The sequence below is a fragment of the Micromonospora sp. WMMD1102 genome (assembly GCF_029626265.1).
Classification (GTDB): Bacteria; Actinomycetota; Actinomycetes; order Mycobacteriales; family Micromonosporaceae; genus Plantactinospora.
The window spans coordinates 4,405,001-4,520,343 of record NZ_JARUBN010000001.1 but is presented as its reverse complement, the minus strand read 5'-3'; the positions used below and the strand labels follow the sequence as shown (position 1 = coordinate 4,520,343).

The following is a 115,343-nucleotide window of genomic DNA, read 5'->3' as shown; positions in this document are numbered from 1 at the left end:
CCCGATGACCTCGGCACTGCCGGTGATCATGTTGACCGCCAAGGGCCTGACCGTGGACAAGGTGCACGGGCTCACCGCCGGGGCCGACGACTATCTGGTCAAGCCCTTCGACACCGCCGAACTCGTCGCCCGGATCAGCTCCACGCTGCGCCGCAACAAGGAGTTCCGCGAGGTCTCCCCGCTGACCGGCCTGCCCGGCAACACCCGGGTCCGCCGGGAGATCGGCGACCGGGTACGCAGCGGCGTCGACTACGCGGTCGGCTACATCGACATCGACCGGTTCAAGAGCGTGAACGACCGGTACGGCTTCGTGCGCGGCGACGAGTTCATCAGCGCGCTCGCCCGCAGCCTGCACCGGGCGGTGGTCTCGGTCGGGCTGCCACCGGCCTTCCTCGGGCACATCGGCGGCGACGACTTCGTGATCGTCTGCGCTCCCGAACAGGTCCGCCCGCTCACCGAACGGGCCGTCGTCGACTTCGAGAAGACCGCCGACGAACTCTACGACCCGGAGGACGCCAAGCGCGGCTACGTCGAGCTGAAGGACCGGCGCGGCAACATCCAGCGGGCCCACCTGGTGACCCTCTCCATCGGGGTCTCGCTGTCGGTGCCGGATCGCCGGTTCACCGACCCGCTGGAGGTGATCGCGGCCGCCTCCGAGATGAAGACGGTGGCCAAGAGCCAGCCTGGGTCGTACGTGGCGATGGACCGCCGGCGTACCCCGGGCGCACCGGCGGCCGACGCGGGGGAGCGGCGGCGCGGCGCGAAGTGACAGCGGTCACGCCGCTGTGAGGTCGGTCGCCCCACTGGCCCGACGGCGCCGGATTCGTGTAAGACTCGTTCTGTACCCACCACGCGCTGGCGGGACTCGGTGTAATTCCGAACCGGCGGTGATCCGGGCGCAAGCCCGGTAAGCCCGCGACCCGGTCGGCCTCGGCCGCCCGGTGGACCTGGTGAGAATCCGGGGCCGACGGTTGGGGGCGGGCAGTTTCCGCACCCAGACAGTCCGGATGGGAGACAGCGCGCGGGACGGACGGGTCCGCTGGCCGGTGCGTGTGCGCCGACCCGTGGTCCGCCGGGGTCGGCCGTTGCCGTCCCCACGCTCCGCCGCCGCACGCCCGGCCACCGGCCGGCACCCCTCCCACACCCCGCCCGCGCGTAACCGACGACGGGCGAGGAAGAGGGAAACGGCATGGGGGGCGTCTCCGCCGACGAGGCGATGCGCCGGGCCATCGCACTGGCGGCCCGCGGTCTGGGCACGACCAGCCCGAACCCCCTGGTCGGCTGCGTCCTGCTCGACCCGCACGGCAAGGTCGTCGGCGAGGGCTTCCACGCCTACGCGGGCGGTCCGCACGCCGAGATCGTCGCGCTGGCCCAGGCCGGCGAGCGGGCCCGGGGCGGCACCGCCGTGGTCACCCTGGAACCCTGCGACCACCAGGGGCGTACCGGGCCGTGCAGCGGGGCGCTGATCTCGGCCGGGGTCCGCCGGGTGGTGATCGGGGTGCCCGATCCGAACCCGGTCGCCACCGGCGGGATCGAGCGGCTGCGCGCCGCCGGGGTCGAGGTCGAGGTCGGGGTACGCGCCGCCGAGGCGGAGACCGGCAACCTGGCCTGGCTGACCGCGGTACGCCGCAACCGGCCGTACCTGATCTGGAAGTACGCGGCGACCCTGGACGGCCGGATCGCGGCGGCGGACGGCACCAGCATGTGGATCACCTCCGAGGCGGCCCGGATCGACGTGCACGCGCTGCGCGGCACCGTCGACGCGGTGATCGTCGGGGTCGGCACGGCACTCGCCGACGACCCGCGACTGACCGTGCGGAACCTGCGCGACGGCACCCTCGCCATCCGCCAGCCACTGCGGGTGGTGGTGGACAGCGCCGGACGTACCCCGCCCGACGCCCGGGTCCGGGACGGCGCCGCGCCCACCTGGGTGGCGACCGCCAGGGAGGTCGGCACCGGCCCGGACGGGCAGGTCGACCTGCCCCGGCTGCTCGCCGAGCTCTACCGGCGCGGCGTCCGGGCGGCGCTGCTGGAGGGCGGCCCGACCCTGGCCGGCGCGTTCCTCGCCGCCGGCCTGGTCGACAAGGTGGTCGGCTACCTGGCCCCGAAGCTGCTCGGCGCCGGCCCGGCCGCGCTCGGCGACGCCGGTGCGCGTTCCATCTCCGAGGTCGTCGACCTGGAGTTCACCGACATCACACCGGTCGGCCCCGATCTGCGGGTCACCGCGTTTCCCCGGAAGACGGAGGGCTGAGGATGTTCACCGGCATCGTGGAAGAGCTGGGCGAGCTGGTCCGGCGGGACGACACGGGGGCCGACTCGGCGCTGGTCGCGATCCGCGGCCCGGTCGTCACCTCGGACGCCCGGCACGGCGACTCGATCTCCGTCAACGGCGTCTGCCTGACCGTGGTCGAGGTCGACGGCGACTCCTTCACCGCCGACGTGATGGGCGAGACGTTCCGGCGTACCGCGCTGGGGGCGTTGCGCACCGGTGACCCGGTCAACCTGGAGCGGGCCGCCACGCTGGGCAGCCGGCTCGGCGGTCACCTGGTGCAGGGGCACGTGGACGGGGTCGCCGGGATCGTCTCGCGACAGCCGGCCGAGCAGTGGGAGACGGTCACCTTCGACCTCCCCGCCGACCTCGCCCGATATGTGGTGGAGAAGGGCTCGATCACCGTCGACGGGGTGTCGCTGACCGTGGCCGGGCTGACCCCGCAGACCTTCTCGGTCGGGCTGATCCCGACCACGCTGGCCGCCACCACGCTGGGCCGCAAGGGTGTCGGCGAGCCGGTCAACCTGGAGGTTGACGTCCTCGCCAAGTACGTCGAACGACTGCTGACGACCGGCGGACGGCTGCCGGTCGACGGACTGGAGGCAGTGGCATGACCGAATTCGGCACCATCGAGGCGGCGCTGGCGGAGATCGCGGCGGGCCGGCCGGTCGTCGTGGTCGACGACGAGGACCGGGAGAACGAGGGCGACCTGATCTTCGCCGCCGACCGGGCCACCCCGGAACTCGTCGCGTTCATGGTCCGCTACACCTCCGGCTACATCTGCGCGCCGCTGACCGAGGAGGACTGCGACCGCCTCGAACTGCCGCCGATGTACCACACCAACCAGGACAAGCGGGGTACGGCGTACACGGTGACCGTGGACGCGCGGGAGGGGGTCAGCACCGGCATCTCCGCTGCCGACCGGGCGCACACCATCCGGCTGCTCGCCGACCCGGCCACCGACGCCACCGAGCTGAGCCGGCCGGGGCACGTGGTGCCGCTGCGGGCCAAGGCCGGCGGGGTACTGCGCCGTCCCGGGCACACCGAGGCGGCCGTCGACCTCGCCCGGCTCGCCGGATCCCGCCCGGCCGGGGTGCTCTGCGAACTGGTCAACGACGACGGCACCATGATGCGCCTGCCCGACCTGGCGAAGTTCGCCGCCGAGCACGGCCTCACGCTGATCACCATCGCCGACCTGATCGCCTACCGGCGGCGTACCGAGACCGACGTCGAGCAGGTCGTGCAGACCCGGCTGCCGCTCGGGTACGGGGAGTTCCGGGCGGTCGGCTACCGGGCCCGGCTGGACGGCACCGAGCACATCGCACTCGTCTACGGCGATCTCGGCGACGGCCGGGACGTGCTGGTACGCGTGCACTCCGAGTGCCTGACCGGGGACGTCTTCGGCTCGCTGCGCTGCGACTGCGGCCCCCAGCTCGACGCCGCGCTGGCCCGGGTCGCCGCCGAGGGGCGGGGCGTGGTCCTCTACATGCGCGGCCACGAGGGGCGCGGGATCGGACTGCTGCACAAGCTCCAGGCGTACCAGTTGCAGGACCGCGGCCTGGACACCGTCGACGCCAACCTGGACCTCGGGTTGCCGGCCGACGCCCGCGACTACGGCACCGGCGCGCAGATCCTCTACGACCTCGGGGTCCGTTCGATGCGGCTGCTCACCAACAACCCGGCCAAGCGGGCCGGCCTGGAGGGCTACGGCCTGACCGTGGTCGGCCGGGAGGCGATGCCGGTCCGGGCCACCGAGGAGAACGTGCGCTACCTGCGCACCAAGCGGGACCGGATGGGGCACCTGCTGGACGGGCTGGAGGCCCCGGCCGACGCCGGGGAGCTGGCGGAACTCGCGAAGATGACGGAAAGGTTGGCGTGAGGATGGCGGGCTTCGGCGAGCCGGAACTGTCGACCGTGGACGCGTCCGGGCTGACCGTGGGGGTGGTGGCCGCGCGCTGGCACGGCGAACTCACCGACCACATGGTCGACCGGGCGGTCACGGCGGCGAAGGCGTGCGGGGTGGACGACGTACTCGTGGTCCGGGTGGCCGGCTCGGTGGAACTGCCGGTGGTGGCCCAGGCACTGGCCCGGCGCTGCGACGCCGTGGTGGCGCTCGGCGTGGTGATCAGGGGTGCCACCGCGCACTTCGACTACGTCTGCCAGTCGGTGACCGAGGGGCTGACCCGGGTGGCGCTGGACAGCGGGCGGCCGGTGGCGCACGGTGTGCTGACGGTGAACGACCTCGGGCAGGCCCGGGACCGGGCCGGGCTGCCCGGCTCGGCCGAGGACAAGGGCTGGGCGGCCACCACCGCCGCCCTGGAGGCGGCAGTGGCGATCCGGGACATCGCCGCCCGGCCGTAACCGACCGGTCGGTCGGTCCCCGGCGGTGGCGGGCCGGTTGGTCGGTGGCGGGCTGGTCGGTCGGTCTCCCCGCTTGTGGCGGGCCGGTCGGTCAGTCTCCCCGACCGCACGCGACGCCGTCCCGGTTCCGGTCCAGCCCGTGCCGGTCCCGGGCCCTGACGACCCGCAGCGGCGGATAGTCCCGGGCCGACAACCAGCGGCAGCGGTCCCGGACCCCTGGCGGGAACCGCCAGGGCACACAGATTTCGGCGTCCTCGCCGTATCCGTGGTCGCAGCCGTCGAACCCCTCCGCGACGACCGGCGGCGCGGTCGGGGACGGCAGCGCCGGGCGCGGCTTGCGGCGCGGCTGCCGGGCGAAGGGGTGGATCCGGGGCGGCGGTGCGGCGGGGGACACCTCGACACCGCCGCCGGGCCGGATCGTCGCGGGTCCGGCGGCGGTGCTCCCGGTCCGCCAGCCGACCAGCAGCGCCGCGACGGCCAGCCCGGCCAGGGCGGCGGCCGTCATCCGACTCCTCCGGCGGCTCATCCGAGCCTCACCCAGCTGGCCAGCGACGGCACTCCGGCGGCGTTGTGCACGAAGAGCATGTACCAGCCGGGCGGCGCGATGTTCGGATTGCTCGTCACGTTCAGGCCGATCATGTTTCCCTCCACCGACATGGGCAACTCCACGAAGCGCTGGTTCGGGTCGGACGAGTGGGTGACCGCCGCCGGCCGGATCAGCGACGCCCGGGTCACCGGGGAGTCGACGGTGACCTGCTGGGTGCTGCCGTAGCCCCAGTCGGTCCGCGCCACCGAGGTGATCTGCGGCCGGGGCCCCTTGAACAGGTAGGTCGGCGAGTAGATCGAGATCCGCATGTCGAAGCTGCCGTTCCCGGGGTTGTCCCCGACCGCCATCACCCGGCCGTCGGGCAGCAGGAACGCGGCGGAGTGGTAGCCGCGGGGCACCGGGTCGGCGGCCATCGGGGTGAACGTGTCGGTCTGCGGGTCGAAGACGGACGCCTCGTGCACCGGGTCGGCCCGGTTGTGCAGCGCACCGCCGGTCTCGAAGACCGTACCGTCGGGCAGCAGCACCGCCGAGACGTACATCTTGCCCTGGGTGGCGGTCTGCGGGACGCCGCCGGTGAGCGTTCCGGCGGGCAGGTCGGGGCCGGGCAGGTACGCCGGATCGGTCTGCTTCAGGTCGACGATGTCGGTGAGCCGGTGCGCGTCCGGGTTGGTCTCGATGTTGCCGCCGCCGAAGGTGGCCACCCGCTGGTCCTGGGCCGGCGGCAGGAGCACGCTGGCGGACTGGTCCCGCTCGTCCTTGCGGCGCAGGCCGGGCACGTCGGTGATGGCGCCGGTGCGGTAGTCGAAGATCGAGGCGCCGGTGCCGGGCAGCCCGTTGCCGAAGACGTGGCTGCCGGTGTAGAAGAGCCGGCCGTCCTGCATCAGCACCATCGCCGGATAGAGGCCCCAGAACGACCACGTCTGGTTGGCCTCCCAGATCCGCAGCCAGCGCTCCTGCTCGGCGTCGTAGTACTCGGCGGCGACCGTGCCGTTCGCGTCCTCGCCGAGGCCGCCGAGGGAGAGTACGTCGCCGTTGCCGAGCAGCGTCGCCGACGGGTACCAGTGCCCGGCCGCCAGGTCGTTGGTGCGGGTGTAGGACCCGGTCGCCGGGTCGAACAGGTACGAGTCGGGCAGTCCCTTGTAGCCGACGGTCCCGCCGGCGCTCGGATAGTCCTTGTTGCCGCCCATCACCAGCACCCGGCCGTCGGCCAACTGGACGTGCCCGGCGCAGAACAGGTCGGCCGGGGTGGGCACGCTGTCGAACGCGCCGGTCGCCGGGTCGTAGAGCGCGGTACCGAAGCTGCCGGCGGCGAAGTGGTCCGGATCGTTACCGGAGCCGGCGATCAGCAGTACCCGGCCGTTGTGCAGTACCACCGAGTGGATGGCGCGCACCGGCGAGGCGTACGGCATGACCTGCCATGCGCCCTTCTCGCACGCCTCCGGGTCGGTGCAGGTCTCGCCGGGGCCGCCGACGGTGGCGTCGACCATCGAGTAGTCGTCGGTGAGCAGCCACCCCACCCCGTAGATGCTCAGCCCCCAGCTGAGCTGGTCGGTGCCGGCCGGCACCGGCGGGGTCCGGACGACCGTCTCGGTCCACCCGCCGGCCACCGGCAGGGTGGCCAGGTCCAGCCAGTACTGCCAGCCGAGGGTGGTGTCGTGCCGGAAGACGGTGACCGCGACGGCCGGGGTCGACGACCGGTACCACGCCGACAGGTCGTACTGGTGCTCCGGCGTGACCTGTGGGGCGCAGGTCGAGGTCTCCAGCATCATCAGCTTGCGGTCGCCGGGACCGGTGGACGAGGTGATCCCGATCCGCATGGCGTTGGCGCCGTGGTGGGCGTCGGAGGAGACGGTGTAGCTGAACTCCTGGTCGCCCCAGCCAGACGCCTCCCAACAGCTCGGAAAGCCGGCGGTGAGCTGCTCCAGGCTCGGATTGTGCAGCAGGTTGACGGCGGCGCCGGCCGGCGTGCCGACCAGGCCGACCACGACGAGGAGGACGAGGACGAGAAGTTGCCCGAGGACGCGTCGGGCCGGGCGCCCGCTGTCGATGTTCACGGTGCCTCCGCTACGGTGCCGGACGGTTCGGGGGCGGGGACGTAGACGACCCGGTCGATCACGACGAACCGGACCAGGAAGGCGGCCACCAGGGTCGCCAGGTTCGCGACGAGCACGTTCAGGTGCAGCAGGTCGATGAGTGCGGCGAGCAGGGGGATCCGGACCAGCAGGTCGGCGTTGTTGAGCGTGACGAAGCGGCCGAGCCGGCCCGGTAGCGCGTGCCGGCGGGGCGCCCGGCGGAAGAGCAGCAGGTCGGTCAGGGTGAAGTTCCAGGCGATCGCCACCTGGGTCGCCACGATCGCGGCCGGCAGGTAGTGCACGCCCAGCCCGGTGGTGAGCAGCCAGAGCGTGACCAGGTTGGGCAGTACGCCGGAGAGCCCGATGACGCCGTAGCCGAGCATCCGCGCCCGGGTGCGGCCGACGCGCAGTACGGTGACGTGTCGCAGGAACCGCAGGCCATCCCGGACCGACGACTTCGACTCCCCGGCGAACCGGTCCGCGAAGGTGTACGGCACCTCGGTGATCCGGTCCGGTCTGGTCCGGACGACAAGTTCCAGCAGGATCTTGTAGCCGAAGGGCCGGAGCTGGTCCGGGTCGACCAGGGCGGCCCGGAACGCGAAGAATCCGCTCATCGGGTCGCTGACCCGGGCCAGGTCCCGCCAGAACAGCAGCCGGGTCAGCAGCGTCGAGGCGGCGGAGACCGCCCGCCGGTAACCGTTGGCCAGCCCGGTCCGCCCGCCGCCGTCGGCGTAGCGGCTGGCGACGACCAGGCTGGCCCGGTCCCGTTCACCGGCGGCGACCAGTTCGGCCAGCACCGGGGGCGGGTGTTGCAGGTCCGCGTCCATCACCACCACCCAGGCGCCCTGGGCCAGCCGGATCCCCTCGACCACCGCGCCGCCGAGCCCGGCCAGCGGCTGCTCCCGGTGGTGCACCAGGACCGGGACCGGAAAGCGCCGGGCCGCGGCCTCGACCACCTCGGCGGTACCGTCGGTGCTGTCGTCCACGAAGACGACCTCCGCCGGGGTACCCGCCAGCACCTCGGCCAGCCGACGCAGCAGCTCGTCGACGTTGTCCCGCTCGTTGAACGTCGGGATCACCACCGACACGTACGGCGGGTGGTCGGCCGGTTCGGCTCCGGCCACGAGCTGGGCCCGGTCAGTCACGGCGCACCTGCCGGATCTCGATGCGGTCGGAGCCGGTGCCGAAGGTGACCAGCGGTGCGGAGTTGGCCAGCAGCAGGTCCACCGTCGGCAGCGGGTTGTCGTCGGCCCGCATCGGCGGGGTGGAGACGATCAGGTCGACCTCCCGCCACCCGTCCGTCAGCCGCTCCGCCACCTCCCGGTCCAGGTCCAGTTTGTAGAACCAGATCACCCGGTCCCGCCGGTAGCCGGCGTCGAGCAGGTCCAGCCAGAGCACGTCGTCGGTGACGATCGTCCGGTCCGACCGCTCCGGGACCTCGGTACGCAGCCAGGCCAGCGCCGCGGCGTACCTGCCGTTGTCCTCGGCGGTGACCGCCCGCAGGTTCCCCTCGTACCACCGGGGTGCCACCACCGCCAGCGCGACGGCCACGGCCGCGACGACCACGGCGACCCGCAGGCTCCGCTCGGTCCGGCCGGCCCGGTCCCGCCAGCCGAGCAGCCGGCGGGCGCCGGTCTCGGCCAGCCCGGCGACCGCGACGGCCAGGAACGGCAGCGCCTGGACGACGTACATGGCCGGCAGGTATCCGTCGGGGCGCAGCGCCACCGCGAGCAGCAGCGTCACCGCGACCGCGACCGGCCGGAGCCGGCGTACGGCGAGACAGAGCAGGCCGGCGACGATCCCGGCGTAGATCAGGACCGGATCGTAGAAGAGCCACGCGTCCAGCACCTCGCGGGCACTGCTGCCGGCGGCGAAGAGGCTGCCGGAACCCTCCCGGCCCTGCAACTGGAACCGCAGCGCGCCGAGCAGCGAGACGTGTCCCGGGCCGGGCAGGAGTTCCCTCTTCAGCAGGGCGTAGAGCGGATAGCCGATGCCGACCGTGAGCAGGCCGGTGCCGAAGCCCGCGAACGAGAATGGCCGCACGCCGCCCGGCGCCGTACCCCGCCACAGCGCCACCACCAGCGCCGGCAGCACGATCACGATGGTCTCCTTGGAGAGCACGGCGGCCCCGGCGGCGGCACCCGCCGCGACGTGGTGCCACAGGTGCCGGCGGGGGGAGAGGGCCAGCACGAAGGCGCCGAGCATCCAGGCCACCGCGAAGCTGTCCAGGTAGATCTGCCGTTGCATGGTCACCGCGAGCGGGGAGAGTCCGTAGCCGAGGACCGCGACGGCTCCGGTCCAGCGGGCCAGGCCGAGCCGCCGGCAGAGCAGGTAGACCAGCACCAGACTGGTGCCGGTGACCGGCAGCATCGCCACCCGGCCGGTGACCACGGCGAGCTGGTCCGGCATCAGCAGCGCGGGCAGCCAGGAGAGCCCCGCGAGCTGGATCCAGCCGAGCGGGGGATGGTCGTACCAGTACGTGTAGTGGGCCAGCGCCAGCCCCTCCCGGACCGCCCAGGCCTGGGCCAGGTAGGTCCCCTCGTCGTCGGTGACGATCGGGAAACCGCCGATGTTCCAGGCCTGCACCGTCAGCACGACGCCGAGCAGCGCGCCGAGCAGCGCGACGTCGGGGTGTGGCCGTCGGCGCGGACGGCCGCGGCGGCTCTGGTGGCCGCGGCGGCTTTGTCGGCCGGTCTCCGGGCGGGCGGCCGGGCCGGGTCCGCTGATCCGCGGCAGTACCTCGGTGGCTGCGGGCCTCGGTGGGTCGATCGGCGGGCCGGCGGTCCTCGTCATGCGACGCTGCCCTCCCGGATCGCCGGCGCGGCGCCGGACAGGTGGGCGTCGGGCAGGTGGGCGCCGACGTGGGCGGTCAGCTCCCAGTCGTCCTGCCCGCGCAGGGCCCGCCAGACGGCCCGGACCGCGGCCACCGCCAGCACGAGCATGTACGGGAAGGCGCCGAACACCAGCCGGAGATAGTGGATCGGCCCGATCCGGAGCTGGTACTGCCGGCCGAAGTCGCGCAGGCCGACGACCTGGAACATCAGGGTGGCGGTCATCGGGGCGATCGGAAGGAAGCTCACCAGTGCGGCGCCGATCCCGACGTCGAAGAAGACCGCGATGACGATGCCCAGCGGCACGACCACGCCGGAGAACGCCTGCACGAACGGAGCGGTGAGGGTGTAGCGGGCGAGCATCCGCTGCCAGAACGACGGCAGCCGGCGCCAGTCGCCCTTGTCCAACACCTGGAGGAAGCCCTGGTTCCACCGGGTCCGTTGCCTGACCAGGGCGGCCAGCGAGGCCGGCGTCTCCTCCCGGGTGACGAGTGTGGAGTCGTACGCCACCACGACCTTCGCGCCCCGGCTGGAGAGCCGTACGCCGAGGTCACAGTCTTCGGCGAGGCAGTTCCCGTCCCAGCTGCCGACCGCCCGCAGCGCGGTGGCCCGGACGAAGACCGTGTTGCCGCCGAGCGGGATGAACCCCTTGTCCGCGTGCAGGTGCAGCCGGCTGCGGAACCAGAAGAAGTACTCCAGGCAGTTGTGCAGGCTGTACCAGCTGGAATGAAAATTGATCAGTTGTACGCCGCCCTGCACGACGTCGGCGCCGGTGGCCCGGAAGGCGTGGTCGACGTACTCCAGCAGGTCCGGGTGCACCTGGTCCTCGGCGTCGAACACCCCGATCACCAGGCCCCGGCAGTACGGCAGGGCCGTGTTCAACGCCCGTGGCTTGTTCTTCACCGGGTTGGTGTCGACGACCACCCGGACCCGGTGCCGATGGGTCCTGGCGAGCCGGTGCGCCACGGCGGCGGTCTCCGGGTCGTCGTGCCCCACGATGATGATGATTTCGAATCTGGTGTGCGTGGACCGCATCAGCCGCAGCACCGTGTGTTCCAGCACCCGCTGCTCGTGCCGGGCCGGCAGGAGCAGCGAGAAGGAGAGCGTGTGCGTGCCGTCCGGCGCGGCGAACCGGGTCGCGGCCAGGGTTTCGGGCGTCCGCCAGGCGTGCATCGTCCACCACAACGTGACCGAGGCGAAGGCGAAGAGAATTGTTGATATGACTACGATGACAAGTGCCACCAGAAGACCCCTTCTGTACCGGGCCGATGGAGCGGCAATTCTTGACAAAGGCTCCTGGCGACGATGGAACGGTAATCCAGGGGGCGCGTCAATTGTTTCCGGCCGGTAGCGGCCGGGGTTGGCGGGTATCTGTCAGGCGGCGTGGCCGGCTACCCGCACTTCGCCCGGCGAGCAATTACCCGACCGGCGAAACTGTCGAAATAATCATCCGAGCGGAACTCTGGCCGAACGGTGTGCCGACCCGGTCGCTGGAATTTCCGTATTCTTCCGGTGCAATTTCGGTTCCTCAGCCGACCTGGAGCCGGCCCGCCTCGATGATCCGGCGGAGGAACTGCCGGGTACGCGGCTGGGTCGGCTCGCCGAGCACCTGCTCCGGCGGCCCCTCCTCGATCACCCGGCCGCCGTCCAGGAAGCAGACCCGGTCGGCGACCTCGCGGGCGAACCCCATCTCGTGGGTGGCCAGCACCATGGTCATGCCGGCCGCCTTCAGGTCCCGGACCATCGTCAGCACCTCGCCGACGAGTTCCGGGTCCAGTGCCGAGGTCACCTCGTCGAGCAGCAGCAGCCGGGGCGAGTTGACCAGGGCCCGGACGATCGCCACCCGCTGCTGCTGCCCGCCGGAGAGCCGGTCGGGATAGGCGTCGGCCTGGTCGGCCAGGCCGACCCGGGCCAGCAGGTCCCGGGCCTGCGACTCGGCCTCGGCCCGGTCCCGCCGGTGCACCCGGACCGGCGCCAGTGTGATGTTGTCCAGCACCCGCAGGTGCGGGAAGAGGTTGTACGCCTGGAAGACGATCCCGATCCGCCGACGCACCAGGTCGGGGTCGCTACGCGGGTCGGTGATGTGCTCGCCGTCCAGTTCGATGGTGCCGTCGTCGATCTCCTCCAGCAGGTTGACGCAGCGCAGCAGGGTGGACTTGCCGGAGCCGGAGGCGCCGATCAACGCCACTACCTCGTGCTCGGCCACCGTCAGGTCGAGGTCGTCGAGCACGACGTCGCCGCCGAAGACCTTGCGCAGCCCCCGGCAGCGCAGCACCGGCCCGCCGGTCATCGGGCGGCCTGCCGGCGGGCGGCGCGCAGCGTCACCCAGTCGGTGACCGCGATCAGTGGTACGGCGAGCAGCACGAAGAGCACCCCCGCCACAATGTACGGCGTGTAGTTGAACGTCTCGGCGGTGGCGATCTGCGCGGCCCGTACCGCGTCGATCGGGCCGGCCAGCGAGACCAGCCCGACGTCCTTCTGCAACGCGACCACGTCGTTGAGCAGCGGCGGGGCGACCCGGCGGACCGCCTGCGGCAGCACCACGTGCCGCATCGTCTGCCGGTGGGTGAGCCCGAGCGACCGGGCGGCGGCGAGCTGGCTCGGATGGACCGACTCGATGCCGGCCCGGAACACCTCGGCCAGGTAGCCGCCGTAGGTGAGGACCAGGGCGGCCCCGCCGAGCACAAGTACCGACGGCATCCCCTGCAACCGCAGGCCGGGCACGCCGAAGGTGAGCACGTAGATCACGATGATCAGCGGCAGCCCGCGGAACGTGTAGGTGTAGCCGGCGGCCAGCGCCCGGACCGGGAAGAAGACCGGCCCGCGCAGGGTGCGCAGCACCGCGACCAGCAGGCCGAGGGCGAGCGCGCCGAGCGCGCAGAAGAAGAGCAGCCGGACGTTGAGCCAGAGCCCGGTGAGGACCTCCGGCAGCGCCTCCCGGCCGATCCGCGGGTCCAGGAACGACTGGCGGACCCGCTCCCAGCCGGGCGAGCCGGTGACCGCGAGCACCAGCAGGGTGCCGAGGACCCCGGTCGAGGCGGCGGCCACCAGCACCGAGCGGACCGTCTGCCGTTTCCGGTAGGCGGTCCGCTGGCGGGCGGTCGGTGAGGGGTGGTGGTCGAGCAGGCTCACGTGATGTCGGGTACGTCGACAACCTCGGAGAGCCAGGTCTTCTCCAGGTTCTCGAGCTTGCCGCTGCCGCGCAGCGCGTCGACCGCGCCGCTCACGCAACCGGTCAGCGGCGAGCCCTTGTCGAGCAGCAGGCCGAAGGTCTCCGGTACGCCGACCTGCGGCAGCTGCCCGACGATGGTGGCGTCCTTGATCTCGGCCGAGGTGATGTAGAAGGCGGTCGGCAGGTCCACCACGATGCCGTCGAGCTGGCCGTTCTGTAGCGCCTTCTTGGCGTCGTCGTTGGTGTTGTAGACCTGCGGCTTGACCGTCGGCTTGATCAGGTCGGTGATCGCCTGGTAGCTGGTGGTGCCCACCTGCGCGCCGAGCTTGGCGCCCTGGAGGTCGGCCAGCCGGGTCTTACCGGTGATCTTCGAGCCCTTCCCGGCGACGACGGCCTGCCGGACCAGGTAGTACGGCGAGGTCATGTCGACCGCCTGCTTGCGCTCGTCGGTGATGGAGAACTGGTTGATGTCGAAGTCGAACTCCTTCGGCCCCGGCGCGATCGCGGTCTCGAACTTGACGCGTACCCACTGCACGTCGATCCGGGCGAAGCCGAGCTGCTGGGCGATCTCGTACGCGACCGCCGACTCGAAGCCCTTGCCGTTGGCCGGCAGGTTGTCGGCGAACCACGGCGCGTACGCGGGCTCGTCGGTGGCGATGGTCAACTTCCCCGGGGTACGGGTCTTCAGCTCGGCCTTGGTGCAGGCGGACTGCGGTGGACCGGGCGCGGGTTGGTTCTGGGGCGCGCAGCCGGCGAGGGCCGCGAAGACAACGAGAGCGGTCGGAAGCGCGACCGGCAGAGATCGGCGAGCCATGGCCGACAGCATAGGCACACGTCGACGCCTACCCATAGACGTCTCTCTCGATCCGGTCCGGATGTCAGCCGGTCGGGTGGGTCTGCGGCCTGTCGACTGGTGCCGGCCCGGCCTGCCGGGTAGACCGGAACCTGGCGTGCCGGGTAAACCGGAACGGGCGGTCGCGCGTCATGCGGTCGTGACGACCCGACTGGTCTCCGACCCGCCCGGCGGGAGGACCATGACACGACCGGGACCAGCACAGTGGTCGGCCGACGAGGCGGTCACCAGCCTCTACGCCGCCCACTACCGCCCGCTGGTGCGACTCGCCACGCTGCTCCTGCACGACCGGGGCGCGGCCGAGGAGATCGTGCAGGACGGCTATGTCGCCCTGCACGGGCACTGGTCCCGGCTGCGGGACGCCGACCGGGCGCTCGGCTACCTGCGGACCAGTGTGCTGAACCGCTGCCGCTCGGCGCTGCGGCACCGTCGGGTGGTGACGGCGTACCTGGCCGGCGCCGGGCCGCTGGCGAGCGCGCCGAGCGCCGAGGCCGGGGCCCTCGACCTGCTCCGGCACGACACGGTGATGGCCGCGCTGCGTGCCCTGCCGCCCCGGCAACGGGAGGCGCTGGTGCTGCGCTACTACCTCGACCTCTCGGAGGCCGAGACGGCCGACCTGATGGGCGTCAGCCGGGGCGCGGTGAAGAGCCACACCTTCCGTGGGCTGGCCGCACTGAAGCAGAGTCTGGGGGCGGAACGATGACGGCCGAGCGGTTGTCGGGGGACGAGGAGACGCTGCGCCGGGTACTCGCGGCCGAGGCCGACCGGATCGAGCCGGGGCCGGACGCGCTGGCCGGCATCCAACGGCGGATCCGGGCCGGCGACGGCGGTGCCCGGCGCCGCTGGCGCCGGCCGGGCAGGTGGCACCGGCCGGAGTGGTCGGCTCCCCGGCGCCGCTGGGGCGGCTGGTCGCCACTGGCGGCCGGCGCGGTGACGGTCGCCACGCTCGGCGTGGCGGCGGCGGTCGTCGGGCTGGCCGGCACGGTGGTGCCGACCCCCTCGGACCGGGCCCGGCCCCACCCCGGCGCGGTCGGTCCGTCGCCGTCGGTCTCCGTGGCACCGTCGCCGGGCGACCCACACCCCGGCCCGACCCCGCCGGACGGCGCGGTCGCCCCGTCGGCCGGAGCCGGCACCGGCACCCCGGCACCCGGCACCGGCACCGCCGCCCTGCCGGTCTACTACCTCGGCGGCGACCCGGCCCGACCCCGGCTCTACCGGGAGTTCCACCGGCTCTGGCTGCACGACGGCTCGGCCCGGGACCGGATCACCGCCGCGCTGCGGAACCTGCTGGACGGGCCGCTCGGGATGGACCCGGACTACCGCAACCCGTGGCCGGAGGGTACCGACCTGCGTGCGGTGACCGTCGCCGGCGGCATCGCCACCGTCGACCTCGGTGGAGCGGCCCGCGACGTCGACGACGTCGACGAGGTCACCGCACGGCTGGCCGTGCAGCAACTGGTCTGGACCGTCACCGCGGCGCCCGGGGTCACCGGGCTGCGGCTGCGGCTCGACGGGTCGGCGGTCGACCGGCTCTGGGGCGGGGTCGACATCACCGGGGTGCTGCGCCGGGCCCCGGCGACGGAGGTACTCGCCCCGGTCTGGCTGATCGCGCCGCAGCACGGCGACACGGTCGGCCGGAGCTTCCAGGTGCACCTCGCCGGGATGCTGCCGGAGGCGACCGCCCAGCTCCGGATCCAGCGGGGGTCCCGGATCGTGCGCGACCAGTTCGTCACGCTCTCCGCGGCCGGGCCGGCACAGGGGGAGGCGAAGATCACCGTCACGCTGCCGCCGGGCCGGTACACCCTGACCGGGTACGCGATCTCGCTTGCCGACGGGACCGCGCAGTTCCTCGACGACCACACCGTGACGGTGCGCTGAGCGGGTGCGCCCGACGGTGCGTCCGGCCGGTCGGCGGTCCACCTGGTGGGCCGCCGACCGACCCGGCGGCCGGTACCGGATCGGTGGGCTGCCAGAATCGGATGTCGTGAAGACGTTCGAGGAGCTGTTCGCCGAGCTGCAGGCCAAGGCCGCGGCCGGCACCCCCGGCTCGGCGACGGTGGCCGCGCTGGAGCGCGGCGTGCACGCGATCGGCAAGAAGGTCGTCGAGGAGGCGGCCGAGGCGTGGATGGCCGCCGAGCACGAGGGTCCGGAACGGGCCGCCGAGGAAATCTCCCAGCTGCTCTACCAGGCGCAGGTGCTGATGCTCGCCACCGGCCTGGAACTCAAGGACGTCTACCGACATCTGTAGTGCCCCGCCGCGTACCCCCGACCGGTCGACCCTGCCGCACCGCCGGCCCGTCGACCCCGCCGGGACGCGTCCGTCAGCCCGATCCCGATCTCGATCCCTGACCTGCGAGGAGCACTTCCGATGCTGCGCATCGCCATTCCCAACAAGGGCACCCTGTCCGGGCCCGCCGCCCAGATGCTGCGCGAGGCGGGCTACCGCCAGCGCGCCGACGACCGTGACCTGATCTGCCGGGACGAGGCCAACGACGTCGAGTTCTTCTACCTGCGCCCCAAGGACATCGCCACCTACGTCGGCTCCGGCGACCTCGATCTCGGCATCACCGGCCGGGACCTGCTCGTCGACTCGGCCAGTCCGGCCGAGGAGATGCTCGACCTCGACTTCGGCGCGGCGACCTTCCGGTTCGCCGCCCGGCCGGAGACCGTCGCCACGGTCGACCAGATCGCCAACCGGCGCATCGCCACCGCCTATCCCGGGGTGGTCGAGGGATACCTCGCCGAGCACGGGGTCACCGCGACGGTCATCCGGCTCGACGGCGCGGTCGAGAACGCCGTACGCCTCGGCGTGGCCGACCTGGTGGCGGACGTGGTGGAGACCGGTGCCACGCTGCGGCAGGCCGGTCTGGTGATCATCGGCGAGCCCATCCTGCGCTCGTCGGCCGTACTGGTACGCCGCAGCGGTGCACCGGCCAACGGGCAGGTGGACCAGCTGGTCCGGCGCCTGCACGGGGTGCTGGTCGCCCGGCGGTACGTGATGCTCGCCTACGACGTCCGGGCCGACCTGCTGGAGAAGGCCACCGCGCTCACCCCGGGGATCGAGTCGCCGACCATCTCGCCGCTGCACCGGGAGGGCTGGGTGGCGGTCCAGGCGATGGTGCTGCGCCGGGACGTACACCGGATCATGGACGAGCTGTACGAGGTCGGCGCCCGGGCGATCCTGGTCACGGACATCCACGCCTGCCGGCTCTGACGCCGCCCGTCCGGCCCGGGGTGGCGTAGCCACCGCCACCGTCCGGCTGCCCCTCGCCCTCGTGGCGTCGGCCCGAAGGGTTGCCGGACGGTGGCCGTGGCCCCAATCTGCACCGACACGGTGCGGCGCCTCGGAGCCGGGCCCCGAGGTCGCGGTGTCGCCCCGCCGCGCCTGCCCGGCCGGATGCCGGCCTCCGCGTCAGGGCGGCGCACACCACATCCCCGGAGGCCGGCTCGGGCTTCCCGGGCTCGGCTTCCCGGGCTCGGGCCGCCCGCGCCGGGGCGGCGCCCGACGGTCAGGCGGTGAACTGGACCGCCAGGTCCTGCTCCGCCGTCCTCGCCGTGCCCCGGCCGCCCAGGCAGCCCTCAGGACCGGCCGGCCGAGCGGTCAACAGGCGCTCCCGCTGCCTGTGATCAGCCTTCGTGCACATGGCAGACGGAGTCACAGACGCAGTTGCAGCCCTGACCGCCACAGGCCAGGGTGCAGCTCTTCGTGGTCAGCGACGGATCCACCAGGGTTACTCCCGGCGACATGGAGAGCGTGCTCAGCGTCAGTTCCGGCCGCTGCGGATCGATCTGGAACCCGTTCAGGTCCAGGCCGGACAGATCCCGGACGACGGCCTCGAAGTCTTCCCGTACCTTCATTCTGTCCCCTTCGTATTCCGGTCCGCGTCCGGTCGGAACCGCCCCTGTCGAGCACGATCTGGATGGCGGATCCGCCGCGCGGCTGCCTCAACCGTATGGATCATCGGATCGGCCCAGCCAGGCAACGGACGGGTAAGTTACCGGCATCGGGTCCTGCGGCACGGCGCCCTGCCCGGTCAGCGCACCGGCGGCGACCGGTCCGGCGCGGCTGGCGCGCGCCACCACCGGTCGACCGACGCGGGCGTCAGGTAACCCATCCGGACCAGGATGCGCCGGGCCGGATCGGCAAAGCCGCGTCGGCCGTGCATCACGCGCGTGTTGTTCACGACGACGACGTCACCCGGTTGCCACGGCACCGGCTCGGTGAGTTCCTCGGCGACCGACGCGACCTCGCCGAGCACCTCGGCCGGAAACGGCGTGCCGTCGGCCATCCGCAGCTCCAGCCGCCGCCCGTCGTCGGCATCGCCGCCCCCGGTCCGGACCAGCACGGAGTTGCAGAACGCCGGTAGGCCGTCGAAGAGCGCCGGCGTGACGCACCGGGTCGACAGGCGCATCCGGACGGTCCGGCCCACCGCGTCGGCGGCCACCGACTCCCAGGGCATCAGGAACGGCGCGTATCCGGTGATCGCGGCGACCGCCGCCGCCGGGTCGTCGGCCCCGCACATCTGCTGCCAACTGCCGTCCGGCATGTCGAGTTGCCAGCGGATCTCGGCACCGGTGACGAACTCCCGGGTCGCCCGGGGCAGGGCCGCCAGGAGCCGGACGCCGTCACAGACGATCGTCTCGCCGCCGTCGGCCGCCGGACGCTCGCAGTAGAACATGAGCAGCGAGGGCGAACCGGGGACGTACGACGCCTCGCGGTGCAGCGGGATTCCCTGTCGGCCCCTCGTCACGGTGGTCGTCGTCGCGTCACCGGCCACGAACTCCCGGGCCTCCGCCAGCGCGGTGCCGTGCGAGCGTGGCCGCATCAGCGCGTCGCCGAGGGCGACGAACTCGGCGCGGGAGAAGCGGTCCGCGGGCCGCAGCAGCACCGCCCCGTGGTCGGCGACCCGACCGAGCACCTGCTCCGGTTCCCGCAGGTCCGTGACGATCTCCATCAGCCGTGCTCCTCGGTGCTCGGGACGTCCGGGCGGGCGGCGTCGGCCCCGGGCGCGTACCGGTCGATGACACCGATCTCCCGGGTCGGCCAGTACTGCACCCGGGACGGCCCGTTCGTCGGTACGCCGTCGCGGATCTCGGCCCTGGCCGGCGGGTGGTACAGATGCAGCAGCGTGTCGGAGTACCGCTCCAGCGCGGCCCACAGGCCGAGCCTGATCGCGAAGTCGTCGTCCTCGCCGCCCCACCCTTCGAACCGTTCGTCCAGGCCGCCGACCCGGTGGAACAGTTCGGTGCGCAGCCAGACGCAGCCGCCGGAGGGGGACCGGAGCGCGAAGCCGCGCAGCGACTCCCGTCCGGCCGAGGGCGCCGCCGCCAGGCAGCGCCGCGCGATGGCGTGCCGGCTCGCCGCCGGATCGAGATAGAGGGCGTTCCGGTACGGAAGCAGCGCGCCGACTCCGGCGTGCAGGAACCGTGCGCCGTTGCGCAGCAGGAAGTGGCGGTCCACGAGGATGTCGGCGTCCAGCACGCAGACCAGGTCGGTCCGGACGGGACTGTTGCGCACACCGACGTTCACGGTCCACGCCTTGTTGAACGGGCCGTCCTTGGGCGCGAAGAGGTAGGTGTCCGCGAGCGGGCGCACCGCCTCGCGCCAGCGAGGTCGACTGTCCGACTCGACGACCGTCACGTGGTAGCGGTGCCGGGGCAGCGCCTGGTCGGCCAGCGCCCGCAGGCAGGCCAGCGCGTTGCGGAGCCGGACCGCGTCGGCCCGGCCGTCCCGGAACGGCACCACGACCAGTACGGTGGGCGGGTTCGGTGACCGTTCGGCGGCCGGGTGGACCGGCGGGGTCGTGCCGTCCGGCGAGGTCGTACCGTCCGGTGCGTCCGGCTGCGCGGTGGCCACCGGAGGGCCACCCTGCGACGCCGGCATCAACGCCGCCACGGCCATCTCGTCACCGGTGTTCCGGTACCGCCGTCCGACGTGGTAGCCGATCCGCGACATGCCCTCGGCCCGCCACGCCGCCCGGAAGAGCGACTCGGTGCCGTCGTCGGGCCGGGCGGCCAGCCGGGTGAGCGCGTCGCGCAGCCGGAAGTACGTCCGCGTCGAGTCGGGAGCCTCGACCAGTTGCCCGGCCAGCGTCCGCGCCGGTTCGGCGGCCAGGGCCAGCGCCTCCGTCGTGACCTCGTCCCGCCACCGGCGCGCCTGGTCCCAGTAGGTCGGGCTGGCCGAGCGCGCCCGCGGGTCCGCCGTGACGACCAGGGTGTCCGCGACAGCGGCGGCCAGCCGGCCCGGATACCGACGGCACAGGGCACGGATGTCGTCTCCGCCGCCGGGCCTCTCGCCGACCGAGGTCATCGGATCCGCCACACGGCCTCGGTCTGCAACGGCCCGGGGCAGCTCATCAGACCTCGCGCGGTCAGGCTCAACGGCGCGAGCTGCGACGCGTACGCCCAGACAGCCCGCCGCTTCACCGCCCACTCGGCAGCGCTGAGCCGGACCCAACGCAGTACCGCCTCGGCCGGCGGATCGTCCAACATCGCGATCGTCCGCAGTGCGTGCCGGTCGCCCAGTACCCGTTCACTTCCCTCGGCCCCCCAGTGCCACAGGTTGGCGGCGTACGGCAGGTCGGCGTAGATCTGGACGCCGACCCGGGTACGCCCGGTCAGCCAGCGCAGCCCGTCGTCCCGTACCCGGACATGGTCCCGGTGGCCTCCGATGCCGGCCGGGAGCAGCACCGTCGTGCCGTCCGGTACCCCGGCCAGCACCGCGCGCAGTTCGTCGAGACCGCCCCCGCCCCCGCCGTACGCACCGTCCACCCCGGTCAGGTGCAGCGCGGTCGCGCCCAGCACCGCGCAGGCGACCCGGTCCTCCTCGGACCGGACCCAGGCCGCGCTCGACGCGTCGTCGAATCCGCTGAACCGGTCCCAGTCGCTCACCGGTCGCGGCTGCTTCGGCGCCCGCGCGAAGACCGTCGCGACCACGGTGGGCCGGCCCAGCCTGATGAGCAGTCCGGTGGTGGAGAGCAGGGCGTCGTCGAGATGGGGCGACACCACGAGTACGCCGTTGGGACCGAGTAGATCGGCCAGCGCGACGACGTCGGTCGGGCCGAGCACCCGTGAGGTCACCGGGCACCCCCGGCCGGGGTGCCGGGACCGAGTGCGATGTCGACCACCCCACCCAGCGGTGCGCCCCGCCCCACGACGACGTGCATCAGGTCGTGCTGGTCGGCCGGTAGGCCGAACAGCCGCGCCGCCGGCCCGCTGTGGTATCCGAAGGACGGCCGGCACGCCAGCCCGGTCGCCGAGGCGGCCAGGGCGGCCCGCTGCACCGCGATGCCCGCGATCATGCCCTGGATGCGGTACCAGGCGTCGCCGACCGCGTCGAGACCGGCGTCGAGGACGCCGTAGAGGAAGATGCTCGCCGCGGCCGGCCGGAGGCTGCTGCCGTTCCCCTCCACCCGGACCGCGTCGACCGATGCGCGGATGTCACCGCGACGACCGGCGGAGACGAGACGGTGGGCGTACGGGTCGTACGCGTAGCCGCCCGGCTCGACGTCCTCGACACGTTCCACCGCGCAGTACGCGCTCAGGTGTCCGCACCGCCCGGCGGTGCCGGCCAGGTCGCTGTCGTATCCGCTGAGCAGATGCCACAACACGGTGCCGAACTCGGCCTGCGACAGCGGCGCCGGGGTGAGCCGTACGGCGGACCGCCGGACCGCCACGCCCCGGCGGAGGTCCACCGGAAGCGGCCCGGGGAGCGGGACGACCGACGGCGGGGTGCCCCCGGACGCCGGTGGGACGACCGAGGGCGCGGCGACCCCGGGCACCAGCGGGGCTACCACACCCGGCGGGGTGCCCCCGGACAGCACCCGGGCGTCCCCGGTGGCGGCCCGGCTCGCCCTGTGCAGCCGCAGGACCGCCGGATGCGCGAGCCGGAGCAGTTCGCGGTCGGCTGCCAGGCCGGTCGACCGGGTGACAGCCGGCGGCGGCCGGCCGGCCACCTTACGCACCCCGACGACCTGCGCCTCGACCAGCGCATAGCTCGATTCGAGGTCCGGGTCGAGGCCGAACGCCGCGTCCAGCAGGTCGGTGTCGAAGGTGAACCGGACCGCCGCCGGGACCGGGGCGGGGACCGCGGCCAGCACCATCCCGAGCAGTACGCCGCTGTCGACGACGCCGAGGCGGTAGCCGAAACTGCCGTACTTGGCGCTGTTCTTCCACAGCCGGCAGGAGATCAGGAACACCACGCCGGCGGGCTCGTGGCCCAGAGCGGTCCGGAGCAGACCGCGCGGATCACCGGTGGCCAGGGTTTCCAGTAGGTGGTGCGTCGCGTCGTAGTGGTACAGCCCGCCGGGCAGCGAGTCGTCCCCGGCGACCGCCGCGTACAGCTCGGTCGGGTGGAAGCCACCGCCGGACGGCACCGCCCGGGCGACGCCGCTCACCGGTGGGTATCCCTCGCCCCCGGCGACGGGCCGGCCGTCCAGCACGGCGCAGGACCGGCCCGTGAAGTAGTGGTAGCGGGTGGGCGCGTAGGACGCGGCGACCGCGCCGACCACCGACATGGCGTCGGGATCGCGCCCGCACGGCCCCGCAACGCTGGCCGGCCAGGGCAGCTCGACGACGGCGCCGTCCGGATGCTGCTTGTGCCGCCGGTCGCGGGCCAGCCCGGAGACGCCGGTGCGCGGCAGCGTGAGGTAGGCGCGGGCGGCGGCACCGCGCGCCGGCACGGCGCCGTCCCGGCCGCTCACCGCCGCGCTCCGGCCCGGTGTCCGGAGCTCCGGGATGTCACCGGGCATGGGAGGCACCGTTCAGGTCGAGTACGGCGCCGCTGCACCACTCGGCGGCGGGCGAGGCCAGGTAGTGCACCGCGTCGGCTACCTCCGCCGGCCGTCCGACCCGGTCGAACGGGCTGCGGGCACGCATCGCCGCGCCCACCGGCGAGGCGAGTACGTCGCGGGTCATGTCCGTCTCCACCCATCCCGGGGCCACCGCCGCCACCGCTATGCCCCGCAGACCCAGCGCCACCGCCATCGACTGGGTGAACGAGTTCAACCCCGCCTTGCTCGCCGCGTACGCGGCCGCGGACCACTCACCCCGGAACGCGCTCACCGAGCTGACGTTCACGATCCGGCCACCCGCCTGCAGGTGCCGGACGGCTGCCCAGGTCGTGTTGACCGCCCCCAGCAGGTTGACGTCGAGCGTCTCCCGCCAGGCACGCCGCCAGCCGGGATAGCCGGTCTCGTGGATCGGATGGGTTCCGAAGACGCCGGCATTGTTCACCAGCACGGCGAGACCGCCCAGCGCGTCGGCCGCCTCGTCCACCATCCGCAGCACCGCGTCGGCGTCGCGCAGGTCGGCCACCACCGACACATGCCCGACACCCGGCAGCTCGGCGTGCGGCTCCGCGGCCCGGGCACCGGTGCCGCTGTGGTGCACGGCCACCCGGTCGCCGGCGGCGGCGAACCTGTGCGCGATGGCGGCACCGATGCCCCGGGACGCCCCGGTGACCAGCACCGGCCGGCCGGCGGTCGCATCGGGCACATCCCCCGGGTCGTGGGCGTGCTCACGGGAACGGGTGTGGATGGGGATTCACCTCCTCGTCGGGCAGCGGCTCGGTGCGGTGTCCGAGCCGGACCGGTGCGGTGCGCAGCCGGGGCAGCATCTCGGCCCGCCGGTGCCGGTGCCCGAAGGTCATCGGGAACGTGCCGGGGATGACGACCTTCGCCGCGTACAGACCGGCGGCGCGGAGTTCCGGCGGGGTGGTGTCCACCGCGACGACGTCCAGGCCCGACCGCAGGTAGCGGTCGACCAGGTGGTGGAGGTCGTCGGTCAGGTCGGGGCTCGGGACGTACCGCTGCGCCGGCGGGAACGCCTCCGCCACACTGTGCAGCTCGGCGTCGCGGTAGAGGAACCCGAACCGTGGCCATGCCTCGGGAAGGGCGTAGAGCAGGGCGTGGTCCTCCATCGCCTCCACCAGGTCGGGGTCGGCGAGCATCGCGTGCGCCCGCTCGACCGCCTCCGGGGTGTGCAGCTGGCGCCGCATGAAACCGATGCCGTTGACGGCCTCGAACAGCGCGGAGCGGAGCGCTCCCTCGGGGTCGAGACCCGCCCCCGCCCCGCAGTAGACCATCGGATGCTCCGGGTGGCCGTCCTCGTTCACCAACATCACCCACCAGGCAGGAACGCCCTCCGGCATCGTGGTGTCGAAGACGTGCACGGCCAGGCCGGCCCGCTCCATCCGGTCCACCAGCAGTCGTACGGTCAGGTCGGTGGCGGTACCCGGGTCGACGCGGGGGGCCGGCAGCCGGGCGTACCAGGTGGCCAGGAACGCGTCCCGCTCGGCGATCTCGAAGATGCCGTGCAGTACCGCCTCCGCCAGGCTGCCGCCCAGCGCACACCCGTTGGAGCACTCGAACGCGAACCGTCGCCCCCCGTGGACCCCGTAGTAGGCATAGGACTCGGGCAGCAGCACCGGCGCCCGGCGCCCGAACGAGTACCCGTACACCCAGTTCATCCGCAGGTCCGGGGTGTAGTCGACGTAGCCGCTCCGGCCCGACGGCGACCAGGTCGGCAGGCCGAGCGAGACCGGGTCGACCGCGGTGCCGGGGGCGAGATCCGCGTAACTGGACCGGGTGACCGTGCGCTTCCCGCCGGGCTGGAGACCGGCCCGGCGTTCCAGTCCCTCCAGGATCGACACCGTCACGCTCGTCGTCCGGTCGACGGTGCGCCCGTAGCCGACGGTCTCGGCCTCGCACACCGGGCTGACCCGGGCCGCGCTCACCGGCGTCTCGCCGCCGAGGTGCAGCTCGACGCCGGCCACCACGCCGGTGCGTTCGTCGACGAAGCGGTCGAGCAGTTCGGCACCGTTGATCGGGCCGAGCCGGAAGCCGTCGGGGTCGGCCTTCAGGTTCGGCCGGGTGGGGAAGACCGCCGCCGTCGCGGTGTCCTCGGGCAGGCCGCCGCAGGTCTGGCACGCGGCCACCGGCAGGAAGCGGTGCCGACTGGTCCGCAACGACGCGGTGGCGACCCGCAGCACCGTCTGTCGGCTGCGCGGCGGGTCGGCGACGGCACTCCGGTCGGTGCCGGGCAGCCCGAGCGTGCCCACCTCGTCCGCGACGAGCGCGCCGACCCCGGCCAGCACCCAGGACGGGAGCCCGGACCAGCGCAATTCGTCGCGGGCCGAGGCGATCTTCCGGGCCGTCGCCGTGCCGGCCCGCCGCGCTCCGTCCGCCCGGCGCCGTACGCACTCCAGACAGCCCGGCTCGCCGGGTACCACCAACGGGCCGATCTCGACGGCGTCCGCGACGACCCGGACGGCGAGCACCGGCGGGCCGTGCCGGGCCGCGCGGTGGTTGACGTCCGAGTCGGCGAGGTCGATTCCGACGGCCACCTGGAGGGCCAGGGCGGCGGTCCGCTGTCCGCCGGGGGGTGGTAGCGACCGGCGCAGCGCGGCCCGGACCTCGGTCGCGAGGGCGCCCGAGCCGGTGACCAGGACGGTGCCGGCCGGTCGGCCGGTCAGCACGGCGTCTCTCCCAGGGGTGCGAGGTCGGCCGCGACGAGGTGGGGGACCAGGCGGTTCAGCGCCGGGTCGACGTCGATCGCAGCGACGGTGGTCCGCCATCCCCGCTCGGCGAGGTGGGCCACCAGGCCCGGCAGCGCCCGCGCCCAGGCGGTGCCGCCCTCGCCGGCCGGGTCGAGATCTGGCGGGATGTCGGCGGCGGCGGTGACGCCCTGAAGGCGGAGCACGGCCGTCTCCAGGGCGGTACGCGTGGCCACCGCCCCGGTCAGCGCGGATGCGCTGGCCAGCAGCTTCCCCCGGCCGAACACGCCGACCGCGTGCACCCCGGACGCCGACGACAGGTCGACGGTGGTCAGCGAACTGTCGAGCAACAGCGCAGCGGACGCGAGGGGGAGGTCCGTCGACGCCACGAGCGGGACCGCCTCCGGTGGCGGCGGGTCGGCGGAACCCGGCCGGTCCTGGGAAGCCGCGGTGAGCCGGTGGCAGTGCCGCAGCAACGCCCGGCCGACCGCCTCCGGCCAGGTCGAGCCGGCGCCGGCGGCGACCCGCACGCCGGCACCGCCGGCCGGGGGCCTATCCGCCGCGCCGGCCGGGGGCCTACCCGCCGCGGTGGACGGGGGCTTGCCCGCCGCGGCGGATGGATGCGCCGCGAGGCGCTCGGCGGCGAGTTCGCAGCCGAGCACGACCGCCCTGCGCCGGGCGTCCTCGTCGGTGTCGGCGGCACCGACGACCCGGATCGGGCCGGCGCCCGCCGCGCAGGGGTCGGCGAAGGTCGCCTCGACCACCCGGAGCGGCAACTGCTGGTACGGGCCTTCGGTGAGCCCGAGCAACGGGCCGAGGCGGTCGTCGGCCACCTCGACCGCGGCCTGGGACAACGCCTCGGCGGCCGGGGTGTCGCGGTGCCCGGCGGTGCCGCCGAGCGGTGCGGCCCAGACCGGAGGCCCGGGCCGGTGGCTCGGGCACAGCGGGTGCGGCAGGAACCGGTGCACCTCCGACTCGGCCGTCCGCAGGTCCAACCGGACCAGCTCGGCACGCTGCCCCAGCCCCGCCCGGGTGGCGGAGCGGAAGTGGCCGAACGCCGTCACCGCCGCGATCAGGCCGATCAGGGGCCGCGACAGGTACCGCTCGGCCGGCGCCTCCGGCCGGTCGACGAGCTGATGCGCCGACCAGGTGGCGTCGGCGGCGTCCATCGCCCCCAACAGGCGAAGCCAACCACACTCCCAGCACTCCCGGACCGGGTCGGCGCCGATCGGGCCGATCCACGCGGTGCCGGCGGTGACGACCGCGTTCACCACCGGGACCTTCGCCAGCCCGGCCGCCCGGCTGACCAGCGCCGCCCGGCCGAGCATCGGCGTGGAGGCACAGTGGACCACTCCGTCGTATCCGACCAAAGCCTCCGGTGCCGGTGCCCCCGCGTCGGACCAGAGGCTCGCGTCGACCACGTCGATCCCACGCGCCGGGTCCTGGGCCAGCGTCTCGCGCAGCGCCGCCTCCACCTCGACGGTACCGGCCGGATCGCTCACCGCGACGCTGACCGTCCGCAGCCCGATCCGCCAGAGCGTGTCCAGCACGGCGACCGGCAGGGGACCGTCGCCGACGACCAGGACCCGCCCGGCCCGGAACCGCTCGAACCGGTGGGCACCGGAGCCGCCGTCCACCTCCACGAAGGCGATCTCCTCGGCGTACTGCTCCCGCTCGGCCGGGGTGAGCTGGTGTGGCAGGTCCAGGTCGACGTCGCGCACCATGCCCGCCGCGGACAGCGCCTCGACCAGGGTGAGCACCGCGGTGCGCGCCGAGTCGGGCAGCGGTGCGGTGAGCGAGGCAAGGGTGCGTTCGCCGTCCAGGTACGGTGCGATCCGGTCCAACAGCTGGAAGGTCACCTCGCCCGGCAGCAGCAGCTGCCCGGTCGCCGTCTCCAGGTAGACGCCCTCCTCGACCGCGACGTAGACGCAGTCCTCCCGCAACTTGGGCCTCACTTGCCGTCCTTCCTACCACTCGACGGAATCCGTTCGGTGAGATCCGGATCCGCGCCGCCGGCCGATCCGCTCACGCCGCCGCCAGTTCGTCGAGCCGGTGCAGGGCAGCGTCGACAGCGTCCAGCCCGATCTCCAGTTCCTCGTCGCTGATCCGCAGTGGCGGCGCGATCGTGACGGTGTTCGGTGCGTAGCTCAACAGGAGGACCCCGTTGCGCGCGCACTCGCCGACGACGAAACCCGCGGGCTGGAACCCGTCCAGCGGGTCGAGGCCGGGGCTGCGCCACCTGTCCTCCGGCACCCACCGCCGTCCGGTCTCCGGGTCACGGACCAGCTCGATCCCCCAGACCAGCCCTCGGCCGCCGACGCTCGCGGCGGACGGGTGCCGGGCCACCATGTCGGCCAACCGGTCCCGGACGACGTCGCCGAGGGACGCGACGCGGGCGACGACGTCCTCCTCGATCATGATTTCCAGGGTCGCCGCGACGGCGGCCATCGCGAGCGGATGTCCGGCGAACGTCGAGCTGTGGCCCCAGAAGCCGGTGGCGAAGTAGTCCGCGATCTCCCGGCTCACCACGCAGGCGCCGACGGGTACGGCCGAGCTGCCCAGTCCCTTTGCCGCGGTCATGATGTCGGGCTGCACGCCGTGGTGCTGGAACGCCCACCACCGTCCGGTCCGGCCCATTCCGGAGATCGCCTCGTCGTCGATCCACAACACCCCGAGCCGCCGGGTGAGGTCGCGGATCTGCCCCACGTACTCGTCGGGCACCAGGAAGGCGCCGGCCCCGTGCCAGATCTCGGTGATGAACGCGGCGACCCGGTCCACTCCGGCCGATCTGATCACCCGCTCGGTCGCGGTGACGCAGGCAAGCGTCCCGTCGGCGTCCTTGCATCCGGGGTAGGTCCGGCCGAGCGGGCAGGAGACGCAGATCGGCGCCGGCGCCGAGGGCTGCGGCTGACCGCCCGGCACCGGCCGGCTGGTGCCACCGGCCGGCGTGAAGCCGTTGCGCAGCATGCCGACCCCCGTCACGTCGGCGGCACCGGCGGTCCACCCGTGGTACGCGAGGTCGCGGGTCACGATCAGCGGACGGTTCTGGAAGAGCCGCGCGATCATGATCGCCACCTCGGTCGCCTCCGAGCCCGACGAGACGAAGCGCACCGCGCCGGCCCACGGGGATCCGGCCATGGTCTCCTCGACGATCAGCCGTGCCGCCCGGTCCTTCTGCTCGGACGGGAAGAAGTCGGCGACGTAGTCCAGCCGGTCGACGGCGTCGTGCAGGGCGGCGGTCAGCTTCGGGTGGCGGTGACCGATCCCGATGCACATGTGTTGCCCGTGGAAGTCCAGCAACCGCCTTCCGTCGGCCAACCACAGCCAGGAACCCTCGGCGCCGACGACCGGCACCTGGGGCAGGAATCGTCGCGGCGCAGTCGACAACACGTGGTCGCGGCTCGCGACGGACTCGCTCACGCCGCGGCCCGGGACGGACCCGCTCACGCCGTCGCCCGTACCGTGACGACGCAGTCCGGATCCCGGTGCTCGACCGACGTGTCCAGGTGCTGTGCCAGCATCCGGACGAAGTACTCGACGTCGTCCACCCCGGAGACACCGGCCGGCAGCCGGGCGTCGGCGGAGTGCACGAGCACGCTCGTGCCGGCGATCCGAAGCGACTCTCCCAGGTACCGGCTGATGTCGTGCACGCCGAGCCAGCGCCAGAGGTTGACGTTGACGACGACGTCGAAGGCCCGGTCCGGATAGTGCGTGGCGAAGCCCAGCAGGTGCGGGTTGGTCGCCGAACGGGGCCGTCCGAGGTCGAACGTCTCCGCACCGTCCGGCAGGTCGAGTTCCTCGGTGCCCAGACCGATCACCAGGACCCGCGGGTGGGGCTGTGTCGCGGGGCGGTCGGCGGCGGCGACGACCGTGTCCAGGCCGGAGCGTCGCCAGGCTCGGGCGGCCCGCCACGCCGGTTCCCCGGCGGTCGCGGCGAAGCTCGCCTGGTACCGCCGGATCCGGTCGGCCGCCTGCGCCGGCTGGACGAGCCCGGTGAACTCCCACTCGTAGCAGGGGTGCTTCTGTTTGGCCACCGCCATGTTCGCGTAGTAGTCCTGGTACATCCCGATGTTGGGCCGGTAGTGCGGCAGGTGGTAGCAGGTGGCGCGGTCGTCGTAGTGGAACGCGGCCGACCGGCGGCCCAGTTCGAGGTAGACCCGGTAGAACAACTCCAGGTCCTCGAAGCCCCACCTGGTGCCGAACGCCTCGTCGAACATGCCGGCGGAGACCAGCACCTCCCGGGGCACCGAGATGTTGTTGGTGTAGGCGAACAGCCAGGGGGTCCGCATCAGTTCCGCGATCCGCTCCGGCGGCGTCGGCTCGGGAAACCGCATGTCCGCGCTCTCCGCCGGCAGCGTCGCCAGGTCCATCGCACCGGCCCGGAGGATCCGGTCGAGCACCGGCCAGTCGATCTCCCAGCGCTTGCCGACCAGTACCCGCGGCGTGTCGGCGCTCCGGTGGAACTCGTGGTGTCGGGCCAACAGGTCCGGGTCGGCGAACGAGTCGCTGTCCAGGAAGACGACCACCCGCCCCTGTGCGGCCGTCACGCCGTGGTTGCGGGCGGCGGCGCGTCCTACGTGCTCCGGCAGCCCGAGGTACCGGTAACCCCGGGCGGCGATCGACTTGCCGACCTGGTCGTCGACCGTGTCGCCGTCACCCACCACGATCACCTCGAACAGTTCGGCGTCCAGCCGTTGCCGGGTCAGCGAGTCGAGGGTGAGGGCGAGGCACTGCGAGTCGTGGAACGTGGGGATCACGACGCTCAGGAACGGGCCGTCGGACGTCCGCCCGTCGACCTCCTGACTGGAAGGCATCTCGTCTCCTGTTCCCGGCGTACCCGCCGCGTCGGGTCGGGTCGGTCCGCGCGGCGGATGGCGCGCGGACCACACCGGTGCGGCGTGGTTGATCTATCCGGCCAACGGTAGGAATCCGGGTCGGCAGGGAACCAGGCACCAGACAGGTAAAGGAGGGGCAAGATCGTTTGCTTCCGGCGCGGCCGGCGCAGGCTGCGCTCGCCGGTGCCGAGCACCGGGCGGTGGCCACCGGCGGGACGAGCTACCGTACTGCGACGCCGGTCGTAATCGGGGGAGGGCTGAAGTCCATGACGTCACCGCGGCCGGCCGGAGCAGCGCCCGGCACGGCAACCGCCGACTACCTGCGGGTGCACCGCGACACCCCCCGGGGGCCTCGCCGACCGCCACTGTTCAAGCAGTACCCGGGAAGCGTCCGGATCCCCCTGCCCTGGCCGGCGGCACCCCACCCGGGCCGGTTCGCCGGGTCGCTGGCGCTGCTCGGGTCGCTGGCCTCGGCATACGCGCCCACCCGATTCCAGTTCTACACGACGGCCGCGATGGCCACGCTCGGCGGCTTCCCCGCCACGAACACCGCCCCGACCCTGCGCGGCGGCGTGCGGCGGGCGGTGCCGTCCGGCGGTGCCTACTATCCGGCCGAGCTGTATCTGGCGGTGACCGGCGGGTTCGCGCCGGGGCCCGGCGTCTACCACTACGACGCGACGCACCACACCCTGGAGACGCTGGCCACCGACGATCCGCAGGCGTCGCTGCGGGCCGCGCTCGGCCGCGCGCCCACGCCGTACACCCTGCTCGTCTCCTGCCGGATGTGGAAGAACGCGTCGACCTACGGTGCGTTCGGCTACCGCCTCGGCTGTCTGGACACCGGCGCCCTCGCCGGCCAGCTCCTGCACCGGGCGCCCGACGGGACCGACCTGCGCCTCGTCTTCGACGACCGGACCCTCGACGCCCTGCTCGGGCTGGATCCCGACATCGAGTCGGTCTACGCAGTCGTCCTCGCCGGCCCCCCACCAGCCGCGCCGCCCGCCCCGGCACCGCACGCCGACGCGCCCGCTGCGGCGGCGCCGCAGCGGCCGGCGCCGGGCGCGAACGCGGTTCGAGGGCTGGAGTCCGATCTCGAGCTGCGTGCCGCCGCGCATCCCAGCGCGGTACGGCTGCATCACGCGAGTCTGCGCGGCGCTACGGCCGACCGCGCCCGGGACGTCCCTACCTCGGACGCCTTCCGCCGGTCGCCGGGGCGGGACGGCCCGACCGCCGCCGACCGGTGGCGACGCCCAGCCGAGTCCGGGCGGAGAATCGACCTGCCCGAGCCGCTCGCCCTGCCCGAGTCACTCGACCCCGCGAGGGCGGACGCGGCACTCCGGTCGGCCGTCCGGTTCACCGGTGACGCGATGACGGTCCGGCAACTCGGCACGCTGCTGGCGTGGCTGCTGACCGGATACCGCTGCGACATCACCGGCACCCGGGCCGGGGCGGGGCGGCTGGCGGCCTACTGCCTCCCGAGCCGGGTGACCGGGCTGGCTCCCGGACCCTACGCGTACGATCCGGCGACGCACAGCCTCCGGTCCGCCCCAGGCGGGGACGGACACGGGTTCACCCCGACCGGCGTCCTGGGCGGCCTGCGCACGGCCACCGCCCGGCTGTTCCTCTTCGCCGACACCGACCCGGGACGGCGCGGGTACGGCGACCGCTGGTACCGGATGCAGCACGTGCTGGCCGGCATCGCGGTACAGCGGTGCCGCCTTGCCGCCAGCGCGGTGGGTATCGGGTGCCGGCCGGTCTCCGACCACGACTCCGCCGCGGTGCGGGCGATGTTCGGAGTGCCGCGCGGGCAGGTCGACGTCGTCCAGCTGCTGGTCGGTCCGGCCGCCCCGCGAGCCGGTGTCGTCGACATCGGCCTGTCCGGCCAGCCGGAGGGTCGGGGGGCATGACCCCCGCTGTCCAGTCCCTCCCACTGTTCAGTCGCGGAACTCACCGTCGGCCGTGCGACCCAGACCGGCGAGGATCTCCTGCGCCTGCCGTAGCGCCTGTCCGGCCGCTTCCGGCTGCCCGGACCCGTCGTACGCCTCGCCCAGGTGGGTGAGGACGATCGCCTCGAAGTAGCGTTCGCCGAACATCCGGTGCAGGTCCAGAGCGCGCCGGTAGCACTCGATCGCCTTCGCGTTCTCGCCGAGGTGGTGGTAGGCGTAACCGAGACTGTCCCAGGTGGCCGCCTCGCTGTGCTGGTCGCCGATCTCCCGGAGCATCGCGAGCGCACGTCGGCAGTAGCCGACCGCCTGCCGGTGGTCGCCGGTGAGGGCCAGGCTGTAGCCGACCGAGTTGAGCGTGCTCGCCTGGCCGGCCCGGTTGTCGACCTCCTCGTAGCAGCTCAACGCCTGCCAGTTGTGTTCCAGCGCCTCGGCGTGGCGGTCCCGCTGGGAACAGAGCCAGGCCAGACCGCGGTGGCTCCGGGCCTGTCCGCTGCGGTCGGCGAGTCCGGTGAACAGGTCGAGGGCCGACCGGTGATGGCGGTCGGCCGTGTCGTACCGGCCCATCCGGAGGTGGGCACCGCCGAGACCTCGGTACGCGTGGGCCTGTGCGGTCGGATCAGCCAACCGGGAGGCGGCGGCCACCGCCTGCTCCTGGGTCGCGGCCAGGTCGTGCCAGTAACCCCGGAAGTCGAAGTACGTCTCCAGAGACCAGGCCAACTGCCAGACATGCGTGTCCGAGCCCACCGTCTCCGCCCGGTCGACGATCGCCAGCAGCACGTGGTGCTCGGTCGCGAACCAGTCGAGGGCGGCGCGGTCGTCCACGATCTCCTCCGGGACGACCCCCTGCTGCGGTCCCGCCAGCTTGATCGTCTCGGGGAAGAGCAGCGTCGCGGCCCGGTGCGCGGTGTGCAGGTAGTGGTCGAGCATCCGCTGCACGGCCTCGTCACGGTCGCCGTCCGGCTCGTCGTTCCGGACGAGTTCGGCGGCGTACGCCTGGAGCAGTTCGTGGGTCGTGTACCGGCCGGGCGAGTGCTCGGTGAAGAGGTGCCGGCAGGTCAGCTCGGTCAGCAGGCGTCGCGCCTCCGGGACGGTGACACCGGCCAGGCTGGCCGCGGCGGGCACGCAGATGTGCGGTCCCGGATGCAGGCCCAGCAGGCGGAACAGCCGGGCCGCCCCCTGGCTGAGCCGGTGGTAGGACCAGGAGAAGACGGCCCGTACGTCCGTACTCGGATCTTCGCTGACGAACGCGTCCAGGCGGCCCCGGCTCTGTCGCATCTCGTCGGCAAGCGTGGCGAGGGGAAGTTCCGCGGCCGTGGCGGCCCGACCGGCCACGATGGCCAGCGCGAGCGGCAGCCGGGCACTGAGCGCGACGATCAGGTCGACCGCGGCCGATTCCGCGGCGACGCGGCTCCGACTCAACCGGTGGGCCAGCAGCGACCGCGCCTCGCCTTCGGTGAGCTGGTCCAGGCGCAGTGGAACCGCCGCCTCGGACACGACCAGGCCGGTGAGCTGGTCGCGGCTGGTGATCACCACCAGGCAGCCGGCCGTGCCGGGCAGCAGTCCGCGGACCTGCTCCGGGTCCCGGGCGTTGTCCAGCACCACCAGTACCCGCTTGCCCGCGAGGAGGCTCCGGTACAGGCCCGCCTGCGCGTCGACGCTGTGCGGAAGCCGCTCCGGCGGCACCTCCAACGCGTCGAGGAAGGCGCGCACCGCCTCGTCGAAGCGCAGCGCGGGACCGCTCGGGTTGTATCCGCGCAGGTTGACGTAGAGCTGCCCGTCGGGGAAGCGGTCCGCGACCCGGTGTGCCCAGTGCACCGCCAGCGCACTCTTGCCGACCCCGGCCGTACCCGTGATCAGCGAGATCGGCACCGCCCCCGCCGAGTCCGCCGGGTCGGCGTCCAGGAGGGCGTCGAGCCGGCGCAGCTGTTCGGCCCGGCCGGTGAAGCCGGGGATGTCGGCCGGCAGCTGGGCCGGCCGCACCGGGGGCACCGGCGTGGTCCGGTCGTGGTCGGTCGGCGACAGTGCCGCGATGGCCAGCCGGCGGGTGTCCGGCCGAGGAGTTCCACCCCGACCGGCCTCGAGGTTGCGGACCGTGCGGACACTGAGCCCGGACTGGTCCGCGAACTCTTCCTGGGTCCAGCCGAGTTCCAGCCGTCCTGCCCGGACCCACGCACCGAACGCGGTGACACCCGCCCCGACTTCCGGTGCTGAATCCGCCATGATCTCCCCCGAACAGGAAGGCATGCGAACGGGCCGGCCCAGGTGGACACCGATCCGGGCAAGCTGCTCGTCCGCCCACGTCGCAGGGCGACACTACCTCAGAGATCCAGGATCTGGGCACGCTCCCACGATCCGGCACGGCGCACGGGCACACGGCACACAGCCACGGCCACCGTCCGACTGCCCTTCGCCCTCGTGGCGTTCGGTTGCCCGAAGGGGCGCCGGACGGTGGCCGTCCCCCGCATCGGCACCGACACCGTACGGCGGCACGGCACCGGGCCACGAGGGGACGATCCGCACAGCGATCGCGGTGCCGGTCCCGACCTGCACAGCGACCGGTCAGCCGTCCGGCCAGTTCGATCGACCGCAGGGCCAGCCAGAGTTCGTGCCGGGCGTCCGGGGCGTGCAGCAGCGAACGGCCGAGTGCCTGTTCGGCCCGGACCAGCCGCTTGCGGGCGGCCGAGGCGGAGATGCCGAGCGTGGCCGAGGTGGCGGAGAGGTCGGTGTCGGCGGCCAGCCAGGCCCGTACCGTCGCCAAGCCGGCCGACCGGTCCACCGTGTGCAGTGGCCGCAGCAGAGCCCGGGCCCACCCGGTCGGCCGGCCCGGCGAGCAACCGGTCCAGCTCGATCTCGCGGATGGCTCGGTCGGGTGCGAGCTGGTCGGTGCCGGGGAGCGTTCCGGCCGGCACCGTGTCGACCTCCGGGACGGTCGGTCGGGGCGCGGAGCGCAGCCGCAGGGCCAGCCAGGCCGCGGAGCGGTCCCGGACCCGGAGAAGATCCGTTCCGAGCAGTGCGTTGAGCAGGTGCAACCGGCCGGCCAGGGTGTTGCGATGGATCTTGAGGTGTCGGCTGGCCGCGCTGTCGAACGCCAGCCAGGAGTTGAGCGTGCCGAGCAACTCCGCCGCGCCCGGGTCGGCCCGGCGGGCGGAAACGTGGTCGAGCACCGGTCGCAGCCGCCGTCGGGCCCAGGCGTACCCGTCGGGGCCGGCGAGCGGCACCAGGTCGTGCTGCCGGTCGAAGCGGGCGTACCCGTCGTCGGTCGTCCGGGCCACGGCCAGGGCGTGGATGGCCTGCTCGTACCCGCTGGCCGTGGCCGGCAACGCGACCGGTTCGCTCAGCCCGACCCGGCTGGCCGGTACCCGGCCGGTGATCAGCCGCCCGAGCCGGTCCGCGGGCTCGGACCCGTCCCCGTCCGGCCGGCCGCTGCCGGGGGCTGCCGGCGGGGCGGCAGCGCTGGACGGGTCGGCTGGCAGCAGGGCGATGAGATGGTTCGAGCGGACCGGGCAGGGGACGATCCAGGCCCGCCCGGAGAGCGACCTGGCGAGTTCGGCGGCGGCCTCGTACCGCTGCCGGCCGCCGCATTCGATCACACCGACCCGCAGCGCGTCCGGCAACCGCGGTCGCAGGGCCGAGGCGATCCGCCGGGCCGGTGAGACGTCGCCGACCATCAGCAGGTGCAGTACCGCCTCCCGGCCGTGCGCGTCGGCGGCGGCGATCCGCTGGCGCACCCGGTCCGCCTCCTCGACCCGCCAGCAGAGCGCGAGCGTCCGGGCGGTGTCCGCGAGCAGGTCGCCGAGCGGCCGGCCGGGATCGGCGACGACGACCAGGCAGCCGGACCGCTCCTCGGTCCGGGCGACGAGTGCGGCGGCGGACCGGTCCCGGTTGGTGCCGCCCAGCGTCAGCAGATGCATCCGGCGCGGTCCGTCGGTGTCGACGACGGCGGCCTCCGACCCGCGCCGGGACAGGTCCGCGACGGCGGCGCCGACGATTCGGGCAAGCTGGGTTCCGGGAGCCGGTCGGTCGGCGGTGCCGGCGAGTACCCGGCCGTCGGCTCCGACCAGCAGGGCCGTGCCTCCGGTACGCCGGCCGAGCCAGTCCAGGATGCCGCGCACCGCGTCCGGGCCGACCGAGAGGCGGGCCAGGGTCAGCAGGTCCTCGCCGCGGGTGGCCGCCGCCCCGTCCTCAGCTGCGCGGCTCATCGGAAATCGACTCCTCGAAACGTCCTCCCGGCCGGTGGACTCCGCCGCGGGTCGGTCGTCCCAGCCGTGACGCCCCCGCGCTGCCGGTGGACGAATGACAGCGTACCGGGCGGCCTAGGCTTCCTCGGGTGCGGATCGATCTGGTGACGATCGTGGTGGCGGAGTACGACCCGGCGATCGAGTTCTTCACCGGAGTGCTCGGCTTCGAGCTGGTCGAGGACTCGCCGTCGCTGACCGACGACGGTTGCCCGAAACGGTGGGTGGTGGTCCGGCCGCCCGGCGCCGGGACCGGCCTGCTGCTGGCCCGCGCCGACGGTGCACGGCAGCACGCCGTGGTCGGCGAGCAGGTGGCCGGCCGGGTCGGGTTCTTCCTCCGGGTCGACGACTTCGACGCGGCGTACCACCGGATGGTCGCGGCCGGGGTCGAGTTCGTGCGCCCGCCGAGGACCGAGTCGTACGGCCGGGTCGCGGTCTTCCGGGACGTCGCCGGCAACCGCTGGGACCTGCTCGGCCCGGCGAATTAAAGCGGTTGCCGGGGTGATCGGGTTTCTGATCTCCTGATCTTGGTCGGCGAGGACCGCCGGCCGGAAGCCCATCGAGAGGAGACGGCCATGCCACGAGTGCCGATGTCCGGTCAGCGAGCAGGTTCCGTCCACTTGAGAGATACGAGGCTTCATGAGTACGTGGGTTCGCACGACCAGTACGACGGCGGGCGGCGGTAGGTCCGGCCCGACCGGCATCTCGCCGGCCGCTCGGCCGGCAGGGCCGCCTCGGCCGGCAGGGCCGCCTCGGCCGGCTGCGCCGGCAGGGCCCGCTCGGCCCGCTCGGCCCGGGGAGGGTGACTGATGTTCGCCCTCGACGATCCCGGACTCTTCGGCCGGCTCTGGGCCGCCGGCTACGACGACGGCCCCAACCCCGACCCGGCTCCGGCGGTGGACTTCCTCGCCGCCCTCGCCGACGGGGGCCCGGTGCTCGAACTCGCGATCGGCACCGGTCGGGTCGCGCTTCCGCTGGCCGCCCGGGGGCTGCAGGTGGAGGGCGTCGAGGCGTCCGAGGAGATGGTGGCGCGGTTGCGCGCCAAACCCGGTGGCGAGCGTCTGCCGGTCGTCGTCGGCGACATGGCGGACGTCCCGGTCAGCGGGCCGTTCACGATGGTGTTCCTGGTCTACAACACGCTGTTCAACCTGGTCGACGCGCGGCGGCAGGAGGACTGCTTCCGCAACGTCGCCCGGGTGCTGGCGCCGGGCGGTGCGTTCGTGATCGAGACGTACGTCCCGGACCCGGACGACATCGACCGGACCGAGTCGCAGGTCCAGGTCCGGAGCGTGACCGAAGACTCGGCGACGATCCGGGTGCACCGGTTCGACCGGGAGGCGCAGACCTTCGTCCGGCAGACGATCACGTTCGACGGTCAGGGCGTGCACCTGAAGCCGTTCGGCATGCGGTACGCCTGGCCCGAGCAGATCGACGAGATGGCCGAGCGGGCGGCCCTGCGGCTCACCGAGCGGTACGCCGACTGGCACCGCCGTCCGTTCGACGCCGGGAGTACCAGTCACGTCTCCGTCTACCGGCGGAGTAGTTGAGCTGTCCCGCCGGCGGGGTCGTCGTCCGCTTCCGGAACTTCCGGTGACCTTCCGGGAGTTGGGAGCGGGCTGATCCAAGGAACGTGCAGGTCTTGTGCCGGGCGCCTTCGATGGGTATTAATAGTGGTACGCACATCGACGGGGTTAGATTACCGGAAGTTTTCGGCAACCTGTCTCGGCCGGCGGAGCCCGCCGTCGAGCCGGATCCGGCTTCCACGGCGCTGGATTCGGCCCCGGGAGAAGGTGCCAGCACGCTGCCAGTCAGCGCGGCGGCGGCCCACCGGCGCCGCCGGTTGACGTCGGCGGAACCCGGCGCGGAGGGAAGGACGCCCCCTCCGCGCCGGGTCGGCGTAGCCGGATACCTCGCGGTGTTCCGGTGTGGCGAACGGCCACGCCATCGTGATCAGTTGATGGTCGCCCTGGGCCGGTTCGGGGGTGACCTCAGACCTCGACGATCGGCCACCCGTCGCCGAGTACCTGCCGCAATTGGTCGGCACGGGACGTGACCACCCCTGCGGAGTTGACGAGAGCGACGTACGCGGCGTGGCCCGCGCCGAGCCGCCCGGTGTGCCGGGCCATCCCGCCGATCATCGCGCAGTCGTCGACCTGGTCGGTGCGCAGGACGGGGGAGACGACGCGCACCGCCGGGTTCTGCCGGAGCATCTGGAGATAGTCGTGCTCAGCGTGGTCGAGCAGACTGTATGCCTCCAGCAGGCAGACCAGCGGCACAACGACACTGCCGTCGGCGTCCGCCACCTCGACAAGGGTCTCGCCGATGACCTCGACGCCTTGGGCATAGGCCATCAGGGCTCCGGTGTCGAGCACGTAGTAGGGCCGGCTCACCCTGCCGCTCGCCGTTCGAGGTCAGCGCGGACCTCGTCGGCGGGCCGGTCCAGCAACTGGGCGACCCTGGATATCGCGGCAGCGCGGACCTCCGGGCTGACCTGTGGCGGTGCGAGCCGGCCGGCAGCGCCCTCGGGGTCGTACGGGTACTCGCGGTGGCCGGCCGCCCGCAAGGCGGCTCGCATGTCGTCGGAGATCCGACGCCGCCGCAGCGCCTCGGTGACATATGCGGAAACCTGACGGGCTGGGAGAGCGGCCAGTTGTTCCGCCACGTCATCAGGCACCGAGATCGTCACACGCCGACTCATACTCGGCAGCCTAGTCGAGTATGAATCCCGCGAGAAGCACGGTGCCCTGCTCGACGGGTATTGGGTAGCTCGTCCCTCAGGGCGTCGCGGCCTGGCCGAGTGCCGCCTCGACGATCCGGATCGCCTCGGCTGCGTCGATGCCGACGCTTGTGACGACCGCCGCGTAGTCGTGGGCGGCGCGGCGTGCCTGTTCGAGGGCCTGCTCGCCGGCGGCCGAGACGAACGACCCGGCCCGGCCACGAGTTTCGATCAGCCCGGCCTCTTCCAGTTCGCGGTATGCCCGCCCGACGGTGTTCACGGCGAGGCTGAGGTCGGCCGCGAGCCGCCGGATCGTCGGCAGCCTCGTACCGACGGCGAGCGTGCGATCCTGGATCTGCCTCGCGAGCTGGGCCCGGAGCTGCTCGTACGGCGGAGTCGGCGAGCCCGCGTCGATAACGATCATCCGGTGACCATGGCACGCCGGGCCGCCGTCCCGACACCCGTGGTCCGGAAGTGGATCAGGCAGTACGCGATGGCACCCACCACCACGAGTCCGAGCGAGGCGACGTTCCACCAGCCGAACGATTCGCCGTACAGGAAAATTGCCGGCAGCGTCCAGACCAGGCTGGGGGTGACGAGGGCGCGGGCGTCCTCGACCCGCATGATGACGTCGGCGGTGAGCGACGCCTCGTCGTCGGCCACGGCAGGGCTCGCCAGCACGTTGCGCAGTTGCAGCACGATGCCGGCGGCGGCGCCGGTGAGACCGATCAGGACGACGGTCGCCCCGCGCCGCAGGCCGGGATCGGGAACCGCCAGCACGCTCACCGCGAGCAGCAGGGCGGCGGTGAAGCTGGCGACCGTGAAGACGGCGTACGGCCGACCCAGCACCGCCGACCAGCCGAGCTGGACCGGGTGGGCGACCCGCCGGGACAGTCGCGCGCCGGCCCGCCGGTCGACGTGCCGCACCCACCAGCCGAGCAGCCACTGCGCCACCAGCAGCCCTACCACCAGCGCCACAAGCACCAGCATCGGCGGCCGGGCGGAGGCGGTGTCGTGGGGCAGCGCCGACACGTGGGTGAGCGCCGCGCCGACGATGAACACGGCAAGCAGCAGGCTGTCGGCGACCTTGGCCCGGCGCCGCACCGCCAGCCGGGCCGCGAGCAGCGGGGTCGGCTCGCTGTCGGCCAGGCCGTGCCGCTCCAACCACACCCCGGCCAGCCACCGCTGCGGATCCGTCTGAGCTGGCGGTTGCATGCCACACCTCCGAACGTCCCAAGCTTTGTATCAGAAGTTTGAGTCATAGGATGCGACAATGTCAAGACGGGACGAGCGCTGCTTTGCCCCGCCATGCCGGCTCTTGCGGGACTGTACGGCGGTTGCCTCGTCTCCTCGGGTGCCCGTAGGAGCGCCGAATCGCCCGATCGCAGGCTCTCGGCGGCCGGTACGGATGACGGAGTCACGCGTTCGCACCAGAATCGCTACGTACGGGCATATTCCAATGCTTGAGTACCGCGTACTCTGCCAAGGCGAGCACCGCTCGACTTTGGACATATGTCACCTATCGATGGCTGGTGGACCGGGGCGGGGCCACAGCCGGGGACGGGGGAGTACCAGGTGCACGGCGAGTTGGTGGCTGGCAGGTTCCAGCTGCGGGGAGCGATCGGCAAGGGCAACATGGGGGAGGTCCACCGGGCCGAGGACCAGCAGGTTGCCGAAGGCGACCCGTATCGCCGGGTCGCGGTGAAGCTGATCCTGCGCAGCCGGTACGGCGCTGCTCTCGACTCGCAGGCCGATCTCAAGGCGGTCGACCGGTTCGCCCGCGAGGTTCGGATCATGCGCCGGCTCGCCGAACATCCCAACCTGCCGCGCACCATCGACGGCGGGGTCGACGACGGCGGGCTGCCGTACCTCGCCATGGAACTGCTCAACGGGGAATCGCTGAAGGATCTCGTGGCCGAGTACCCACAGCTCCCGGTGCCCTGGGTGGCCGCGATCGGCGCGCAGATCGCCAACGGGCTGGCCGCCGCGCACGCGGTCCAGGGCTATTGCGTGTTTGGTCGAGTGGCCGTTGAACTGGGGATTCCCGGGGTGGGCGGACCCTTGCGGGGTTGAGGAAGGCGGGTGAGGCCTGTAGGTGATCATGGAGTTCTCGACGCTCCCGGACACCTTGAGGACCTCACCCGCGATGTCAGCATGCCCGATTCAGGTACTGTCCGCAGTTCGCACCCCCACCGACTCGCCACCGCGCCTTGTCACCGAGGGTGAAGAAGCTGGGCTCCAGCACTCGTTGGCCACCATCGCGGACCCCCGGTCCCCGCGTGGGGCGCGTTACCCGCTCGTCGGGCTACTGACCGTCGCGGTGTGCGCCGTGACCGCCGGCGCATCATCGTTCGCGGCCATCGCGGACTGGCTGCACGACCTCGATGACCTCGCCAGGGCCCGGCTCGGGTTCATCCGCGCCGTCCCGGCCGCGACCACGATCTGGCGGCTGCTGACCAGGTTGGACGCTGACCTGCTGGCCACCGTGCTCGCCGACTGGCTGCGTACCCGCGTCCCGCCTCCGGTCACGCCCCGACCTCGGCGGTACCGGATCGTCATCGCCATCGACGGCAAGACCATGCGCGGCGCCCGCCGCGCCGATGGCAGCCGGGTCCACCTGCTGTCCGCGCTGGACACCAGCACCGGCATCGTGCTCGCTCAGGTCACCGTGGCCGCGAAAAGCAACGAAATCCCCGCGTTCACCCCACTGCTGGACGCGGTCGAACAGGTTCTGGGTAGCCTGGACGGCCTCATCTTCGTGGCCGACGCCCTCCATACACAGACCAGCCACGCGACCGAGGTCGCCGCTCGCGGCGCCGACCTGCTCATCCCGGTCAAAGGTAACCAGCCGACCGTGTTTGCCCAGCTCAAGGCCTTGCCCTGGGCCCAGGTCCCGGTGGGTGACCGACGCCGCGAAACCGGTCACGGCCGGCGGGAGACCCGCACGGTCAAGGCGCTCACCGTAGCCACCCCCGGCGGTCTGCTGTTCCCTCACGCCGAGCAGGCCGTCCGGATCACCCGCACCCGCACCCTCAAGGGCAAGACCACCAGGGAAACCGCCTACTACACCATCTCCCTCCCCGCCGAGCACGCCCAACCCGCGGACCTGCAGTCCTGGGCCCGAAACGAGTGGCTGATCGAGAATCAGGTCCATCATGTCCGCGACGTCACGTTCCGTGAAGACCTCCACCAAGCCAGAACCGGCACCGGCCCCGCAATCATGGCGACGCTACGTAACACCGCGGCCAGTTACCACCGCACCAACGGCGATACCAACATCGCCCGCGCCACCAGACGCGCCGACCGTCGCCCGCACGACCTCATCACTGCAATGACCAGCAGCTACCCCAGAACGCAATGACCCTGGCACGCGGTCGACGTCATCCACCGCGACCTCAAGCCGGCGAACGTGATGCTGCTGCGCGGCGGCCTGGTCAAGGTCCTGGACTTCGGCATGGGCCGGATCGTCGACGACATCGAACAGGGCCGGCTGACCAGTCGTGCGCCGAAAGCCGGGTTGAGGGCTCGGGCGAAGGTCGGAGCCCCGTAACGGTGTACCTCGTCGGCAACCAGCAGGCCGGGAGTGCCCGGCGGCAGCAACATCGGCGCTTTGACCGCCGAGTGCACGATGGCCACCAGGATTGAGTGCTCGTACAACGAGTCCATATGGCCGTTGCCGAGCCGTCCTACCCGGCCCACTTGAAGATCACGTCGTAGCACCTCGTACCACTGGTCGAGTAGTTCACGCCCGGGTACAAGCACGATGACCTTCTCACCGGCATCCACTGCGGCCGCTGCCGCCAGCACCCCGACCGTCGTCTTGCCGGTACCGGTGACTGCCTCCACGACACCTCGCCGGCCGTGCGCACGCCACTCGGCCAAGGCCTCGGTCTGCCAGACACGCGGCTCGTTGCCGCGATAGCACCTGGGCCGTGCTGGCGGTGACCCCGCAGAGGTCACCGTACCGTCGTGTCGTGCTCCGGCAGTCAGACGCCAGAGCGGTGGCGTGGCGCCGTCGTGAGTGAACAGTCCTCCGCTGGCGTAGAGCGTGCGGTTGATGTCTGTCGTGCTCAACCTGTGCAGCCCCATGCGCTGCAATCCCGCCAGCAGCTGCCGCTTGTTCTGGCTTGGTCGGACCGCCAGCAGATGTCGCAGTACCTCTCGCAACATCAGCTCTCGTTGCACGCCGTTGCCCTTCGTCAATGGGGCCAAACCCTTGGTCGGGCGCTCGGATCCAATCCGAGACCGGAGACAGCCGACGGTAGCCCAGTGCCGAGGAAAGGCCAACGCTGACCGACGTCGGTAGGAAGACCAGAGGGCGGCTGGAGATGCTTGGCGGTTGCTATCGTGCCTGCCGTGAGCCGAGGGCAACCAGGGCGTAGCTTTGCGACGAGCATCTAAGCCGGAGCAGACCCCGTCCCAGAAGTATCAGGCGGAGGTCGCCGCCCTGCGGGAGAGTTCGTTCCGCCTACTCCGCACTGCCCTCGCGAACGTGGCGATCTTCTTCGCCGTTGTCTCCGGGTTCTTGATCTTCTCGGGTGACGTCACGCCAACGACTCTGATCCCGATGGCGTTGAGTGTCGTCGGCGGCGCCTTCGGCGTCTCCACCTACCTGGTAGGCGACCAGCCCGTGCTCGCCCGTCGCCTGCTCGTCGCCGCGCTCGTCTTCGCCGTGCTCGGGCTGGCCGGCATGGTCCTGGTGAGAGTGGTGATCGAAGCATGAGCCTCGCCTGACAGCCGCACCTCCTCCATTCGTCGAGTCTCCTGTCCTGACGTACGTTGCCGCCCGGCAAGTTGCTTGATTGTCTTGCTGTCGGCCGAGCGGCGGATGTCCACAGGAGATGGGAGATCAATTAATGGTCGCGGCACGCGAGACGACTCTGCGTGAGTTGCTGGAGGGTACGAAGCAGTATCAGGTGCCGCTGTACCAACGTACGTACTCGTGGAAGACAACCCAGCTCGAACGGCTCTGGGAGGACGTCCTCAAGCTGGCGGAGGATCGCACCGAGGACAAGGGAGCCACGCACTTCATCGGCTCGCTGGTGCTGGCGCCCAGCCCCGCGAACGGTCCCGCGGGCGTTTCCGAGTTTCTGGTGGTCGACGGCCAGCAGCGACTCACCACCCTCTCCATCCTGCTCTGCGCCATCCGGGACCACCGTGCCCAGCACGAGAGCCCCAGGCACCGGGAGCGGCTCGACGAACAATTCCTGATCAACAAATGGGAACCGGGCCAGCACCGGTTGAAGCTCCTGCCCACCCAGGCCGACCGGGCGGCGTACCTCGCCTGTCTCGACTCGACCCCGCAGGCGGGCGGCAGCGACCCGGTCGGCGCGGCGTACCGGTTCTTCGCCGCCCAGCTCGCCGCCGCCGACGACCCGGACGACCCGCTGGACATCGAGCGGATCGAGGATGCGGTCATCTCCGGGCTGGCGCTGGTTTCGGTCACCGCCCAACAGGGCGACAACGTCTACCGGATCTTCGAATCACTCAACAACACCGGCCTGAAGCTCACCCAGGCAGACCTGCTGCGCAACTACCTTTTCATGCGGCTACCCACCCGGGGCGAGGCCGTCTACCAGTCGCTGTGGCTACCGCTGCAGAAGCAGCTCAGCTCCGCCGAGCTTGAGCTGCTCTTCTGGCTCGACCTGGTGCAGCGGGACGCCCGGGTGAAGCAGACGGACACCTACGCCGGGCAGCGGGAACGGTTGAGCCGCATGCGCTCGGAGGAGCAGATCGAGGCGGAGGTACAGCGGTTCAGCCGGCTCGGCGCGATCCTCCGGATCATCCTGCACCCCGCCGAGGAGAGCGACCCGGGAGTACGGCGCAGACTCGAACGGCTCAGCGCCTGGGGCACGACCACCGTCTACCCGCTCCTGCTGCACCTGCTCGACCGTCGGGCGGAGCGCACCGCCACCGCCGAGCAGGTCGCCTCCGCGATGCTGTACGTGGAGAGCTTCTTCGTCCGGCGCCTGCTCATCGGCCGGGCCACCGCCAACATCAACCGCATTCTGCTCTCGGTGGTCACCGAGATGAGCCAGGAACTGCCGGTCGACGAGGCGGTCCGGGCCTACCTGTCGGTGGGCCGCAAGTACTACGCCACCGATGCCGCCCTGCGCTCCGCCATCCGGACCATGCCGTACTACCTCAACGGCCGCCCACACCAGCGCAAGCTGGTGCTTCAGTGGCTGGAGGAGTCGTACGGCAGCAAGGAGCCGGTGGCGCTGGACTCGCTGACGATCGAGCACGTGTTGCCGCAGACCCCTAACGCCGACTGGCGGCAGATGCTTGGCGCCGATCTGGAGCCGGACGAGAACGTCGCCGAGGCGCACGAGGCCCTGCTGCACACGCTGGGAAACCTGACCCTCACCGGCTACAACTCCGAGCTGAGCAACAGTTCGTTCGCGGTGAAACGGGTCAAGCTGGCGAAGAGCGGGATCGCGCTGAACCGGGAGATCGCCGACCAGGAACGCTGGGGACGCCCCGAGATCCACGCCCGGGCGGACGCCCTCGCCGAACGCATCATCTTCCTCTGGCCCGGCCCGAGCGGGGAAACCGTGGACACCAGGTCGGACGTAGCCTGGGACGTCATGAACAGGGCGCTCGCCGAGTTGCCGGCCGGCTCCTGGACCACGTACGGCGACGTCGCCGCCCTCATCGGCAGCTATCCGGTCGCGGTCGGCAACCGGCTCGCCAGCCACCCGACGCCGAACGCGCACCGGGTGCTGCAGGTCGAAGGCACCGTCGCGGCCGGCTTCCGCTGGCCCGACCCGAACCGCACCGACGACCCTCGGGACCTGCTCCGCGCCGAGGGCGTGGAGTTCGACCGGAACGGGCGGGCCAAGCGAGAGCAGCGGATCGTTACCGAGGAACTGGCCCAGTTGATCGGCATGGCGCCGGAGGAACTACCCCGGCCGCGCCCCGGCCGAGACGTCCAGTTCGCGGAGCAGTTGACGGAGCTGCAGAGCGCGGAGGTCGCAGAAGCCACCATCGCCGTGATCGAGGCGTGGGCCGGGCTCGGCGGGACGCTCGGCTTCGGCGAGGGTGGCGAGACCTCCTGCTTCCTCCTCGCTCGCGACAAGGAGCACGAGCTCGGCAACATCTGGCCTGTCGCGATCTACCCGAGCGGCAAGGTCGAGGTGGTGTTCCAGCACCTCAGCATCCGGATGCCGTTCGACGACCTAGCCCTGCGGGAGGAGTTCCGGCAGCGGCTGAACAATGTGCCAGGAGTGGAGATCGCCGCCGCGAAGCTGGCCCTCCGGCCCGGGTTCCCGCTCAAGGTTCTCGTCGATCCCGATGCCTGTAACACCCTGATCGAGCAACTCGGCTGGTTCTATGAACAGGCGCAGGTGGGCAACTCGGACCGCTGAAAGCCCGTCGATCGCGGCCGGTAGGGTGTCACCGGCCGCGACCGAATGACCACGTTGGAGGTTCGCCCGTGCCGCAGCTCGCCTTCGCCAACAGCTTCTGGGAAAGCTACGACGTACTCGAAAAGCCGGTGAAAGCCGGAGTACGCAAGGCGATGGCAAAGTTTCAGCAGCTCAGCATCGCCGAGCTGCACGCCGACAAGGGCCTGCACCTGGAGTCGGTCAACAACGCCCGGGACGCGCGGATGCGGACCATCCGGATCAACGACTTCTGGCGCGGCGTGGTACTGGCCCCGGACGACGGCACCGACACCTTCCTGCTGCTGAACGTCGTACCGCACGACGAGGCGTACGGCTGGGCGGCGAAGCGCCTCTACACGATCAACAGTGCCACCCGGGCGCTGGAGGTGCGTAACGTCGTCGCGATCGAGCAACTCACCCCGGCGCTGGAGCAGGCCGCCGCGACCGCGTCGAGCCTGCTCTTCGCCGGCCACTCCGACAAGGTGCTCCGGCAGCTCGGCATCGACGACCAGGTGCTCCGCGCGGTACGTACGATCATCGACAAGCCGCAGTTGGAGGCGTTCAGCTCGCTCTTCCCCGAGGACCAGTTCGAGGTCCTGCAATATCTCGCCGAGGGCTTCACCCCGGACGACGTCTACCGGGACATCGTCGCCGAACGCCGTCCCGCCGACACCGACGCCGACGACCGCACGGTCGACAGCCTGGCGATGGCGATCGCCAACACCACCAGCCGGATCACCCTGGTCAGCAGTGCCGACGAGTTGTCCGAGATTCTGGACAAGCCATTCGCGGCGTGGCGGGTGTTCCTGCACCCGTCGCAGCGCCGGGTCGCCTACCGTGCCTCGTACAACGGCCCGGCCCAGGTGACCGGCGGACCCGGCACCGGCAAGACGGTGGTGGCGCTGCACCGGGTCAAGCACCTGCTCACCCGCTCGCCCGACAGCCGGGTGCTGCTTACCACCTACACCACCGCACTCGCCGGCACGTTGCGGGAGCACCTGGCGCTGCTCCTCGACGGCGACGCGGAGCGGTTGGCCCGGGTGGAGGTGACCACCGTGAACGCCTTCGCGGTGCGCACCGTCCGCAACCTGGTGGGCCGGGTGCCGTCGCTGATCGGCGACGCCGACGAGCGGCAGATCTGGCGCCGGGTACGCCGCCAGCTCGACCTGCCCTGGACCGAGCAGTTCCTGGCCCAGGAGCACCGACACGTCATACTCGCCCAGCGAGTCGACGACCTGGCCGCGTACCAGAAGGCCAGCCGGCGAGGCCGTGGGTCGGCCCTCGGTCCACGGCAGCGGGAACAGGTCTGGCAGGCCATGGAGATGTTTCGGGCGGAGTTGGGCGCGGCCGGCGCCAGCACCCATCTGCGGCTCTGCAGCGAGGCGGCCCGCCTGCTCGGCGAGGCCGATCTCAGCACGCACGGCTTTGCCCATGTCGTGGTGGACGAAGCCCAGGACCTGCACCCCGCGCAGTGGCGGGTGCTGCGCGCCGCCGTGCCGAAGGGTCCGAACGATCTTTTCATCACCGGCGACCCGCACCAGCGGATCTACGACTCCCGGGTCTCGCTCGGCGCCCTCGGCATCGCCACCGCCGGCCGCAGCGCCCGGCTGCGGATCAACTACCGGAGTACCGAGGAGATCCTCGCCTGGTCGACCGGGCTGCTCGGCAGCTCCCCGACCGAGGACCTCAGCGGCGACGGCAGCGACAGCCTGGCTGGTTACCGCTCACTGCTGCACGGCACCCGCCCGCACGTTGCCGAACATCCAACCGAGCAGGCGGAGGTGGCGGCGCTGGTCGAGCGGGTACGAGAGTGGATCAAGCAGGGTGTCCGACCCAGCGAGATCGCCGTCTGTACCCGGTTCAACCTGCTGCTGGACAGGGTGCACGAGGCGTTGGCTGAGCTGGGAGTACCGGCGGTGCGGGTCAAGGAGCAGCCGGGCGCGGACGTCGACGGCGTACGCCTGGCGACCATGCATGCGATGAAAGGGCTGGAGTTCCGCTGCGTCGCCGTGCTCGGGGTAACCGCGAAGGCCGTACCGTTCGCCAAGGAGATCACCCCGGCAGAGGTGGATCGGATCCAGCACGACAGCGACCTGCTCCGGGAGCGTTGCGTACTCTTCGTCGCCTGCACCCGGGCCCGGGAGGCCCTACACCTCTCATGGAGCGGTCCCGGCAGTCCTTTTCTGCCGACCCTCAGCCCAAGCCGAGTGCGGTGAGCGTGGCGTCGAGGGCGGCGGTCTGGGCCTCCGGCGGATAGCCGGTCGGATCGGCGGAGCCGAGGGCGGCGGCCCCCTCCGCCAAGGCGATCAGAGCGAACGTGGCCGTCGCCACCCGCGCGTCGCTCCACTCGGGCGCGACGGCGGAGACGAGCCGGGCAACCCGCTCGCGCCACGCCTGGTTGTTGGCACGGTGCTGGGCGGTCAACTCGTCGTCGCCGACGGACGCGGCCAGGAAGCCCACCCAGACCACGCTCTCGGTCGCCGTCTCGGCGTCCAGCGCAAGCCCCTGGGCGAGTACGGCCCGCAGTGCGGCGGCCGGGTCGGTCGCGTCCGCTTCGAGGGCCTCGACCCGGGCGCGGGTTCGCTCGTGCAGCAGTTCGCGGGCGTGCAGCAGCAGGGCGCGGCGGTTCGGAAACCGGTGCATGACCAGCCCGGTCGTGCAGTCGGCCGCAGCCGCTACCGCCCGGATCGTCAGCCGCTCGATCCCGTGCCGGGCCAGCACCTCCCAGACGCCCCGGGAGAGCTGTGCCTCCTGGGCCGGTCGGTCCGCCTTCCGTGACATGGATCCCCTTCCGCATCGTTCCCAGCATCGGTAACATCCGTTACCGTAACAAGCGTTACCAATTGGCGAAGCCCCAGCCCATGACGGGAGAAACACGATGCGCGGACCCGCAGGGTGGACGATCGAGGTGCGGCCGTGGCACGACCCGGCCGGCGTCGAGCTCCGCAGACGCCAGCGGGCCGAGCTCGACGTCCGGTACGGCTGCGACGACCACGAGCCCGGCACCCCGCCGTCCGAGGACGACATCGACCTCTTCGTCGTCGCGGTCGACCCGGCCAGTGCGGAGGCCGTCGGTTGCGGCGCGCTGCGCCGGCTGGACGATACCACCGCCGAGATCAAACGCATGTACGTCGAACCGCACCATCGCGGCAGTGGCGTGGCCACCAGCCTGCTCCGGGCCCTGGAGTCGGCGGCTGCCGAGCGGGGCTGGACGACACTGCGGCTGGAGACCGGGACCGCCCAGCCGGACGCGGAGCGCTTCTACCGCCGTGAGGGCTACCGCGAGATCCCGCTCTTCGGCGCCTACGTCGGCTCGACGCTGTCGGTCTGCTACGAGCGGAGGCTCCGGTGATCCGTGCCCGCTCATGCTGTTCCGTGCCGGGTAATTCGGATCGCCGTCCCCGACGGGTTCGGCTATGGTTGCCGGCATGCATTCAGGTCTCGCCGTGATGAAGCCCTGGTCCCGCCGCTGACGGCGGCAGGGTTGACGCGACCTTCTCTCAACTAGCTCTGCTCCGCCGTCCTGGCGTTCCCGCCGGGCGGCTCTGCTGTGCTGCCCGGCTCCACGACGAGCCGAAGAGCAGACGATGCGAAACCTCGACCTGAACTCATCACCCGATTCGACGACCACCACCACGACCACCACCACCGATCTTGTCCGGAGCGGCCGGTTGCCGGCCGGCGACCGGGCGCACGTCCGCGCCGAAGGCGTACGGGTCGTGCTGGGCGGCCGCGTCGTGCTCTCCGACGTGAGCGTGACCGTATCCGCCCGCTCCCGGCTCGCCGTCGTCGGCGAGAACGGGCGGGGCAAGACCACCCTGCTGCACGTACTGGCCGGCATGGTCACCCCCGACCGGGGCACCGTGGACCGCGTCGGCACCATCGGCGTGGCCCGGCAGTCGCTCCAGGCGCGCGGCGGCGAGACGGTGGGCAGCCTCGTCCGGGGCGCGATGCGGGATTCCGAGCAGTCCCTGCGGGCGCTCGACGACGCGGCGACGGCACTGGCGGAGGGCCGGCGGGGCGCCGACGAGGCGTACTCGGCCGCGCTCGACGCGGCCACCCGGCTGGACGCCTGGGACGCCCAGCGCCGCGTCGACGTGGCCCTGGCCGGGCTGGACGCCTGCACCGACCGGGACCGCCCGCTGGCGACCCTGTCGGTCGGGCAGCGCTACCGGGTGCGCCTGGCCTGCCTGTTGGGGGCCCGCCACGACCTGCTGCTGCTGGACGAGCCGACGAACCACCTGGACGCCGACAGCCTGGCGTTCCTCACTTTGCGACTCCGCCAGCATCCGGGTGGGGTCGTGGTGGTGACGCACGACCGTACCCTGCTCCAGGACGTGGCCGGGGAGTTCCTGGACCTCGATCCCAGCCAGGACGGGCGGCCGCTGCTGTTCGCCGGCGGCTATCCCGGCTGGCAGCAGGGGCGGCGGCGCGAGCGGGACCGCTGGGAGCGGGACTACGAGGCACAGCAGGCCGAACACCAGCGGCTGGCGGACGCGGTGAGCGAGGCGCGGCAACGACTCGGCACCGGCTGGCGCCCGGAGAAGGGGCACGGCAAACACCAGCGCCAGTCCCGCGCCCCGGGCGTCGTCCAGGCGCTCCGCCGCCGGCAGGCGGACCTGGACGCGCACCGGCTCACCGTGCCGGAACCACCGCTGCGGCTGCGCTGGCCGGACCTGGCCAGCCGCCCCGGCGTACCCGTGTTGCGCTGCCACGATGTCACGGTGGCCGGACGGCTGCACCGCGGCGTCACGCTCAGCCTCGACGGTGCCGACCGGCTGCTGGTGACCGGCCCGAACGGGGCGGGCAAGTCGACCCTGCTGGCGGTACTCGCCGGGGAACTCGCGCCGTCGACCGGCGAGGTCCGGCACCCGGCACGGGTCCGGGTGGCATACCTCGGGCAGGAGGTGCCGGCCTGGCCGCCGACCGCGCTCGCCCACCAGGTGTACGACCAGCACGTCGGCCGGCTCCAGTCCGGTGGGCAGTTGCGCGCCGAGGACCGGCTGTCGCTGACCGCCACCAACCTGCTCGACCGGGAGGCCCTGCGTACCCCCGTGGGCCGGATGTCCCAGGGCCAGCAGCGCCGGCTGAACCTCGCGCTGCGGCTCGCCGAGCGGCCCGACCTGCTGATCCTCGACGAGCCCACCAACCACCTGTCGGCATCCCTTGTCGACGAGCTGACCGCCGCCCTGTTGCACACCCCGGCAGCCGTCGTCGTCGCGACCCACGACCGCCAGATGCTGCACGACCTGGCGGCCTGGCCGGCCCTGCGACTGGCCGCCCTGGACACGGGGTGGTCCGGCAACGGGCCGCCGTCGACACCGAGCGATCCGGCGGTGGCGGAGTAAAATGATCAAGATGGATGCTCGATGGGGGCTACTCGGCGTGCCGTCCAGCGCGGGCGCGCACACCCCGGGACTGGAGAAGGGTCCGGCGGCGATCCGCGAGGCGGGCCTGCCCGGCCTGCTGTCCGGAGGTGTCCAGGACCATGGTGACCTGCCACCGGTCCGCTGGCGCCCGGACCGGGACCGGCCCGACGCCAAGAACGTCGCGGCGGTGGCCCGGGTCGCCGCCGCGACCGCCCTCGGAGTCACCCGGATCCTCGACAGCGGGCAGACCCCACTTGTCATCGGGGGCGACTGCTCGATCACGGTCGGCGTGGTCGCCGGATTCGTCCAGCGCGGTGTCCGCCCCGCGCTGCTCTACGTCGACGGCGGCCCGGACCTGTACACGCCGGAGACCAGGCCGAACGGCAACCTCGACGCGATGGGCCTGGCCCATCTGCTGGCGATTCCCGGCCACGTTCCGATGCTGGCCGGCATCGCGGGTACGACACCGCTGCTGTCGCCGCGCGACGTCGTCGCGTACGCCCACGCGCTGCCCCCGGGCGACCTCGAACTCCGGCTGCTCGACGAACTCGGCATCACGCACCTGCACGCCGACGAGGTGCATGCCGACCCGTCGGGTGCCGCCGGGCGGGCCCGCCGGGAGATCGAGGCGCTCGGGGCACCGTTCGTGCTGCACTGCGACGTCGACGTGCTCTCCTTCGTGGACGTACCGCTGGCGGACGTGCCCGACTCCGGCGGTGATCCGGTCGGCCTGCGGCTGGCGGAGCTGGCGGTGAGCCTGGCCGTCTTCGCCGCGAGTCCGCGCTTCGCCGGGCTGGTGCTCACCGAGGTCAACCCCGACCACGCGCCGGATCCGGGCGTACTCCGGCACTTCCTCGCGGTCCTGGCCGGCGCCCTCGCCGGGCCGGTCGGCGCCCGCCCCGACCGCTGATCGGGTGGGCGGGACGGCAAGCCCCGCCCACCAACCCGGCCGGTTCAGGGGCGGGTGCGGGTCATCCGGGATGGTGTCGCGGATCATCCAGGATGAGGTCGCGGAGCTGCCGTTTCCGGCGTCGACCCGGGCTCCGGCAGCGGGGCTTCGAAGGTGGCGAGCCAGGTCGTGAGCAGGCGTTCCAGTTGGGTGGCGTCCTCCGGCGACAGCAGGTCGAGCAGGCGGCGCTCGTTGCGCATGTGCTCCGTGAACGTCTGGTCGATCAGCTTCCGGCCGGCGTCGGTGAGTGCGACCACCCGGCCCCGTCCGTCGACGGCGCTCGGGCGCCGGGTGACCAGCCCGTCGCGCTCCAGCCGGTCGATCCGCTTGGTCATCGCCCCGGTGGTGACCATCGTGTGCGCGGCCAGTTCGCCGGGGGTGCGTTCGAACGGCTCGCCGGCCCGCCGCAGGGTGGCGAGCACGTCGAACTCGCCCTCGCCGAGTCCGTACCGCCGGTAGACGACCCGGAGCTGCTCGCCGAGGTGTCCGGCCAGCCGGTGCAGCCGGCCGATCACGCCCTGTGGACGCACGTCGAGGTCGGGCCGCTCGCGGGCCCAGGCCCGTTGGATCCGGGCCACATGATCAAGGTACTCGGTCACATCCGACAGCATATCTTCTGAGGAAGCTATAGTTGCTTCCGTGGAAGCTAGTTTACGATGGGTACCCGTCACCGCCCTCGCCCCGGTCGCCTGGGCGCCACCTACTTCGTCACCCATCGGTACCTGCCGGCGGACTATCCGCTCTACGGCGCGGTACTCCGGGCGCTCCCCGCCGGCCTGCTGCTCCTGCTGGTCCGCCGGACGCTGCCCCGGGGCCCCTGGTGGTGGCGCTCGCTGGTGCTCGGCACCCTCAACATGGGTGCGTTCTTCGCCCTGGTCTACCTGGCGGCACAGGTCCTGCCGACGAGCGTCGCCTCGACGATCATGGCGACCTCGCCGGTCATGATGATGCTGATCGCCTGGGCGGCGCTCGCCGAACGTCCGCGGGCCGCCCACCTGGCCGGGGCCGGCATCGGGATCACCGGGGTCTGCCTGCTCCTGCTGGACGGCACGGTCGCCGTCGACTTCTCCGGGGTACTCGCCTCCGTCGCCGCCATGCTGATGTCCTCGCTCGGCTACGTACTCGCGAAGAAGTGGAGCGCAGGGGTCGACGTCTTCTCGCTCACCTCGTGGCAGCTCGTCGCCGGTGGGGTGGTGCTGCTCCCGGTCGCCGTCGCCGTGGAGGGGGCACCGCCCGCACTGGACGGGCCGGCGCTGGCCGGCTTCGGCTACGTCACGGTGCTGGCGACCGCGCTCGCCTTCGCCGCCTGGTTCACCGGACTGCGCCACCTGAGCGCCGGCACCGTCGGACTGATCGGACTACTCAACCCGGTCACCGGGGTACTGCTCGGCACGGCGGTCGCCGGGGAGACTCTCGCGCCGCAACAGCTCCCCGGGCTCGTACTCGTCTTCCTCGGCATCATGCTCGGCCAACCCGCCGCGCTCCGACTCCTGATGGGAGGGCAGCGACTCCTGCGCCGGGGACTCCTGGGCCGGCCCCACGGTGGCGATGTCGTACCCGTCGGGGTAGGTCCTGGCCCGCAGCCCGCCCTCCAGGTACTGCCACAGCCGGGGTGCCGCCGCGTGCCGCAGGAACCGGGCGCGTCCGGTGAGCGTGCCGGCCAGCAGGGCGCGAGCCCACCACGGAGGTGCGGAAACACCTACCGCCTCGCGCACCGGCGGATCGAGGAGTGCGTCGGCGACCCGCTCTCCGACCGGTACGAGCGGCTTCGGCAGGTCGGCGAGGAGCCCCTTGGTGGCGGTGATCAACTTTCGGGCAGCCGGGGTGGCGGCGAACCGCTCCGCCTCGAAGGCGTCGTACCAGCGGGCGTAGCTGGGCAGGTCCGGCGGGATGTCGGCGATGCGCAGCCGTCGGCCGAGTTCGGCGTAGAAGTGGTAGATCGCGGTGCGCTCGTGGCAGCAGAGCGGGCGCCAGCCGTGCCGGTCGATCCAGCGGGTGCCGACGAAGACGAAGGTGCCGAGCACGTAGCGGTAGTCGTCGTTGTCGATGGCGTACCGGCGGTGCAGTTGGTTGAGTCGCCGGGTGGCCGCCCGGCCCAGCGGGTGGTCGAGACCGTGCTCGATGAGCGTGTACATCAGGATGCCGGTGTCGTCGGCCCGCCGCTCGGTCCGGTGCGTGGTCTCCCCGGTCGCGGCGAGCAGCTCGGCGATCGACGGCACCGCGAAGGTACGCCAGAACGCCAGCAGCAGCCCCATCCGGACGTCGAACGGGAACTCCCACAACGCCGTCGTCCGGTAGATCCGGTGACAGTCCCGCACCGGGTCGAGGGTGCGGATCTGGTGTAGCCGGTCGAACCGGCCGGGCCGGTGCAGCATCGCCGTGCCTCAGTCCCGTACCGGGGCGTCGGGGGAGCTGTCGACGGTCGCGCCCGGCGGGCTGTCCGGGGAGCTGCCGACGGTCGGGGCCGGTGGCAGCCGGCGCAGCGTCGACGAGACCCGGCCGAGGAATTCGAGGTCGGCGGCGAGGTCGGCGTCCTCGTCCGCGGCCCGTCGTTCCGGGTGTGCCGCCGCTGGCTCCTCCGGGTGCGTCGCGCGGAGCCGGGCCAGAGCGTCGCGGATCCGGACCGCCTCGCGGGCAGCGGCGGCGGCGGAGGTCCGGCCGCCGGTGCCGGCCGGCGGGGACGGCTCGTCGTCCGGTGCCAGGTACGGCGCGAGCGCCAGCCGGCCGTCGCGGATCTCGATGACCCGCCGGTAGAGCGCGAAGTCGAGGTCACGCAGCATCCGCAGGTCGGCCCGGCGGGACGCGGGCGGGTCGAGGGCGATCTCCGGCATCACCTGGTACATGGCGTGCCACAGCGGATAGAGCCGCAGGTAGGTCCGGGCCCGGCGCACCTTCTCCGCCGCGGCGGAGAGGCTCGGTCCCCAGGACGGGATGGTGAAGCCTGTCGTGATCACCAGCGCCCCGAGACAGGCGCAGAGCGTGCCGAGGTCGCTCAGGGCCGGCAACCTGGTGCCGAGCCAGGCGGCGACGACATACCCGCCCTTGCCCAGGCAGTAGCCGAGCGCGACGATCGATCCGGCCGCGACCAGCCGCAGGCCCCGGCGCAGCCACGGGCGGCCGTCGGTCCGGGCCACCCGGTTGGCGAACTGGAGGCTGCGCCAGGCGGCGACGCCGAGCCCGAAGGCGAAGGCGGAGACGTAGACCAGCAGGAAGGTGCCGCCGACCGGGCGGGGCCCGTAGACGTCGTCGAAGTCGCTCGGCGCCTCGACGGTGGCTCCGCTGAATGCGAAGAGCACCGCCATGGCGACCAGCACCAGCCCGTAGAAGACCGCCAGCACCCGGGCCCGGGGCAGCGCCTCGGCCGCCGGCATGTGCCACAGCATCAGCATGACCAGCGCGGTGATGCTGTAGCCGACGATGCAGCCGTAGACCAGCAGGGAGGCGAGGTTCGGCACCCCGAAGAAGCGGTTCACCGCCGAGTAGACCGCCGGGACGGCCATGGTGAAGCCGGCCGCGGGCAGGGCGATGCAGAGGGTGAGCACCCAGAGGTTGAGGTTGCGCGGGTTGCGGGCGAGGGCCACCAGCTTGTAGCCCACCGCGATCCACGCGACTCCCGCGCAGAACAGGAAGATGCCGCTCTTACCGTCCATCCGGCGACAGCCTAGTGCTCCAGTGACTGGCCGAGTCGTTCGACCACCGGGTCGCTCGGGGTACGCGGCGCCGGCGGGCGCCACAGCCCGGCCCGCTGCCCGAGCAGCGAGGCGAGGGTCTCGGCCTCCTTCTCCTCCCGGCTGCTGTAGTTGGTCCGGGCGAACATCGACCGCACCACCCCCGGGTCGAGGTGCCGGAAGAGCTGCCGGCTTCCCTGCGCCTCGTCCACCAGGTGCAGCCGGTGCTCCAGCAGCAGGTGCGCCAGCTCGTGCAGGGCGATGTGCACCCGCTGCACCCCGGTCGCGGCGGAGGTCACCACCAGATAGTCGGCGACGTCGGTCGAGACGCAGAGCCCGCACGGCGCACCGGGCGGCAGGTCGAAGGCGATCAGGTGGACCGGACGTCCCCGGTCGGCGCCGAAGTCGGCGATGAAGGTGTCGAGGTCGAAGGGGTCCGGCACTCGGATGCCGCGTACGAGCTGCTCACAGCGCCGGCGAATCTGCCGTAGCGTCATGGGCCCACCGTCCCTCTGCGCGGCGTACTGTCGCCAGACCGCGATCCGCATTCACGCGCCATCATCCGCGTCCGGCTTGCCCTGTTCAAGGACGCGGATCACCCCCAGCAGCTCGGTGAGGGCGTGGATGGCGGACTGCGCCTCCGGGATGACGGAGTTGCGCAGTGCGACGGTGCGGGCACGTACCTGCTGTAACGCGGCGGCGAGGTCGAGTTCCCGGTCGACGTCGGCGGCCAGCCGGTCGCTGGTGAAATACTCCACCGGTACGCCGAAGAACTTCGCCAGCGCCCGGAGGTGGCTGAGGTTGGGGTCGCGCTTCTTCCCGGTGCGCAACTGTCCGATGTAGGTGTGCGAGATCGACTCGCCCTGTGCGGTGATCGCGTCCGCCACCTCGCGCAGGCTGTAGGAGTTGCCGTCGGGCTTGCGGATCCGGTCGAAGAGCCTGTCCAGCCGCTCGGCCAGCGGCCCCGGGCTGCGAAACTCGCCCGTCTCCTCAGCCATCCGGCCTCCTCCGACCCTGGTTCCAGTGGTTTACAGCATGCCACAGGGCTGTGCACAAATGTTGACGGGATCACGTGCCGTATGCGTATCATCGCTGCGGAACGCGCGGGCAGGCGCGCCGGAAAGGGCGTGCCGGGACGTGCGAGCACGGGGGAGGTGTCGTCGTCCAACGGGGGAGACGGGAACGGTGTCGCTGCACCGGCACCCGTCGTACTGACGACATCTGCGGACCACCGGGGGCGGCGGGTCCGTGAGCCCGACGGTCCGGCGTCGGGTGCCCGGCCAGAAGTTCCGGCGGGCGCCCGACGCCTGATCCAGTCGGTGACGAGAATCAGGGACGTTTCAGCTGGCGGTGCAGGTGGGTGACATCCCGGTACCGCTGCCGGTGCCCTGGAAGCCGAACTCCGTCGACCCTCCGGCGGCTATCCGGCCGTTGTAGTTGACGTTCGTGAACGTCACCGCTCCGCTGGTGCCGCTGCGGTTGGCGTTCCAGGCGTTGGTGACGGTGGCGCCGGAGGGCAGTGTCATGCCCACCGACCAGCCGTTGGTGCCGGACGAGCCGGCGGTCACCTGTACGGTGGCCACGAAGCCGCCGTTCCAGGAGTTCAGCGACACCGTCGCGGAGCAGCCGCCCGGTCCCTGCGTCGGCGGGTTGGTCGGCGGGTTCGTGGGTGGGTTCGTCGGCGGGTTCGTCGGTGGGTTCGTGGGTGGGTTCGTCGGCGGGTTGGTGCCGTCGGGCGCGACGGCCCGGCCGGTGCTCGGCGAGATCATGCCGGGGCAGAGGTTGCGGTTGGCCAGGTTGGTCACGATCTGCGACACGGCGTTGATGGTGCTCTGGTAGCCGTCGTGCATCAGGATGACGCCGCCGTTCTGGAGGCTGTTGGCGGCCTGCACGATCTGCGCGGTGCTCGCGCCGTTCCAGTCCTGCGAGTCCACGCTCCACAGCACCTCGGTCAGGCCGAACTGGGCCTGCACGGAACGCAGCGTCGCGTTGGTCTCGCCGTACGGCGGCCGGAACAGGTTCGGTGCCGTCCCGGTGGCCTGCTGGATGGCCTGCTGCGTCTGGCTGATCTCCGAGGTCATCTGCGCGGTGCTGAGCTGGGTCATGTGCGGGTGACTCCAGCTGTGGTTGCCGATCCAGTGCCCGGCCTGCTGCTGGGCGCGTACCAGCGCGGCGTTCTGCTGGACCCGCTGACCCATGTTGAAGAAGGTGGCCCGGGCGCCGGCCTGGCGCAACGCGTTGAGCAGCGAGTTGGTGGTGCCGGGGTTCGGACCGTCGTCGTAGGTGAGCGCCACGTAGCCGTTGCAGGCCGCGGCGGCGACCGGCGGGGCCGCGACGGTGAGGGCGACCGCGCTGGCGGTCACGGTCAGAGCGGCGGCGGCGAGCACGGCGTACAGGCTCGTCGGCCGGGAACGTGCAGGGGGCATCAGGGCTCCTCTTTGCGCGGCAGGTCCCGCCTGCCGGTGGTGGAGATGCCGGCGGTGGCGGCGGTGCTGGACGTTGAAACATTTCGGTGCATCGATCGAAATATATTCAACGTCAAGCATCGATGTCCAGCGTCATCGTGATTCACCCGGCGTGAAGCCGACCTAGCCGTCTGGATGGCCTCCCGGATCAGCCTGGCTCGTCCTCGTCGACCCGGGTTGGCCGCGCCCTCCGGTGCTCCTTGGCCCAGGCCAGCACGTCGGACTTCAGCCAGATTCCGCCAGCAGCCAGCCGGACGTATGGCTCCGGGAAAGACCGCGACGCGATGAGCTGCTTGGTCCGGGACTTCCCGGTGCCCAGCAGAATCCCGATCTCCTGCGTCCCGACCAACTCGTCGGGTGGCGGCATCTTGGCCATGGCCCGGAAGGTAGACACCCTGCGGGGTACCCTGTTCGGCCTGGCTGACACGGGGTGGCCTCTTGACCATGCCCTAAGGGGTAGGGGACGATCTGGGGTGCGGCCCCCGGCCGGGTGGCCAACTGGGCGGTCGGGCGGGGCGCCAACGAAGGTGAGGGCCGCTGCCGGTCTATGAAGTCCTCCGGCGCCCGGTGGCGGCCCTCGACCAGACCGAGGAGGGGAGACCTGTGCAGCTCCGTTCGTTCGCCAGTGATCCGGAACCGGACCAACCGCCGACCCTGATCCAGCAGGTCGACCGGCTCAGAGTGGAGTTGGCGGCGACCCAGCGGGCCCTGCTGGACCGGCAGGCCCGGCTGCACGAAGCGCGGCTGGTGCTGATCTCAAAGGCTGACGGCGGTCGGCCGTCAGGGTGCGGGCCGCCCGGAATGTGCCGGCAGTGGCGCCGGGTCAGCCTGGCTCGTCCCCGTCGCCTGGTCGGGGTGGCCGGTTCTCTTTGGTCCACGCGCGGATCTCCGCGGCAAGGTAGACCTTCATCCCGCGCAGTTCCTGGTACGGAGCTGGGAAGCCAGGTCTGCGCGCGATCTGCTGGAACCGCTGCCGGGTCACGCCGAGATACTCCGCGATCTCGTACGGCCCCATCAACTCGCCCGGCCCGCTCGCCATGCGAGGCAACCTAGACACGGCCGGGTCTACCCTTTTGACAAGAGTCCGATCAGCTAGACCCACTTGACTAGCACTCATGAATCGGGAGACGATGCCGGGCACGGCCCCCGGCCGGGTGGCCAACTGGGCGGTCGAGCGGGGTGCCAGCAAAGGCGAGGGCCGCTGCCGGTCTTGAAGTCTTCCGGCGCCCGGTGGCGGCCCTCGACCAGACCGAGGAGAGGAGACCTGTGCAACTCCGATCGTTCGCCAGTGATCCGGAACCGGACCCACCGCCGACCCTGACCCAGCAGGTCGACCGGCTCGAAGCGGAGTTGGCGGCGACACAGCAAGCCCTGCTGGACCGGCAGGCCCGGCTGAACGAAGCCCAGCAGCGGCTGGTGCTGATCTCGAAGATCGCCCGCGACGACCAACGCTGCCGACGTGCCCCCACCGTCTCCTGGGCCGCGGTCCGGGCCGCCCTGTACTGCGGCCCGGACAACCTCGCCCGGATCGGCACCGACCTACCCATCCGGTGACCGGGCATGCGCCGGGGTAGCGCCCCGGAGAATGCCCGGCCCCGAGTCGACCCGACAACTCGGGGCCGGGTCGTATCCGGTCATATCCGGGCTATTCGAACGGCCCCACCCAGGCCCGAATGATCGTCCGGCGGAACTGATGGCCCCAGACAGCACCGGTCAGTGCCGGGGTGCTGTCCACGTACTGGTCGATCCCGCCGACGGGCGGCAGCGCGGCGATCCCGGGGTCGGAGATCCGGGCCAGCAGGGCGGCGGCGAACCGCTCGGCGTCGATGACCGGGTACGGCCGGTCGTGGAACCACCGCCGCGTCGCCTCCACCGGCTCGGCCAGCCCGAGCCGGTTCTGCCACCCGCCGGCCGCCTCGTAGGCGGTGCAGAGCGCCGACTGTCGCGCCCCGGCGTCCCCGGTCGTCAGCGCCTCGTCCAGCGCGCCCGCGACGACGACCGACACCGGCTCGGACAGGGCCTCGAAGGCAGTGCCCAGCCACTTGCCGTACGGCGCGTACCGCCGGGCCAGCAGCAGGCAGAGCCGCATCACGTCCCGGACCAGCCGGGCGGCCAACACCCGGCTGCCCACCTCCGACCTGGCCTCGGCGGTCCGCCCCACGAACGGCTCCTCCTGGCCGATCCGGCCCCACTGGCAGGCCAGCAGATAGCGCCAGACGTCGTCCGGATACCAGTGCAGGCGCTCCCGCAGCAGGGTCAGCTCACCGAGGTCGTCGGCGAAGACCGCCCCGCCGGTCGCCTCGGCCAGCAGTTGCGCCGGGGTGGCCAACCAGTCGAAGGTGTCGACACCCGACCGCGGATCGAAGCCCAGTTGCGCCGCACACCAGGCACCCACCTCGGTGACCTGCACCAGATGCGCGACGGGTCCGTCGGTCAGGGCCGGCACCCGGGACCGGCCCGCCGCCGCGACGAAGTGCGTCGGCCAGCCGTCGACCTGCTTCGGCAGCCGCTCGGCCAGCAGCGTACGGATGCGCTCGCCGTACCGGGCGAGGTCGTCGGGGGAGAGGAACAGGGTCAGCCGGGGGCCCCAGTCGTGGTCGACCGAGCGCGCGGTGTCGAAGCCGAGCACCTCCGACCCGGGGCCGAGCCGGGCCGCCGCGTGCGGCAGATCCGGGTACGCCTCGGCGAGCAGCGGACGTACCGCCTCGGTGTAGAAGAGCCGGCACAGTCGCAGTCCTGGCACGAACGGCCCCGTCATCCGGCTCACCGTACGGTCGCGGTTTCGCCACGGGCCAGCGGGTTCGTCGGCTACTCGGCCCCGAGGTAGCGCCACTGGCCGTCCTCGCGGCCGAACCGGCTGCGTTCGTGCAGCTCACCGGGGCGGCCCGAGCGCCGGTAGTGTGCCCGGAACTCGACGGTGCCGGTGCTGTCGAACATCCCGCCCCGTTCGCTGTCGAGGACGTCGAGCCGGGTCCACCGGTTCGCCGGGTCCAGCACCAGCCGTTCCGGCCGGGTGCTGGAGTGCCAGGTCCGGAGCAGATAACCGGAGTCGCCCAGCGCGAACGCGCTGAACCGCGAGCGCATCAGCGCCTCGGCGGTCGCCGCGACGGTACGCCCCTGGTGCAGCGCACCGCAGCACTCCTCGTACGCCGGTCCCAGGCCACACGGACACGGCCGGGTCGACCCGTGCCCGCCCGCCCGGCGGGCCCTGCGTTGCGCCACCGGGTGATTGTCGCCGCCGGGTCGATGACGCCGCGTTCGGGGCCGGTCCCGGTGGCAAGCGTCTCAGCGATGACCATCTATCCCCTCAGGTCCGGCCTCCACACTGTCGGGGGAGCCTCGTTCCTCAGCTCAAGCGGCCTCGCTTTGAGGCGTTCGGTAGGGGGTGCGGGTCTCCGCACCCCGGCGGCTGAGGTCGGCCGGCTGAGGTCGGCGGTCGACCTCATGGTCCGGGCCGTGGTGGGTTCATAACGTCCTCAGCATGATCCGTTTGTGGCACGTGCCGATGCGCGCTGGTCTATTGGTGAAGGAGTCTGACCCGCCCCAGGGCGGCCTGGTCGGATTGGTGACCATTCTGATGGAACGGCTCGGTGTGGGCACACTCGTCGAGCCGTACGGGCACTCCGGGGTCGGTAACTCGGCTCGCGCCGTACGCGGCGTCGCGTACGGAACCCCGCGGCAGCCGGAGGACGGCCGGTGATGCCGGGAGCCGAGACCCAAGCACCGGCGGGGCGGCGGCGGCATGCCGTCCGCGTGCCATTCACGACGCGGGTCGGCCGATGGAGTGCCAATCATCCCTGGCTCGCGATCACCGCATGGCTGTGTTTCGTGGTCGCCAGCGTGGTCGGTGGCAGCCTGGTCGGCACGGTGAAAGCCACCACGCAGGACAGCCTGCACGGGGAACTGGCCCGCGCGGACCGCATCGAGCAGGCCGGCGCGTTCCCGGAGGCCCCGGCAGCGGAGAGCGTCCTGATCACGGAGCGGAGCGGCGATCTCGATGTCCAACGGGCTCAGGCCGTGGTGGCCGACCTGTCGGCGCAGATGCGTGCGTTGTCCCAAGTGGCGAAGGTGGCTGACCCGGTTGTCTCGCTGGACCGCGGCGCCTTGCTGGTTGAGGTCGAGATGGCCGGTTCGGCGAACGACGCTGACGCACGAGTGGGACCTTTGCTGGAGGTCACCACACAGGCGCAGCAGCGGTATCCCGACCTGTTGGTGGAACAGGTGGGGTCGGCGTCCCTGGCGAAGGCGCTGACCGAGACGCTGGCGGCGGATTTCGTCAAGGCGGAGCTGATCAGCGTGCCGGTCGCGCTGGTGATCCTGCTGATCAGCTTCGGCGCGTTGATCGCCGCCGGAGTGCCCGTCGTGCTGGCGTTGTCGGCCGTTGCCGGTGCCATCGGGCTGGCACAGTTCGCCTCACACATCTTCCCGGCCGGGGAACTGGTCAGCAGCATCATCCTGCTCATCGGCATGGCGGTCGGCGTCGACTACTCGCTGTTCTACCTGCGCCGGGAGCGGGAGGAACGAGCACGCGGGCTCGACCATCGCAGCGCGGTCGAGATCGCCGCCGCCACCTCGGGGCACGCGGTACTTGTCTCCGGCGTCGCCGTCGTGACCGCCATGGCAAGCCTGTTCCTGGTCGGCGACAACACGTTCAGCTCGATGGCCACCGGCTCGATCCTGGTCGTCGGGGTGGCGGTGATCGGGTCCCTCACCGTCCTGCCCGCGATTCTGGTCGCCCTCGGACGCTGGGTGGACCGGCCACGAGTGCCCTTCCTCGGTCGGCGAATGCAAAGGGCGGAGCGTAGCCGCTTCTGGGCGGCGGTCCTGCGCCCGGCGCTGCGCGCGCCGCTGGCGACGTTCGTGATCTCCGTCGGCGTCCTGGTCGCCGTCGCCATCCCGGCGCTGGACATGAACCTCAAGCGGCCGACCGCCACCGACCTGCCCCGCTCGATTCCGATCCTGCGCACCTACGATCACCTGGCGCAGGCGTTCCCGAGCAACGACCTGGGCACCAGCCACGTCATCGCGATCCGCACCGACGCCGCGGGCGGACCAGCTGTCCAGCGCGAGATCGCGGCGCTGGCCGCGCGGATCAAGGGGGACAGCCGGTTTGCCCAGGACCGCCCCCCGACGGCGCGCAGGTCCGCCGACGGCACGGTCTTCCTGGCCACCGTCCGCGTAGCGGGCGCCAGCGACAGCAGCGAGGCGACCCAGTCGCTGCACCGGTTGCGCACCTTACTGCTGCCGCAGACGGTCGGCACGGTTCCGAACACGGAGTGGGCGGTGGCCGGCCGTACCGCGAGCGATGCCGACTTCCGCGACCGCATGGCGTCGGCGCTGCCGCCGGTCGTCGCGTTCGTGCTCGGCATGGCCTTTCTGATCATGCTCGTCACGTTCCGGTCTGTGGTGGTGGCGTTGACCTCGATCTTGCTCAACACAATCTCCGTGGCCGCCTCGTACGGCCATCTGGTACTGGTGTTCCAGCACACCTGGGCTGAAGATCTGCTCGGGTTCACCTCCAACGGCGCGGTCGTGTCCTGGCTACCGCTGATGCTGTTCGTCATCCTCTTCGGACTCTCGATGGACTACCACGTGTTCGTCGTGAGCCGCATCCGCGAGGCTGTCCAGCACGGCGTACCGACCCGGCAGGCGATCGAGCAGGGCATCGTCTCATCCGCGTCCACGGTCAGCAGCGCCGCGATCATCATGGTCGCCGTCTTCTGCATCTTCGCCACGCTGTCGATCGTCGAGTTCAAACAACTCGGCGTGGGACTCGCCGCCGCGATTCTGATCGACGCCACCATCATCCGCGCGGTCGTCCTGCCGTCCCTCATGCGACTGCTCGGCGAAGCGAACTGGTGGGCCCCGCGATTCATGAACCCGGTCGTGTCCGAGCCGACCTTGAGGTCCCCCCGACAGCATGCAGGCCGGACCTGAGGGATAGATGGTCATGGCTGAGAAGAGGAGGCGGTTCGACCGGGAGTTCCGCGAGGGCGCCGTGCGGATCGTCCGGGAGACCGGCAAGCCGACCGCGCAGGTCGCTCGGGACCTGGGGATCAACGACGGCAGTCACCGGAGCGCTGCTGCCCAGATCACGTCGGTCGAGCGATCTCGATCACAGACAGCGGCAGTCGTCGGCTGTGAGGCTGGGCCGCGGCCCTGTGGGCCGGCGCTGTGCCGCCCGGCCGGTCGGCGGTCGCCCGGTCGCCGGCGGTCGCACCGCGCCGGGTCGACTGGACGGGGTGTCGCTGGTGAAGGTGCTGCCGGGCTGGGCCGCGATCGGGCTGACCGTACTGGCCGGGGTCGGATCGGCGGCGCAGAGCCTGGCCAACGCGGAGATCGGCGAGCGGACCGGCAACCCGATCATCGGGGCACTGGTGAACAACGCCGGTGGTGTGGCGCTGGTCCTGCTCGGCCTGCTCGCGCTGCCGTCGATGCGGTCCGGTCTGCGGGTGCTGCGCCGGAGCCGACTGCCGTGGTGGACGTACCTCGGCGGGCTCTGCGGGGCGTTCTTCATCGTCGCCGCGACGTACGTCATCCCGGTGCTCGGGGTGGCGGTCTACACGATCGCCCAGGTGGCCGGGAACAGCGGCGGCGGCCTGTTGGTCGACCGGACCCGGCTCGCTCCGGCCGGGCGGATGCGGCTGACCCGGCCCCGGGTGGCCGGCGCGCTGCTCGGCATCGCGGCGGTGGCGCTGGCCCAGCTCGGCCGGCCGGTCGGTGACCTGGCGCTCGGGCTGCTGCTGCTCGGTGTCGTCTGCGGGATCCTCGTCGCCGTGCAGGGCGCGTTGAACGGCCGGATCTCCACGGTCGCCAACCCGGCCACCGCGACGGCGGTCAACTTCGCGGTCAGCAGCGCAGCGATGCTGCCGGTGGCGGCGGTGATCGGCGCGCTCGCCCAGCTCGGCACCGTCGACTGGCCGAGCGAGTGGTATCTCTACACCGGCGGCCTGCTCGGCGTCACGATCACCGTCGCGCTGCTGGTCGGTATCCGCGCGATGGGGCTGCTCCGGACCGGTCTGGCCCTGGTCGCCGGGCAGCTGGGCGGAGCGCTCCTGCTCGACCTGCGCCCGGGTGGCCCCGGAGCGAGCCTGCCGGTACTCGTCGGCGCGCTGCTGACCCTGCTCGCGGTGCTCGTCTCCGGCCGGGCCACCCGGGGCACTCCGGCAGCCACCTGAACCGTCCGCGTCTGGGCGAAGTCGGGCTGGCGGCGGTCCGGCGGGTGCCGGATGGCAGACTGGACGGCGTGACCGAATCCGCCGTCGCCCGCGATCCCGGCACCGTCTCCGTGCGTCCGCGACGCATCCGGGTGGTCTGCTGGATCCTGGCTCCCGCGCTGGTGGTCATGTTCGCCCTGCTGAGCATCGGGCTGCGCGGCTCGACCGGGGCCGGTGCGGCGACCTTCCAGCGTGGCGACCAGCTCGCGATGGCCGGGCTCGGCGTGCTGGGTGCCTTCGTGGTGCTGCTCTTCACCCGCCCCCGGGTCGAGGCGGACGCCCGGGGGGTGCGGGTCCGCAACGTCTTCCGGGGCTACGACGTGCCCTGGGAGGTGGTCCGGGCGGTCCGGTTCGACCGGAGTTCGGCCTGGGCCAGCCTGGAACTGCACGACGACGAGCTGGTGCCGGTGCTGGCCCTCCAGGCGGTGGACCGGGAGCTGGCCGTCGACGGGGTACGCGGACTGCGCGCCCTGCACGCCGCACACCAGCAGCCCCGCCCCGCCACACCGCAGCCGGCGGAGTGACCACCACCGCCCCGGCGTGCCCGTTTTGGCATCCTGCGGGCTGACCTGCTAGTCTTCTCTGGTCGACCACTGTCCTCGCTGTGCTGGATCTCCAGCCGGTGCGGGACGGTCAAGAAGCGGAGCGCCTGCTCCCACCCGTGTCGCCGTCTCCGGTGGCCGGGTCCGGTCAACCGGTTCGGCCCAGCCGATCCGGAGCGCGATCGTTGATCGCCGATGACCGGTCGAGCGGGCCCCGGCATGCGCCGGGGCCTTCTGCTTTGGGTCGCAGACGTTAGGACCGGCCACCGCTGACGCGCGGCCGGTGAGGATCACCACGAGGAGGCCCCATCAGCGTCGAGCCACGCGTGAACGAGCAGATCCGGGCACGTGAGGTCCGACTGGTCGGCCCTGAGGGCGAGCAGGTGGGCATTGTCCCGCTGGAGCGAGCCCTGCAGCTGGCCGCGGACGTCGACCTGGACCTGGTCGAGGTTGCGCCGATGGCGCGCCCGCCGGTGTGCAAGCTCATGGACTTCGGTAAGTACAAATACGAGTCCGCACTGAAGGCGCGCGAAGCCAGGCGTAACCAGCAACAGACCGTCATCAAGGAGATGAAGCTTCGTCCGAAGATCGATCCGCACGACTACGAGACCAAGAAGGGTCACGTGGTGCGGTTCCTCAAGGCGGGCGACAAGGTCAAGGTGACGATCATGTTCCGCGGTCGCGAGCAGAGCCGACCGGAGCTGGGCTACCGGCTCCTGCGCCGGCTCGAATCCGAGATCTCGGAACTGGGGTACGTCGAGGCCGCTCCGAAGCAGGACGGTCGCAACATGATCATGGTCCTGGCTCCGCACCGGGCCACCAAGGCCGCCGCCACGGCAGCCAGGGCTGGCTCGCCGCGCGAGCGGGAGGCCGGTGCCGCCGAGGCACCGCCGGTCGCCGAGGCGGCGCCCGGCCCGGCCGGACCCGCCGGAACCACCGGCGAGTAACAGGGGAGAGACGCACCAAGATGCCGAAGATGAAGAGCCACACCGGGATGGGCAAGCGGGTCAAGGTGACCGGCAAGGGCAAGATCGTCGCCCAGCAGGCCGGCCTCCGGCACAACCTGGAGAAGAAGCCCTCCACCCGGACCCGCCGGCTCACCGGCACCGTCGAGGTGGCCAAGGCCGATTTCAAGCGAATCAAGAAGTTGCTGGGCCGCTGACGCGCGCCTCTTGACCCTAAGGAGCAGTTGAGATGGCACGCGTCAAGCGGTCAGTGAATGCCCAGAAGAAGCGCCGTACGGTCCTGGAGACCGCCAGCGGCTACCGCGGCCAGCGGTCCCGGCTCTACCGCAAGGCCAAGGAGCAGGTGCTGCACTCGATGCAGTACGCCTACCGGGACCGGCGCGACCGCAAGGGCGACTTCCGGCAGCTGTGGATCACCCGGATCAACGCGGCGGCCCGCGCCAACGGGATGACCTACAACCGGCTCATCCAGGGGCTGAAGCTGTCCGGCGTCGAGGTCGACCGCAAGATCCTGGCCGACCTCGCCGTCAACGACCCGACCGCCTTCGCGGCGATCGTCGAGGTCGCCCGCGCCGCCGTGGCGGCCGAGGGCACCGGTGGCGCGTCGGCCCAGGCCGCCTGACCACCCCGCGACACCCGATCGAGGCGTCCCGCATGTCGGTTAATCCGCAGGTGGGGCGCCTTGACCATGTCCGGGGAGCGGAGCAGGGGCTGTTCACGCCACGCACCCCGAGGATCGTCGCGGCCCGGCGCCTGCACCGGCGCCGGGACCGCGACACCACCGGCCGGTTCCTGGCCGAGGGGCCGCAGGCGGTCCGGGAGGCGCTGGCCGTGCCGGGCGTGGTGGTCGAACTCTTCGGCACCCCGGCCGGGCTCGACAGGTACGCCGAGCTTGCCGGCATCGCCGCCCGGGCCGACGTGCCGGTCTCCCCGGTGACCGACGACGCGCTCGCGGCCCTCACCGAAACCGTCGCCCCGCAGGGCATCGTCGCCGTCTGCGCCCGGCTCGACGTGCCGATCGGCACCGCGCTGGACCGGCGGCCCCGGCTCGTCGCCACGCTCGCCGAGATCCGCGACCCGGGCAACGCCGGCACCGTGCTGCGCACCGCCGACGCCGCCGGGGCGGGTGCGGTGGTCTTTGCCGGGGACGCGGTCGACCCGTACAACGGCAAGTGCGTGCGCGCCTCGGCCGGCAGCCTCTTCCACGTCGACCTGGTCCGGGCACCCGACCCGGCGGAGGTGCTGGCCCGGCTGCGGGCGGCCGGACTGACCGTGCTGGCCGCCTCCGGCTACGGCGAGACCGACCTCGACGACCTCGCCGACTCCGGCGGGCTGGCCCGGCCCACCGCCTGGCTGTTCGGCTCCGAGGCACACGGCCTGCCGGCGGAGCTGGCCGAGGCCGCCGACGCCCGGGTACGCGTGCCGCTGCACGGCCGGGCCGAGAGCCTTAACCTGGCTGCCGCCGCCGCGGTCTGCCTGTACGCTTCGGCCAGAGCCCTGCGGCCCGGGTCCACCCGTTCCACGCCGGAGAGCGCATAATGGGTCCCGGGGCAGCAGAACCGACCAGGGAGTTGTCGACCTGATGACCGAGTCCGCCAGGCGGCGCGTCCGCGATCCGCGACGCCGCTCGTTTAGCCAGCCCGCCGGTCCCGGCGGGCGGCAGGGCTGACCCCTTTCCCTCCCTGCGTACCCTCCCACCGGCGGGCTGCGGCCCAGCCGCCCGTCCGTAGACTCTCCGCGAGCCGCCGCAACGGCGCCCGCCACCGGAACCTCTTCCGACCTCGACCGCACGGTGCCGGCCCGCCGCCGGTCACCTCGCGGCGGCGACGGACCTGCCGGGGAAGAGTCGACGCGCCGTACCGCCGTCCGGCGGAGCGGTCCGGTGTCCGACAGTGGGCGTGCCGCGTGGCGCACCGGGGACATTCGACGTGGAGACAGCGGGACCACCGCCCGCGACGCAGAGGGAGTAGCAGCACGTCATGACGTATCGCAACGACCCGTACGATCCGAAACAGGTCGCCCTGCTCGACCCGGAGGCGCTGGCGGCGGCGGTGGCCGACGCGACGGCCGCGTTCGACGCCGCCGCCGACCCCGACGGGCTGGCCGAGCTGCGCCGGGTGCACCTCGGCGACCGGGCCCCGGTGTCGCTGGCCCGCCGGGAGATCGGCGCGCTGCCACCGGCGGCGAAGTCCGACGCCGGCAAGCGGGTCAACGAGGCCCGCCGGTCCATCGAGGCCGCCTACGCCGACCGGCTGGCAGTCGTCCAGGCGGCACAGGCGGAGCGGATCCTCGCCGAGGAGCGGGTGGACGTCACCCTGCCCTACGACCGGCGGCCGCGCGGCGCCCGGCACCCGATCAGCACGCTCTCCGAGCGGATCGGCGACCTCTTCGTCGGGATGGGCTACGAGATCGCCGAAGGGCCCGAGATCGAACTGGAGTGGACCAACTTCGACGCCCTGAACATCCCGCCGGACCACCCGGCCCGGGGCACCATGGACACGTTCCACCTGGACCTGCCGGGACTGGTGCTGCGCACCCACACCTCGCCGGTGCAGGCCCGCACCATGCTGGCCCGCAAGCCCCCGATCTACATCGTCTGCCCCGGCCGGGTCTACCGGACCGACGAGCTGGACGCCACGCACAGCCCGGTCTTCCACCAGGTCGAAGGGCTGGTGGTGGACGAGGGGATCACCATGGCGCACCTGCGGGGCACCCTGGACCACCTGGCGAAGGCGATGTTCGGGGCCGAGGCGCGGACGAGGTGGCGCCCGCACTACTTCCCGTTCACCGAACCCAGCGGCGAGTTCGACGTCTGGTTCGCCCAGCACCGGGACGGCCCGCGCTGGGTCGAGTGGGGCGGTTGCGGCATGGTCAACCCCCGGGTGCTGCGGGCCTGCGGCATCGACCCGGACGTCTACTCCGGATTCGCCTTCGGGATGGGCATCGAGCGCACCCTGATGTTCCGGCACGGCATCGGGGACATGCGGGACATGGCCGAGGGCGACGTGCGGTTCAGCCGCGCGTTCGGGGTCGAGGTGTGATCCCGGTGGCCAACGACGTGGTAGTGCCCGACGACGCGACGGATGCGGTGGTCTGAGTCATGCGAATTCCTGTTTCCTGGCTGCGCGAGCACGTCGAACTGCCGGCCGAGCTGGGCCCCGACGAGCTGGAGCAGGCCCTGGTCAGCCTCGGCATCGAGGTCGAGTCCATCGTGGACCTGCGCGGCACCGTCACCGGCCCGCTCGTGGTCGGCGAGGTGCTCGAGATCGAGGAGCTGACCGGATTCAAGAAGCCGATCCGGTTCTGCCGGGTCGACGTCGGCGCCGCCAACGGCACCGGCGAGCCGCAGGAGATCGTCTGTGGTGCGACGAACTTCGCCGCCGGTGACCGGGTGGTGGTGATCCTGCCCGGCGGCGTACTGCCCGGCGGGTTCTCGATCGGCGCCCGGAAGACGTACGGGCGCAACTCCAACGGCATGATCTGCTCGGTCCGGGAACTGGGCATCGGCGACGACCACGCGGGCATCCTGGTGCTGCCCGAGGACGTGCCGGCCAAGCCCGGCGACGACGCGCGGCCGGTGGTCGGGCTCGACGACGTGGTCGTCGAGGTCGAGATCACCCCGGACCGGGGGTACGCGATGTCCGTACGCGGCCTGGCCCGGGAGCTGTCGCACGCCTTCGAGGTGCCGTTCCGGGACCCGGGGCTGGCACCGGCGCCCGGGGCGACGCCGGAGCCGGCGTACCCGGTCCGGGTGCTGGACACCGTCGGCTGCGACCGGTTCGCCGCCCGGGTGGTCCGGGGCGTCGACCCGGCCGCCGAGTCGCCGGCCTGGATGCGGCAGCGGCTCACCCACGCCGGCATCCGGACCATCTCGCTGCCGGTCGACATCACCAACTACCTGATGCTGGAACTGGGCCAGCCGATGCACGCCTTCGACTCCGACGCGCTCCGGGGCGAGCTGGTCGTGCGCCGGGCCGTGCCGGGGGAGCGGCTGACCACCCTGGACGGGGTCGACCGGGCGCTGGACCCGGAGGACATGGTGATCTGCGACGCCGGCCTGCCCGGGGCCGGTGACGGCGGAGTGCCGATCTCGCTCGCCGCCGTGATGGGCGGCGAGACCAGCGAGGTCGTCGACAGCACCGTCAACGTGCTCTTCGAGGCGGCGCACTGGCAGGCGGTGATGGTCGGCCGGACCGCCCGCCGGCACAGGCTGTTCAGCGAGGCCGCCAAGCGCTGGGAGCGCGGCGTCGACCCGGCGCTGCCACTTGTCGCCCTGGAGCGGGCGGTAGAGCTGCTCACCAGGTACGGCGGCGGCACGGCCGGCGTCGAGGTGCTCGACGTCGACCACGTCCGCCCGCCGAACCGGGTCGTCGTCGACGCGGACCTGCCGGCCCGGCGCGCCGGGGTGGCGTACCCGCCGGGGCGGACGGTCGAGCTGCTGGAGCGGGTCGGCTGTGCGGTAGCGGTCGGCGACGGGCGCACCGCGGCCGGCAACGGGCGGGCCGGCACCGGCAACGGGCCCGGCGGACGGCACGCGAGCGGGCCGGACACCCTGGTGGTCACCCCGCCGAGCTGGCGGCCGGACCTCACCGACCCGGCGGACCTGGTCGAGGAGGTGATCCGGCTGGACGGCTACGAAAAGGTGCCGTCGGTGCTGCCGGTCGCCCCGCCCGGCCGGGGACTCACCCCGGAGCAGCGGCGCCGCCGCTCGGTCAGCCGTACCCTCGCCGAGGCCGGCTTCGTCGAGGTGCTCTCCGCACCGTTCGTCTCCGCCGAGCTGTTCGACCGGCTCGGGCTGCCCGCCGACGACCCGCGCCGGAACGCGGTGCGGCTGGCCAACCCGCTGGCCGACACCGAGCCGCTGATGCGGACCACGCTGCTCGGCACCCTGCTCGGCACGCTGCGCCGCAACCTCGGGCGGGGCCACCGGGACGTGGCGCTCTACGAGATCGGCCTGGTCTTCCTGCCCCGGCCCCGGACCGGCCCGCCACCAGCGATGGGGGTGGAGCACCGGCCGAGCGACGAGGAGTTCCGGGCCGCCGACGCCGTCCTGCCGGAGCAGCCGTGGCGGGTCGCCGGGGTGCTGGCCGGCGAGGTGGAGCCGGCCGGCTGGTGGGGTGCCGGACGCCAGGCCGGCTGGGCGGACGCGGTGCAGGCGGGCCGGGACGTGCTCGCCGCCGCCGGCATCCCCGGCGACCGGGTGGCGGTCCGGCAGGCGGAGTACGCACCCTGGCACCCCGGCCGGTGCGCCGAGTTCCGGGTGGACGACGTGCCGGTCGGGCACGCCGGGGAACTGCATCCGGCGGTACTGTCCGAACTGGACCTGCCGGCCCGGGCCAGCGCGTTCGAGATCGACCTGGACGCCCTGCCGGCCGCACCGGTGACGCCGGCACCCCGGATCTCCGGCTACCCGCCCGCGCTGATCGACGTGGCGCTGGTGCTGGACGCCGCCGTGCCGGCCGACGAGGTGCAGCGGGCCCTGGCCGAGGGCGCCGGGGAGCTGCTGGAGTCGATCCGGCTCTTCGACGTCTACTCCTCGGAACAGCTGGGGCAGGGGCGCAGGTCGCTGGCGTACAAGCTGGTGTTCCGGGCGCCGGACCGGACGCTCACCGGCGAGGAGGCGGTGGCCGCCCGGGACGCGGCGGTGGCCGAGGCGGCCCGCCGGTTCGGTGCGGTGCTCCGGGGCGCCTGACGCCGGTACCCCGTCCGGATGGTCGATCGCGGCCGTCGCGCTCCGGCGCGGCGGCCGCGACCGTCTGCCCCGGGAACGCCGCACAGCGGCCTCGTCCGGTTTCGCGGATCTTGTACCCTACGGACTCGCGGAAGACGTCGGCGGGGGTACGCCGTGCCGCACGACCCAGGGGTCACCGTCCGGATAGGAAGATCGAACGTGGCGCCGAACCCGGCCAGATGGTCCAGCCTGCTGCTCAAGCCGCTCCGGATCTGGGGCCCGGTGCTCGCCCTGCTGCTGGTGGTGGCGGTCGCCGGGACGTACATCGCGATCGGGCTGCGCCCGTCGCCCACCTCGCCGTCCCGGCCGGTGCTGGTCGCCAGCGGCGACTGGGCGCCGTTCGTCGGCCCGGAGTTGCCCGACGGCGGCCCGGTCGCCGAACTGGTGGTCGAGGTGCTGAACCGCGCCGGCTACCGCCCCGAGATCAGGTACACCTCGTGGGCGCTGGCCGAGGAGCAGGTCCGCTCCGGTGCCACCGTCGGGGTCTTCCCGCTGGTCGCCAGCGAGTCACGGCGGGCGGACCTGCTGCTGTCGGACCCGCTCGTCGACTTCGAGTACGTGCTCTTCTACGACCGCCGGGCCGGCCAGCCGAAGATCTCCGCCGCCGCCGACCTGGCCCGGCTGCGGGTCGGCGGCATCACCGGGTACGACTACTGGGACGAACTGGAGTCGGCGGTCACCGACTTCGTCGAGTTCAAGTCCACACTGGAGGGCTTCCAGGCACTGGCCGAGGGCCGGATCGACCTGCTCGCCGAGGGGCTGCTCCCCGGCCAGGCGGCGCTGGCCGATCCCGACTTCACCGGGGACATCGCCGACTTCGGCCACCTCCAGGGCGACGACCCGCTGGTCCACTCCGTCCAGGGGCTGCACTTCATGATGGCGGACAGCACCGAGGCGGCCGCCGTGATGCGGAAGTTCAACCAGGAACTCGGCCAGTTGCGCCGGAGCGAGGAGTACGCCGAGATCGTCGCCGGGCTAAGCCCGTCGGAGCAGCGGGAGGTCGCCCTCGATCCGGTCGGCGGCACCGGGCTGGTGGAGCTGCTGGACGAACGCGGCGTGCTGGTCCTGCTCGCCCCGCAGGGCACCCGGGCGCAGGTGCTGCACTGGCCGGACGAGTTCGTCGGCCGGGCCGGCCCGACACCCGGCCGGATCCTGGTCGAGGTGAAACTGACGAACGGGCCGGCGCAGGGGCGGGTGCTCCGGGTCGACGCCCGCGCCCTGCGGTTGGGGACGGTGGGCCGGTGACCCAGTTGCGGATCCTCGCCCCGGTGGTGGTCGACTTCTACGCCGTACCCGGAGCGGCGCTGCGGGATCCCGGGGCGCACGCGCGGTTCTGGGCCGAACGCCAGCCGGAGCTGGACGCGCTGCTGCCCCGGCTGGCCCCGCCGTTGCCGGCGGCGGCTGCCGTGCCCGCTGCCGTCGCTGTGCCGGGGGCGGATGCTTCGCCCGCTGCCGCCGCGTTGCCGGCGGCCGGGGTGCCGCCGGAGGTGGCGTTGCGGCACACCCGGCCGCGCAGCTCGCTGAACCTCTACCGGACGATCAGCGAGCACGCCGCCGAGCGGACCATGCACGTACTGACCGGCCGGCTCCGCCCCGAACACCTGCCGGAGGAGCCCGGAGACCCGCTCCGGGCCGGGCTCGTGGAGATCAGCTTCCGGCTCTACGACCACGGGTTGATGCTGCTGGAGATGCTGGCCGAGGTGGACCCGTGGCTGGCCGGGCACACCGGACGGCTGCCGGCCCGGCTCGACGAGTTGCAGGCCCGGGCGGTGGAGCTGGGCGAGCAGACGGCCCGGGAGGTCGTCCGGCGCTACCTGGACCCGGTGCTCGCGTTGCTGCGCGACGCGGACCGGGACGAGGAGGTGCTGCTCCCCGCCACCGTCGCCGACGACCCGGTGACGGCGGAGTTCGGCGAGGCGCTCTGGGTGACCCGGAGCCTGGTGGTCGACCCGTCCGCGCCCGGTGCCGCGCAGATGACCCGGCACTGGCTCAAGGACGTCGTCATCGACGACGACCCGCGGCCACCGGCCGACCGGCTGCTCGACGGCGAATTCGACCACCTGGTCCGCTGGCTGAACTACCTCTTCCTGGACCGGACCGGTGCCGGTGGCCGGATGCTGCCCGGCGACCCGTTCCGGGACCAGTGGGAGGCGCTGCGCTACGCCCAGGTGTTCTACGGCGTACTGGACCGGATCGACGCGCGGCTGTCGAAGATTCTCGCCGACTCGGCGGCGGCCGGCTCACGGTGGGAGTTGGAGCAACTGCGGGGCCAACTGACCCGGCTGAGCCAGCGGGCCGAACTCATCATCATGGAGCGGCAGGACCTGTCGAAGTACCTCAAGCGGGCCGTACGGGTCGAGATGGACGCGATCCTCGACTTCTGGGACTACGAGAAGCTGCTGGAACAGCCGGTCCTGTTCAAGACCGAACTGTGCGGACGGCGGCTGGCCGAGCTGGCCGCCCGGCGTACCGCCCGGTCGGCGATGTTTACCGACCTGATCCTGCTCGGCATCGCGATGACCTCGATCCTCGGTACCGCGCTCGCGGTCACCGAGTTCGGCCGGGCGATCGCCACCGACCCGGAGATGGCCGCCTACGACCTCGGACGATCGTCCCTGGTCGCCTGGGTCGCCTCGCAACCGGCCGACGCCATCCTGGTCACCTCCGGAGTGGTCTCCGCACTGCTGGTCCTGGTCTACCTGTTCTTCCGCCGGGACCGCAGCGGGTGAGGCAGGCGCTGCGCAGTCGGGCGGTGCGTACCTTCGCCGTCACCCAGTTCCTGCTGGAGGTCCAGTTCTGGTTCCCGATCTGGCTGCTCTACCTGCTGGACCTCGGCTTCCCGCTGGCCACCGCGGTACTCGCCGACGGGGTGTTCCGGATCGTCTCGGTCGCCTGCGAGTTCCCGGTCGGGGTGCTCGCGGACCGGATCGGGCGGCGCCGGGCGTACCTGACCCTGGCCGGGGGTGCGGTGCTGACGTTCGCGGCGATCTCACAGGTCCGTACCGTGCAGACGCTCTTCGCCGCGTGGGTGCTCTGGGCCGTACTCTGGGCGCTCAGCTCCGGGGCGGCCAGCGCCTACCTCTACGAACTCTGCCTACAGGACGAGCTGGAGATCAGTCCGTCCCGGGCCTTCGGACTGGTCCGTGCGGTCGGCAGCGGCTCGGTGCTGCTCTCGCTGCTCGCCGCCGGCTACCTCTACAAGACGGAGCCGACGCTGCCGTTCACCGTCACCGCCGGCCTGGCCGCGGTGGCGTTCCTGCTCGCACTGACCCTGCCGGAGATCGCCGGATCCCGGGTCGCCACCACACTGGCCTCGGTGGCCGCCGACATCCGGGCCGCGGTGGCCGACGTGCGGGTCCGCCGGGCCGTCTGGCTGGGCGTGCTGCTGCTGCTCTTCGGCTGGAGCGCCCGGATCCTGTTCCAGCCACTGGCCCTGGAGCTGGGCCTCTCCGCCCAGGTCACCGGCTGGATGTACGCGGCCTTCGCCGCCGCCTCGGTGCTCGGCGGCCTGCTCGCCGGGTACGTTCCGGTGCCGCGCCGCCGGATCGCGCTGACCGGGTCGTTCCTGCTCGTCCTCGGCACCCTGGTCGCGGTCAGCCAGGCGGAGTGGCTCGGCCCGTTCCTGTTCCTGCCGGTGATGGGCTTCGGCTATGCGCTCGGCATGACGGTGCTGGAGGTGCTCACCAACGAGGTCACCTCGCGCCGGGTCCGCGCCCTGGTCTTCGGGGTGGTCGCCAGCCTGGCCGGGGTCGGTATCGCGGTGGCCCGCCCCGGGCTGGGGATCCTCTCCGAACGGCGGTCGACCGGGTTCGCGGCCGGGGTGTGGGCCGGGATCGGCGTCGTACTGGTGCTGCTGGCGATCTGGCAGATCCGTCGGCTCGACCGCGGTCCGCACGGTCTCCGGATCCGGTCCGAACCCGATGCGGGACGTTAACGGCCGTCGAGTGGGTCGAAGCCGCAGATTTCCCACAGCCGCGCGAGGTCGCGGATGGTGATCCGTCGGTAGTCGGTCTCCACGACTCCTTCCCCGCGGAGCTGACGAAGGGTCTTCTCGATGGTGGTGTCCGAAGCGCCGCAGGCGGTGGCGAGTTCCGACTGGGTCAGATGGATGTCGATGACCACCCCGTCGGGTGCCTGACGTCCGTGGCTGCGCGCCAGCTCGGCGATGATCCGGGCCACCCGCACCCGCGCCGGGTACGAGGTGAACTCGACCCGCCGCTGGTTGGACCAGCGGAGCCGGTCCGCCACCATGGCCGCGACCTCCAGAGCCGCCTCCGGGTGACTGCGCAGGAATGGCTTGAACTCGTGCAGTTGGATGACGTTCACCACGGCCGGGCCGCAGGTGGTGACCGTCGCCGACCGTGGCCGCTTGTTCAGCGCGGACATCTCACCGACGAGGTCGCCCCGGAACCGGATGGCGAGCAGGGTGCTCCGCCCGTCCGGGTGGCTGGCCGTCACCTTTGTCAGACCCTGCCGGAGCAGCACCAGATGTGACCCCTGCGCTCCCTCGTGCAACAGGATCTGTCCGGCGACCACCCGCCGCCGGACGCCGAGTCGGAGCAGGTCCGCCCGGGTCGCCGGGTCGAGTCTGGACAGCAGCGTCCCGTGTGGCCAGTCGGTGGCCGACTGGGGGTCGGGTCGAGACGGCACGGCGACTCCTGGGAGGTGAGGGCCGATGTTGCCGTAGCGTAGCCGGATCGCATCGCTCTGCGATCTGTATCGGGCAACGCCTTTTCGGACCAGGGCTTCGACCAGCAACACAGCCAGCCCGACCAGGGGCGGTACGCCTGCGACAGCGAAGATGTCGGCGAGTTGTGTCGAGCAGAGCGGGGTCATGGGGCCAGCGAAACCGACGGCGACGCGCCATACCTCTCCCCAGTAGGGAAAGGCACCTTCCCGACTGTCGGCCCGGCGGGGCCGCACATCCCGTACTTCTACGGAGTCTCGTCGCCCGGATGCCGCTTTGATGTCCCCTCGGCGCCCGCCGTCCGGCGGGGCGTCGAGCTGGGGAGAGGATGGGGCGAGCGATGAACCACCCGGAGCGACGGCTGCTCATCTCGGTGGACATGGAGCGGTACAGCAGACGCGGGAACCTACAACAGTACGAGGCGCAGCAGGCGTTCCAACAGCTGTTGCACGAGGCGGCCACGGCGGTGGGCCTGGACCGGGTCTCCTGGAAGACCCAGCAGGCGGGCGACGGCGAACTGGCGATCCTCCCGGGCGACACCCGGGAACCGCAGGTGATCGGTCGACTGGTCCCGGACCTCAACCGACGGCTGCGGCACTACAACAGCAGCCGGCTGCCGGAGGCGAGGGTCCGACTCAGGGTGGCCCTGCACCAGGGGCTGGTGCACCTCGACGGCGCGAACGGCTTTCCCGGCAGAGCGGTGAACGAGGTCTGCCGGCTCTGCGACGCCCGCCAGTTGAAGCGGGCGCTGGTTTTGTTCCCGGACGCCGGGGTGGCACTGATCGTCTCGTCCGCCATCTATCAGGAGGTGGTCGCCGAGTACCCGGAGGAACTTCGGCCCGAGCGGTTCCAGCGCGTCGAGGTGCACCACCCGGACAAGGGCTTCCGCGAGCCCGCCTGGATCTGCGTGGTCGACGAGGATCTGTCGACAGTTTCCGCTGAGGCGCTGGCGGCCGAACCGGTGTCCCGACCGGCCCCACCGGAGCAGCCCTCAGCCGAGACCCCGGGCGGGAAGGACTCCGGCCGACAGCCGGCGTCCGGCGGTGATCCCGGGCCGCCGGGTGCGATAAACGTCGGCGAGATGCGGGTCACCGGCCAGAACGCCGTCGGGCACGGTGCGATGGCGATCGGTTCGATCGGCGACAACGCGAGTTTCGGTGCCGAGGGTCAGCAGCGGTGAGCGATTCCCAGCCGACGCCGCGTCCGGCGCCACCGGACCCGGTCCCTGGGCTCGACCACCAGGCCCGCACCGGGGCTGACCCCGAGGCGCCGGTGCCGTTGGCCGGCGAGAGCCGCCCGGAGACTGCTCCCGATCAGGTTCCCGATCCGCCGTCGCAGGAGGATCAGGGGCTGGACGACGAGGAGGACGAGGGGGAGTTCCCCGCCGCGACCGAGGTGCTCGACCAGCTCAGCGCGCTCGGCCTGACGTCGGCGGAGATCGACGTCGGCGAGATGCGGGTCACCGGCCAGAACGCCACCGGCCACGGCGCGACCGCGATCGGGTCGATCAACAACTTCACCGTAGCGGGTACGGAGAGCACCATCTGGTGCCAGCACCTGTCGGCGACCGTCGTCCGGGACCTGGACTACGGTTACGCTCCCGCGGCCAGCGACGATCGGCTTGACCAGCTCCTGAAGCGAAGCCACCTGGTCTGTCTCGGCGGCCGGCCCGGCACCGGCAGGTACACGGCAGCCTGCCTCGCGCTGGCCCGGCGGCACGCCGCAGACCGGGTCGCGGTGCTCTCGGCCGGTCAACTCGCCGAACTTGTCCGCCGGGAGCGGCTGCTGCGGAGCGGGTTCGGCTATCTGCTGCAACTCGACCCGAGCCAGCTTCCGGTCGACGGCATGACCCGGGTCGGCCTGGCCGCACGCATGCAGACCCTCGGCTCCAGCCTGGTCCTGATCGCGGACTTCGGCCGGCAGAGCCAGGATCTTGCCGGTGAGTTGGTGGCACACCAGTCCGCACAGGCGCTGGAGGTGTTCCGCCGGCAGCTTGCGCACCGGTTGCGGGGGCGGTGCCTGGCCGGATGCCGAGACTGCGACGGAACCTGCCGGTCCGACTACGTCGCCGGGGAGTGTCTCGGCCAGCCGGCGCTGCGGGCGTACCTGGCCGGTGCGCCCCGGCCGGCCGAGGTCGTCCGGCTGGTCGAGGCGATAGCGCAGAGCGTGCCGCAGGGTCCGGCGCTTGCCCGGTTGTTGAGCCGCCAGCTTCCGGAGCAACTCCGGCAGCGGGCCCAGGAGATCCTGGAACCGGCGGAACCGGAGACCACACCTGCGGGACCCGGTGATGGCGACTACCTCCGCGCCTTCCGGCTCTCCTGCGCGGTACTCGCCGGACAGTCGATCGCGGACATCACCGACGCAGCCAGGCGGCTGCTCGGCGGCAGCGGGCCGGAACAGCCGCAGGTGGGATCGGCGCTGCGCCGGCCCGACCTCGAACGCCTGCTCGGTCTGCCGCTGCGCCAGGCCGTGACGTTGGAGGACCCGGACCTGCGCCCCGGCGCCCGCACGCTCCGGTTCAATCCCGAGTCCGGGCAACTGCCGGCCAGCATGCTGGACGTCGCATGGCGAGAATGGGCCATTCCCGACCGGCTGCTGCACTGGTTCGCCGAGCTGGTGAGAACGGCGTCGCCAGGGGTTCGGCAGGCCGCTGCCGGTGCCGTCGGCTGGGCAGCCGGGCGAGACGCCGAAGGCGCCGTCCAACTTGTCCGGGACCTCGCCGGAGAACGACGGCCGGGCGTGCGGCAGGCCGCCGGGATCGCCTTGGTGGCAATGGCGTTGCAGCCTTCACTCCAGCGCCGGATCCGCCTCGAACTCGACAGCTTGGCGACGGACGGCAGTGCCTACCAGCGTGACACGATCGCCCGGGCCTACGCCCTCGGGCTCGGCCGGCTGTGGCCCGAGGCCGCGCTCGGCCACCTCGGCCAGGTGGCCCGGGCCCGGATGCAGCGCCGGAACAACTCGGTGGTCCGCGCACTGGTGGAGATCTACCAGTCCGGCAAGGCGGACCTGGTGGTGTCCGCGCTGGTCGGTTGGGCCGGGTCGGGAGACCGCGAGGTGCGGCTGCACGCCGCTCGGGCACTGCGGGCGCTCGCGGAGCGCTGGGCGGAGCCGCCTCGGGCGCACTGGCCGGAGTTGTTGGACCTGGTCCGCTCGGGGACGGTCCGGATGTCGGACGTGGCGACGCTGTGGGCGGTCGCGCTGTCCCTGCCGGAGACGGCGTACCGGTCCTGGCGGACCCTCGGCTACTGGCTGAACCGCGCCGACGGTTGGCCGGAGGTTGCCGACAGCTGCGTCGAGCTGCTCACGGCGACCATCACCGACAGGCCGTTGCGCCGCCGGCTCGACCACCAGGTACGGCACGTGTGGCGCCCCATCATGCAACGCAACGAACTGCTCTTCCGGGTCTCCCGTCTGACGAACGAGGACTGAGATGTCGTTTCCCCCTGTCACACCTGGAAACCCCGCCGGCCGGCCACCCGTGCCGCCGCGATCGGTCGGTGACCCACAACCCCAGCTCGGTTTCTGGCGGCGGCTGTTCGGACCGCCGCTGCCACCTCCCGCGCCGCCGCTACCGCCGCCGCCGGAGGTGGTGACCCTGCGCTGGGAGACGCCGGAACCGATGGTGGTGCCGGCGATGGGTGACGCGTTCGACTTCCTGGTCCGGGCGGTCTTCTACTGGACCGCCAACGGAATCAGCTACGACGATCTGCGGCACCGGGTGCATCAGCACACCCCGTGGGCGACCACGCTCGTCCGGGAGCGGGCCGCCACCGTCGCCCGGACGTTCGCACCGCATCGCTCGCACGAACTGCAACGGATGCTCAACGCCGAACTCGGCGGCCAGCGTTGGCCACGCGGTGCGGACGGCCCGACGCCGCGGTTCGGCGTACACGTCTGGGTGAGCCCGGATCCTCGGGTACGCGAGCGCCTCCGGCCGTACTGGGAGGAACGGATCCGGCTGGAGTGCGAGCACGAACTCGGCATGTTGCGTACCGAACAGGCAGACGAGATGACGAGGCGATGGCGGGAGGTGTTGGAGAGCCTGGACAAGGACCCGGTCACCTCGCACGCGGCCCGGCTGACCGGGGAACAGTTCGCGAAGGTCTTCGGCGAGTTCGTGAAGGAGCGCAACCAGGCGGTCCCGGACTTGATCACGCTGCTCGAGTACGCGGTGAAGGGCCACGGTGACCTGCAGATGGGGCCGTCGGAGTACACGGAGGCATGGGACGCGGCGTTGCAGGCGTACCGTCGCCAGCACGGTCTGGTGGAGACCACGTAGCGGGGGCACGGGTTACGCTCGGCTGGCCGGCGCAGGGTGGTACCGCGCCGGCTCGGGCGGATCAGGTGGAGAGCCGGGATGGCGGTACTCATCGACCTCGGCACCGAGCGCGGCCTGCCGGAGACCGATCCGCCGCCCTCGCCGGGTTCTCGACGGATCTCGGCGCGCTGGCTGTCGGGGCTGCTCTCCGGTCTGCTGCTGTTCGCCGGGGTCACCGCCGCCGCGCCGCCGACCGGGGCGCTGCGGCCGGCGGGCGATCTCGACCTGCCGGCCGGGAGCACCTACTTCGTCGCCGACGACCTGCTGCTGGTCGCCACCGCGCCGGCCGGCAGGTCCGGCACCTCCGACGCGGACGACCTGTCGGGGACACTCAGCGCGTACGCGTTGCCGGGTGGGAAGCGGCGGTGGACGGTACCGGTCGACACGGCCGGTCGGCACTACGCGGAGCTGGCCGGCGACGTACTGCTGGTCGCCGAACTCGACCCGGTCGGCCGGCGTACGGTGACCGTCGCCCGGTCGGCCCGGACGGGCGCGCTGCGCTGGAGCCGGCCGGGTCGGGTCATCCGGGTCGCCGGCAGTGGACTCGGGCTCGGGGTCTCCGAGGTGCGCAGCGTCTCCGGCGCGGGTCGCCGGCTGGAGGGCGCCGTCGAGGCGGTGGAGCTGGCCAGCGGGCAGGTCCGGTGGCGGTTGCCGCTGGCGTCGACCGCCGTGGTGCAGCCGGTGCCCGGCGACCCGGCCCGGGTGCTTGTGGTGCACGACGACGTCCGGGCGCGGGTGCACGACCTCGGCACCGGCGCGCCGGTCGGCGCCGGTGAGCTGCCGCCGGCCGACTACGCGCAGAGCAATCCCTGGGTGGTCGGTGGCCGGTTGGTGTTGCGGCACCCGGCGGGGCGGGATCCGGCGGTCAGCGGGTACGACCTGCCGGGGCTCACCCGGCGGTGGACCCGGCCGGGTGCGGGGACCGGCGAGGTGGTGCGGGACTGCGCGGGCCTGGCCTGCCTGGACGGCGGGTCGCGGGTGGTCGCCCTGGATCCGGCGACCGGGGCGCAGCGGTGGAGCCGGCTGCGGCCCCGGGGCTGGAACTCGATCGTCCGGTCCCCGGACCTGTTGATCCGGCCGGACGCGCACCAGGGCCGGTCGCTGCTGGCGGTGGCCGACGGTGCGACGCTGCGGATCCTGGGTGTCCTGCCGCCCGGGGTGGTGGACTGCCGGGCCGGCGCGGCCGCCGTGGTCTGCCGGACCGCTCCGGACCGGCTCGGCGTGTGGCGGCTGACCGGACCGGCCTGACTCCGCCACCGCCGCGAAAGTTCATTCACTCCACCGCATAGACTTGCAGGCTTCTTCGATTGCTGCTAGCGTGCTCTCTGCATAGAAATGCGGAGGTGGGCATGGGAATTCGAGTCGCGGTCGCCGGCGCGAGTGGGTACGCGGGCGGCGAACTGCTCCGGTTGATCGCCGGGCACCCCGAACTCGATCTCGTCGCCGCCACCGCACACAGCCAGGCCGGTCAGCCCGTCGCCGCCGTACACCCGCAGCTCACCGGGCTCGACCTGGTGTTCGGCCGGACCGAGCCGGCGGCCCTGGCCGACGCGGACCTGGTCTTCCTGGCCCTGCCGCACGGCGAGTCGGCGGCGCTGGCCGCCGCCCTGCCGGACGACCTGCGTCTGGTCGACCTGGGCGCGGACCACCGGCTCACCGACGCCACCGCCTGGACCCGCTACTACGGCGGCAGCCATGCCGGCGCCTGGACCTACGGGTTGCCGGAACTGCCCGGCCAGCGGGCGGCGATCGCCGCCGCCACCCGGGTCGCCGCCACCGGCTGCTACGCGGTGGCCACGATCCTGGCCCTCGCTCCGCTGCTCGCCGCCGGGGTGGCCGCCCCGGACGACGTGGTGGTGGTGGCCGCCTCCGGCGCATCCGGCGCCGGCCGGTCCGCCAAGCCGCACCTGCTGGGCAGCGAGGTGATGGGCGACCTCTCGCCCTACAAGGTCGGCGCCCACCAGCACGTGCCGGAGATCAAGCAGGCCAGCGGGGCGACCGGGCTCTCCTTCACTCCGGTGCTGGCGCCGATGCCGCGCGGCATCCTGGCCACCGTCACCGCCTTGCCCGTCGGGGACACCCCGGCCGACCCGCGCGCGGTGCTGGCCCAGGCGTACGCGGACGCGCCGTTCGTGCACCTGCTGCCCGAGGGGCAGTGGCCGCACACCGCCGCCACGCTCGGCGGCAACTCCTGCCACCTACAGGCCACCGTCGACGTCGACTCCGGCCGGCTGATCGTGCTCAGCGCCATCGACAACCTCGGCAAGGGCGCCGCCGGGCAGGCGGTGCAGTGCGCCAACCTGATGCTCGGGCTGCCGGAGACCGCCGGCCTGTCCGGGTACGGGGTGGCGCCGTGACCGGGACCGTGCCGGCGGGATGCCGGCGGAGAGGGAGGGACGCATGAGCGTCACCGCACCCCGGGGATTCCGCGCGGCCGGCGTGGCCGCCGGACTCAAGAGCAGCGGCGACCCCGACGTCGCGCTGGTGGTCAACGACGGGCCGGACGCCGCGGCGGCCGGCGTCTTCACCACCAACCGGATCAAGGCCGCGCCGGTGCTCTGGAGCCAGCAGGTGCTCGGCGGCGGCCTGGTCCGGGCCGTGGTGCTCAACTCCGGCGGCGCCAACGCCTGCACCGGGGCGCCCGGCTTCCAGGACACCCACGCCACCGCCGAACACACCGCGGCCACGCTCAGCGGTGCGGCCGGCGGCGCGGCGGTCGGTGCCGGCGAGGTGGCGATCTGCTCGACCGGGCTGATCGGCGAGCGGCTGCCGATGGACCGGCTGCTGCCGGGCGTGGCCGCGGCCGTGGCCGGGCTGACCACCGACGGCGGAGCGGCGGCGGCCGAGGCGATCATGACCACCGACACCCGACCGAAGACGACGGTGGTCGACGGCGCCGGCTGGACCGTCGGCGGGATGGCCAAGGGCTCCGGGATGCTCGCGCCCGCGCTGGCCACCATGCTCTGCGTGGTCACCACCGACGCGGTCGCCGGGCCGGCCATGCTCGACGAGGCGCTCCGGGAAGCCTGCCGGGTCAGCCTCGAACGGGTCGACTCGGACGGCTGCCTCTCCACGAACGACACCGTGCTGCTGCTGGCCAGCGGCGCCTCCGGGATCGCACCCGGCCAGGCCGAACTGACCGCCGCCGTCACCACGGCCTGCCGGGACCTCGCCCGGCAACTGGTGGCCGACGCCGAGGGCGCCAGCAAGGAGGTCGCGATCGAGGTCGTCGGCGCGGCCGGCGAGGACGACGCGGTCGAGGTCGGCCGCGCGGTCGCCCGGAACAACCTGGTCAAGACCGCCCTGTTCGGCAACGACCCGAACTGGGGCCGGATCCTCGCCGCCGTCGGCACCACCGCCGCCGCCTTCGAACCCGACGGCGTCGACGTGGCGGTCAACGGCGTCTGGGTCTGCCGCTCCGGGGCCGCCGCCGAGGACCGCAGCAAGGTCGACCTCACCGGCCGGCAGGTGACGATCCGGATCGACCTGCACGCCGGCCCGGCCGAGGCCACCATCTGGACCAACGACCTGTCACACGCGTACGTGCACGAGAACTCGGCGTACTCGACGTGAGCGCGAGGAACATGACGCTGACCCGGGACCTGACCGAGGCGCAGCGCAAGGCGGCCACCCTCATCGAGGCGCTGCCCTGGCTGGCCCGTTTCTCCGGCGCCACGGTGGTGGTGAAGTACGGCGGCAACGCCATGGTCGACCCGGAGTTGCAGCGGGCGTTCGCCGCCGACATGGTCTTCATGCGCTACGCCGGGTTGAAGCCGGTGGTGGTGCACGGCGGCGGGCCGCAGATCTCCGCCATGCTGCGCCGGCTCGGCATCAGCAGCGAGTTCAAGGGCGGGCTGCGGGTCACCACGCCCGAGGCGATGGACGTGGTCCGGATGGTGCTGGTCGGCCAGGTCGGGCGGGAACTGGTCGGCCTGATCAACGAGTACGGCCCGTTCGCGGTCGGCCTCTCCGGCGAGGACGCCCGGCTCTTCACCGCGGTACGCCGCCCGGCGTACGTGGACGGCGAAGCGGTCGACATCGGCCAGGTCGGCGACGTGGACGAGGTGGACGTCTCGGCGGTCGCCGACCTGATCTCGGCCGGCCGGATCCCGGTGATCTCCACAGTCGCGCCGGACGCCGACGGGGTGCTGCACAACCTCAACGCCGACACCGCCGCCGCCGCGCTGGCCGTCGCGCTGGACGCCCGCAAGCTGGTGGTGCTCACCGACGTACCCGGGCTCTACGCCGACTGGCCGGACACCGACAGCCTGGTCTCGGAGATCAGCACCGGTCAGCTCGCCGAGCTGCTGCCGAAGCTGGAGTCCGGAATGGTGCCGAAGATGGAGGCCTGCCTGCGGGCCGTCCGTGGCGGGGTGCCGGCGGCGCACGTGGTGGACGGGCGGGTGGCGCACTCGACCCTGCTCGAAGTTTTCACGTCGGAAGGATTCGGCACGATGGTGGTACCCGAGCCCGGGGCGGTCCGGTCATGACGACGAACCGTCCCGTCACGACGACGAACCTGGTCGACCGCTGGGCGCAGTCCATGATGGACAACTACGGCACCCCGCAGCTCGCGCTGGTCCGCGGCAGCGGCGCGGTGGTGGTCGACGAGGCCGGCCGGGAGTACGTCGACCTGGTCGGCGGGATCGCGGTGAACGCGCTCGGGCACGCCCACCCGGCGGTGGTCGAGGCGGTCTCCCGGCAGGTCGCCACCCTCGGGCACGTCTCCAACCTCTTCGTCGCCGAGCCGCCGGTGGCGCTCGCCGAGCTGCTGCTGGCGCTGGCCGGCCGCCCCGGCCGGGTCTTCTTCGCGAACTCCGGTGCCGAGGCGAACGAGGCGGCCTTCAAACTCTCCCGGCTCACCGGCCGCGGCCACGTGGTCGCCACCGACGGCGGCTTCCACGGCCGGACGATGGGCGCGCTGGCGCTCACCGGCCAGCCGGCCAAGGCCGACCCGTTCCGCCCGCTGCCCGGCGAGGTCACCCACGTCCCGTACGGCGACGTCGAGGCGCTGGCCGCGGCGGTCACCGACGAGACCGCGATGGTGATCCTGGAGCCGATCCAGGGCGAGAACGGCGTCGTCGTGCCGCCCCCCGGCTATCTCGCCGCCGCCCGCCGGATCACCGCCGAGCGCGGTGCGCTGCTGGCGCTGGACGAGGTGCAGACCGGGATCGGGCGTACCGGGCACTGGTTCGCGCACCAGGCCGACGGGATCGAGCCGGACCTGGTCACCCTGGCCAAGGGGCTCGGCGGCGGGCTGCCGATCGGCGCCTGCATGGCCTTCGGCGGTGCCGCCGAACTGCTCCGGCCGGGCGCCCACGGCACCACCTTCGGCGGCAACCCGGTCAGCTGTGCCGCCGCCCTCGCCGTCATCTCCACGATCGCCAACGAAGGGCTGCTCGACCACGTGAAGCGGGTCGGCGAGCGGATCCGGCGCGGCGTGGAGGCGCTGGACCATCCGCTGGTGGCGCAGGTGCGCGGCGCCGGGCTGCTGCTCGGCATCGTGCTGCGGGCGCCGGCCGCCGCCGCGACCGCCGGGGTGCTGCGGGACGCCGGGTTCCTCACCAACCCGGTGCAGCCGGCGGCGATCCGGCTCGCCCCGCCGCTGATCCTCGGCCTGGACCAGGCCGACGCCTTCCTGGCCGCCCTTCCGGCGGCCCTGGACGCGGCGGCCCCGGCAGCGTCGACGCCACCGGAGGCGACGGCAGCGTCGGAGGCGTCGGCGTCACCGGAGGCGCCGGCTCCGGCCGTCGTCGAGCAGACCCGGGGCGGGCACTGATGCCCCGGCACCTGCTGCGCGACGACGACCTCAGCCCGGCCGAGCAGTCGGCGGTACTCGACCTCGCCGTCCGGCTGAAGTCGGACCGCTACGCGCTGCGCCCGCTGGCCGGCCCCCGGGCGGTGGCGGTGCTCTTCGACAAGCCGAGCCTGCGCACCCGGCTGTCCTTCGACGTCGGCATCGCCGAACTGGGCGGGCACCCGATCGTGGTGGACACCCAGGTCACGCACTTCGGCCGGGGCGAGTCGGTGGGCGACGCCGCCCGGGTGCTCTCCCGGTACGTCGCCGCGATCGTGCTGCGCACCTTCGGCGACGACCGGCTGGCCCAGCTCGCCGAGGGCGCCGAGGTGCCGGTGGTGAACGGGCTGACCGACGGCTTCCACCCCTGCCAGCTCCTCGCCGACCTGCTCACCGTCCGGGAGCGCTGCGGCGGCACCGCCGGCCGGACCCTGGCGTACCTCGGGGACGCGGCGAACAACATGGCGCACTCGTACCTGCTCGGCGGGGCGACCGCCGGGATGCACGTCCGGGTCGCCGGGCCGGCCGGCCACGAACCCGACCCGGCGGTGCTGGACCGGGCCGCCGAGATCGCGGCCGGCACCGGCGGTTCGGTACGCGTGCTGCGCGATCCGGTCGAGGCGGTGGCCGGGGCCGACGTGGTGGCCACCGACACCTGGACCTCGATGGGACAGGAGGGCGACGGCCGGGACCGGGTCACCGCGTTCCAGCCGTACCAGGTCGGCTCGACCCTGCTGGCCGGCGCCGCCCCGAAGGTCGTGGTGCTGCACTGCCTGCCGGCGCACCGGGGCGAGGAGATCACCGACGAGGTGCTCGACGGGCCGCACAGTGCGGTCTTCGACCAGGCGGAGAACCGGCTGCACGCCCAGAAGGCGCTGCTGGCCTGGCTGCTGGACCGGCACGCCGAGGAGCTGGCCGCCGGGGCGGCGCCGGCGCAGCCGGCCGGCGACCGGTCGGCGGCCTCGGTCATCGCGTCCGTGGTCGGCGAGTCGGCATGACCGGACCGCTGACCCGGGCCGCCCGGCACGCCCGGATCGTCGACCTGATCCGCGCGCGGGAGGTCCGCTCGCAGACCGAGCTGGCCGACCTGCTCGCCGCCGGCGGGGTGCAGGTCACCCAGGCCACCCTCTCCCGGGACCTGGACGAACTCGGCGCGGTGAAGGTGCGCGGCGGCGACGGGCCGGCCGTCTATCTCATCCCGGAGGACGGCAAGCGGCCGCTGCGCGACGCCGAGTCGGCGCCGACCAGGCTGATCCGGCTGCTCCGCGAACTGCTCAACGGGGTCGACGCCAGCGGCAACATCGCCGTGCTGCGCACCCCACCCGGTGCCGCCCAATACCTGGCCAGCGCGCTGGACCGGGCGGGGCTGCCGGAGATCGTCGGCACCATCGCCGGCGACGACACCATTTTCGTCGTGGCCCGCGAGGCCACCGGTGGCGCGGTGCTGGGGGAGAAGCTCTCCGCCTGGGCGGCCCGGGAAGAACATGTCGAAGGGAGCACCACACCATGAGCGAGCGTAGCGAGCGAATCATCACATTCAGTGCCGATGTGCCTCATGACGGCCCGGAGCGCAGCGGAGGGCTGGCATGAGCGAGCGCGTCGTACTGGCGTACTCCGGAGGGCTGGACACCTCGGTCGCCATTCCGTACCTTGCCGAGCAGACCGGCGCCGAGGTGGTCGCGGTGGCGATCGACGTCGGGCAGGGCGGCGAGGACATGGCCGTGATCCGCCAGCGGGCGCTGGACTGCGGCGCCGCCGAGTCGGTGGTGGTGGACGCCCGCGAGGAGTTCGCGGCCGACTACTGCATCCCGGCGATGCGGGCCAACGCGCTCTACATGGACCGGTACCCGCTGGTCTCGGCGCTGTCCCGGCCGCTGATCGTGAAGCACCTGGCCGAGGCGGCGAAATACTACGGCGGCACGATCGTGTCGCACGGCTGCACCGGCAAGGGCAACGACCAGGTCCGGTTCGAGGCCGGGCTGGGCGCCCTGGCCCCCGACCTCAAGGTGGTCGCGCCGGCCCGGGACTTCGCCTGGACCCGGGACAAGGCGATCGGGTACGCCGAGGAGAAGGGGCTGCCGATCGACGTCACGCACAAGTCGCCGTACTCGATCGACCAGAACCTCTGGGGGCGGGCGGTGGAGACCGGGTTCCTGGAGGACATCTGGAACCCGCCGGTCGAGGGCCTCTACGCGTACACCGCCGACCCGGCCGAGCCGCGCGACCCGGACAGTGTCGTGATCACCTTCGACGCCGGGGTGCCGGTGGCGATCGACGGCGAGACGGTCACCCCGTACCAGGCGATCCTGGAGCTGAACCGGCGGGCCGGCGCCCAGGGCGTGGGCCGGCTGGACATGGTCGAGGACCGGCTGGTCGGGATCAAGAGCCGCGAGGTGTACGAGGCGCCGGGCGCGATCGCGCTGATCACCGCCCACCAGGAGCTGGAGGCGGTCACCGTGGAGCGGGACGTGGCCCGGTTCAAGAAGGGTGTCGACCAGCGCTGGGGCGAGCTGGTCTACGACGGTCTCTGGTTCTCGCCGCTCAGGCACGCGCTGGACGCCTTCATCGACGACACCCAGAAGTACGTCTCCGGCGAGGTGCGGCTGGCCCTGCACGGCGGCCGGGCCGTGGTGACCGGCCGGCGCTCCGAGGCCAGCCTCTACGACTTCGGGCTGGCCACCTACGACACCGGTGACACCTTCGACCAGTCCCTGGCCAAGGGCTTCGTGCAGCTCTGGGGCCTGCCGAGCAAGCTGGCGGCGGCCCGGGACGCCCGGTTGGGCGGCTCCGAGAGGTGACTGCGAGTGCGAGGAGTGAGGGAGCGCAGCGAGTGAGCCCCGCAGTCGCGAGCGGAAGGCAGGCTCAGCAATGATTGTCGGCGTGGACGACAAGAGCCTGACCGAGAACAGCGCCGGCACCAACCGTACGAGCCTGTGGGGTGGCCGGTTCGCCGGCGGTCCCGCCGAGGCGTTGGCCCGGCTGTCGGTAAGCGTCCAGTTCGATTGGCGGCTCGCCCCGTACGACCTGGCCGGCTCCCGGGCGCACGCCCGGGTGCTGGCCGCCGCCGGCCTGCTCGACCCGGACGAGTTGGGCCGGATGCTGGCCGCGCTGGACGACCTGGAGGCGGCGGTGCTGACCGGCACCTTCCGGCCGACGGTCGAGGACGAGGACGTGCACACCGCGCTCGAACGCGGCCTACTGGAACGCCTCGGTACGCTCGGCGGCAAGCTGCGGGCCGGCCGGTCCCGCAACGACCAGGTCGCCACCGACCTGCGGCTCTATCTGCGCGACCACGCCCGGGGGCTGGCCGCCCGGATCGTCGGGCTGGCCGACGCGCTCGTCGAGCAGGCGGCCCGGAACGTGGAGACCCCGGCACCGGGGATGACCCACGTGCAGCACGCCCAGCCGGTCACCTTCGGGCACTGGCTGCTGGCACACGTGCACCCGCTGCTGCGCGACCTGGAGCGGCTGCGCGACTGGGACCACCGGGCGGCGGTCAGCCCGCTCGGCGCGGGCGCGCTGGCCGGCTCCGGGCTGCCGCTGGACCCGGTGGCGGTCTCCAAGGAGCTGGGCTTCCGCACCTCGTTCGCCAACTCGATGGACGCGGTCGCCGACCGGGACTTCGTGGCCGAGTTCCTCTTCGTCACCGCGCTGCTCGGGGTGCACCTGTCCCGGATCGGCGAGGAGGTGGTGATGTGGACCTCGCAGGAGTTCGGCTGGGTGGAGCTGGACGACTCGTTCGCCACCGGTTCGTCGATCATGCCGCAGAAGAAGAACGCCGACGTCGCCGAGCTGGCCCGGGGCAAGTCCGGCCGGCTGATCGGCGGGCTGGTCACCGTGCTGACCATGCTCAAGGGGCTGCCGATGGCGTACGACCGGGACATGCAGGAGGACAAGGAGCCGGCGTTCGACGCGTTCGACACCCTCGACCTGGTGCTGCCGGCGCTGGCCGGGATGATCTCCACCATGACGGTCCGGGTCGACCGGCTCGCCGCCGCCGCCCCGGTCGGCTTCTCGCTGGCCACCGAGGTGGCCGACTGGCTGGTCCGCCGGGGTGTGCCGTTCCGGGAGGCACACGAGGTGACCGGCCGGCTGGTGGCGCTCTGCGCGGCCCGCGAGTGCGAGCTGGACGAGGTCTCCGATGAGGACCTGCGGCTGGTGAGCGAGCACCTCGACCCCGGGGTCCGGGACGTGCTGTCGGTGCGGTCCGCGCTGGCCGCCCGGACGACTCCCGGTTCGACCGGTCCGGGTCCGGTCGCCGACCAGCTCGTCTCCGTCGGCGACCAGCTCGACGGCTGGCGGGAGTGGTCCACCGAGCAGGTGCTGCCGCGCGGGTGACGGGCTGGTCCCGGTCCGTCCGGCTCATGGCGGAGTGCCGCGGACGTCGATAACCTTCGTTCCGGGCGCTCCGTCGGGAGCGTGGCTGACGAACGGGTGGTGAAGCGCGCTGCACGACAACCGGGGCGTCACCCGGGTCGGCCCGTTCGACGTCACCTCCCGGTACGTGGTGGCGGTCTACGACCACCAGCACCAGCGCCGGCGCAAGACGCTGTTCTTCCTCGACGACGAGCGGGCCTTCCCGGGGGCGGAGCAGTTCCTGGTGGAACTCCAGGAGATCGTTCAGCTCTGGGAGCAGCGTCGGGGACAGCCCCGGGCCACCGTCTGACCGGCTCCGACGCCGTCTGCACCTCCGGCCACGGTGCCCGGTCGGCTACCGGCGGCTGCGCTGCTCGTGCTGCTCGCCGCCGGGGCGCTCCGGTGGCGGCTCGTCCCCGGGGTCCGGGTCGCGGTCGACGTTCACCGACCGTCGGCCGGGGCCCTGCCGGGTGCGCTGTCGGGGCGCGGTCCGCCGCGCCGAGCCGTTGCGCCCGGCGGTACGGCTGCCGGAGTCCACAGGCCCGGCTCCGTTCCCGCTCTCGCCGCCCGGACACGGCGGGTTCCCGCTCTCGCCGCCCGGACAGGGCAGCGCGGAGACCCGGACCAGGGCGTCCAGGTGGCCGAGCGGGCTGCCGTCCTGGGCGAGTCGCTGGCCGCTGATCCAGACCCACTGGTTGTCGTAGTACGTCGACAGGTCGAGACGGACGAACTCGACCCTGAGCCGGAGCGGATGGCCGCCGTACCGCCAGTCCTCCTTGGCCAGTTCGAGCACGGTACCCGCTGGCACGTTCGGTGACGGGGCGGGCGCGGCGCTCACCGGAACCGCCGGGCCGGGGTGTTGCGGCGTACGCCGGCGCTGGTGCAGGCCGGGCAGCTCAGGCCGCCGCCGCAGACGGCACACCAGCGGCGGGACGTTCGATAGGTACACAGGCCGGCGACGAAACCCAACGCCATCCCGGCCAGCCCTGCCGCGGTGACATACATGATGGGTCCTCCAATTCGGCGACTGAAAGTTACCTTTGCGTCGCCCATCGCAGGCTGCAAGGCCGAAGTCCGAGATCCCGAGCGAGTGAGCAATTGAGCGTCATGAATCATCGTGCCCCCGCGACCTGGACCGCCGGGCTGCCGGTCACCCCGCCCGGTGTCCGGTCGACCTGCCGTGATGTCCTTGCCGGATGACGACGGTCGACGACTTCGCCGCCCTGTTGGCCGGTCCGGTGGTGCCGGCGGCGCGCGGCCTGCTCGGCGCGACCCTATCGGCGAACGGCGTCACCGTCCGGCTGACCGAGGTCGAGGCGTACGCGGGCAGCGGCGGCGACCCGGCCTCGCACGCGCACCGGGGGCGTACCCCGCGCAACGCGGTGATGTTCGGGCCGGCCGGGCACGCCTACGCGTACTTCACCTACGGGATGCACTGGTGCGTCAACGTGGTCACCGGGTCGGACGGAGAGGCGTCGGCGGTACTGCTCCGGGCCGGCGAGGTGGTCGACGGGCTGGCGACGGCCCGGAGCCGGCGCACCGCCGTACGCCGGGACGTGGATCTGGCGCGCGGTCCCGCCCGGCTCTGTGCGGCGCTCGCCCTGGACCGCGCCGTCTACGGCCGCTACCTGCTCGGCGACGGCCCGGTACGGCTCCGCCCGCCGGCGGTGCCGGTGTCGCCGGAGTCGGTCGCCGCCGGTCCCCGGGTCGGGGTGACCGGCGCGCACGACGTGCCGTGGCGGTTCTGGATCGCCGGTGACCCGACGGTCAGCGAGTACCGCCGGCACGTGCCCCGGCGGGCAGCCAAGGAGTCGGCGGCGGGGCGGTGACCGTAGCCGTCCCGTCACGCGGTGCTCTACATTCGGTACCGTCAATCACCGGTCGGGCGCGCCGGTGCCGGTGCCCGGGGCGCCGGCCCAGGGCACCGAGCGTGGGGAGATGGCCGTGCCACAGCCGACAGCTCTGTACCAGAACGTTCTGATGGACAGCACCCGCTGGCACGACTTCCCGTTCCGGGACGGGGACATCGTGATATCCACGCCACCGAAGTGCGGCACGACGTGGACGCAGATGATCTGCGCACTACTGATCTTCCAGTCGACGGACTTTCCGCAGCCGCTGGACGTGATGTCGCCCTGGCCCGACCTGTTGACCCGCCGGCACGAGGACAACCTCGCCGTGGTGGCCGCGCAGCCGCACCGCCGGTTCCTCAAGACCCACGTCCCGCTGGACGGCCTGCCCTACCTCGACCAGGTCGAGTACGTCTGTGTCGGGCGTGATCCCCGGGACGCGGCGATCTCCTGGGACAACCACATCGAGAACACCGACTTCGAGGTGCTGATGGGACGCCGGGTGGCGGCGGTCGGCACCGACGGGCTGGCTGGACCGGGCCCGGACGGCGTGCCGGAGCGTCCCGCCGGGCTGCCCGACCCGCTCGCCTCGGCCCACGAGCGGTTCTGGGCCTGGGTCGACAACTACGACGTACTCGTCGGCCTGGCCGCCATGGTGCACCACCTCGACACCTTCTGGCGAGCCCGGCACCTGCCGAACGTCACCCTGCTGCACTACGACGAGATGAAGGCGGACCTCGACGGCACGATGCGGCAGCTCGCCGCCCGGTTCGGCATCGAGGTCGCCGAGGAGAGCTGGCCCGACCTGGTCCGGGCGGCCCGGTTCGACCAGATGCGCGGCCGGTCCCGGGAGCTGACTCCGGACCAGGGCATCTGGCACGACCCGACCAGGTTCTTCCACCGGGGCGAGACCGGGCAGTGGCGGGAGCTGCTGGACGCCGACGGCGAGCGGCGCTACCGGGACCGGGTCCTGGGCCTCGGCGTCGACCCCGACCTGGTGCGCTGGATCCACCAGGGCGCACCGCTGGCCTGACCGGTTCCGTGCGCCGGGACCCGCGGCGGTGCCGGAGGGCGAGGACGCGGGCCCCGGCGGTCCCACTTCGACGGCCGGCTCCGGCGGGAGGTGTGCACCGGAGCCGGCCGTCGGGGTGGGGAAGGGTGCCGGCCTACGGGAAGTTGTTCAGGTACTGCACCTGGTTGGCGGTGTTGGCGGTGCCGCCGGAGTTGTTGATGATCCGGTTGATCGTGCCGACGCCGCCGAGCGAGACCGTCACCATGTTGTGGAACCGCACGCCCGAGGTGACCGGCACCTCGAAGGAGCGTTCGTTCACCACCGACGGGTTGACGTTGAAGTAGCAGTAACTGCCCAGCCCCCACGCCTCGTGACTGGTCACCGAGTCGGCCACCTTGTACGCCGGATAGCCCCGGGTCGACCCGTTCATGAAGGCCGCCTGGTTCGGCGGGTCGTACGGCTTCTCGTTCTGGAAGAAGTACGTCCGCCCGCCGTTGCCGTTCCAGATGACCTCGGTCTTCTGGTAGTGCTCGACGAAGAGGCCGTACATGGTGACGTTGTTGCCGTTGACCACCAGCCCGGTGTCGGCGGTGTTGACGTTCCAGCCGTAGGTGCCGGGGTCGCCGTGGTCGGCCCGCCACAGCCACATGTGGTCGCCGATCACGTTGTGGCTGTTGATCCGCAGGCTGGTGGTGGCCTTGCCGGGCACCGCGCCGCCGATCCGGAAGAAGACGTCGTGCAGCGAGGTCGGGTTGCCGGCGTGGCTGGCCGAGGAGCCGGCCGGGCCGACCTCCATCAGCACCGACGAGTTGGTGGCACCGGCCTCGAACATGAGGCCGGCGACCTTCACCCCGTCCACGTCCGCCACGGTCATCGCGGTGACGCCGTTCTGCGGCTCGATGGTGGCCAGGCCGAGTCCGAGCACCACGGTGTCCGGCCGGGTGACCCGGATCGTCTCGGTGGTCTTGTAGAGGCCCGGGGTGAAGAGCAGGTTCTTGCCCTGGGCGAGTGCGGCGTTGATGGTCGCCGCGCTGGTGCCGGGGCGGACCACGAAGAACTGGCTCAGCGAGATCGACGAGCCGGCCGGGGTCTTGTTGTACCAGCTGGTGCCCTGACTGTTGGTGCGCAGTGCCGGCACGAAGACCCGGTACTCGCCGCTGCCGTCGACGTAGAGGAACGGCTTCTCCCGGACCACCGGGGTCTGCCCGACCACGGTGTGCGACGGGTTGGGGAAGTGCGGTGCCGGTGCTCCGGTCACCCCGGTGAAGACCATGTTCCAGACCGAGCCGTTCCAGCTGCCGAACTCGCTGTTGCGGGAGTACCACTGCTGCTGCGAGCCGGAGACGACCATCCCGTCGATCTTCGTGTCGGCCATCAGGCCGCCGCTTGCCCAGCCGTCGCCGCCGTTCCAGAGCTGGATCTGGTTGCCGGCGCCGCGCAGGTGCATCCGCCGGTACGGCGCCGCCTGGGAGACCGCCCAGCGTTCCACGATCGTCCCGGCGGGCAGCGTGACGGAGAGGTTCTCGGCGGCCCGCCAGAAGTTCTGGGTGGCGTTGCCGCCGAACCAGAACGCCTCGGCCCGGACGTGTCCGTTCAGGTTGACGTCGTCAGGTGACATGCCGAGGCCGGCGACCTGGGTGAAGAAGCCGAGGTTGACGTCGGCGGTGTAGTTGCCGGGCTTGAACAGCACCGCGTACCGCCGGGGGGCGAACTGGGCGGTCTCCTGCTCGGTGAAGAGCGAGTTGAGCCGGTTCTGGATTGTGGCGGTCGGGGTGGACGGGTCGAAGACGAAGGTGTTCGGCCCGAGGTTCGGGTTGCGCGGGTCGGTCGGCTCGACCGGGGGGGCGCCGGGGTTGCCGCCGCCGAACTCGCCGATCACCTCGAACTCCCAGAGCGAGTACCCGTATCCGGTGCCCCGGGCGGTGCCGTACATCCGGACGTAGCGGCCGGTGCCGGAGACGTTCAGCGTCTGGGTGCCGCCGGTGCCGGTGGTCGTGCTGTAGACGCTGTTCCAGCTGCTGCCGTTCTCCGAGACCTGGATCTGGAACGCCCGGCCGTGGGCAGCCTCCCAGCGCAGCACGACCTGGCTGATCGTGGCGCTCGCGCCGAGGTCGACCTGGAGCCACTGTGGATCGCTGAACGCGCTGGACCAGCGGGTGCCGGTGTTCCCGTCTACCGCGGCGGACGCGGTGAAGGCGCCTCCCTCGGTGGAGGAGGCGGTGGCCGGCCGGCCCTGCGAGATCAGCGCCGGTGCGGCGCTCGCCGCCGGGGTCGGCCCGGCGATCGGGGTGAGCGCCACCAGCAGGGTGGCCGCGAGTATCCCGGCGAGGCGCCGGGACCGTCGTCGGGCGGGATGGGACCAGGGGAGAAAACGATGAAAAATCATGACCCTGCCTGTCCGTGCGGGGGTGTCCGGCGTCGTCGACCGGTGGGCTGTGGACATCGGAGAGCGCTCTCGGAGGATCACGAGTGTTGCGCCCGTGTTCCGGCCACGTCAAGACATCAATTTATTACGACGTAATTTATCCCGAATGCCGGAACACGCGGAAACGCCGGACCCACGGAAGTCGCCGGACCGTCTCGGAAGCGCCCGGATCACCCGGAGACCGCCGGACCACCCGGAGACGGCCGGACCAACCGCCGGGCGCGCGCCCACGGTGCCGGTCTCCGGTACCCGGATCAGTTGCGGATGCCGCCGGCGGCGAGTAGCCGGGCGACCGGCAGGGTGGCGGCACCGAGCGCCACCGCGTCGACCCCGAGCTGACCGAGCTCGATGGTCGCCTGCTGGTACGGCTGGTGCAGCGCCTGCCCGGCCGCCGCCTCCCGGATCGCCGGCAGCAGGTGCGCGCCGAGCGCCATCCCGGCCCAGCCGCCCAGCACCACCCGTTCCGGGTTGAACAGGTTGATCAGGTTCGCCACCCCGGCGCCGAGGTAACCGGCCGTCTCGGCCAGCACCCGGCGGGCGGTCGCCGACCGTTCCGCCGCCTCGATCAACGCCCCGAGCCGCGACTCCTCGTCGGCACCGGGTACGGCCTGCCCGCGCCGGGCCTCCCGGTAGCGGTCGAGCACGCCCTCCGCCCCGACGTACGCCTCCAGGCAGCCCCGCGCGCCGCACCGGCAGGGCCGGCCGTCGTACACCAGGGTGGTGTGGCCCCACTCGCCGGCGCTGCTGGAGACGCCCCGGTACATCACCCCGTTGGTCACCACCGCCGCGCCGACCCCGGAGCCGACAAGCGCGAAGACGGCGTGCCGGCTGCCCCGCCCGGCCCCGAACCACATTTCGGCCTGGCCGAGGGTCTTCGCGCCGTTGTCGACGTGCACCGGCAGCTCGACCTCGTCCCGGACCAGCTGCTCCAGCGGTACGCCGTGCCAGCCGAGGGTCTGGGCGTGCACGATCGCCTCGCCGCCCTGCACCACCACCCCGGAGACGCCGATGCCGACGCCGAGGATCTCCGACCGGGCCGCCCCGGCCGACCCGGTGACCGCGTCCAGTCCGGCCACGATGTGCCGGACCACGGTGGCCGGCTCCGGCCCGGCCGCGTCCAGCGGATAGTCGGCGCTGGCCAGCATCGTCATCGCCAGGTCGAACAATTCCACCCGGATCCGGGTCTCCCCGACGTCGACCCCGGCGACCAGGGCGTAGCGCGGGGCGACCCGGAGCATCATGCTGGGCCGGCCGCCGTCGGACTCCACCGCGCCGGCCTCGACCACCAGGCCGGCGCCGATCAGGTCGCCGACCACGTTGCTGACGGCGGGCTGGCTCAGCCCCGTGGAACGGGCGAGGTCCTGCCGGGTCAGCGGGCCTTCGAGGAACAGCTTCGACAGCAGGGCGGACCGGTTGCGCTGTCGCACGATCCGGTTCGTCGTCCGTTCCAGGTCCACCCACCACCTCGATAAACCCGGGTTCGCCGGGGATCACTGTACGGCTCGTCCTTGACGGCCGGGCCACCACACACTTTAATAACGGCGTAAATTAAGCCTTGATGGAACCCCCTTCGGTGGCATCCGCTCCATCGGCCGCCGACGGTGCTCGTGCCGGTACCGCCCCCACCACCCCGGCCGCCTGTCGACCCCGCCCCGGCGCTCCCGCCGGCGGGACGCGAGGCCGCCGGCCGACGCAGAAGGGCAAGTCGTGTCCAGACGACACCTCGCCATGGCTGTCGCGGCCCTGTTGACGACCGCCTCCCTCGCCGCCTGCGGCGACTCGGGCGGCTCCTCCTCCGGCGACGCGAAGACGCTCACCTACTGGGCCAGCAACCAGGGCGCCAGCATCGAGTTCGACAAGCAGACCCTCCAGCCCGAGCTGGACAAGTTCGAGCAGCAGACCGGGATCAAGGTCAGCCTGGAGGTCGTACCCTGGTCCGACCTGCTCAACCGGCTGCTCGCCGCCGCCACCTCCGGCAAGGGTCCGGACGTGGTGAACATCGGCAACACCTGGTCTGCCTCGTTGCAGGCCACCAACGCGCTGGTCCCGTTCGACGACGCGACCCTGGCCGAGGTGGGCGGCAAGGACCGGTTCGTGCCGGCCGCGCTGGCCGCCGCCGGTGCCCCCGGCAAGCCGCCGGCCGCCGTGCCGCTCTACAGCCTCGCGTACGCGCTCTACTACAACAAGAAGATGTTCTCCGACGCCGGCATCACCGCCCCGCCCGCCACCTGGGAGGAGCTGGTGGAGACCGGAAAGAAGCTCACCAAGGCCGGCCAGTGGGGGCTGGCGGTGGAGGGTGCCAACCCGGCGGAGAACTCGCACCACGCCTTCACCTTCGGCCAGCAGTGGGGCGGCGAGTGGTTCGACCAGGCCGGCAAGCCGACCTTCGACACCCCGCAGAACGTCGCCGCCGTCAAGCGGTACATCGACCTGATGGCGGCTGACAAGATCGTCAACCCGAGCAACGCCGAGTACGCCCAGAACCAGTCCGTCGCGGACTTCGCCAACCGCAAGGCGGCGATGCTGCTCTGGCAGGCGGCCGGGTCGAACTTCAAGGCCCAGGGGATGAGCCCGGAGGAGTGGGGCATCGCGCCGGTGCCGTTCCCGGCCGTCGCCCCGCCCGGCGGCAAGAAGGTCAACAGCATGGTGGCCGGCATCAACATGGCGATCTTCAAGCACACCGAGAACCGCGACGGTGCGCTCCAGTTCGTCAAGTTCATGACCAGCGACGCCGAACAGGTGATCCTCAACAAGACCTACGGCTCGCTGCCGTCGGTCAAGACGGTAAGCGCCGACCCGGCGTTCCAGGCCCCGGAGCAGAAGGTCCTCGGCGAGGTACTCGGCTCCACCGCCGCGCCGCTGCCGCAGGTGCCGGAGGAGAGCCAGTTCGAGACCCTGGTCGGCACCGCCATGAAGGAACTCTTCGCCGACGCCGCCAGCGGTAAGTCGATCACCGAGGCGACGGTGCGGGAGAAGCTCGGCGTGGCGCAACAGAAGATGGGCAGCTGAGCCGCGACGCCGACGGTTGACCGTGGAGGGGACCGCCGCCCCCTCCACGGTCCACCTTGAGAGGATCCGATGGCCACCACCACCATGCCGCCCGGCCCGGTCCGGCCCGCCGGCGAGCCGGCCGGGGACGACCCGCCGGACCGGCCCGCGCGTCGCCCCGTACGCCGGTCGTACCTGCCGTACCTGCTGCTCGTCCCGGCCGCCCTGCTCGAACTCGGCATCCACGTGGTCCCGATGCTCGTCGGGGTCTGGATGAGCCTGCTCGAACTCACCCAGTTCCACATCCGGGACTGGTCCACCGCGCCCTTCGCCGGGCTGGCGAACTACCGGGTCACCTTCGACTTCGGCTCCGCCACCGGCAAGGACCTGCTGCACTCGTTCTGGGTCACCGCGCTCTACACCACGCTGTCGGTGGGCTTCTCCTGGATGCTCGGGCTGGCCGCCGCGGTCTTCCTGCAACGACCGTTCCGGGGCCGGGCGCTGCTGCGTACCCTCTTCCTCACCCCGTACGCGCTGCCGGTCTACACCGCCGTGATCACCTGGACCTTCATGTTCCAGCGGGACACCGGCCTGGTGAACCACGCCCTCGACCAGCTCGGCCTGGTCGACGGCGCCGACCCGCCGTTCTGGCTGATCGGCGGGAACAGCTTCGTCGCCCTGCTCGTCGTCTCGGTCTGGAAGTCCTGGCCGTTCGCCTTCCTCTGCCTGATGGCCGGCTTGCAGAACGTGCCGCCGGAACTCTACGAGGCGTCCGCGATCGACGGCGCGAACTTCTGGCGACGGCTGCGCGATGTCACCCTGCCGATGCTCCGGCCGGTCAACCAGGTGCTGCTGCTGGTCCTCTTCCTCTGGACCTTCAACGACTTCAACACCCCGTACGTGCTCTTCGGCGGCTCCGCGCCCCGGCAGGCCGACCTGATCTCCATCCACATCTACCAGAGTTCCTTCGTCACCTGGAACTTCGGCCTCGGCTCGGCGATGTCGGTGGCACTGCTGCTGTTCCTGCTCGTCGTCACCGCCGTTTACCTGCTCGTCACCAACCGCAGGAGAGAGCATGCGTGAGTCGACAGGTGAACGCTGGGCCCGCCGGATCGTGCTCAGCCTGCTGACCCTCTTCGTCGTCACCCCGCTGTACGTGATGCTCAGCTCCGGCCTCAAGCCGCTGCGCGACGTGCAGGGCCCCTTCACCTGGCTGCCCAGCCGGGTCACCTTCCAGCCGTTCGTGGACATGTGGCAGACGGTGCCGCTCGGCCGGTACCTGCTGAACAGCCTGCTGGTGGCGAGCGCCGCCGCCGTGGTCTCGGTGGCGATCGCCATCTTCGCCGCCTTCGCGATCAGCCGCTACCGGTTCCGCGGCCGGCAGCTCTTCTCGGTCACCGTGCTCTCCACGCAGATGTTCCCCGGCATCCTCTTCCTGCTGCCGCTCTTCCTCATCTACGTCAACCTGGGCAACGTCACCGGGATCGAGCTGTACGCCAGCCGGCTCGGCCTGACCATCACCTACCTCACCTTCTCGCTGCCGTTCTCCATCTGGATGCTCGTCGGCTACTTCGACTCGATCCCGCGCGGACTCGACGAGGCGGCCCAGGTCGACGGCGCCGGGCCGCTGCGCACGCTGTTCCAGGTGATCCTTCCGACCGCCGTGCCCGGCATCGTCGCGGTGACCGTGTACGCCTTCATGACCGCCTGGGGCGAGGTGCTCTTCGCCTCGGTGATGACCGACGAGCACAGCCGGACCCTCGCCGTCGGCCTCCAGGGGTACGCGACGCAGTACAACGTCTACTGGAACCAGGCGATGGCCGCCTCGGTGGTGGTGAGCATCCCGGTGGTGGTGGGCTTCCTCGCCCTTCAGCGGTACTTCGTCGCCGGGCTGACCGCCGGAGCGGTCAAGTAGGTGAGCGTTCCGTCCCGTCCGCAGCAGATGTCCCCGTCCGCAGCAGCACGTCCATCTCGGGCTGTGACCAGCACGGTCATCACGCTCCGAACCACCTGAAGGAGAGTCGACCAGTGCCGGATCTGTCCAAGTTGCCGCCGAACTTCACCTGGGGCGTCGCCACGGCCGCGTACCAGATCGAGGGGGCCGTCGGGGTGGACGGCCGCAGCCCGTCCATCTGGGACACCTGGAGCCGGTTGCCGGGGAACGTCGACAACGGCGACACCGGCGATGAGGCCTGCGACCACTACCACCGCTGGCCGGAGGACGTCGCGCTGATGCGCCGGCTCGGCGTGGACGCGTACCGTTTCTCGGTGGCCTGGCCCCGGGTGGTGCCGGCCGGGACCGGCCGGGTCAACCCGGCCGGGCTGGCCTTCTACGACCGGCTGGTCGACGCGCTGCTGGCCGCCGAGATCCGGCCGCTGGTCACGCTCTACCACTGGGACCTGCCGCAGGCGTTGCAGGACCGGGGCGGCTGGCCCGCGCGGTCCACCGCCGAGGCGTTCGCCGACTACGCCTCGGTGGTCGCCGGAGCGCTCGGCGACCGGGTCACCGACTGGGTGACAGTGAACGAGCCGCTCTGCGTGGCCTGGATCGGCCACCTGGACGGCCGGATGGCACCCGGCGAGCAGGACCTGGGCCGGGCGGTCGCCACCGCCCACCACACCCTGCTCGCGCACGGGCTCGGCACGGCCGCGGTCCGGGCGGCGGCGAGCCGGCCGGCCTCGGTCGGCATCGTGCTCAACCCGAGCCCGTGCGAGCCGGGCAGCGACCGGCCCGAGGACGTGGCGGCGGCGGTCCGGGCCGACGGGCACATCAACCGCTGGTGGCTGGACCCGCTCTACGGGCGCGGCTACCCGGCCGACATGCTCGGGGTGTACGGCGTCGAGCCGCCGGTCCGCCCCGGCGACCTGGAGTGCATCGCCACCCCGACCGACTTCCTCGGGCTGAACTACTACTTCCGGCAGGTGATCGTCGACGACCCGGACGGACCGGTGCCGTACGCCCGGCAGGTTCCGGTGCCCGGCTCGGTGCAGACCGCGATGGGCTGGGAGGCGTACCCGACCGGGCTGGAGGAACTGCTGGTCTCGGTGACCGAACGGTACGCCCCGGGCCGGATCCTGGTCACCGAGAGCGGTTCGGCCTGGCCGGACAGTGTCACCGCCGAGGGCGGAATCGAGGACAAGGAGCGGACGGCGTACCTGGAGGAGCACGTCGCGGCGGTCGCGGCGGCAGCCGCCCGGGGAGTACCGGTGGACGGCTACTTCCACTGGTCGCTGCTGGACAACTTCGAGTGGGCGTACGGCTACGACAAGCGGTTCGGGCTGGTGCACGTCGACTACGCCACCCAGCGCCGGACGATGAAGGCGAGCGGACTGCGCTACGCCGAGATCATCCGGGACCACCAGCGGCTCGGCGGCCATCCGGAGAACTCGTCGGCGCGATAGGTCGCTGCCGTCGAAGACCTGGTGGCCGCTCCCCGGGGGCGAGCCTGCTGGACAGCCGAGGGTGAAACCGACAAAGAGGATTTTCCTCCCGTCGCGTCACCCAGCTCCGCCGTCACCAGCCGGTGCCGGCGGGACCGAGCCTCGGTCGGCAGCATCGACGCGGGTACGGTGTGCGGAGCCGTTCGACGGGCCGACGGCGTCCCGCCCCTACTCGACATCCCTTCCGAGGAGTGCAAGATCAGATGAGTGATCCGGTCCAGAGCCCCGAGCAGCCGGGGTCGACGAGCCAGCGGCGCCCCACCAAGCAGGAGCGCCGGGCCGCGGCGGACGCGGCCGCGGCGCAGGCTGCCGCGAGTCGGGCCCGTGTGCAGCGGGTGGCCGGCGGGACCATCGGAATCGTCCTGGCCGGGCTCGGTGTCGCCGCCGTCGTCGTGCTGCCGCAGCTGATGGACGGAAAGCCGACCTCCTCGACCGCGCCGGCCGCGAGTACCAGCACCGAGCCGGCCGCCGAACCGACCGCCCCGCCGGCCCCGACCGGTGCGCCGGAGAGCCCGGAAGCGCCGTCCCGCCCCGAGGCGGACCTGGATCCCCGGCTGGCGCAGCGGCCGACCGTCGAGGCCGGCAGCGGTGAGCTGGGCAAGCTCACCGTCGACCCGCTGGTCGAGGGGACCGGCCCGGCGGTGCGGGCCGGGCAGACGATCACGGTCAACTACGTCGGCGTCACCTACCGGGACGGCAAGGAGTTCGACGCCTCGTGGAACCGGGGCGAGCCGTTCCCGGTGCAGATCGGCGTCGGCGCGGTTATCCCCGGGTGGGACCAGGGCCTGGTCGGGGTCAAGGTGGGCAGCCGGGTGCAACTCGACATCCCGGCGGACCTCGCCTACGGCGAGAACCCGAGCAACGGCGCACCCGGGGGGCCGCTCCGGTTCGTCGTGGACGTCCTCTCGGCACAGTAGGCGCCGGGCGCGCAGGGGGCAGCAGACAGTCGGCGGCGGCCACGACCGGAGAGGTCGTGGCCGCCGCCGACTGTCTGATCGGGTACTTCCGGCTTTCGGGGGCCCGCCGGTCCCCGGGGTCCGATGGGCTGCCCGGTTCCGGTTCAGGCCGGGGTCGGTGCCGAACTCTTCTCGCTGGACTCGCTCTCGGTGGCCGGTGCCGCCGCATCGATCGCCTCGACGGTCTCCCGGTCCCGGTGCGCCCGGTACTGCCGGATCGAGTACGCCAGCGCGAGCGCCCAGACCAGGTAGATCACCGCGTAGACGGAGTACCGCACACCGTCCGGGGCGTCGATCCAGTCGCTGCGGAGCAGGGAGCGGGTGTTGGTCAGGATGATCACGCCGCCGACCGCCGAGCCGAGGATCCGGGGCGGGATGTGCCGGACCAGCCAGGCGGCGATCGGCGCGGCGACCACGCCGCCGATCAGCAGTGCCAGCACCCAGCCGAAGTTGACGTTCTCGCTGCCCAGGCCGACCAGGAAGCCGATGCTGGCGGCCACCGCCACCAGGAACTCGCTGGTGTCGATCGAGCCGATCACCTTGCGGGGCGCCATCCGGCCGCTGGCCAGGATCGCCGGGGTGCCGACCGGCCCCCAGCCACCGCCGCCGGTCGAGTCGACGAAGCCGGCGACCAGACCGAGCGGGGCCAGGAACCGCTTGCGCAGCGGCTGGCCGAGGCGGTCCCGGGGGATGCCGGCGGCGGTGAACCGGACCAGGATGTAGATCCCCAGGGCGAGCAGCAGCAGCGCCATCACCGGCGCGGCCACCTCGGTGGAGAGGCTGGCCAGGAAGGTGGCACCGGCGAAGGCGCCGACCGCCCCCGGAATGCCGATCTTGGCGACCACCTTCCAGTCGACGTTGCCGAACCGCCAGTGCGCGGCACCGGAGGCGAGCGTGGTGCCGATCTCGGCCAGGTGCACGGTGGCGGAGGCCGCCGCCGGGTTGGTGCCGATCGCCAGCAGCAGGGTGGTGGAGGTGACGCCGTACGCCATGCCCAGACTGCCGTCGACGAGCTGCGCGCCGAGCCCGACCAGGGCGAGGAGCAGAAGTTTTCGCACGGGGGACTTCCTTCCCGGGAGGTGGTCGAGGGGGCCTGTCCGGGGCTGGCGGACGAGGCGCTCCGGTCGGAGCCGGCGCCGACAGTTCGGACGACGGGTCGTACCGGTGTTGGTACGGGGGTGCTGGGGAGTCGTGCACCGTTGCGGCAATTCCCCAGCTAACCCATAGGGATTGTGGGCCGGTGATCCGGGCGAGTCAACCCCACTGCCCGGCCCAGGTCCGATCGACCCGCCAACCCCTCCACCCATCGGCGCCGGCCGGTCACCATCCGGCGGTGTCATCCGGCGGTGTCATCCGGTCAGCATCCAGTTACCGGCCGGCCGGTGCGGGTTCACTCCACCCGGTACCCCGCACCGGCGCCCGGACCAGCCCGCAGGATCAGTCGGGCCGGCAGCACGCTGGCGGCCAGGGCCAGCAACAGGCAGCCGGAGACCACCAGCCCGATCGTCGGAGCGGGCACCACCAGCTCGACCGGCACCCCGAACTGCTCGCCGAGCGCCGACTGGATCGCCAGCAGCGCGACCGTCGACACCAGCAGGCCGAGCGCGGTGCCGATCGCCACCACCAGGGCCGACTCGGCGGCCACCGTGCCGAGCACCTGGCGGACGGTGGCGCCGGAGCGGAGCAGCACCAGCAGCTCCCTGGCCCGGTGCACGGTCGCCATCAACAGGGTGTTCGCCAGCGCGATCGCGGTGTAACCGGCCGAGACCGCGATCAGGATCAGCGTGGCCAGCCGGACCAGCCGGTCCTCGGCCGCGTCCCGTTCCGCCGCGTACTCGGCGACACCGACCAGCCGGGCCCCGAGCGCGGGGTGGTCGGCTCCGCCGTCCTGGCCGGTAGCCGCCATCGGGGTGAACACCGCCTCGGTGAGTGCCGACGGGTCGTGCGCCCGGACGACCTCCCGGGCGAGCAGCAGCTCCGCCGGTATCGAGCCGTCGTCGACCACCGCCGCCACCCGGACCTGTCCAGCGGTGCCGTCCGGCAGATCGAGCACCGCCAGACCCCCGGCCGACCAGCCCAGCCGCTCGGCGAGTCCGGCCGTCACCACCGCGCTGTCCGGTCCCCGGAAGGCGGCGAAGTCTCCGGAGAGCACCCGCAGGCGTCCGTTCACCTGGGCGAACCCGGCCGGCTCCACCCCGGCGACGGCGACCGGCACCCCTGCGCCGCCACCCTGCCGAGCCACTCCGGCAGGCAGGGTGACTCCGACGGTCGGGGCGGTGCCAACTGAAGAAGTCGGGGCGGTGCCGGGCGGAGAAGTTGGGGCGGTGCCGGGCGGAGGATCGGCGTAGACGGTACTGGGCAGCAGCGCGGTGCCCGGCACGGCCGCCACCGCCGCGTCCGACAGCCCCGGGGTGCCGTCCGGGACGAGTACCGAACCGGCCCGGATCGCCGCGCTGTCCCGGCTCGCGTACGCGCCGGCGGTGGTGGCGACGAAGCCGGCGATCAGCACCGCGAACCCGACCGTCAGCAGCATCGGCGCAGACGTCGACGCGGTACGCCGCACCGCGGTCAGCGCGTTGCGCCGCACCAGCATCCCGGTCGCGCCGGAGAGCCGGTCCAGCGGCCAGGTGAGCGCGTAGGTCAGCGGCGGCACCAGTACCGGGGCGAACAGGGCCAGCCCGGCGGTCAACGCCATCGCCGCGTAGAGCGCGTAGTTCACGATGTCGTCCGGTTCCGCCCCCACCAGCAGTACGGTCAGCAGCACCCCGAGCGCGGTACTCCCGATCGCGCCGGCCCAGCGGAGCCGGGTCATCGGGCGCCGGTCCAGTACCGCCTCCCGCAGCGCCTCCAGCGGGCGCACCCGGCCGGCACGGCGGGACGCCGACCAGACCCCGAGCAGGGCGACGACCAGCCCCACCAGGTACGCCGCGGCAGGTGGCCAGAGTTCGACCCGGACCTGGAACCCGGTCGGCTGGAAACCGGCGTCGACAAGCAGGGCACCGAAGGCCGGCGCGCAGACGCTGCCGAGTACCGCCCCGACGGCCGCCCCGACGGCACCGACCGCCAGCGCCTCGGCGTACATCAGCCGGCGGAGCTGGCCCGGGGTGGCGCCGACGGTTCTCAGCAGCCCGAACTCCCGGCGCCGCTGGGCGACCCCGAACGCGAAGGTGGAGGCGACGACGAAGATCGAGACGAACCCGGCAAGCGTCGTCATCCCGGTCAGCACCTGCATGCCGATCCAGCGGGTCCGGGTGTGCCGGGGCGGTTCGGCCGCCGCCCGGTCGGCACCGGTGTGCACCGTGCCGTTCCCGGCGACGACCTGCTCGGCGGCCGACCGTACCGTCGCCGGGTCGGCGCCGTCGGCGAGTACCAGGCCGATCAGCCGTACTCCCCGGGCCAGTGGCGCCGCGACCGGATCGGCCAGGTAGAAGCCGGGACCGTCCACAGTGCCGGCCACGGTGTGCTCGGCCGGTCCGGTGGCGGTCAGCAGGGTGACCCGGTTGCCGGGGGCGAACCCGAGCGCCCGGTCCAGCACCACCTCGTCCGGCCGGACCGGCGGGCTCCCCGCCACCAGCCGGTACGGCGCCAGTGCCGCGCTCGACCAGCCGTGCCCCTGCGGGTCCGCCAGCGCGGGCTCGCCGATCGGCCGTCCGCCGACGACCGCCTGGGCGTAGAACGAGCGGTCGGGTACCGCCGCCGTCACCCCGTCGAGCGCGGTCAGCCGCTCGGTCAGCTCGGCGGTCCGCGCCGGTGACCAGGGGCGGCGCTCCGGGAAGGTGCCCGGGATCCCCTGCACCTCGGGCGCGAGGACCAGCACCTCCGCCCCGGCGTACCGGTCCGGCACCCGGGGTTGCGCGGAGACCAGGACCAGGGCGGTCATCGACATCAGTGCCACCCCGAGGCAGAGCGCGACGAACGGGCCGAGCAGCCCGGTCCACCGGGCGCGCAGCGCGGCGACGGTCAGCATGCCGGCTCCAGCCGGGCCATCCGGGCGGCGATGGTCTCCGCCGTCAGCGGGCCGCCGAGTTCGTCCACCACCCGGCCGTCGGCCAGCAGGACCAGCCGGTCGGCGTGCGCGGCGGCCACCGGGTCGTGGGTCACCATCACCACTGTCTGCCGGTGCCGGTCGACGAGGTCGCGCAGCAGCCGCAGGATGTCCCGGGAGGTCCGGCTGTCGAGCGCGCCGGTGGGCTCGTCGGCGAAGAGCACCGCCGGCCGGCTGATCAGCGCGCGGGCGATCGCCACCCGCTGCTGCTCGCCGCCGGAGAGTTCGTCCGGCAGGTGCCGGCTCCGTCCGGTCAGGCCGACCTCGGCCAACGCCGCGTCCAGGTCGGCCGGGGCGGGCCGACGGCCGGCCAGCCGCAGCGGCAGCGCCACGTTCTGCGCCGCGGTCAGCGCCGGCACCAGGTTGTACGACTGGAAGACGAACCCGACCCGGGCCCGGCGCAGCAGGGTGAGCGCGGTCTCGCCGAGGGTGCCGAGGTCGGTGCCGTCGATGGTGACCGTGCCGCCGGTCGGCCGGTCCAGCCCGGCGGCGCAGTGCAGCAGGGTGGACTTGCCGGAGCCGGACGGCCCCATCACGGCGGCGAAGGTGCCCCGGTCGAAGTCGACGGTGACCCCGTCCAGCGCGGTCACCCGGGCGGCCCCGGCACCGTAGGCCCGGCTGACCTCGCGCAGCCGTACCGCGGTGGTCAGCTCCGCCGCCCCGTCCGGTCGCGCCGCCCCCTCCCGCCGCCCCGTCCCGCCTGCTCGTGCCGTCTCGCCTGCTCGTGCCGTGCCCCCGGGCTGCGGTGTTCCGTCGAGTCGTCGTCGTGTCATTCTGTCGAAGATCGGGCATCGGCCGTCCCGGCACATCGGAGCGGAGCCGTCACTTCCGGTCCCGCCCAGCGGGCTACCCGGACGCGGTGCCGCCCGGCCGATCAGACCGCAGGATGACCCGCTCCGGGTGGACGCGCCCGACACCGGCCGACCGCTACCGTCGAGAGATGACCGCCGCCCATCCGCGTCCGCTGCTCACCCGCCGGTTGCGTCGCGGCGACCTGATCGCCCTCGACGTGCTGGCGGCCCTCGGCCTGGCACTGGCCTGCGGCTACGCCGCCGCCGACCCGCCCGCGGCGACCGGGTACCCCGATCCGCTGGTCCGGGAGCCGGTCTGGCTCTCCCTGCTCTGCACGGTCGTCATCACCGCCCCGATCGCGGTACGCCGCCGCTGGCCCGTACCGGTGCTCGCGGTGGTGACGCTCGGCGCGTACGGCGCCGTACTGGTGGAGGTGGTGCCGGTCTACGCCTCGTCGGCGGTGTTCCTGGCGATCGCCTGCGCGCTCTACCAGGTGGCGCTGGCCACTCCGCTGCGCCGCTCGGTGCCGGTACTGCTGGTAGTGCTGGCCGGCTCGGCGCCGGTGATCGTGCCGAAGACCTCGGACTGGGACGAGGCGGTCGCCGGGCTCGGTTTCCTGCTGCTGCTCCTGATGGCGACCTGGATCCTCGGCCGGGCGGTACGCGAGCGGCGCGCCTACACCGCCCGCTCGGCGGCGGAACTGGCCCGGCAGGCGACCGTGGACGAGCGGCTCCGGATCAGTCGGGAACTGCACGACATCGTGGCGCACAGCATGAGCGTGATCACGGTGAAGGCGGCGGTCGCGAACCACGTCGCGGAGTCCCGGCCGCAGGAGGTCCGGGACGCGCTGCGTGACATCGAGGCGACCAGCCGAGGCGCCCTGGCGGAGCTGCGCCGCACCCTCGGCGTGCTGCGTAGCGGTGCACCCGGCACGCCTGTCGACTTCGCTCCCGCGCCGGGCCTGGCGGACCTGCCGGCCCTGCTCGACCGCGCGACAGCGGCCGGGATAGCCGCCGAGCTGGCGCTCGAGGTGCCGGCCGGGGCGGAGCCGCCGGAGGACGTCGGCCGGTCGGTGTACCGGATCGTCCAGGAGGCGCTGACAAACGTGGTGAAGCACGCCGGGCCGGTGCGCTGCCGGGTCGCGGTGACGGTCGCCGGTGCCGAGCTGCGGATCGAGGTGTGCAACGAGCCCGGTCGTCCGGTCCGGCCCGCCGATCCCAAGGGTCAGGGCCTGATCGGCATGCGTGAGCGGGTCCATCTGTATGGCGGCACCTTCGCGGCCGGACCGACCGACGACGGCGGGTTCCGTATCTCGGCCCGGCTGCCGTACCCGCCCGCAGCCGAGGCGACGACCACCCCGGCGACGGTTCCGGGCGCGGCGACGGTTCCGGGCGCGACGACGGTAGCGGACGTGGCGACGGTAGCGGGTGCGGGTGCGGCGAGCGTGTCGGACCGCGCTGCCGGGCTGCCGGGTGACCGGCTGGCCGGTGACCGGGTGACGGCGATCGAGCCGGGCGGGGCGGGCCGGTGACCGACGGGACGGTCCGGGTGCTGATCGCCGACGACCAGGCGCTGCTGCGCGGCAGTTTCCGGGTGCTGATCGAGACGACCCCGGGGCTGACCGTGGTCGGCGAGGCCGGCACCGGCGCGGCGGCGGTGGAACTGGCCGAGCGGGAGCGCCCGGACGTGGTGCTGATGGACGTCCGGATGCCCGAACTGGACGGTATCGAGGCGACCCGGCGGATCGCCGCGTCACCCGCCGCCGGTCAGGTCCGGGTCCTCATCCTCACCACCTTCGACCTCGACGAGTACGTCTACGCGGCGATCCGGGCCGGTGCCAGCGGCTTCCTGCTCAAGGACGCCCCGCCGGAGGACCTGCTGACCGCGATCAGGGTGGTCGCCTCCGGTGAGGGACTGCTCGCCCCGACCGTGACCCGTCGGCTGATCGCCGAGTTCGCCCGGTTGCCCGAACCGGACCGCCCGGTGGCCCGGGAGCTGACCGGGGTCACCGAGCGGGAGCGGGAGGTGCTGACCCTGATCGGGCGGGGCCTGTCCAACCCCGAGATCGCCGACCACCTGCGGCTCAGCCCGGCGACGGTGAAGACGCACGTCGGGCGGCTGCTCGGCAAGCTGCACGCCCGGGACCGCGCCCAGCTCGTCATCGTGGCCTACCGGACCGGCCTGGTCACCGTGCCGGGCAACTGACCTGCGGCCGGCCGTCGACCTGCCACCGGCCGTCGACCTGTCACCGGCCGTCGACCTGTCACCGGCCGTCGAGGTGGATCAGCACGAGCTGCTCCGGACGCATCGGCGGGGCCTGTAGGCCGGCGTGCGCGAGGCCGCGCCCGGTCAGCCGTACCCCGGGAGCGGTGGCCCAGGCCGGCGGCGCCGGCAGGGTGCGGGCGGCGTCCTCGGGCGCGAGCGCCCGGACCAGGTAGCCGCGGTCCGGGTCGAGGCCGGGCAGCCGGACCGGCCCGGGGTTGCCGGTCCGGCCGGTCGCGGTGGCGACGATCGCCATGATCGCCTCGGACCGGTCCGGTGCGACCACCCCGTGCACCCAGAGCGCGGGATCCGGATGGTCGACCCGGACCACCGTCCCGCCGTGCACCAGCGCGCGGTGCCGCTTGTACAGCGCCACCCACCAGGCAAGCTCCTGACGCTCCGCCGGGCTGGCCCCGATCAGGTCCCACTCGATGCCGAAGCCGCCGAAGAAGGCGGTACCGGCCCGGAAGGCGAGATCGTGGGTACGTCCCGTGGTGTGCGACCGGCCCGCGCCGACGTGCGAGCCGATCAGCTCCGGCGGCAGCAGGAGCTGGGTCCAGCGCTGGATCGACTGCCGTTCCAGGGCGTCGATGCAGTCGCTGCCCCAGATCCGGTCGGTCCGCTCCAGGATGCCGAGGTCGACCCGGCCGCCGCCGGAGGAGCACGACTCGATCTCCAGTCGGGGATGCCGTTCGCGCAGCGTGTCGAGGAGCCGGTAGGCCGCCAGGGTCTGCCCGTGCACCCCGGCCCGGCCCGACGGCTGGTGGCCGGCGTCGAGCAGGTCCCGGTTGTGGTCCCACTTCAGGTAGTCCAGGCCGTACTCCCGGACCAGCGCGTCGAGCCGCCCGAGCACGTACTCGTAGGCCTCCGGGCGGGTCAGGTCGAGTGCCTGCTGCCAGCGGGCCGGCCGGGGCAGCCGCCCGCCGGTGGCGAGGATCCACTCGGGGTGCGCGCGGGCCAGTTCCGAGTCGGGGTTGACCATCTCCGGCTCCACCCAGAGCCCGAACTCCATCCCCAGCCCGCGGACGTGCCGGACCAGCGGATGCAGCCCGTCCGGCCAGACGGTCGGGTCGACGTGCCAGTCGCCGAGCCCGGCCCGGTCGTCGCGCCGGCCCAGGAACCAGCCGTCGTCCAGGACGAACCGCTCCGCTCCGACCTCGGCGGCGGCGTCGGCCAGTGCGGTGAGCCGGTTCAGGTCGTGGTCGAAGTAGACGGCTTCCCAGGTGTTCGCCAGGACCGGGCGGGGCTGCCGGGCCCGCGCGGTACGTCGCAGGTGGGCGTGGTAGCGGGCCGACATCTCGTCCAGCCCCTGCCCGTACGAGGCGTAGAGCCAGGGCGTCCGGTAGCGCTGGCCGGGTGCCAGTGCGATCTCGCCGGGCAGCAGCAGTTCGCCGGCGGCCAGCAGCGCTTCCCCGTCCGGGGTCCGTTCGGCGTGCAGCCGGTGGTTGCCGCTCCAGCCGAGGTGCACGCCCCAGACCTCGCCGGAGCGGAAGCCGAAGCCGGTCGTACCGGCCACCATCAGCAGGGACGCGTCCAGGCCGGGCTTGCCCCGGCGGCTCTCCCGGGACCGGCTGCCGACCGTGAACGGGCTCCGCTGCGGCGCGCGTTCCCGGGACCACCGGCCGGTCAGGTCGAGCAACTCGTCCGCCTGCGGTGGCACCGGCAGGCCGAGCAGCAGCCCGTCGAGTTGGTAGGGCTCGGCGTCCGGCGGGTTGGCCAGTTCGGCCCGGAGCCGGAGCAGTCCGGCCGGGTCGAGTTCGATCTCGATCACCAGGTCGAGCCGGGCGGCCTGGTCGGTGGCGGTCACCACGACCGAGGCGGTCGAGTCGGCCCGGTCGTCCCGTACCCGCAGGTCGGTGCGGTGGAACCGGGGCGACCAGTCGCGGCCGGCGCGGTGCCCGGCGAGGCCGGGCGGGCCGAACCAGGCGTACGTGTGCTCCGGCAGGATGCCGACCGGCCGGCCCTCCGGGTTGCCGTACCGGACCGGCCGGCGCAGCGCGGCGGCCAGGTCGGCGAGTTCCGGCGCGGACAGTGGCCCGAGGTCGGCACCCCAGTGCGGCACCACCGGTATGCCGGGATCGGTCCCGTCCAGCAGCAGGCTGACCCCGGCCCGGCGCAGGTGCACCAGGCCGCCGTCCGGGTCGGCGGCGGGGTCGGCTGCCGGGTGGCGGGTCTGGTGCGGCACGGTCACGGGTACGCCTCCACGGGGTCGGGGGATTTGTGGCGACCTGACCCGGGTAGCGTGCCGTCCGCCGTCCTGTCCCGTCAACGCCCCGGCGCCGTGCGCCCGCCGGAGCGGTAAACCGGGTACGGCCGGCGTGTCGGCATGGTGGAGAATCTGCACCGTGACCGATAGCAGCCTTCCTTCCGCCGCGTCCGCCGGCGGGGAGTCTCCGCTGGAGGACCTGCGGTGGCGGGGTCTCCTCTTCGACTCGACCGATCCCGCCGAGTTGGCGGAGCACTTCGACTCCGCACCGGTGACGTTCTATGTCGGGTTCGACCCCACCGCGCCGAGCCTGCACATCGGCAACCTGTTGCAGGTGCTCACCGCCCGTCGGCTGCAACAGGCCGGGCACCGCCCGCTGCTGCTGGTCGGCGGGGCGACCGGCCTGATCGGTGACCCGAACGAGCGGGGGGAGCGGACGCTGAACAGTCCCGAGGTGGTGGCGAGCTGGGTCGAGCGGATCCGCCGACAGCTCGCCCCGTTCGTGTCGTACGACGGGGAGAACGCCGCACGCCCGGTCAACAACCTGGACTGGACCGGTGAGATGTCGGCGGCGGAGTTCCTC

At 72.5% G+C, this 115,343-nt stretch carries 103 protein-coding genes (2 of these 103 running past the window's edge); 57 read left to right on the top strand and 46 right to left on the bottom strand.

All coding sequences use genetic code 11. The annotated features are described in order from the left end of the window. From O7626_RS20165 to ribH, 5 genes are all read left to right on the top strand, one after another. Positions 1-769, top strand: partial view of a response regulator gene (locus O7626_RS20165; RefSeq protein WP_278062714.1) — the 3' portion only. It extends 239 nt beyond the left edge of the window; only the last 769 of its 1,008 coding nucleotides appear in the window; the start codon falls outside the window, past its left edge; its stop codon occupies positions 767-769. A gap of 420 nt (positions 770-1,189) precedes the next feature. After that, on the top strand, positions 1,190-2,251 hold the full coding sequence (ribD, locus tag O7626_RS20160) for a bifunctional diaminohydroxyphosphoribosylaminopyrimidine deaminase/5-amino-6-(5-phosphoribosylamino)uracil reductase RibD (RefSeq protein WP_278062713.1): 1,062 nt from the start codon (positions 1,190-1,192) through the stop codon (positions 2,249-2,251). 2 nt (positions 2,252-2,253) lie between these two features. Next, entirely contained in the window at positions 2,254-2,883 is a 630-nt protein-coding gene (locus O7626_RS20155) for a riboflavin synthase (protein ID WP_278062712.1), read from the top strand. Beyond that, a complete protein-coding gene (locus O7626_RS20150; protein ID WP_278062711.1) occupies positions 2,880-4,148 on the top strand; it encodes a bifunctional 3,4-dihydroxy-2-butanone-4-phosphate synthase/GTP cyclohydrolase II in 1,269 nt (422 codons plus the stop codon). Before O7626_RS20155 ends, O7626_RS20150 begins: the two co-directional genes overlap by 4 nt. 2 nt (positions 4,149-4,150) lie before the next feature. Next, positions 4,151-4,630, top strand: coding sequence for a 6,7-dimethyl-8-ribityllumazine synthase (ribH, locus tag O7626_RS20145; RefSeq protein WP_278066221.1), 480 nt, complete (start codon positions 4,151-4,153; stop codon positions 4,628-4,630). A gap of 91 nt (positions 4,631-4,721) precedes the next feature. Here ribH and O7626_RS20140 read toward each other — a convergent pair whose 3' ends face one another. The 8 genes from O7626_RS20140 to O7626_RS20105 all read right to left on the bottom strand — a co-directional run bounded on the left by O7626_RS20140 (position 4,722) and on the right by O7626_RS20105 (position 14,066). After that, entirely contained in the window at positions 4,722-5,135 is a 414-nt protein-coding gene (locus tag O7626_RS20140; RefSeq protein ID WP_278062710.1) for a hypothetical protein, read from the bottom strand. A gap of 17 nt (positions 5,136-5,152) precedes the next feature. Further along, the gene (locus O7626_RS20135; protein ID WP_278062709.1) at positions 5,153-7,231 is read right to left on the bottom strand and encodes a galactose oxidase-like domain-containing protein; all 2,079 of its coding nucleotides are present in this window, start codon (positions 7,229-7,231) and stop codon (positions 5,153-5,155) included. After that, a complete protein-coding gene (locus O7626_RS20130; protein WP_278062708.1) occupies positions 7,228-8,394 on the bottom strand; it encodes a glycosyltransferase family 2 protein in 1,167 nt (388 codons plus the stop codon). The genes O7626_RS20135 and O7626_RS20130 overlap by 4 nt, the downstream gene beginning before the upstream one ends. Beyond that, entirely contained in the window at positions 8,387-10,042 is a 1,656-nt protein-coding gene (locus O7626_RS20125; protein ID WP_278062707.1) for a glycosyltransferase family 39 protein, read from the bottom strand. The genes O7626_RS20130 and O7626_RS20125 overlap by 8 nt, the downstream gene beginning before the upstream one ends. Continuing rightward, on the bottom strand, positions 10,039-11,322 hold the full coding sequence (locus O7626_RS20120; protein ID WP_278062706.1) for a glycosyltransferase: 1,284 nt from the start codon (positions 11,320-11,322) through the stop codon (positions 10,039-10,041). The genes O7626_RS20125 and O7626_RS20120 overlap by 4 nt, the downstream gene beginning before the upstream one ends. 286 nt (positions 11,323-11,608) lie before the next feature. Next, complete coding sequence (locus O7626_RS20115; protein ID WP_278062705.1) at positions 11,609-12,370, bottom strand: amino acid ABC transporter ATP-binding protein; 762 nt, start codon at positions 12,368-12,370, stop codon at positions 11,609-11,611. Next, on the bottom strand, positions 12,367-13,206 hold the full coding sequence (locus tag O7626_RS20110) for an amino acid ABC transporter permease (protein WP_278066220.1): 840 nt from the start codon (positions 13,204-13,206) through the stop codon (positions 12,367-12,369). The genes O7626_RS20115 and O7626_RS20110 overlap by 4 nt, the downstream gene beginning before the upstream one ends. 2 nt (positions 13,207-13,208) lie before the next feature. Then, positions 13,209-14,066, bottom strand: coding sequence for an ABC transporter substrate-binding protein (locus O7626_RS20105; RefSeq protein ID WP_278062704.1), 858 nt, complete (start codon positions 14,064-14,066; stop codon positions 13,209-13,211). 178 nt (positions 14,067-14,244) lie between these two features. Between O7626_RS20105 and O7626_RS20100 the strand changes: the two genes are divergently transcribed. From O7626_RS20100 to hisG, 4 genes are all read left to right on the top strand, one after another. Next, a complete protein-coding gene (locus tag O7626_RS20100; protein WP_278062703.1) occupies positions 14,245-14,808 on the top strand; it encodes a SigE family RNA polymerase sigma factor in 564 nt (187 codons plus the stop codon). Further along, positions 14,805-15,983 (top strand): GerMN domain-containing protein, encoded by a 1,179-nt coding sequence (locus tag O7626_RS20095; protein WP_278062702.1) that lies wholly within the window; start codon positions 14,805-14,807, stop codon positions 15,981-15,983. The genes O7626_RS20100 and O7626_RS20095 overlap by 4 nt, the downstream gene beginning before the upstream one ends. 106 nt (positions 15,984-16,089) lie before the next feature. Then, the gene (locus O7626_RS20090) at positions 16,090-16,353 is read left to right on the top strand and encodes a phosphoribosyl-ATP diphosphatase (protein ID WP_101366712.1); all 264 of its coding nucleotides are present in this window, start codon (positions 16,090-16,092) and stop codon (positions 16,351-16,353) included. Between the two features lie 120 nt (positions 16,354-16,473). Continuing rightward, the gene (hisG, locus tag O7626_RS20085; protein WP_278062701.1) at positions 16,474-17,319 is read left to right on the top strand and encodes an ATP phosphoribosyltransferase; all 846 of its coding nucleotides are present in this window, start codon (positions 16,474-16,476) and stop codon (positions 17,317-17,319) included. Between the two features lie 413 nt (positions 17,320-17,732). Here hisG and O7626_RS20080 read toward each other — a convergent pair whose 3' ends face one another. The 10 genes from O7626_RS20080 to O7626_RS20035 all read right to left on the bottom strand — a co-directional run bounded on the left by O7626_RS20080 (position 17,733) and on the right by O7626_RS20035 (position 30,413). Further along, entirely contained in the window at positions 17,733-17,963 is a 231-nt protein-coding gene (locus O7626_RS20080; protein WP_278062700.1) for a hypothetical protein, read from the bottom strand. A gap of 176 nt (positions 17,964-18,139) precedes the next feature. Then, positions 18,140-19,060: a TauD/TfdA family dioxygenase gene (locus O7626_RS20075; protein ID WP_278062699.1), complete on the bottom strand. Its 921-nt coding sequence runs from the start codon at positions 19,058-19,060 to the stop codon at positions 18,140-18,142. Then, positions 19,060-20,415 (bottom strand): galactosyltransferase-related protein, encoded by a 1,356-nt coding sequence (locus O7626_RS20070; protein WP_278062698.1) that lies wholly within the window; start codon positions 20,413-20,415, stop codon positions 19,060-19,062. The genes O7626_RS20075 and O7626_RS20070 overlap by 1 nt, the downstream gene beginning before the upstream one ends. Continuing rightward, complete coding sequence (locus O7626_RS20065) at positions 20,412-21,185, bottom strand: PIG-L family deacetylase (RefSeq protein ID WP_278062697.1); 774 nt, start codon at positions 21,183-21,185, stop codon at positions 20,412-20,414. The genes O7626_RS20070 and O7626_RS20065 overlap by 4 nt, the downstream gene beginning before the upstream one ends. Then, a complete protein-coding gene (locus O7626_RS20060; protein WP_278062696.1) occupies positions 21,182-22,855 on the bottom strand; it encodes a nitroreductase family protein in 1,674 nt (557 codons plus the stop codon). Before O7626_RS20060 ends, O7626_RS20065 begins: the two co-directional genes overlap by 4 nt. Continuing rightward, positions 22,845-23,600 carry an SDR family oxidoreductase gene (locus tag O7626_RS20055; RefSeq protein ID WP_278062695.1) on the bottom strand — a complete coding sequence of 252 codons (756 nt, stop codon included), beginning with the start codon at positions 23,598-23,600 and terminating at the stop codon, positions 22,845-22,847. Before O7626_RS20055 ends, O7626_RS20060 begins: the two co-directional genes overlap by 11 nt. A 22-nt stretch (positions 23,601-23,622) precedes the next feature. Next, a complete protein-coding gene (locus O7626_RS20050; RefSeq protein WP_278062694.1) occupies positions 23,623-25,581 on the bottom strand; it encodes a TOMM precursor leader peptide-binding protein in 1,959 nt (652 codons plus the stop codon). Then, on the bottom strand, positions 25,575-27,554 hold the full coding sequence (locus O7626_RS20045; RefSeq protein ID WP_278062693.1) for a TOMM precursor leader peptide-binding protein: 1,980 nt from the start codon (positions 27,552-27,554) through the stop codon (positions 25,575-25,577). The genes O7626_RS20050 and O7626_RS20045 overlap by 7 nt, the downstream gene beginning before the upstream one ends. Positions 27,555-27,624: 70 nt before the next feature. Then, positions 27,625-29,019 carry an aspartate aminotransferase family protein gene (locus O7626_RS20040; protein ID WP_278062692.1) on the bottom strand — a complete coding sequence of 465 codons (1,395 nt, stop codon included), beginning with the start codon at positions 29,017-29,019 and terminating at the stop codon, positions 27,625-27,627. Between the two features lie 23 nt (positions 29,020-29,042). Next, positions 29,043-30,413, bottom strand: a complete 1,371-nt coding sequence (locus O7626_RS20035; protein ID WP_278062691.1) for a glycosyltransferase family 2 protein — start codon at positions 30,411-30,413, stop codon at positions 29,043-29,045. Between the two features lie 287 nt (positions 30,414-30,700). Between O7626_RS20035 and O7626_RS20030 the strand changes: the two genes are divergently transcribed. Next, a complete protein-coding gene (locus tag O7626_RS20030; RefSeq protein WP_278062690.1) occupies positions 30,701-32,341 on the top strand; it encodes a nitroreductase family protein in 1,641 nt (546 codons plus the stop codon). Between the two features lie 27 nt (positions 32,342-32,368). Here O7626_RS20030 and O7626_RS20025 read toward each other — a convergent pair whose 3' ends face one another. Both O7626_RS20025 and O7626_RS20020 read right to left on the bottom strand, forming a co-directional pair. Continuing rightward, positions 32,369-34,600: a tetratricopeptide repeat protein gene (locus O7626_RS20025; protein ID WP_278062689.1), complete on the bottom strand. Its 2,232-nt coding sequence runs from the start codon at positions 34,598-34,600 to the stop codon at positions 32,369-32,371. Between the two features lie 98 nt (positions 34,601-34,698). Then, positions 34,699-36,579 carry a helix-turn-helix domain-containing protein gene (locus O7626_RS20020; protein ID WP_278062688.1) on the bottom strand — a complete coding sequence of 627 codons (1,881 nt, stop codon included), beginning with the start codon at positions 36,577-36,579 and terminating at the stop codon, positions 34,699-34,701. A 128-nt stretch (positions 36,580-36,707) separates the two neighbouring features. Between O7626_RS20020 and O7626_RS20015 the strand changes: the two genes are divergently transcribed. Then, complete coding sequence (locus O7626_RS20015; protein ID WP_278062687.1) at positions 36,708-37,103, top strand: VOC family protein; 396 nt, start codon at positions 36,708-36,710, stop codon at positions 37,101-37,103. A 321-nt stretch (positions 37,104-37,424) separates the two neighbouring features. Next, entirely contained in the window at positions 37,425-38,162 is a 738-nt protein-coding gene (locus tag O7626_RS20010) for a class I SAM-dependent methyltransferase (RefSeq protein WP_278062686.1), read from the top strand. A gap of 441 nt (positions 38,163-38,603) precedes the next feature. Here the strand turns inward: O7626_RS20010 and O7626_RS20005 are convergent, their stop codons facing one another. The 4 genes from O7626_RS20005 to O7626_RS19990 form a co-directional block, all read right to left on the bottom strand. Next, a complete protein-coding gene (locus O7626_RS20005) occupies positions 38,604-39,005 on the bottom strand; it encodes a hypothetical protein (RefSeq protein WP_278062685.1) in 402 nt (133 codons plus the stop codon). Further along, entirely contained in the window at positions 39,002-39,313 is a 312-nt protein-coding gene (locus O7626_RS20000; protein ID WP_278062684.1) for a hypothetical protein, read from the bottom strand. The genes O7626_RS20005 and O7626_RS20000 overlap by 4 nt, the downstream gene beginning before the upstream one ends. A gap of 76 nt (positions 39,314-39,389) precedes the next feature. Beyond that, positions 39,390-39,755 (bottom strand): GntR family transcriptional regulator, encoded by a 366-nt coding sequence (locus O7626_RS19995; RefSeq protein WP_278062683.1) that lies wholly within the window; start codon positions 39,753-39,755, stop codon positions 39,390-39,392. Beyond that, positions 39,752-40,546 (bottom strand): hypothetical protein, encoded by a 795-nt coding sequence (locus tag O7626_RS19990; RefSeq protein WP_278062682.1) that lies wholly within the window; start codon positions 40,544-40,546, stop codon positions 39,752-39,754. The genes O7626_RS19995 and O7626_RS19990 overlap by 4 nt, the downstream gene beginning before the upstream one ends. 360 nt (positions 40,547-40,906) lie before the next feature. On the opposite strand from O7626_RS19990, the gene O7626_RS19985 reads away from it, so the two are divergent. Both O7626_RS19985 and O7626_RS19980 read left to right on the top strand, forming a co-directional pair. Further along, on the top strand, positions 40,907-41,404 hold the full coding sequence (locus O7626_RS19985) for a protein kinase (RefSeq protein WP_278062681.1): 498 nt from the start codon (positions 40,907-40,909) through the stop codon (positions 41,402-41,404). Between the two features lie 175 nt (positions 41,405-41,579). Further along, positions 41,580-42,692, top strand: coding sequence for an ISAs1 family transposase (locus O7626_RS19980; RefSeq protein ID WP_278060713.1), 1,113 nt, complete (start codon positions 41,580-41,582; stop codon positions 42,690-42,692). Here the strand turns inward: O7626_RS19980 and O7626_RS19975 are convergent. Beyond that, a complete protein-coding gene (locus O7626_RS19975) occupies positions 42,674-43,534 on the bottom strand; it encodes a DEAD/DEAH box helicase family protein (protein ID WP_278062680.1) in 861 nt (286 codons plus the stop codon). The two genes, O7626_RS19980 and O7626_RS19975, sit on opposite strands and share 19 nt — an antisense overlap. 289 nt (positions 43,535-43,823) lie before the next feature. Here O7626_RS19975 and O7626_RS19970 point away from each other — a divergent pair, with 289 nt between their 5' ends. From O7626_RS19970 to O7626_RS19960, 3 genes are all read left to right on the top strand, one after another. Continuing rightward, positions 43,824-44,054, top strand: a complete 231-nt coding sequence (locus tag O7626_RS19970; RefSeq protein WP_278062679.1) for a hypothetical protein — start codon at positions 43,824-43,826, stop codon at positions 44,052-44,054. 118 nt (positions 44,055-44,172) lie between these two features. Next, positions 44,173-46,698 (top strand): DUF262 domain-containing protein, encoded by a 2,526-nt coding sequence (locus tag O7626_RS19965; RefSeq protein ID WP_347404802.1) that lies wholly within the window; start codon positions 44,173-44,175, stop codon positions 46,696-46,698. A gap of 68 nt (positions 46,699-46,766) precedes the next feature. Continuing rightward, positions 46,767-48,932 carry a UvrD-helicase domain-containing protein gene (locus tag O7626_RS19960; protein WP_278062678.1) on the top strand — a complete coding sequence of 722 codons (2,166 nt, stop codon included), beginning with the start codon at positions 46,767-46,769 and terminating at the stop codon, positions 48,930-48,932. Here O7626_RS19960 and O7626_RS19955 read toward each other — a convergent pair. Then, positions 48,910-49,497 (bottom strand): TetR family transcriptional regulator C-terminal domain-containing protein, encoded by a 588-nt coding sequence (locus O7626_RS19955; protein ID WP_278062677.1) that lies wholly within the window; start codon positions 49,495-49,497, stop codon positions 48,910-48,912. The genes O7626_RS19960 and O7626_RS19955 overlap by 23 nt on opposite strands. A gap of 97 nt (positions 49,498-49,594) precedes the next feature. Here O7626_RS19955 and O7626_RS19950 point away from each other — a divergent pair, with 97 nt between their 5' ends. From O7626_RS19950 to O7626_RS19940, 3 genes are all read left to right on the top strand, one after another. Beyond that, positions 49,595-50,068 carry a GNAT family N-acetyltransferase gene (locus O7626_RS19950; RefSeq protein WP_278062676.1) on the top strand — a complete coding sequence of 158 codons (474 nt, stop codon included), beginning with the start codon at positions 49,595-49,597 and terminating at the stop codon, positions 50,066-50,068. Positions 50,069-50,303: 235 nt separating this feature from the next. Then, complete coding sequence (locus O7626_RS19945; protein WP_278062675.1) at positions 50,304-52,064, top strand: ATP-binding cassette domain-containing protein; 1,761 nt, start codon at positions 50,304-50,306, stop codon at positions 52,062-52,064. 10 nt (positions 52,065-52,074) lie between these two features. Continuing rightward, positions 52,075-52,995 carry an arginase family protein gene (locus tag O7626_RS19940; RefSeq protein WP_278062674.1) on the top strand — a complete coding sequence of 307 codons (921 nt, stop codon included), beginning with the start codon at positions 52,075-52,077 and terminating at the stop codon, positions 52,993-52,995. Positions 52,996-53,078: 83 nt separating this feature from the next. Here O7626_RS19940 and O7626_RS19935 read toward each other — a convergent pair whose 3' ends face one another. The 9 genes from O7626_RS19935 to O7626_RS19895 all read right to left on the bottom strand — a co-directional run bounded on the left by O7626_RS19935 (position 53,079) and on the right by O7626_RS19895 (position 60,206). Next, positions 53,079-53,633: a MarR family transcriptional regulator gene (locus O7626_RS19935; protein WP_278062673.1), complete on the bottom strand. Its 555-nt coding sequence runs from the start codon at positions 53,631-53,633 to the stop codon at positions 53,079-53,081. A gap of 278 nt (positions 53,634-53,911) precedes the next feature. After that, a complete protein-coding gene (locus O7626_RS19930; protein ID WP_278062672.1) occupies positions 53,912-54,130 on the bottom strand; it encodes a hypothetical protein in 219 nt (72 codons plus the stop codon). 262 nt (positions 54,131-54,392) lie between these two features. Then, a complete protein-coding gene (locus O7626_RS19925) occupies positions 54,393-55,409 on the bottom strand; it encodes an oxygenase MpaB family protein (protein WP_278062671.1) in 1,017 nt (338 codons plus the stop codon). 9 nt (positions 55,410-55,418) lie between these two features. Then, positions 55,419-56,684, bottom strand: coding sequence for an MAB_1171c family putative transporter (locus tag O7626_RS19920; RefSeq protein ID WP_278062670.1), 1,266 nt, complete (start codon positions 56,682-56,684; stop codon positions 55,419-55,421). Between the two features lie 11 nt (positions 56,685-56,695). Then, entirely contained in the window at positions 56,696-57,199 is a 504-nt protein-coding gene (locus tag O7626_RS19915; RefSeq protein ID WP_278062669.1) for a hypothetical protein, read from the bottom strand. 51 nt (positions 57,200-57,250) lie between these two features. Further along, the gene (locus tag O7626_RS19910) at positions 57,251-57,700 is read right to left on the bottom strand and encodes a helix-turn-helix transcriptional regulator (protein WP_278062668.1); all 450 of its coding nucleotides are present in this window, start codon (positions 57,698-57,700) and stop codon (positions 57,251-57,253) included. A gap of 342 nt (positions 57,701-58,042) precedes the next feature. Further along, positions 58,043-59,128, bottom strand: a complete 1,086-nt coding sequence (locus O7626_RS19905) for a polysaccharide deacetylase family protein (RefSeq protein WP_278062667.1) — start codon at positions 59,126-59,128, stop codon at positions 58,043-58,045. Positions 59,129-59,315: 187 nt separating this feature from the next. Beyond that, positions 59,316-59,543 carry a DNA-binding protein gene (locus O7626_RS19900; protein WP_278062666.1) on the bottom strand — a complete coding sequence of 76 codons (228 nt, stop codon included), beginning with the start codon at positions 59,541-59,543 and terminating at the stop codon, positions 59,316-59,318. Between the two features lie 447 nt (positions 59,544-59,990). Continuing rightward, positions 59,991-60,206 (bottom strand): DNA-binding protein, encoded by a 216-nt coding sequence (locus tag O7626_RS19895; RefSeq protein ID WP_278062665.1) that lies wholly within the window; start codon positions 60,204-60,206, stop codon positions 59,991-59,993. Positions 60,207-60,433: 227 nt separating this feature from the next. Between O7626_RS19895 and O7626_RS19890 the strand changes: the two genes are divergently transcribed. Continuing rightward, a complete protein-coding gene (locus tag O7626_RS19890; RefSeq protein ID WP_278062664.1) occupies positions 60,434-60,721 on the top strand; it encodes a hypothetical protein in 288 nt (95 codons plus the stop codon). 91 nt (positions 60,722-60,812) lie between these two features. Here O7626_RS19890 and O7626_RS19885 read toward each other — a convergent pair whose 3' ends face one another. Then, the gene (locus O7626_RS19885) at positions 60,813-61,925 is read right to left on the bottom strand and encodes a DUF4037 domain-containing protein (RefSeq protein ID WP_278062663.1); all 1,113 of its coding nucleotides are present in this window, start codon (positions 61,923-61,925) and stop codon (positions 60,813-60,815) included. Positions 61,926-61,975: 50 nt separating this feature from the next. Continuing rightward, positions 61,976-62,389 carry a YchJ family metal-binding protein gene (locus O7626_RS19880; RefSeq protein ID WP_278062662.1) on the bottom strand — a complete coding sequence of 138 codons (414 nt, stop codon included), beginning with the start codon at positions 62,387-62,389 and terminating at the stop codon, positions 61,976-61,978. 259 nt (positions 62,390-62,648) lie between these two features. Between O7626_RS19880 and O7626_RS19875 the strand changes: the two genes are divergently transcribed. The 13 genes from O7626_RS19875 (at position 62,649) to O7626_RS19815 (ending at position 77,556) form a co-directional block, all read left to right on the top strand. Continuing rightward, positions 62,649-62,867 carry a hypothetical protein gene (locus tag O7626_RS19875; protein WP_278062661.1) on the top strand — a complete coding sequence of 73 codons (219 nt, stop codon included), beginning with the start codon at positions 62,649-62,651 and terminating at the stop codon, positions 62,865-62,867. Further along, positions 62,867-65,104, top strand: coding sequence for an MMPL family transporter (locus O7626_RS19870; protein WP_278066218.1), 2,238 nt, complete (start codon positions 62,867-62,869; stop codon positions 65,102-65,104). Before O7626_RS19875 ends, O7626_RS19870 begins: the two co-directional genes overlap by 1 nt. A gap of 314 nt (positions 65,105-65,418) precedes the next feature. After that, positions 65,419-66,345, top strand: coding sequence for a DMT family transporter (locus O7626_RS19865; protein ID WP_278062660.1), 927 nt, complete (start codon positions 65,419-65,421; stop codon positions 66,343-66,345). Positions 66,346-66,413: 68 nt separating this feature from the next. Then, the gene (locus O7626_RS19860; RefSeq protein ID WP_278062659.1) at positions 66,414-66,908 is read left to right on the top strand and encodes a PH domain-containing protein; all 495 of its coding nucleotides are present in this window, start codon (positions 66,414-66,416) and stop codon (positions 66,906-66,908) included. Between the two features lie 344 nt (positions 66,909-67,252). Further along, the gene (gene infC, locus O7626_RS19855) at positions 67,253-67,873 is read left to right on the top strand and encodes a translation initiation factor IF-3 (RefSeq protein ID WP_278062658.1); all 621 of its coding nucleotides are present in this window, start codon (positions 67,253-67,255) and stop codon (positions 67,871-67,873) included. A 20-nt stretch (positions 67,874-67,893) separates the two neighbouring features. Continuing rightward, positions 67,894-68,088 carry a 50S ribosomal protein L35 gene (rpmI, locus tag O7626_RS19850; RefSeq protein WP_203860005.1) on the top strand — a complete coding sequence of 65 codons (195 nt, stop codon included), beginning with the start codon at positions 67,894-67,896 and terminating at the stop codon, positions 68,086-68,088. Between the two features lie 32 nt (positions 68,089-68,120). Continuing rightward, positions 68,121-68,513 carry a 50S ribosomal protein L20 gene (gene rplT / locus O7626_RS19845; RefSeq protein ID WP_203860006.1) on the top strand — a complete coding sequence of 131 codons (393 nt, stop codon included), beginning with the start codon at positions 68,121-68,123 and terminating at the stop codon, positions 68,511-68,513. 32 nt (positions 68,514-68,545) lie between these two features. Further along, positions 68,546-69,430, top strand: a complete 885-nt coding sequence (locus O7626_RS19840; RefSeq protein ID WP_278062657.1) for an RNA methyltransferase — start codon at positions 68,546-68,548, stop codon at positions 69,428-69,430. A 440-nt stretch (positions 69,431-69,870) separates the two neighbouring features. Continuing rightward, complete coding sequence (locus O7626_RS19835; protein WP_278062656.1) at positions 69,871-70,932, top strand: phenylalanine--tRNA ligase subunit alpha; 1,062 nt, start codon at positions 69,871-69,873, stop codon at positions 70,930-70,932. Between the two features lie 59 nt (positions 70,933-70,991). Beyond that, entirely contained in the window at positions 70,992-73,583 is a 2,592-nt protein-coding gene (locus O7626_RS19830; protein WP_278062655.1) for a phenylalanine--tRNA ligase subunit beta, read from the top strand. Between the two features lie 198 nt (positions 73,584-73,781). Continuing rightward, positions 73,782-74,867: a transporter substrate-binding domain-containing protein gene (locus tag O7626_RS19825; protein WP_278062654.1), complete on the top strand. Its 1,086-nt coding sequence runs from the start codon at positions 73,782-73,784 to the stop codon at positions 74,865-74,867. After that, complete coding sequence (locus tag O7626_RS19820) at positions 74,864-76,351, top strand: hypothetical protein (RefSeq protein WP_278062653.1); 1,488 nt, start codon at positions 74,864-74,866, stop codon at positions 76,349-76,351. Before O7626_RS19825 ends, O7626_RS19820 begins: the two co-directional genes overlap by 4 nt. Further along, on the top strand, positions 76,348-77,556 hold the full coding sequence (locus O7626_RS19815; protein ID WP_278062652.1) for an MFS transporter: 1,209 nt from the start codon (positions 76,348-76,350) through the stop codon (positions 77,554-77,556). Before O7626_RS19820 ends, O7626_RS19815 begins: the two co-directional genes overlap by 4 nt. Here the strand turns inward: O7626_RS19815 and O7626_RS19810 are convergent. After that, positions 77,553-78,272: a Crp/Fnr family transcriptional regulator gene (locus tag O7626_RS19810; protein ID WP_278062651.1), complete on the bottom strand. Its 720-nt coding sequence runs from the start codon at positions 78,270-78,272 to the stop codon at positions 77,553-77,555. The genes O7626_RS19815 and O7626_RS19810 overlap by 4 nt on opposite strands. 377 nt (positions 78,273-78,649) lie before the next feature. On the opposite strand from O7626_RS19810, the gene O7626_RS19805 reads away from it, so the two are divergent. The 13 genes from O7626_RS19805 (at position 78,650) to O7626_RS19745 (ending at position 93,093) form a co-directional block, all read left to right on the top strand. Next, positions 78,650-79,489 (top strand): hypothetical protein, encoded by an 840-nt coding sequence (locus O7626_RS19805; protein ID WP_278062650.1) that lies wholly within the window; start codon positions 78,650-78,652, stop codon positions 79,487-79,489. After that, the gene (locus O7626_RS19800) at positions 79,486-81,741 is read left to right on the top strand and encodes a hypothetical protein (protein WP_278062649.1); all 2,256 of its coding nucleotides are present in this window, start codon (positions 79,486-79,488) and stop codon (positions 81,739-81,741) included. The genes O7626_RS19805 and O7626_RS19800 overlap by 4 nt, the downstream gene beginning before the upstream one ends. A gap of 1 nt (position 81,742) precedes the next feature. Beyond that, on the top strand, positions 81,743-82,591 hold the full coding sequence (locus tag O7626_RS19795) for a hypothetical protein (RefSeq protein ID WP_278062648.1): 849 nt from the start codon (positions 81,743-81,745) through the stop codon (positions 82,589-82,591). A gap of 78 nt (positions 82,592-82,669) precedes the next feature. Then, complete coding sequence (locus tag O7626_RS19790) at positions 82,670-83,878, top strand: PQQ-binding-like beta-propeller repeat protein (RefSeq protein ID WP_278062647.1); 1,209 nt, start codon at positions 82,670-82,672, stop codon at positions 83,876-83,878. Between the two features lie 101 nt (positions 83,879-83,979). Beyond that, positions 83,980-84,987: an N-acetyl-gamma-glutamyl-phosphate reductase gene (gene argC / locus O7626_RS19785; RefSeq protein WP_278062646.1), complete on the top strand. Its 1,008-nt coding sequence runs from the start codon at positions 83,980-83,982 to the stop codon at positions 84,985-84,987. Positions 84,988-85,030: 43 nt separating this feature from the next. Then, complete coding sequence (argJ, locus tag O7626_RS19780) at positions 85,031-86,203, top strand: bifunctional glutamate N-acetyltransferase/amino-acid acetyltransferase ArgJ (protein ID WP_278062645.1); 1,173 nt, start codon at positions 85,031-85,033, stop codon at positions 86,201-86,203. An 11-nt stretch (positions 86,204-86,214) separates the two neighbouring features. Then, entirely contained in the window at positions 86,215-87,120 is a 906-nt protein-coding gene (gene argB, locus O7626_RS19775) for an acetylglutamate kinase (RefSeq protein ID WP_278066217.1), read from the top strand. Continuing rightward, entirely contained in the window at positions 87,117-88,409 is a 1,293-nt protein-coding gene (locus O7626_RS19770; RefSeq protein WP_278062644.1) for an acetylornithine transaminase, read from the top strand. Before argB ends, O7626_RS19770 begins: the two co-directional genes overlap by 4 nt. Then, on the top strand, positions 88,409-89,425 hold the full coding sequence (gene argF, locus O7626_RS19765; protein WP_278062643.1) for an ornithine carbamoyltransferase: 1,017 nt from the start codon (positions 88,409-88,411) through the stop codon (positions 89,423-89,425). Before O7626_RS19770 ends, argF begins: the two co-directional genes overlap by 1 nt. Next, entirely contained in the window at positions 89,422-89,937 is a 516-nt protein-coding gene (locus tag O7626_RS19760) for an arginine repressor (RefSeq protein ID WP_278062642.1), read from the top strand. The genes argF and O7626_RS19760 overlap by 4 nt, the downstream gene beginning before the upstream one ends. 76 nt (positions 89,938-90,013) lie before the next feature. Beyond that, positions 90,014-91,225, top strand: coding sequence for an argininosuccinate synthase (locus O7626_RS19755; RefSeq protein ID WP_278062641.1), 1,212 nt, complete (start codon positions 90,014-90,016; stop codon positions 91,223-91,225). A gap of 73 nt (positions 91,226-91,298) precedes the next feature. After that, positions 91,299-92,765 carry an argininosuccinate lyase gene (gene argH, locus O7626_RS19750; RefSeq protein WP_278066216.1) on the top strand — a complete coding sequence of 489 codons (1,467 nt, stop codon included), beginning with the start codon at positions 91,299-91,301 and terminating at the stop codon, positions 92,763-92,765. Positions 92,766-92,934: 169 nt separating this feature from the next. Next, the gene (locus O7626_RS19745) at positions 92,935-93,093 is read left to right on the top strand and encodes a hypothetical protein (RefSeq protein ID WP_278062640.1); all 159 of its coding nucleotides are present in this window, start codon (positions 92,935-92,937) and stop codon (positions 93,091-93,093) included. 45 nt (positions 93,094-93,138) lie between these two features. Here the strand turns inward: O7626_RS19745 and O7626_RS19740 are convergent, their stop codons facing one another. Beyond that, complete coding sequence (locus O7626_RS19740; RefSeq protein ID WP_278062639.1) at positions 93,139-93,591, bottom strand: hypothetical protein; 453 nt, start codon at positions 93,589-93,591, stop codon at positions 93,139-93,141. Positions 93,592-93,617: 26 nt separating this feature from the next. Beyond that, on the bottom strand, positions 93,618-93,788 hold the full coding sequence (locus O7626_RS19735) for a hypothetical protein (protein WP_278062638.1): 171 nt from the start codon (positions 93,786-93,788) through the stop codon (positions 93,618-93,620). 191 nt (positions 93,789-93,979) lie between these two features. On the opposite strand from O7626_RS19735, the gene O7626_RS19730 reads away from it, so the two are divergent. Together O7626_RS19730 and O7626_RS19725 are read left to right on the top strand one after the other, a co-directional pair. Beyond that, positions 93,980-94,612, top strand: coding sequence for a DNA-3-methyladenine glycosylase (locus tag O7626_RS19730; protein ID WP_278062637.1), 633 nt, complete (start codon positions 93,980-93,982; stop codon positions 94,610-94,612). 109 nt (positions 94,613-94,721) lie between these two features. Then, positions 94,722-95,666 (top strand): sulfotransferase domain-containing protein, encoded by a 945-nt coding sequence (locus O7626_RS19725; RefSeq protein ID WP_278062636.1) that lies wholly within the window; start codon positions 94,722-94,724, stop codon positions 95,664-95,666. A gap of 133 nt (positions 95,667-95,799) precedes the next feature. On the opposite strand, the gene O7626_RS19720 is transcribed toward O7626_RS19725, so the two are convergent. Both O7626_RS19720 and O7626_RS19715 read right to left on the bottom strand, forming a co-directional pair. Then, on the bottom strand, positions 95,800-98,031 hold the full coding sequence (locus O7626_RS19720; protein WP_278062635.1) for a discoidin domain-containing protein: 2,232 nt from the start codon (positions 98,029-98,031) through the stop codon (positions 95,800-95,802). 293 nt (positions 98,032-98,324) lie between these two features. Then, a complete protein-coding gene (locus O7626_RS19715; protein ID WP_278062634.1) occupies positions 98,325-99,527 on the bottom strand; it encodes an ROK family transcriptional regulator in 1,203 nt (400 codons plus the stop codon). A 250-nt stretch (positions 99,528-99,777) separates the two neighbouring features. On the opposite strand from O7626_RS19715, the gene O7626_RS19710 reads away from it, so the two are divergent. The 5 genes from O7626_RS19710 to O7626_RS19690 all read left to right on the top strand — a co-directional run bounded on the left by O7626_RS19710 (position 99,778) and on the right by O7626_RS19690 (position 105,416). Further along, positions 99,778-101,079, top strand: a complete 1,302-nt coding sequence (locus O7626_RS19710) for a sugar ABC transporter substrate-binding protein (protein ID WP_278062633.1) — start codon at positions 99,778-99,780, stop codon at positions 101,077-101,079. Positions 101,080-101,148: 69 nt separating this feature from the next. Next, positions 101,149-102,141, top strand: a complete 993-nt coding sequence (locus O7626_RS19705) for a sugar ABC transporter permease (RefSeq protein WP_278062632.1) — start codon at positions 101,149-101,151, stop codon at positions 102,139-102,141. After that, complete coding sequence (locus O7626_RS19700) at positions 102,134-102,973, top strand: carbohydrate ABC transporter permease (RefSeq protein ID WP_278062631.1); 840 nt, start codon at positions 102,134-102,136, stop codon at positions 102,971-102,973. Before O7626_RS19705 ends, O7626_RS19700 begins: the two co-directional genes overlap by 8 nt. 122 nt (positions 102,974-103,095) lie before the next feature. After that, the gene (locus tag O7626_RS19695) at positions 103,096-104,460 is read left to right on the top strand and encodes a GH1 family beta-glucosidase (protein ID WP_278066215.1); all 1,365 of its coding nucleotides are present in this window, start codon (positions 103,096-103,098) and stop codon (positions 104,458-104,460) included. 242 nt (positions 104,461-104,702) lie between these two features. Beyond that, positions 104,703-105,416, top strand: a complete 714-nt coding sequence (locus tag O7626_RS19690; RefSeq protein ID WP_278062630.1) for an FKBP-type peptidyl-prolyl cis-trans isomerase — start codon at positions 104,703-104,705, stop codon at positions 105,414-105,416. A 143-nt stretch (positions 105,417-105,559) separates the two neighbouring features. Here the strand turns inward: O7626_RS19690 and O7626_RS19685 are convergent, their stop codons facing one another. From O7626_RS19685 to O7626_RS19675, 3 genes are all read right to left on the bottom strand, one after another. After that, entirely contained in the window at positions 105,560-106,513 is a 954-nt protein-coding gene (locus tag O7626_RS19685) for a sulfite exporter TauE/SafE family protein (RefSeq protein ID WP_278062629.1), read from the bottom strand. Positions 106,514-106,845: 332 nt separating this feature from the next. Then, positions 106,846-109,422 (bottom strand): ABC transporter permease, encoded by a 2,577-nt coding sequence (locus O7626_RS19680; protein ID WP_278062628.1) that lies wholly within the window; start codon positions 109,420-109,422, stop codon positions 106,846-106,848. After that, complete coding sequence (locus tag O7626_RS19675) at positions 109,416-110,273, bottom strand: ABC transporter ATP-binding protein (protein ID WP_278062627.1); 858 nt, start codon at positions 110,271-110,273, stop codon at positions 109,416-109,418. The genes O7626_RS19680 and O7626_RS19675 overlap by 7 nt, the downstream gene beginning before the upstream one ends. 167 nt (positions 110,274-110,440) lie before the next feature. On the opposite strand from O7626_RS19675, the gene O7626_RS19670 reads away from it, so the two are divergent. Both O7626_RS19670 and O7626_RS19665 read left to right on the top strand, forming a co-directional pair. Next, positions 110,441-111,823, top strand: a complete 1,383-nt coding sequence (locus O7626_RS19670; protein ID WP_278062626.1) for a sensor histidine kinase — start codon at positions 110,441-110,443, stop codon at positions 111,821-111,823. Beyond that, complete coding sequence (locus tag O7626_RS19665) at positions 111,820-112,497, top strand: response regulator transcription factor (RefSeq protein WP_278062625.1); 678 nt, start codon at positions 111,820-111,822, stop codon at positions 112,495-112,497. Before O7626_RS19670 ends, O7626_RS19665 begins: the two co-directional genes overlap by 4 nt. 58 nt (positions 112,498-112,555) lie before the next feature. On the opposite strand, the gene O7626_RS19660 is transcribed toward O7626_RS19665, so the two are convergent. Beyond that, positions 112,556-114,745 carry an alpha-galactosidase gene (locus O7626_RS19660; RefSeq protein ID WP_347404801.1) on the bottom strand — a complete coding sequence of 730 codons (2,190 nt, stop codon included), beginning with the start codon at positions 114,743-114,745 and terminating at the stop codon, positions 112,556-112,558. Positions 114,746-114,899: 154 nt separating this feature from the next. On the opposite strand from O7626_RS19660, the gene tyrS reads away from it, so the two are divergent. Next, on the top strand, positions 114,900-115,343 hold the start of the coding sequence (gene tyrS, locus O7626_RS19655; RefSeq protein ID WP_278062624.1) for a tyrosine--tRNA ligase. It continues 858 nt past the right edge of the window; the window shows 444 of its 1,302 coding nt (coding positions 1-444); it begins with the start codon at positions 114,900-114,902; its stop codon lies off the right edge, out of view.

Coding starts and splice junctions, on each gene's coding strand:
- O7626_RS19950 (WP_278062676.1), top strand. CDS start 49,595: ATGCGCGGACCCGCAGGGTGGACGATCGAGGTGCGGCCGTGGCACGAC.
- O7626_RS19940 (WP_278062674.1), top strand. CDS start 52,075: ATGGATGCTCGATGGGGGCTACTCGGCGTGCCGTCCAGCGCGGGCGCG.
- argC (WP_278062646.1), top strand. CDS start 83,980: ATGGGAATTCGAGTCGCGGTCGCCGGCGCGAGTGGGTACGCGGGCGGC.
- O7626_RS20105 (WP_278062704.1), bottom strand. CDS start 14,066: ATGGCTCGCCGATCTCTGCCGGTCGCGCTTCCGACCGCTCTCGTTGTC.
- O7626_RS19680 (WP_278062628.1), bottom strand. CDS start 109,422: ATGCTGACCGTCGCCGCGCTGCGCGCCCGGTGGACCGGGCTGCTCGGC.
- O7626_RS19965 (WP_347404802.1), top strand. CDS start 44,173: ATGGGAGATCAATTAATGGTCGCGGCACGCGAGACGACTCTGCGTGAG.
- O7626_RS20150 (WP_278062711.1), top strand. CDS start 2,880: ATGACCGAATTCGGCACCATCGAGGCGGCGCTGGCGGAGATCGCGGCG.
- O7626_RS19905 (WP_278062667.1), bottom strand. CDS start 59,128: ATGCCCCCTGCACGTTCCCGGCCGACGAGCCTGTACGCCGTGCTCGCC.
- O7626_RS20010 (WP_278062686.1), top strand. CDS start 37,425: ATGTTCGCCCTCGACGATCCCGGACTCTTCGGCCGGCTCTGGGCCGCC.
- argF (WP_278062643.1), top strand. CDS start 88,409: ATGCCCCGGCACCTGCTGCGCGACGACGACCTCAGCCCGGCCGAGCAG.
- O7626_RS20125 (WP_278062707.1), bottom strand. CDS start 10,042: ATGACGAGGACCGCCGGCCCGCCGATCGACCCACCGAGGCCCGCAGCC.
- O7626_RS19870 (WP_278066218.1), top strand. CDS start 62,867: ATGCCGGGAGCCGAGACCCAAGCACCGGCGGGGCGGCGGCGGCATGCC.
- O7626_RS19675 (WP_278062627.1), bottom strand. CDS start 110,273: ATGACACGACGACGACTCGACGGAACACCGCAGCCCGGGGGCACGGCA.
- O7626_RS19670 (WP_278062626.1), top strand. CDS start 110,441: ATGACCGCCGCCCATCCGCGTCCGCTGCTCACCCGCCGGTTGCGTCGC.
- argJ (WP_278062645.1), top strand. CDS start 85,031: ATGAGCGTCACCGCACCCCGGGGATTCCGCGCGGCCGGCGTGGCCGCC.
- O7626_RS19990 (WP_278062682.1), bottom strand. CDS start 40,546: ATGCAACCGCCAGCTCAGACGGATCCGCAGCGGTGGCTGGCCGGGGTG.
- O7626_RS19915 (WP_278062669.1), bottom strand. CDS start 57,199: ATGACGCTACGGCAGATTCGCCGGCGCTGTGAGCAGCTCGTACGCGGC.
- O7626_RS20080 (WP_278062700.1), bottom strand. CDS start 17,963: ATGAAGGTACGGGAAGACTTCGAGGCCGTCGTCCGGGATCTGTCCGGC.
- O7626_RS19730 (WP_278062637.1), top strand. CDS start 93,980: ATGACGACGGTCGACGACTTCGCCGCCCTGTTGGCCGGTCCGGTGGTG.
- rpmI (WP_203860005.1), top strand. CDS start 67,894: ATGCCGAAGATGAAGAGCCACACCGGGATGGGCAAGCGGGTCAAGGTG.
- ribD (WP_278062713.1), top strand. CDS start 1,190: ATGGGGGGCGTCTCCGCCGACGAGGCGATGCGCCGGGCCATCGCACTG.
- O7626_RS19790 (WP_278062647.1), top strand. CDS start 82,670: ATGGCGGTACTCATCGACCTCGGCACCGAGCGCGGCCTGCCGGAGACC.
- O7626_RS20000 (WP_278062684.1), bottom strand. CDS start 39,313: ATGAGTCGGCGTGTGACGATCTCGGTGCCTGATGACGTGGCGGAACAA.
- O7626_RS19805 (WP_278062650.1), top strand. CDS start 78,650: ATGAACCACCCGGAGCGACGGCTGCTCATCTCGGTGGACATGGAGCGG.
- O7626_RS19720 (WP_278062635.1), bottom strand. CDS start 98,031: ATGATTTTTCATCGTTTTCTCCCCTGGTCCCATCCCGCCCGACGACGG.
- O7626_RS20020 (WP_278062688.1), bottom strand. CDS start 36,579: ATGAGCCGCGCAGCTGAGGACGGGGCGGCGGCCACCCGCGGCGAGGAC.
- O7626_RS20095 (WP_278062702.1), top strand. CDS start 14,805: ATGACGGCCGAGCGGTTGTCGGGGGACGAGGAGACGCTGCGCCGGGTA.
- O7626_RS19875 (WP_278062661.1), top strand. CDS start 62,649: ATGATCCGTTTGTGGCACGTGCCGATGCGCGCTGGTCTATTGGTGAAG.
- rplT (WP_203860006.1), top strand. CDS start 68,121: ATGGCACGCGTCAAGCGGTCAGTGAATGCCCAGAAGAAGCGCCGTACG.
- O7626_RS19955 (WP_278062677.1), bottom strand. CDS start 49,497: ATGTCACGGAAGGCGGACCGACCGGCCCAGGAGGCACAGCTCTCCCGG.
- O7626_RS20115 (WP_278062705.1), bottom strand. CDS start 12,370: ATGACCGGCGGGCCGGTGCTGCGCTGCCGGGGGCTGCGCAAGGTCTTC.
- O7626_RS20060 (WP_278062696.1), bottom strand. CDS start 22,855: ATGCCCGGTGACATCCCGGAGCTCCGGACACCGGGCCGGAGCGCGGCG.
- O7626_RS19895 (WP_278062665.1), bottom strand. CDS start 60,206: ATGGCGAGCGGGCCGGGCGAGTTGATGGGGCCGTACGAGATCGCGGAG.
- O7626_RS20030 (WP_278062690.1), top strand. CDS start 30,701: ATGACGTCACCGCGGCCGGCCGGAGCAGCGCCCGGCACGGCAACCGCC.
- O7626_RS19760 (WP_278062642.1), top strand. CDS start 89,422: ATGACCGGACCGCTGACCCGGGCCGCCCGGCACGCCCGGATCGTCGAC.
- O7626_RS19885 (WP_278062663.1), bottom strand. CDS start 61,925: ATGACGGGGCCGTTCGTGCCAGGACTGCGACTGTGCCGGCTCTTCTAC.
- O7626_RS19920 (WP_278062670.1), bottom strand. CDS start 56,684: ATGGACGGTAAGAGCGGCATCTTCCTGTTCTGCGCGGGAGTCGCGTGG.
- O7626_RS20155 (WP_278062712.1), top strand. CDS start 2,254: ATGTTCACCGGCATCGTGGAAGAGCTGGGCGAGCTGGTCCGGCGGGAC.
- O7626_RS19840 (WP_278062657.1), top strand. CDS start 68,546: ATGTCGGTTAATCCGCAGGTGGGGCGCCTTGACCATGTCCGGGGAGCG.
- O7626_RS19910 (WP_278062668.1), bottom strand. CDS start 57,700: ATGGCTGAGGAGACGGGCGAGTTTCGCAGCCCGGGGCCGCTGGCCGAG.
- O7626_RS19735 (WP_278062638.1), bottom strand. CDS start 93,788: ATGTATGTCACCGCGGCAGGGCTGGCCGGGATGGCGTTGGGTTTCGTC.
- O7626_RS20140 (WP_278062710.1), bottom strand. CDS start 5,135: ATGACGGCCGCCGCCCTGGCCGGGCTGGCCGTCGCGGCGCTGCTGGTC.
- O7626_RS19945 (WP_278062675.1), top strand. CDS start 50,304: ATGCGAAACCTCGACCTGAACTCATCACCCGATTCGACGACCACCACC.
- O7626_RS19755 (WP_278062641.1), top strand. CDS start 90,014: ATGAGCGAGCGCGTCGTACTGGCGTACTCCGGAGGGCTGGACACCTCG.
- O7626_RS19830 (WP_278062655.1), top strand. CDS start 70,992: ATGCGAATTCCTGTTTCCTGGCTGCGCGAGCACGTCGAACTGCCGGCC.
- O7626_RS19835 (WP_278062656.1), top strand. CDS start 69,871: ATGACGTATCGCAACGACCCGTACGATCCGAAACAGGTCGCCCTGCTC.
- O7626_RS20035 (WP_278062691.1), bottom strand. CDS start 30,413: ATGCCTTCCAGTCAGGAGGTCGACGGGCGGACGTCCGACGGCCCGTTC.
- argB (WP_278066217.1), top strand. CDS start 86,215: ATGACGCTGACCCGGGACCTGACCGAGGCGCAGCGCAAGGCGGCCACC.
- O7626_RS19700 (WP_278062631.1), top strand. CDS start 102,134: ATGCGTGAGTCGACAGGTGAACGCTGGGCCCGCCGGATCGTGCTCAGC.
- O7626_RS20025 (WP_278062689.1), bottom strand. CDS start 34,600: ATGGCGGATTCAGCACCGGAAGTCGGGGCGGGTGTCACCGCGTTCGGT.
- O7626_RS19930 (WP_278062672.1), bottom strand. CDS start 54,130: ATGGCGGCGACGGAGGCGAGTACCCCGGAGAAGTCGACGGCGACCGTG.
- O7626_RS19795 (WP_278062648.1), top strand. CDS start 81,743: ATGTCGTTTCCCCCTGTCACACCTGGAAACCCCGCCGGCCGGCCACCC.
- O7626_RS19770 (WP_278062644.1), top strand. CDS start 87,117: ATGACGACGAACCGTCCCGTCACGACGACGAACCTGGTCGACCGCTGG.
- O7626_RS19690 (WP_278062630.1), top strand. CDS start 104,703: ATGAGTGATCCGGTCCAGAGCCCCGAGCAGCCGGGGTCGACGAGCCAG.
- O7626_RS19705 (WP_278062632.1), top strand. CDS start 101,149: ATGGCCACCACCACCATGCCGCCCGGCCCGGTCCGGCCCGCCGGCGAG.
- O7626_RS20070 (WP_278062698.1), bottom strand. CDS start 20,415: ATGACCTCGGTCGGCGAGAGGCCCGGCGGCGGAGACGACATCCGTGCC.
- O7626_RS19925 (WP_278062671.1), bottom strand. CDS start 55,409: ATGCTGCACCGGCCCGGCCGGTTCGACCGGCTACACCAGATCCGCACC.
- ribH (WP_278066221.1), top strand. CDS start 4,151: ATGGCGGGCTTCGGCGAGCCGGAACTGTCGACCGTGGACGCGTCCGGG.
- O7626_RS20075 (WP_278062699.1), bottom strand. CDS start 19,060: ATGGAGATCGTCACGGACCTGCGGGAACCGGAGCAGGTGCTCGGTCGG.
- O7626_RS19995 (WP_278062683.1), bottom strand. CDS start 39,755: ATGATCGTTATCGACGCGGGCTCGCCGACTCCGCCGTACGAGCAGCTC.
- hisG (WP_278062701.1), top strand. CDS start 16,474: ATGCTGCGCATCGCCATTCCCAACAAGGGCACCCTGTCCGGGCCCGCC.
- O7626_RS19725 (WP_278062636.1), top strand. CDS start 94,722: ATGGCCGTGCCACAGCCGACAGCTCTGTACCAGAACGTTCTGATGGAC.
- O7626_RS19900 (WP_278062666.1), bottom strand. CDS start 59,543: ATGGCCAAGATGCCGCCACCCGACGAGTTGGTCGGGACGCAGGAGATC.